At 71.0% G+C, this 114,760-nt stretch carries 97 protein-coding genes and 5 pseudogenes (2 of these 102 only partly in view); 37 read left to right on the top strand and 65 right to left on the bottom strand.

Annotated features, from left to right (window positions below):
- Positions 1-509: the 3' portion of a helix-turn-helix transcriptional regulator gene (locus ACIBW9_RS10990; RefSeq protein ID WP_398953472.1), read on the top strand. The gene continues 343 nt to the left of window position 1, outside the view; the window shows 509 of its 852 coding nt (coding positions 344-852); the start codon falls outside the window, past its left edge; its stop codon occupies positions 507-509.
- A gap of 105 nt (positions 510-614) precedes the next feature.
- Positions 615-1,157: a GNAT family N-acetyltransferase gene (locus tag ACIBW9_RS10985; protein WP_398953470.1), complete on the top strand. Its 543-nt coding sequence runs from the start codon at positions 615-617 to the stop codon at positions 1,155-1,157.
- Here the strand turns inward: ACIBW9_RS10985 and ACIBW9_RS10980 are convergent, their stop codons facing one another.
- A complete protein-coding gene (locus ACIBW9_RS10980) occupies positions 1,158-1,901 on the bottom strand; it encodes a VOC family protein (protein WP_398953468.1) in 744 nt (247 codons plus the stop codon).
- A 149-nt stretch (positions 1,902-2,050) separates the two neighbouring features.
- Between ACIBW9_RS10980 and ACIBW9_RS10975 the strand changes: the two genes are divergently transcribed.
- A complete protein-coding gene (locus ACIBW9_RS10975; protein WP_115912020.1) occupies positions 2,051-2,470 on the top strand; it encodes a YciI family protein in 420 nt (139 codons plus the stop codon).
- 5 nt (positions 2,471-2,475) lie between these two features.
- Positions 2,476-3,624: an RNA polymerase sigma factor gene (locus ACIBW9_RS10970; protein WP_398953984.1), complete on the top strand. Its 1,149-nt coding sequence runs from the start codon at positions 2,476-2,478 to the stop codon at positions 3,622-3,624.
- Positions 3,625-3,650: 26 nt separating this feature from the next.
- Here the strand turns inward: ACIBW9_RS10970 and ACIBW9_RS10965 are convergent, their stop codons facing one another.
- Positions 3,651-5,120, bottom strand: coding sequence for a cytochrome P450 (locus ACIBW9_RS10965; RefSeq protein ID WP_398953465.1), 1,470 nt, complete (start codon positions 5,118-5,120; stop codon positions 3,651-3,653).
- A gap of 9 nt (positions 5,121-5,129) precedes the next feature.
- Complete coding sequence (locus tag ACIBW9_RS10960; protein WP_398953463.1) at positions 5,130-6,017, bottom strand: SDR family NAD(P)-dependent oxidoreductase; 888 nt, start codon at positions 6,015-6,017, stop codon at positions 5,130-5,132.
- 50 nt (positions 6,018-6,067) lie between these two features.
- On the opposite strand from ACIBW9_RS10960, the gene ACIBW9_RS10955 reads away from it, so the two are divergent.
- Positions 6,068-6,526 carry a nuclear transport factor 2 family protein gene (locus ACIBW9_RS10955; protein WP_398953461.1) on the top strand — a complete coding sequence of 153 codons (459 nt, stop codon included), beginning with the start codon at positions 6,068-6,070 and terminating at the stop codon, positions 6,524-6,526.
- A gap of 48 nt (positions 6,527-6,574) precedes the next feature.
- Here the strand turns inward: ACIBW9_RS10955 and ACIBW9_RS10950 are convergent, their stop codons facing one another.
- The 10 genes from ACIBW9_RS10950 to ACIBW9_RS10905 all read right to left on the bottom strand — a co-directional run bounded on the left by ACIBW9_RS10950 (position 6,575) and on the right by ACIBW9_RS10905 (position 25,550).
- Positions 6,575-6,994 (bottom strand): ester cyclase, encoded by a 420-nt coding sequence (locus tag ACIBW9_RS10950; protein ID WP_398953460.1) that lies wholly within the window; start codon positions 6,992-6,994, stop codon positions 6,575-6,577.
- Between the two features lie 33 nt (positions 6,995-7,027).
- Positions 7,028-9,442, bottom strand: coding sequence for a KR domain-containing protein (locus tag ACIBW9_RS10945; protein WP_398953458.1), 2,415 nt, complete (start codon positions 9,440-9,442; stop codon positions 7,028-7,030).
- A 28-nt stretch (positions 9,443-9,470) separates the two neighbouring features.
- Positions 9,471-15,332, bottom strand: coding sequence for an SDR family oxidoreductase (locus ACIBW9_RS10940; RefSeq protein ID WP_398953456.1), 5,862 nt, complete (start codon positions 15,330-15,332; stop codon positions 9,471-9,473).
- Positions 15,333-15,390: 58 nt separating this feature from the next.
- Positions 15,391-16,878: an acyltransferase domain-containing protein gene (locus ACIBW9_RS10935; RefSeq protein ID WP_398953454.1), complete on the bottom strand. Its 1,488-nt coding sequence runs from the start codon at positions 16,876-16,878 to the stop codon at positions 15,391-15,393.
- A 66-nt stretch (positions 16,879-16,944) separates the two neighbouring features.
- Complete coding sequence (locus ACIBW9_RS10930; protein WP_398953453.1) at positions 16,945-18,324, bottom strand: NAD(P)/FAD-dependent oxidoreductase; 1,380 nt, start codon at positions 18,322-18,324, stop codon at positions 16,945-16,947.
- Positions 18,325-18,375: 51 nt separating this feature from the next.
- Positions 18,376-19,857 (bottom strand): MFS transporter, encoded by a 1,482-nt coding sequence (locus tag ACIBW9_RS10925; RefSeq protein WP_398953451.1) that lies wholly within the window; start codon positions 19,855-19,857, stop codon positions 18,376-18,378.
- Positions 19,858-19,908: 51 nt separating this feature from the next.
- The gene (locus ACIBW9_RS10920) at positions 19,909-21,234 is read right to left on the bottom strand and encodes a wax ester/triacylglycerol synthase domain-containing protein (protein ID WP_398953449.1); all 1,326 of its coding nucleotides are present in this window, start codon (positions 21,232-21,234) and stop codon (positions 19,909-19,911) included.
- Positions 21,231-22,775, bottom strand: a complete 1,545-nt coding sequence (locus tag ACIBW9_RS10915; protein ID WP_398953447.1) for an acyl-CoA carboxylase subunit beta — start codon at positions 22,773-22,775, stop codon at positions 21,231-21,233. The genes ACIBW9_RS10920 and ACIBW9_RS10915 overlap by 4 nt, the downstream gene beginning before the upstream one ends.
- A gap of 291 nt (positions 22,776-23,066) precedes the next feature.
- Positions 23,067-23,891, bottom strand: a complete 825-nt coding sequence (locus ACIBW9_RS10910) for an IclR family transcriptional regulator (RefSeq protein ID WP_398953445.1) — start codon at positions 23,889-23,891, stop codon at positions 23,067-23,069.
- A 246-nt stretch (positions 23,892-24,137) separates the two neighbouring features.
- Positions 24,138-25,550 (bottom strand): alpha/beta hydrolase, encoded by a 1,413-nt coding sequence (locus ACIBW9_RS10905; protein ID WP_398953443.1) that lies wholly within the window; start codon positions 25,548-25,550, stop codon positions 24,138-24,140.
- 402 nt (positions 25,551-25,952) lie between these two features.
- Here ACIBW9_RS10905 and ACIBW9_RS10900 point away from each other — a divergent pair, with 402 nt between their 5' ends.
- The 8 genes from ACIBW9_RS10900 to ACIBW9_RS10865 all read left to right on the top strand — a co-directional run bounded on the left by ACIBW9_RS10900 (position 25,953) and on the right by ACIBW9_RS10865 (position 36,927).
- Positions 25,953-27,302 carry an alpha/beta hydrolase family protein gene (locus tag ACIBW9_RS10900; protein ID WP_398953441.1) on the top strand — a complete coding sequence of 450 codons (1,350 nt, stop codon included), beginning with the start codon at positions 25,953-25,955 and terminating at the stop codon, positions 27,300-27,302.
- A gap of 308 nt (positions 27,303-27,610) precedes the next feature.
- A complete protein-coding gene (locus tag ACIBW9_RS10895; RefSeq protein WP_398953439.1) occupies positions 27,611-29,854 on the top strand; it encodes a HAMP domain-containing protein in 2,244 nt (747 codons plus the stop codon).
- Between the two features lie 15 nt (positions 29,855-29,869).
- Positions 29,870-31,354: a poly-gamma-glutamate synthase PgsB gene (gene pgsB / locus ACIBW9_RS10890; protein WP_398953437.1), complete on the top strand. Its 1,485-nt coding sequence runs from the start codon at positions 29,870-29,872 to the stop codon at positions 31,352-31,354.
- Positions 31,351-31,833, top strand: a complete 483-nt coding sequence (locus ACIBW9_RS10885; RefSeq protein ID WP_398953435.1) for a poly-gamma-glutamate biosynthesis protein PgsC/CapC — start codon at positions 31,351-31,353, stop codon at positions 31,831-31,833. The genes pgsB and ACIBW9_RS10885 overlap by 4 nt, the downstream gene beginning before the upstream one ends.
- A 49-nt stretch (positions 31,834-31,882) precedes the next feature.
- Positions 31,883-32,968 carry an NlpC/P60 family protein gene (locus tag ACIBW9_RS10880; protein ID WP_398953433.1) on the top strand — a complete coding sequence of 362 codons (1,086 nt, stop codon included), beginning with the start codon at positions 31,883-31,885 and terminating at the stop codon, positions 32,966-32,968.
- A gap of 84 nt (positions 32,969-33,052) precedes the next feature.
- Positions 33,053-35,011 (top strand): ArnT family glycosyltransferase, encoded by a 1,959-nt coding sequence (locus ACIBW9_RS10875; protein ID WP_398953431.1) that lies wholly within the window; start codon positions 33,053-33,055, stop codon positions 35,009-35,011.
- Positions 35,012-35,129: 118 nt separating this feature from the next.
- Positions 35,130-35,816: a response regulator transcription factor gene (locus ACIBW9_RS10870; protein WP_398953429.1), complete on the top strand. Its 687-nt coding sequence runs from the start codon at positions 35,130-35,132 to the stop codon at positions 35,814-35,816.
- Positions 35,809-36,927, top strand: coding sequence for a sensor histidine kinase (locus tag ACIBW9_RS10865; protein WP_398953427.1), 1,119 nt, complete (start codon positions 35,809-35,811; stop codon positions 36,925-36,927). The genes ACIBW9_RS10870 and ACIBW9_RS10865 overlap by 8 nt, the downstream gene beginning before the upstream one ends.
- A 62-nt stretch (positions 36,928-36,989) precedes the next feature.
- Here ACIBW9_RS10865 and ACIBW9_RS10860 read toward each other — a convergent pair whose 3' ends face one another.
- Complete coding sequence (locus ACIBW9_RS10860; protein WP_398953425.1) at positions 36,990-38,042, bottom strand: aldo/keto reductase; 1,053 nt, start codon at positions 38,040-38,042, stop codon at positions 36,990-36,992.
- 150 nt (positions 38,043-38,192) lie between these two features.
- On the opposite strand from ACIBW9_RS10860, the pseudogene ACIBW9_RS10855 reads away from it, so the two are divergent.
- Positions 38,193-38,645 (top strand): annotated as a pseudogene (locus ACIBW9_RS10855) (HNH endonuclease); the annotation flags it as partial.
- A 17-nt stretch (positions 38,646-38,662) separates the two neighbouring features.
- Here the strand turns inward: ACIBW9_RS10855 and ACIBW9_RS10850 are convergent.
- Both ACIBW9_RS10850 and ACIBW9_RS10845 read right to left on the bottom strand, forming a co-directional pair.
- Positions 38,663-39,907 carry a CaiB/BaiF CoA transferase family protein gene (locus ACIBW9_RS10850; RefSeq protein WP_398953423.1) on the bottom strand — a complete coding sequence of 415 codons (1,245 nt, stop codon included), beginning with the start codon at positions 39,905-39,907 and terminating at the stop codon, positions 38,663-38,665.
- 58 nt (positions 39,908-39,965) lie between these two features.
- Positions 39,966-40,781, bottom strand: coding sequence for an SDR family NAD(P)-dependent oxidoreductase (locus ACIBW9_RS10845; RefSeq protein ID WP_398953421.1), 816 nt, complete (start codon positions 40,779-40,781; stop codon positions 39,966-39,968).
- A 187-nt stretch (positions 40,782-40,968) separates the two neighbouring features.
- On the opposite strand from ACIBW9_RS10845, the gene ACIBW9_RS10840 reads away from it, so the two are divergent.
- Positions 40,969-41,442 (top strand): nuclear transport factor 2 family protein, encoded by a 474-nt coding sequence (locus tag ACIBW9_RS10840; RefSeq protein WP_398953419.1) that lies wholly within the window; start codon positions 40,969-40,971, stop codon positions 41,440-41,442.
- 131 nt (positions 41,443-41,573) lie between these two features.
- On the opposite strand, the gene ACIBW9_RS10835 is transcribed toward ACIBW9_RS10840, so the two are convergent.
- From ACIBW9_RS10835 to ACIBW9_RS10820, 4 genes are read right to left on the bottom strand one after another with little or no spacing between them, the layout of a single operon-like run.
- A complete protein-coding gene (locus ACIBW9_RS10835) occupies positions 41,574-42,242 on the bottom strand; it encodes a response regulator (RefSeq protein WP_398953417.1) in 669 nt (222 codons plus the stop codon).
- On the bottom strand, positions 42,239-43,522 hold the full coding sequence (locus ACIBW9_RS10830; RefSeq protein WP_398953415.1) for a sensor histidine kinase: 1,284 nt from the start codon (positions 43,520-43,522) through the stop codon (positions 42,239-42,241). The genes ACIBW9_RS10835 and ACIBW9_RS10830 overlap by 4 nt, the downstream gene beginning before the upstream one ends.
- Positions 43,523-43,545: 23 nt before the next feature.
- A complete protein-coding gene (locus tag ACIBW9_RS10825) occupies positions 43,546-44,385 on the bottom strand; it encodes an ABC transporter permease (protein WP_398953413.1) in 840 nt (279 codons plus the stop codon).
- The gene (locus tag ACIBW9_RS10820) at positions 44,382-45,320 is read right to left on the bottom strand and encodes an ABC transporter ATP-binding protein (RefSeq protein WP_398953411.1); all 939 of its coding nucleotides are present in this window, start codon (positions 45,318-45,320) and stop codon (positions 44,382-44,384) included. Before ACIBW9_RS10820 ends, ACIBW9_RS10825 begins: the two co-directional genes overlap by 4 nt.
- Here ACIBW9_RS10820 and ACIBW9_RS10815 point away from each other — a divergent pair.
- Positions 45,308-46,432, top strand: a pseudogene (locus ACIBW9_RS10815) (D-alanyl-D-alanine carboxypeptidase family protein); the annotation flags it as partial. The gene ACIBW9_RS10820 and the pseudogene ACIBW9_RS10815 sit on opposite strands and share 13 nt — an antisense overlap.
- Positions 46,433-46,515: 83 nt before the next feature.
- On the opposite strand, the gene ACIBW9_RS10810 reads toward ACIBW9_RS10815, so the two are convergent.
- From ACIBW9_RS10810 to ACIBW9_RS10780, 7 genes are all read right to left on the bottom strand, one after another.
- On the bottom strand, positions 46,516-47,862 hold the full coding sequence (locus ACIBW9_RS10810) for a glycosyltransferase family 87 protein (RefSeq protein ID WP_398953409.1): 1,347 nt from the start codon (positions 47,860-47,862) through the stop codon (positions 46,516-46,518).
- Positions 47,859-49,253: a polyprenol phosphomannose-dependent alpha 1,6 mannosyltransferase MptB gene (gene mptB, locus ACIBW9_RS10805; protein ID WP_398953408.1), complete on the bottom strand. Its 1,395-nt coding sequence runs from the start codon at positions 49,251-49,253 to the stop codon at positions 47,859-47,861. Before mptB ends, ACIBW9_RS10810 begins: the two co-directional genes overlap by 4 nt.
- A 176-nt stretch (positions 49,254-49,429) precedes the next feature.
- A complete protein-coding gene (locus ACIBW9_RS10800; RefSeq protein WP_398953406.1) occupies positions 49,430-50,359 on the bottom strand; it encodes a glutaminase in 930 nt (309 codons plus the stop codon).
- Between the two features lie 45 nt (positions 50,360-50,404).
- Complete coding sequence (gene aspA / locus ACIBW9_RS10795; protein WP_398953404.1) at positions 50,405-51,817, bottom strand: aspartate ammonia-lyase; 1,413 nt, start codon at positions 51,815-51,817, stop codon at positions 50,405-50,407.
- 367 nt (positions 51,818-52,184) lie between these two features.
- Positions 52,185-53,201: an asparaginase gene (locus ACIBW9_RS10790; protein ID WP_398953402.1), complete on the bottom strand. Its 1,017-nt coding sequence runs from the start codon at positions 53,199-53,201 to the stop codon at positions 52,185-52,187.
- 42 nt (positions 53,202-53,243) lie between these two features.
- Complete coding sequence (locus tag ACIBW9_RS10785; RefSeq protein ID WP_398953400.1) at positions 53,244-54,680, bottom strand: amino acid permease; 1,437 nt, start codon at positions 54,678-54,680, stop codon at positions 53,244-53,246.
- Positions 54,677-55,354, bottom strand: coding sequence for a FadR/GntR family transcriptional regulator (locus ACIBW9_RS10780; protein WP_398953982.1), 678 nt, complete (start codon positions 55,352-55,354; stop codon positions 54,677-54,679). Before ACIBW9_RS10780 ends, ACIBW9_RS10785 begins: the two co-directional genes overlap by 4 nt.
- Positions 55,355-55,511: 157 nt before the next feature.
- On the opposite strand from ACIBW9_RS10780, the gene ACIBW9_RS10775 reads away from it, so the two are divergent.
- Positions 55,512-56,201 carry a GAF and ANTAR domain-containing protein gene (locus tag ACIBW9_RS10775; protein WP_398953399.1) on the top strand — a complete coding sequence of 230 codons (690 nt, stop codon included), beginning with the start codon at positions 55,512-55,514 and terminating at the stop codon, positions 56,199-56,201.
- 131 nt (positions 56,202-56,332) lie between these two features.
- Here the strand turns inward: ACIBW9_RS10775 and ACIBW9_RS10770 are convergent, their stop codons facing one another.
- The 6 genes from ACIBW9_RS10770 to ACIBW9_RS10745 all read right to left on the bottom strand — a co-directional run bounded on the left by ACIBW9_RS10770 (position 56,333) and on the right by ACIBW9_RS10745 (position 60,421).
- Positions 56,333-56,989 carry a TOPRIM nucleotidyl transferase/hydrolase domain-containing protein gene (locus ACIBW9_RS10770; protein WP_398953398.1) on the bottom strand — a complete coding sequence of 219 codons (657 nt, stop codon included), beginning with the start codon at positions 56,987-56,989 and terminating at the stop codon, positions 56,333-56,335.
- Positions 56,990-57,168: 179 nt separating this feature from the next.
- A complete protein-coding gene (locus ACIBW9_RS10765; RefSeq protein WP_398953396.1) occupies positions 57,169-58,005 on the bottom strand; it encodes an undecaprenyl-diphosphate phosphatase in 837 nt (278 codons plus the stop codon).
- A 73-nt stretch (positions 58,006-58,078) separates the two neighbouring features.
- Positions 58,079-58,453: a fluoride efflux transporter CrcB gene (crcB, locus tag ACIBW9_RS10760; protein WP_398953394.1), complete on the bottom strand. Its 375-nt coding sequence runs from the start codon at positions 58,451-58,453 to the stop codon at positions 58,079-58,081.
- Positions 58,450-58,830: a DUF190 domain-containing protein gene (locus ACIBW9_RS10755; protein WP_398953392.1), complete on the bottom strand. Its 381-nt coding sequence runs from the start codon at positions 58,828-58,830 to the stop codon at positions 58,450-58,452. The genes crcB (ACIBW9_RS10760) and ACIBW9_RS10755 overlap by 4 nt, the downstream gene beginning before the upstream one ends.
- On the bottom strand, positions 58,827-59,288 hold the full coding sequence (gene crcB / locus ACIBW9_RS10750; protein WP_398953390.1) for a fluoride efflux transporter CrcB: 462 nt from the start codon (positions 59,286-59,288) through the stop codon (positions 58,827-58,829). Before crcB (ACIBW9_RS10750) ends, ACIBW9_RS10755 begins: the two co-directional genes overlap by 4 nt.
- A 170-nt stretch (positions 59,289-59,458) precedes the next feature.
- Entirely contained in the window at positions 59,459-60,421 is a 963-nt protein-coding gene (locus ACIBW9_RS10745; protein WP_398953388.1) for an SMP-30/gluconolactonase/LRE family protein, read from the bottom strand.
- Between the two features lie 153 nt (positions 60,422-60,574).
- Between ACIBW9_RS10745 and ACIBW9_RS10740 the strand changes: the two genes are divergently transcribed.
- Positions 60,575-61,417: a ribonuclease BN gene (locus ACIBW9_RS10740; protein ID WP_398953386.1), complete on the top strand. Its 843-nt coding sequence runs from the start codon at positions 60,575-60,577 to the stop codon at positions 61,415-61,417.
- A 28-nt stretch (positions 61,418-61,445) separates the two neighbouring features.
- On the opposite strand, the pseudogene ACIBW9_RS10735 reads toward ACIBW9_RS10740, so the two are convergent.
- Positions 61,446-61,726 (bottom strand): annotated as a pseudogene (locus tag ACIBW9_RS10735) (glycosyl hydrolase 53 family protein); the annotation flags it as partial.
- On the opposite strand from ACIBW9_RS10735, the pseudogene ACIBW9_RS10730 reads away from it, so the two are divergent.
- The 3 genes and pseudogenes from ACIBW9_RS10730 to ACIBW9_RS10720 form a co-directional block, all read left to right on the top strand.
- Positions 61,727-62,173: pseudogene (locus ACIBW9_RS10730) on the top strand (substrate-binding domain-containing protein); the annotation flags it as partial.
- A 132-nt stretch (positions 62,174-62,305) separates the two neighbouring features.
- Entirely contained in the window at positions 62,306-62,656 is a 351-nt protein-coding gene (locus tag ACIBW9_RS10725) for a VOC family protein (RefSeq protein WP_398953384.1), read from the top strand.
- A 73-nt stretch (positions 62,657-62,729) separates the two neighbouring features.
- Positions 62,730-63,143 carry a MarR family winged helix-turn-helix transcriptional regulator gene (locus ACIBW9_RS10720; protein ID WP_398953383.1) on the top strand — a complete coding sequence of 138 codons (414 nt, stop codon included), beginning with the start codon at positions 62,730-62,732 and terminating at the stop codon, positions 63,141-63,143.
- A gap of 40 nt (positions 63,144-63,183) precedes the next feature.
- On the opposite strand, the gene ACIBW9_RS10715 is transcribed toward ACIBW9_RS10720, so the two are convergent.
- Together ACIBW9_RS10715 and ACIBW9_RS10710 are read right to left on the bottom strand one after the other, a co-directional pair.
- Positions 63,184-64,164, bottom strand: coding sequence for an Ig-like domain-containing protein (locus ACIBW9_RS10715; protein WP_398953381.1), 981 nt, complete (start codon positions 64,162-64,164; stop codon positions 63,184-63,186).
- A gap of 133 nt (positions 64,165-64,297) precedes the next feature.
- Positions 64,298-64,897: a TetR/AcrR family transcriptional regulator gene (locus tag ACIBW9_RS10710; protein WP_398953379.1), complete on the bottom strand. Its 600-nt coding sequence runs from the start codon at positions 64,895-64,897 to the stop codon at positions 64,298-64,300.
- A 100-nt stretch (positions 64,898-64,997) separates the two neighbouring features.
- Between ACIBW9_RS10710 and ACIBW9_RS10705 the strand changes: the two genes are divergently transcribed.
- The gene (locus ACIBW9_RS10705; protein WP_398953377.1) at positions 64,998-65,912 is read left to right on the top strand and encodes an oxidoreductase; all 915 of its coding nucleotides are present in this window, start codon (positions 64,998-65,000) and stop codon (positions 65,910-65,912) included.
- 166 nt (positions 65,913-66,078) lie between these two features.
- On the opposite strand, the gene ACIBW9_RS10700 is transcribed toward ACIBW9_RS10705, so the two are convergent.
- From ACIBW9_RS10700 to gndA, 10 genes are all read right to left on the bottom strand, one after another.
- A complete protein-coding gene (locus ACIBW9_RS10700; protein WP_398953375.1) occupies positions 66,079-67,158 on the bottom strand; it encodes a hypothetical protein in 1,080 nt (359 codons plus the stop codon).
- 37 nt (positions 67,159-67,195) lie between these two features.
- Entirely contained in the window at positions 67,196-68,320 is a 1,125-nt protein-coding gene (locus tag ACIBW9_RS10695) for a hypothetical protein (RefSeq protein WP_398953373.1), read from the bottom strand.
- Positions 68,317-68,445: a hypothetical protein gene (locus ACIBW9_RS10690; protein ID WP_398953371.1), complete on the bottom strand. Its 129-nt coding sequence runs from the start codon at positions 68,443-68,445 to the stop codon at positions 68,317-68,319. The genes ACIBW9_RS10695 and ACIBW9_RS10690 overlap by 4 nt, the downstream gene beginning before the upstream one ends.
- A gap of 257 nt (positions 68,446-68,702) precedes the next feature.
- Positions 68,703-69,137 carry a VOC family protein gene (locus tag ACIBW9_RS10685; RefSeq protein WP_398953369.1) on the bottom strand — a complete coding sequence of 145 codons (435 nt, stop codon included), beginning with the start codon at positions 69,135-69,137 and terminating at the stop codon, positions 68,703-68,705.
- Between the two features lie 414 nt (positions 69,138-69,551).
- Complete coding sequence (locus tag ACIBW9_RS10680; RefSeq protein WP_398953367.1) at positions 69,552-69,953, bottom strand: SseB family protein; 402 nt, start codon at positions 69,951-69,953, stop codon at positions 69,552-69,554.
- 133 nt (positions 69,954-70,086) lie between these two features.
- The gene (locus ACIBW9_RS10675) at positions 70,087-71,328 is read right to left on the bottom strand and encodes an acyl-CoA dehydrogenase family protein (protein ID WP_398953365.1); all 1,242 of its coding nucleotides are present in this window, start codon (positions 71,326-71,328) and stop codon (positions 70,087-70,089) included.
- A 106-nt stretch (positions 71,329-71,434) separates the two neighbouring features.
- On the bottom strand, positions 71,435-72,157 hold the full coding sequence (locus ACIBW9_RS10670) for a Type 1 glutamine amidotransferase-like domain-containing protein (RefSeq protein WP_398953363.1): 723 nt from the start codon (positions 72,155-72,157) through the stop codon (positions 71,435-71,437).
- The gene (locus ACIBW9_RS10665) at positions 72,154-72,711 is read right to left on the bottom strand and encodes a cysteine hydrolase family protein (RefSeq protein ID WP_398953361.1); all 558 of its coding nucleotides are present in this window, start codon (positions 72,709-72,711) and stop codon (positions 72,154-72,156) included. Before ACIBW9_RS10665 ends, ACIBW9_RS10670 begins: the two co-directional genes overlap by 4 nt.
- The gene (locus tag ACIBW9_RS10660) at positions 72,708-74,213 is read right to left on the bottom strand and encodes a purine-cytosine permease family protein (RefSeq protein WP_398953359.1); all 1,506 of its coding nucleotides are present in this window, start codon (positions 74,211-74,213) and stop codon (positions 72,708-72,710) included. The genes ACIBW9_RS10665 and ACIBW9_RS10660 overlap by 4 nt, the downstream gene beginning before the upstream one ends.
- A gap of 138 nt (positions 74,214-74,351) precedes the next feature.
- Positions 74,352-75,791, bottom strand: coding sequence for an NADP-dependent phosphogluconate dehydrogenase (gndA, locus tag ACIBW9_RS10655; RefSeq protein ID WP_398953357.1), 1,440 nt, complete (start codon positions 75,789-75,791; stop codon positions 74,352-74,354).
- A 193-nt stretch (positions 75,792-75,984) separates the two neighbouring features.
- On the opposite strand from gndA, the gene ACIBW9_RS10650 reads away from it, so the two are divergent.
- The 4 genes from ACIBW9_RS10650 to ACIBW9_RS10635 all read left to right on the top strand — a co-directional run bounded on the left by ACIBW9_RS10650 (position 75,985) and on the right by ACIBW9_RS10635 (position 80,945).
- Entirely contained in the window at positions 75,985-77,430 is a 1,446-nt protein-coding gene (locus tag ACIBW9_RS10650) for a glyceraldehyde-3-phosphate dehydrogenase (RefSeq protein ID WP_398953355.1), read from the top strand.
- Between the two features lie 103 nt (positions 77,431-77,533).
- A complete protein-coding gene (locus ACIBW9_RS10645) occupies positions 77,534-78,985 on the top strand; it encodes a purine-cytosine permease family protein (RefSeq protein ID WP_398953353.1) in 1,452 nt (483 codons plus the stop codon).
- Between the two features lie 149 nt (positions 78,986-79,134).
- Positions 79,135-79,842 carry a LuxR C-terminal-related transcriptional regulator gene (locus ACIBW9_RS10640; RefSeq protein WP_398953351.1) on the top strand — a complete coding sequence of 236 codons (708 nt, stop codon included), beginning with the start codon at positions 79,135-79,137 and terminating at the stop codon, positions 79,840-79,842.
- 320 nt (positions 79,843-80,162) lie between these two features.
- Positions 80,163-80,945 carry a polysaccharide deacetylase family protein gene (locus ACIBW9_RS10635; protein WP_398953349.1) on the top strand — a complete coding sequence of 261 codons (783 nt, stop codon included), beginning with the start codon at positions 80,163-80,165 and terminating at the stop codon, positions 80,943-80,945.
- A gap of 29 nt (positions 80,946-80,974) precedes the next feature.
- Here ACIBW9_RS10635 and ACIBW9_RS10630 read toward each other — a convergent pair whose 3' ends face one another.
- On the bottom strand, positions 80,975-82,615 hold the full coding sequence (locus tag ACIBW9_RS10630; RefSeq protein WP_398953347.1) for a sigma-70 family RNA polymerase sigma factor: 1,641 nt from the start codon (positions 82,613-82,615) through the stop codon (positions 80,975-80,977).
- Between the two features lie 207 nt (positions 82,616-82,822).
- On the opposite strand from ACIBW9_RS10630, the gene ACIBW9_RS10625 reads away from it, so the two are divergent.
- Positions 82,823-83,230, top strand: coding sequence for a hypothetical protein (locus ACIBW9_RS10625; RefSeq protein ID WP_398953345.1), 408 nt, complete (start codon positions 82,823-82,825; stop codon positions 83,228-83,230).
- A gap of 93 nt (positions 83,231-83,323) precedes the next feature.
- On the opposite strand, the gene ACIBW9_RS10620 is transcribed toward ACIBW9_RS10625, so the two are convergent.
- The gene (locus ACIBW9_RS10620; RefSeq protein WP_398953343.1) at positions 83,324-84,616 is read right to left on the bottom strand and encodes an MFS transporter; all 1,293 of its coding nucleotides are present in this window, start codon (positions 84,614-84,616) and stop codon (positions 83,324-83,326) included.
- A gap of 225 nt (positions 84,617-84,841) precedes the next feature.
- Between ACIBW9_RS10620 and ACIBW9_RS10615 the strand changes: the two genes are divergently transcribed.
- Genes ACIBW9_RS10615 through ACIBW9_RS10605 form a run of 3 tightly spaced genes read left to right on the top strand, consistent with a single transcriptional unit; the run spans position 84,842 to position 87,189 of the window.
- On the top strand, positions 84,842-85,453 hold the full coding sequence (locus ACIBW9_RS10615) for a M15 family metallopeptidase (protein ID WP_398953341.1): 612 nt from the start codon (positions 84,842-84,844) through the stop codon (positions 85,451-85,453).
- Between the two features lie 23 nt (positions 85,454-85,476).
- Positions 85,477-86,550 carry an endonuclease/exonuclease/phosphatase family protein gene (locus ACIBW9_RS10610; protein WP_398953339.1) on the top strand — a complete coding sequence of 358 codons (1,074 nt, stop codon included), beginning with the start codon at positions 85,477-85,479 and terminating at the stop codon, positions 86,548-86,550.
- Positions 86,551-86,610: 60 nt separating this feature from the next.
- Positions 86,611-87,189 carry a DUF6817 domain-containing protein gene (locus tag ACIBW9_RS10605; RefSeq protein ID WP_398953337.1) on the top strand — a complete coding sequence of 193 codons (579 nt, stop codon included), beginning with the start codon at positions 86,611-86,613 and terminating at the stop codon, positions 87,187-87,189.
- Between the two features lie 16 nt (positions 87,190-87,205).
- On the opposite strand, the gene ACIBW9_RS10600 is transcribed toward ACIBW9_RS10605, so the two are convergent.
- On the bottom strand, positions 87,206-88,876 hold the full coding sequence (locus tag ACIBW9_RS10600) for a hypothetical protein (RefSeq protein WP_398953335.1): 1,671 nt from the start codon (positions 88,874-88,876) through the stop codon (positions 87,206-87,208).
- Positions 88,877-89,114: 238 nt separating this feature from the next.
- Positions 89,115-89,309, bottom strand: a complete 195-nt coding sequence (locus ACIBW9_RS10595; protein ID WP_398953333.1) for a hypothetical protein — start codon at positions 89,307-89,309, stop codon at positions 89,115-89,117.
- A gap of 422 nt (positions 89,310-89,731) precedes the next feature.
- Between ACIBW9_RS10595 and ACIBW9_RS10590 the strand changes: the two genes are divergently transcribed.
- Positions 89,732-90,784 (top strand): ADP-ribosylglycohydrolase family protein, encoded by a 1,053-nt coding sequence (locus ACIBW9_RS10590; RefSeq protein ID WP_398953980.1) that lies wholly within the window; start codon positions 89,732-89,734, stop codon positions 90,782-90,784.
- Between the two features lie 23 nt (positions 90,785-90,807).
- Here ACIBW9_RS10590 and ACIBW9_RS10585 read toward each other — a convergent pair whose 3' ends face one another.
- Entirely contained in the window at positions 90,808-91,365 is a 558-nt protein-coding gene (locus ACIBW9_RS10585) for a CGNR zinc finger domain-containing protein (protein WP_398953331.1), read from the bottom strand.
- Between the two features lie 203 nt (positions 91,366-91,568).
- On the opposite strand from ACIBW9_RS10585, the gene ACIBW9_RS10580 reads away from it, so the two are divergent.
- From ACIBW9_RS10580 to ACIBW9_RS10555, 6 genes and pseudogenes are all read left to right on the top strand, one after another.
- Positions 91,569-92,756, top strand: a complete 1,188-nt coding sequence (locus ACIBW9_RS10580; protein ID WP_398953329.1) for an ROK family protein — start codon at positions 91,569-91,571, stop codon at positions 92,754-92,756.
- A gap of 130 nt (positions 92,757-92,886) precedes the next feature.
- Positions 92,887-94,746, top strand: a complete 1,860-nt coding sequence (locus tag ACIBW9_RS10575) for an alpha-galactosidase D (RefSeq protein WP_398953327.1) — start codon at positions 92,887-92,889, stop codon at positions 94,744-94,746.
- A 91-nt stretch (positions 94,747-94,837) separates the two neighbouring features.
- Entirely contained in the window at positions 94,838-97,255 is a 2,418-nt protein-coding gene (locus ACIBW9_RS10570) for a glycosyl hydrolase family 95 catalytic domain-containing protein (protein WP_398953325.1), read from the top strand.
- A 52-nt stretch (positions 97,256-97,307) separates the two neighbouring features.
- Complete coding sequence (locus tag ACIBW9_RS10565; protein WP_398953323.1) at positions 97,308-98,579, top strand: SGNH/GDSL hydrolase family protein; 1,272 nt, start codon at positions 97,308-97,310, stop codon at positions 98,577-98,579.
- A 297-nt stretch (positions 98,580-98,876) separates the two neighbouring features.
- Positions 98,877-99,068: pseudogene (locus ACIBW9_RS10560) on the top strand (hypothetical protein); the annotation flags it as partial.
- 142 nt (positions 99,069-99,210) lie between these two features.
- Entirely contained in the window at positions 99,211-99,897 is a 687-nt protein-coding gene (locus ACIBW9_RS10555; protein WP_398953321.1) for a phosphatase PAP2 family protein, read from the top strand.
- A 2-nt stretch (positions 99,898-99,899) separates the two neighbouring features.
- Here the strand turns inward: ACIBW9_RS10555 and ACIBW9_RS10550 are convergent, their stop codons facing one another.
- The 14 genes in view from ACIBW9_RS10550 to ACIBW9_RS10485 are tightly spaced (at most 9 nt apart) and all read right to left on the bottom strand, a layout consistent with a single transcriptional unit that may run on beyond the window.
- Entirely contained in the window at positions 99,900-101,243 is a 1,344-nt protein-coding gene (locus ACIBW9_RS10550) for a glutamate-1-semialdehyde 2,1-aminomutase (RefSeq protein WP_398953319.1), read from the bottom strand.
- A gap of 6 nt (positions 101,244-101,249) precedes the next feature.
- Positions 101,250-101,801 (bottom strand): dTDP-4-dehydrorhamnose 3,5-epimerase, encoded by a 552-nt coding sequence (rfbC, locus tag ACIBW9_RS10545; RefSeq protein WP_398953317.1) that lies wholly within the window; start codon positions 101,799-101,801, stop codon positions 101,250-101,252.
- Positions 101,798-103,018: a polysaccharide pyruvyl transferase family protein gene (locus ACIBW9_RS10540; RefSeq protein ID WP_398953316.1), complete on the bottom strand. Its 1,221-nt coding sequence runs from the start codon at positions 103,016-103,018 to the stop codon at positions 101,798-101,800. The genes rfbC and ACIBW9_RS10540 overlap by 4 nt, the downstream gene beginning before the upstream one ends.
- A complete protein-coding gene (locus tag ACIBW9_RS10535; protein WP_398953314.1) occupies positions 103,015-103,962 on the bottom strand; it encodes a glycosyltransferase family 2 protein in 948 nt (315 codons plus the stop codon). Before ACIBW9_RS10535 ends, ACIBW9_RS10540 begins: the two co-directional genes overlap by 4 nt.
- Positions 103,959-105,266: a hypothetical protein gene (locus ACIBW9_RS10530; protein WP_398953312.1), complete on the bottom strand. Its 1,308-nt coding sequence runs from the start codon at positions 105,264-105,266 to the stop codon at positions 103,959-103,961. The genes ACIBW9_RS10535 and ACIBW9_RS10530 overlap by 4 nt, the downstream gene beginning before the upstream one ends.
- A complete protein-coding gene (locus ACIBW9_RS10525; RefSeq protein WP_398953310.1) occupies positions 105,263-106,537 on the bottom strand; it encodes a DUF4910 domain-containing protein in 1,275 nt (424 codons plus the stop codon). Before ACIBW9_RS10525 ends, ACIBW9_RS10530 begins: the two co-directional genes overlap by 4 nt.
- Positions 106,534-107,559 carry an NAD-dependent epimerase/dehydratase family protein gene (locus ACIBW9_RS10520; RefSeq protein WP_398953308.1) on the bottom strand — a complete coding sequence of 342 codons (1,026 nt, stop codon included), beginning with the start codon at positions 107,557-107,559 and terminating at the stop codon, positions 106,534-106,536. The genes ACIBW9_RS10525 and ACIBW9_RS10520 overlap by 4 nt, the downstream gene beginning before the upstream one ends.
- Before the next feature lie 3 nt (positions 107,560-107,562).
- Positions 107,563-108,210 (bottom strand): PIG-L deacetylase family protein, encoded by a 648-nt coding sequence (locus tag ACIBW9_RS10515; RefSeq protein WP_398953306.1) that lies wholly within the window; start codon positions 108,208-108,210, stop codon positions 107,563-107,565.
- On the bottom strand, positions 108,207-109,001 hold the full coding sequence (locus ACIBW9_RS10510) for a glucose-1-phosphate cytidylyltransferase (RefSeq protein WP_389073667.1): 795 nt from the start codon (positions 108,999-109,001) through the stop codon (positions 108,207-108,209). The genes ACIBW9_RS10515 and ACIBW9_RS10510 overlap by 4 nt, the downstream gene beginning before the upstream one ends.
- Positions 108,998-110,248 (bottom strand): methyltransferase domain-containing protein, encoded by a 1,251-nt coding sequence (locus tag ACIBW9_RS10505; RefSeq protein WP_398953303.1) that lies wholly within the window; start codon positions 110,246-110,248, stop codon positions 108,998-109,000. Before ACIBW9_RS10505 ends, ACIBW9_RS10510 begins: the two co-directional genes overlap by 4 nt.
- A complete protein-coding gene (locus ACIBW9_RS10500) occupies positions 110,245-111,489 on the bottom strand; it encodes a glycosyltransferase (RefSeq protein WP_398953301.1) in 1,245 nt (414 codons plus the stop codon). The genes ACIBW9_RS10505 and ACIBW9_RS10500 overlap by 4 nt, the downstream gene beginning before the upstream one ends.
- Before the next feature lie 2 nt (positions 111,490-111,491).
- A complete protein-coding gene (locus tag ACIBW9_RS10495) occupies positions 111,492-112,772 on the bottom strand; it encodes an O-antigen ligase domain-containing protein (protein ID WP_398953300.1) in 1,281 nt (426 codons plus the stop codon).
- Position 112,773: 1 nt separating this feature from the next.
- On the bottom strand, positions 112,774-114,315 hold the full coding sequence (locus ACIBW9_RS10490) for a right-handed parallel beta-helix repeat-containing protein (protein WP_398953298.1): 1,542 nt from the start codon (positions 114,313-114,315) through the stop codon (positions 112,774-112,776).
- A 9-nt stretch (positions 114,316-114,324) separates the two neighbouring features.
- A protein-coding gene (locus ACIBW9_RS10485) for an alginate lyase family protein (RefSeq protein ID WP_398953296.1) crosses the window boundary here: on the bottom strand, positions 114,325-114,760 show its 3' end. The gene runs 1,523 nt beyond the window's last position; the window shows 436 of its 1,959 coding nt (coding positions 1,524-1,959); its start codon lies off the right edge, out of view; the stop codon is at positions 114,325-114,327.

The raw sequence follows: 114,760 nt of genomic DNA, 5'->3' as shown, positions 1-114,760 counted from the left end.
AGACGGCGGCCTTCGTGATCTCCGCCGCGTTCGAGGTGCTCGCGTGGAACGACCTCGCGGCCGCGCTCATGGAGGACTTCGCACCACTCTCCGTACAGGACCGCAATCTCGCACGCCGGGCTTTCCTCGGGCCGACGTCCGTCGATGCACCCCTGTACGGGATCTCCGACGCCGCCGAGTTCCGCCACCACGTGGTCATGCAGCTCCGCACCACCCTCGCCCGCTATCCGGCGGATCCCGCAGTGACCGGCCTCGTCGACGAACTCCGCGCCGGCAGCCCCGACTTCGCCCGGCTCTGGGAACGGCACGACGTGCATGCCGCGCCGACGCTCACCAAGACCTTCCGCCACCCGGCCGTCGGCGAGGTCACCGTCGACTGCGACGTGCTCGCCCTCACCGACCGCGACCAGCACCTCGTGCTCTACAGTGCGCCACCGGGTTCCCCCGGCGCCGACGCTCTGACCCTGCTGAACGTCCTTGGCTCCGAGGCGAGCGACTACCGGCGCTAGCGTCGCGATCGACGACCGCCGGGGCGCCAACGCGTCGCTCGCACCCGGTCGTTGAGGACGTTAATCGGTTTGCCGCCCGCCGGGCCGGTCGGATAGGAAGCATGCGTGCTTAGAGGCAACAAGATCGGGCTCAGGGCCCGGCACGAGGACGACATCCCGATACTCCGAACCGAGCTCTACGACGACGTGGTCAACTCCTCGCGGGCCGAGGCCGGGCCGTGGCGGCCGATCGCGCCCGGCTCGAAGGACCCGCGGCTGGTTGTGGACGACACCAAGGAGGGGAGCGTCACGTTCTCCGTGGTGGCGCTGGAGGGCGACACCCTGGTCGGCACCGCGACGCTGTGGGGCATCGACAACCACAACCGGTCCGCGCACATCGGGCTGGGCCTGCGGCCGTCCTGCCGCGGCAAGGGCTACGGCACCGATGTGGTCGCGGTGCTGTGCCACTACGGTTTCGTCGTGCTCGGCCTGCAGCGGCTGCAGATCGAGACGCTGTCGGACAACGCCGCGATGCTGCGCTCCGCCGAGCGCAACGGCTTCGTCCGCGAGGGTGTCCTGCGCTCCTCGGCCTGGGTGCTGGGCGAGTTCCTGGACGAGGTGCTGCTCGGGCTCCTCGTCAAGGACTGGAAGCCCGGCGTCACGAGCTAGCTAGACCGCGGGGGCGAGGACGCAGAACTCGTGGCCCTCCGGGTCGGTCAGGCACGTCCAGGGCACGTCGCCCTGGCCGACGTCGAGGTCGGTGGCGCCGAGGGCGCGCAGCCGGCCCACCTCCGCTGCCCTGTCGTCACCGGGGTGGGGCAGCAGGTCGAGATGGACGCGGTCCGGCACGGTTTTCGCGTCGGGCGTGCGGAGGAACTCGAGATACGGGCCGACACCCTGGGCGGAGCGCAGCGACGCATGATCGTCGCTCACCTCGTGCAGGGTCCAGTCCACCGCCTCGTCCCAGAACCGGGCCATGGCCCGCGGATCCGCGCAGTCGACCACCACCGCGGCGATCGGCCCGGTGTCGCGGTAGATCTCCCGGGGCTCCAGCACGCAGAACTCGTTGCCTTCGGGGTCTGCGAGGACCGTCCACGGCACCTGGCCCTGACCCACGTCGGCGGGCGTCGCGCCGAGGGCCTCGAGGCGCGCGATCAGCTCCGCCTGGTGGGCCGCGGAGGTGGTGGCCAGGTCGAGGTGTACACGGTTCTTCGCCGTGGTCTTCGCTTCCGGTACGGGAACGACGTCGATGCCGAGCACGGTCGGGTGCGGCCAGACAAGACCGCCGGCGGGCCCGACGTAGGTGGTCACGCCGGGGCTGTAGGCATGCCAGTCGAGCGCCTCCGACCAGAACCGGCCGACCGCCGGGGCGTCGACCGCCTTGATGTTCACCTGTACAGGTCGCAGTGCCATGCCGACGATCTTAGGGAGCCGTTGCCTCCTCAGGAGAACCGTCCACTCGCCAGAAAAAACCTGGACGGCGATGTCGAGAACCCGCGTCCGGCTCCGTCCCCGGGGTGAACGCGACCACAATGGGCCGCACCACACCGAGGAGAACCACGATGGCCAAGTACCTGCTGCTCAAGCACTACCGGGGCGCCCCGGCTGCGGTCAACGACGTGCCGATGGAGCAGTGGACGCCGGAGGAGATCTCGGCCCATGTGCAGTACATGCGCGACTTCGCGGCCCGGCTGGAGGAGACCGGCGAGTTCGTCGACAGCCAGGCGCTCGCCCCCGAGGGGACCTTCGTCCGGTACGACGGCGAGGGGCGCCCTCCGGTCACCGACGGCCCGTTCGCCGAGACCAAGGACCTCATCGCCGGCTGGATGATCATCGACGTCGACAGCCACGAGCGCGCCGTCGAGCTGGCCGGGGAACTGTCGGCGGCCCCGGGTGCGGGCGGCAAACCGATCCATGAGTGGCTGGAACTGCGCCCGTTCCTGGGCGCGCAGCCCACCACCACGGAGTGCACCTTCAAGTGACTCAGATCGACGAGGCCCTGCTCAGGGACCTCACGCCGAGTGTGCTCGCCGTCCTCGTCCGCCGCGGAGCCGACTTCGCCGCGGCCGAGGACGCCGTGCAGGACGCGCTCGTCGAGGCACTCCGCGTCTGGCCGGCCGACCCTCCACGGGACGCGAAGGGCTGGCTGGTGACCGTGGCCTGGCGGAAGTTCCTCGACGCGCGGCGGGCGGATGTCGCCCGCCGTCGGCGCGAGGACCGCCTCGAGGAGGAGCCGGCGTCCGGGCCCGCGTCGGCGGTGGACGACACGCTGCAGCTGTACTTCCTGTGCGCCCACCCGTCGCTGACGCCGTCGTCGGCGGTCGCGCTCACGCTGCGCGCCGTCGGCGGCCTCACCACCCGCCAGATCGCCCGGGCCTGTCTGGTGCCCGAGGCGACCATGGCGCAGCGCATCAGCCGGGCCAAGCGCACCGTCTCCGGCGTGCGGTTCGACCAGCCCGGCGACGTCGCCACCGTGCTGCGCGTGCTGTACCTGGTCTTCAACGAGGGCTACTCGGGCGACGTCGACCTCGCCGCCGAGGCCATCCGGCTCACCCGCCGGCTCGCGGCCGGCTTCGACCACCCCGAGGTGGCCGGGCTGCTCGCGCTCATGCTGCTCCACCACGCCCGGCGCGCCGCCCGGACCGCGGCCGACGGCAGCCTGGTGGCGCTCGCCGAGCAGGACCGCACCCGGTGGGACACGAAGCTGATCGCCGAGGGGGTCGAGATCCTGCAGGCCGCCCTGGCCCGCGACCGGCTGGGCGAGTTCCAGGCCCAGGCCGCCATCGCGGCACTCCATGCCGACGCACCCACCGCCGAGGAGACCGACTGGGTGCAGATCGTCGAGTGGTACGACGAGCTCGCGCGCCTGACCGAGAGCCCCGTCGTCCGCCTCAACCGGGCGGTCGCCGTCGGCGAGGCCGACGGACCGCGCGCCGGTCTGGCGGCGCTGGCGGCCCTGAACGACGACTCGCTGCCCCGCCACACCGCCGTGGCGGCGTACCTGCACGAACGTGACGGCGATCTGGCGACGGCGGCGCGGCTGTACGCCGAGGCGGCCCACAAGGCACCCAACCTGGCCGAACGCGACTACCTCACCCGCCAGGCGGCCCGGCTCAACACCCGCCGCAGCCCCTGACGAGCGGCATTTCCCGGAACGGGTGCCTACCCGCCTTCCGGGCGGTACGGGCAGCCCGGTTCGGTCGCCGGTGCGCCGACGCCGGCACGTGCTGGGGACACGGTGCCCGTCCTGCGCTCGCGGGGACGCAGCCGCACCAGCACGTCCCGCAGGGGGCGAAGGGAGATCACCGGGGAGCCGTACCCAAGCGAGTCACCCGGAACGAGGTTGAGCCGGAACCGCTGGTTGATCATCGCCACGATGATCCGCAGTTCGAGCAGCGCCATGTTGTTGCCGACGCACTGCCGAGGGCCCGCTCCGAAGGGCAGGTACGCCATGCGGGGCCGCTCCCGTACGGCCTGCGGGGTGAAGCGGTACGGGTCGAAGGCCACCGGGTTGTCCCAGTGGCGCGGGTTGTGGTGCGAGGCCAGGGGCGAGAGCAGGATCGACGACCCGGCCTCGATGCCGTAGCCGCCGAGGGTGTCGGGGCCGACGGCGGCCCGCGGGAAGATCCAGATGGGCGGATACATCCGCAGACTCTCGTCCACCACCATCCGCGTGTACGTCAGCTCGGCCGCCCTGTCGGCGTCGGGAGCCGCACCGCTCAGCACGGCGTTGATCTCCTCGTCCAACTCGGCCTGCACATGCGGGTGGTTGGCGATGGACAGCAGGGTCCAGCACAGGGAGACGGCAGTGGTCTCGTGGCCCGCCAGATAGATGGTGAGCAGTTCGTCGCGCAGTTGCCGGTCTGTCCACGGCTCGCCGGTCGCCGGGTCCTCGGCCTGCTCCATCAGGGCGATCAGCGGGCCCTCCCCGGTCCGCGCGTGGTTCTCACGGACGTCCGCGACCACCTTGTCGAAGACCCGGTGGATGTGGTCGATCTTGCGTTTACGGGCCGTGGGCAGCCAGGACGGCAGCATTTCGGACGGTGTTCCCCGCCGGAACATGACCTCCACGACGTCGTCGACGATCCGCTTCAACACGGCCGACGCGGGCTTGATGTCATAGGCGAACAGCGAGCGGCTGAGCGTGACCAGGGTGAGCCGCAGCATCTCCGTCATGAGGTCCACGGGCTCGTCCCGGGCGGCCTTCGCCTCCCATTCGTCGAGCATCTCCTCGGTGGCGGCAACGATGTTGGGCACGATGTCGGTGACCGCGCTCTTGAGGAACACCGGCTGCACGGCCCGGCGGTGTCCACGCCAGAAGTCGCCGTCCGAGGTGAGCAGGCCCTTGCCCATGACCACGCCGAACTGCTCGTAGAGCGGTCCGCGCACGTAGTTGGCGTTGTTCTCCACCAGCACCCTGCGCACCGCCTCGGGGTCGGTGACCTGATGGACGGTCATCGGCCCCAGCCGTATGCGGACCATCTCGCCGTAGTCGCGCTGGAGACCGAGCAGGAACTCGGCGGTGTTGCGGCGCCAGGGACCGAGGCTGCCCAGAAGGGGGACGCCCTTGGGGCCGGGGGCGGTGCGCGGGGCTTTGGTGGATGTGGGCGTGGTCGCGGAGGTGGTGGTCATCTCGGGTCCTTACCTGGTGAGGCTGCGCGGCTGGGCCGTTCGGTGCGGTACCGGGAAGGCGCGCCGCACGAAGAGGTGGTCGAAGACAGCGTCGGGGGCCAGCCGTCGCAGCGCGATGGTGCTTCGGGCGAGGAAGCCGACGGTGTAGCGGGCGCGCGGGCGCCGCTTGTGGACGGCGCGTTCCACCACGCGGGCCACGTCGTCGGCGTGGACGGTGAAGGTGCCGGCCAGGGTGCGGCGGCTGCCCGTGTAGATCGCCTCGAAGTATTCGGCGGTGCGCTCGCGTAACTCGTCGTAGACCTCGCCCGCGGACGGGAGGTTGTCGACGTACGTGGAGCCGAAGTTGGTGGTGCGCACCGGGCCCGGCTCGATGACGACGACCCTGATGCCGAAGCCGGCCGTCTCCAGCCGCAGCGCGTCGCTGAGGGCCTCGACGGCGTGCTTGGACGCCTGGTAGAAGCCGCCGCCCGGGACCGCGTAACGGCCGAAGATCGACGATATGTTGACGACGGTTCCGGTGCCGGCGGCCCGCATGCCGGGCAGCACCAGCTGGCTGAGGCGGGCCAGTCCGAAGACGTTGGTTTCGAACTGCTGCCGCATCCGGTCGGGTTCGATCTCCTCCACGGCTCCGGAGGCGGCGAAACCGGCGCTGTTCACGAGGGTGCCGACCGCTCCGTGCTCCGCTTCGACCGCGCCGACGGCCGCGCGCATGCTGTCCTCGTCGGTGACGTCCAGCCGCAGCGTGCGGATGCCCTCCGCGGCGAGTGGGGCGAGTGTTTTCGGCCTGCGCGCGGTGGCGTACACGAGCATTCCGCTGCGGTGCATGCGCAGCGCGCAGGCCCGGCCTATGCCGGACGAACAGCCCGTGATCAGCACGGGATTCGGTCGGTTGTTCACGATCTACCTCTTCACGGTTTAGGGCGTGCCGTTAAGGAAAGGTGCCGGGCATGTATCACCGGATCGTGGCCGCGAAGCTACGCAAAGCGTTCTCCGACATCAACTCCGGAAACTGGCAGTCCATGGTGGACACACTCGCACCGGAATTCACCTACGTCTTCTACGGGGAGCATGCGCTCTCGGGTGAGCGTCATACCGTCGAATCCATGAGCCTGTGGTGGCAGCGGGTCTTCCGGCTCATTCCCGAGGCCGAATTCGAACCGCAGGAAATCATCATTTCCGGCGGCCCGTGGCTGACCAAAGTGGCCACCAGGGTACGGATCGGCGGCCCGCTGCCGGACGGCACCCGCTACGACAACGTCATGACCCAGTTCATGTATCTCAAGTGGGGGCGCATCACCGAGATCCACACCCTGGAGGACACCGTCGTCCTGCAGCGGGCGCTCGACCGGATCGCCGCCTCGGGGAACGCCGAAGCCCATGCCGAGCCCATCACGGACAAGCGCTGACCCCTCGACCGGCACCGGCACCCGCGGGGTGCCAGTGCCGGCGCACGCTCAGCCGAAGGCGCCCAACTGCTTCGCGAGGTCGAAGGCGTCAAGGGAGAACCAGCTCTCCACGATCACCCCGTCACGGAACTCGTCGATGACGATCCCGGGGACGGCGAACTCCCGCCCGACGGCCGGAATCCCCTCGTAGGGATCGCCCGTGTGCGTGCCCCGCGCGGTGAAACGGCTGACGACCTTGTCGCCCTCCAGGATCCAGTCGTCCACCGTGACGTGCAGGTCGGGGAAGGAGGCGCGCTGGATCCGCACCCATTCCTTGAGGTGTTCCACGCCCTCTTCGCCGTTCGGGGCCGTCCCGTGGCTGATGTGGTCCTCGGCGGCACCCTCATGGATGACGTCGAGATTCCCCTTGTTGAGGCATTCCTCGTAGTAGCGCTCCAGAACTGCCTTGTTCCTCGAGGTGTTCGGCATTTCTCCACTCCCATTCCCTGATGGATCGGTTCGTCAATCGCCCGCGAACGGGCCCTCGAATCCCGTCATCGTCATGACGCGGGCACCGGAGGCCGCGCTCGTGACTTTCCAGGTGCCGAGTGCGGGATCTCCTTCGATGACGGAATTTCCGTTTTCCTCGGCGTGGACGGTGATGCGTCCGACGGTCAGCGGGTCGACCGCGACCGAGATCCCCGCGCCCTGTCTCGCGCACAGCCGCACCACGTTCTCCAGCACGGACATGGCCAGGGCGGTGCGGGGGACGGCCGCTGTCGCCCACAGGTCGTTGGGCGCGCAGGGGCGTACCTCGCCGATCCAGCGGCCCTCCTCGGTACGGGTCCACCGCGCGCGGGGCAGGACCGAGCAACGCCAGCTCAGCAACTCGGGCCCCGAGCGCCAGGTCGTCATCCGGGTGAGCCCGCTGCGCGGCGGGGCGGGTGAGCGGGTGTCCCCCGGCGCGTACACGAGGCGCGCCCTTGCCTCCGGGCCCGCGCCACCGGGGCGCCGGAAGCGGGCCTCGACCGTCCAGGACCGTCCGTCGTGAACGCCTCGAAGCTCCCGCTCCCAGACCGTGACAGGGCCGTCGAGCGGCAACAGGTCCAGAGGGACGACGACGTCCTCCAGGCAGTCCAGGCTCAGCTCAGGGAAGTCCCCGGGCACGACCCACTCCGCACCCCGGAGGGCGTTCTCCAGCAGCAGGCTCACCGGGACCGCCTCGGCGCCGTCCACCAGGAAGTCCGTCAGCACCGGGGTGGTCTCCCGGTCGAAGCGGACTCTCGACACCAGCCGGGCGTGCGGCTCGTAGGAGGTCACCTCGCCGAGGTGGTGGATCTTCGGGTACACCTCGGCGTATCCGGGCAGGTCGGGCACGACCGGGTAACCGGTGGCCTGGCCGGGGTCGACGGCGTCGCCGAGCGGTCCCACGAAGGTGACCTCACCGGCGGAGCCCGCCAGCAGCTCGGCCTGCCACTTGGCGAGTCCGTCCGCGACGCCGAGCGGTGCCATGTAGCGCCGCGTCGCCGAGAAGTTCGCGATGAGGCCGATGCGGTCCCAGGTCGGCCAGGCGAGCGTCATCACCGGGTAGTCGGCCCGGCGGTCCGCCCACCGGCCCAGCCGGGCGAGCGCCTCGTTCGCGGCGGCGTACTCCAGCTGGCCGACCATGCCGCCCAGCCGTCCGGTGAGCGAGCCCACGTTGCAGAAGAACTTCAGCCTGCTGTCGGCCAGTTCGCCGAAGAGATGGACGAAGCTGTCGATCTTCGTCGCCACCGTTCGCAGGATGTCGTCGTCCGTCTTCTTGGGCAGCCGGGCCGCGGTGTCCACGCCCGCGTTGTGCACGACGCCGGTCAGCGCGTCGCCCTCCCGCGCCAGCAGAGCACGCACCTGCTCCAGGTCGGTGAAATCGCACGGGACGTACTCGATGCGCAGTCCGCGCGCCCGCGCGCCGGTGATGTTGCCCGCCAGCTCCCACAGGCGGCGGACGCGGGCGATGTCTCGGCGGATCTCGGGCAGCGGGCGCCCACCGCGGCTGCCGGACCACAACTCCCGCTCATACGCCCTGAGTCCGTCCGCGTCCGCGCCGAACCACGGTTCGTCCGCGGAGGGGAAGGGCTCCCGGCCGGTCACGACGACCCGCGCACCGTGCCGCTCGGCGAGTGTGCGGGCGAGCTCCCAGCCGATGCCCCGCCCGCCTCCCGAGACCAGGACGCAGTCCTCGGGGCCCAGGCTCACGGTGGGGGGACCGACCGGGGCCGCGACGGGAGAGAGGGTGAGGCGCCGTCCGTCGCGGTGACCGACCTCGATCTCCCCGGTCCGGCCCAGCTCGCTCACGACGACGTCGGGCAGGTCCTTTGCCGCCGAGAGAGCGGTGTCCACGACGCGTGCGTTGCAGTTGGGGAACTCCCGGTGCAGGGTCTTGGCGAGCCCCGCCCAGATGCCGCCCAGCGGTTGGGCCAGGTCGTCGTCCGGATGCTGCCCCATCCCGCCGCCGAGCTGGGTCACGGCCAGATAGAACAGACGTTGCGCGGAGGTCTCCGCGGCCCAGTTCTCGTACTGCTCGCGCAGCGCGGTCACGGTCCGCAGCAGCGGCTCGCGCCACACGCCCGTCAGGTCCGCGGTGCCGTGCGCGGGTGTCCCGCCGTCCAGGGTGAGGTCGACGATGGCGTCCACCGGGCCGTCGTCGGGGGCGGTCGCGGGTGTGCGGCGCCGCACGCGTGCCCCGTGTGCGGTCAGTGCCCGCTCGACGCGCTCGGCACTCTCGTCCTCGCCGGCGAGCAGCAGGACCCGCATCCCGGCCGGCCGCGAGGTGTCCGGGGTGAGCGGTGGCAGCGCGGCGGGCCGCCACACCATCCGGGTCGTCGGCTGCACCGCCGGGTCCTCCGCGGTGGCGGCGGGCACGCCGGTATGCGGCGATTCCCGCGAGGTCGTCAGCATGTTTCACGTTCCTTCCTGGTCACGCGGATCACGTCGGTCGCGTCGGTCGGACCCCGTCGGCGGACACGGCCTCGCCCGTGTGCGCGTCGACGTAGCCGATCAGCGCCGCCCGGAGGTCCTTCATCTGGAGGACCATCCGGCCGTCGGAACGGGCGGCGACGAACCGGTTGTCCACCCGGTCCGCGGACAGGCCGAACCCGCGGGGCGTGGCGTACAGGTCGATGGGGCCCGGCTCGGTGGACAGGCTGTGGTCGTTCGTCTCCTCGTAGAGGTCGATACGGCGGATCGACAGGGGTGCGGCGACCGGCACCAGCCGGCCGTCCACCAGGTCCAGCACCCCGACCCGAGCCAGTCCGTCCAGCAGCACGCACGGCACGGTGAACCGCGGCCACACCGGGTCGTCGGAGGGAAGTGAGAGGGAGTACCGTCCCCGCTTGCCCAGGGGGTGGACGGCAGTGCCGGTCGTCGAGACGAACGGGCCGCTCAGCCGGACCGGCGAGCCCGGCTGGTGGTACGGATCGGGGACGGGAGTGTCGTCCGCGCTGTCCCACGGCTCCCAGCGCGGGGCGGGGGCGAACGTGTCCGCGAGGACCACCCGGGCAGCGAAGTGCGGCCTGTTCTCGACCAGGACGACACCGCCCGGCGACACCACGTCCTCGGAGACGAGGACCTGGACGACGGTGGTGTCCCCTTCGTCCTCGACGATCTCCGCCGTGATGCGCTTCGGCGCCGTCGGGACCTCGCGGTACACCCGCAGGAAGTGATCGAACCTCAGGTCCTCGAAGGCGATCACGGACCGGCCGGGCACCAGATGGCGGGCCGCCTCCGCCGCGAGTTCGGTGACGAAGGTGCCGGGCAGCGTCGGTTCGCCGCGCACGGTGTGGTGTTCCAGATAGCCGTCGGTGCGCAGGTCGAAGGGACAGGCGAACTCGGCGGAGCGGTCGTCCGCGGACACCAGGCGGCGCAGGAAGAAGCCGGGAGGCATCGGCGTCGCGGCCGGGGGCTCCGGCGTGTCCTCGGCCTTCAGATAGCCGGGGTAGAACTTCTCCACCGTGGCCTCTTCCGCGTCGCCCAGGTGTACGACGGAAGGCCGTCGGACGGGGGCGTGCAGCTCCTGCACGAAGTGGTGGACGCCCTCGGGCACCGGCATGCTGCTGTAGGAGCCGGCCCGTTCGTAGTACGCCTTCGTCAGCTCGCCCGCGCCCATGCCGACACTCCCCCACAGCGTCCACCCGATGGTGACCTCCGGATGGCCAAAGGTGGCCGCCGCGTGGGTCGCGGCGCTGCTCAGGAAGTCGTTGGCGGCGGCGTAGTCCGCTTCGCCGAGCTGCCCGAAGTGGCCGAGCAGGGAACCGAAGTTGCACCACAGACGCGGCGGGGCGTCGCGCAGCGCGTACTTCAGGTTCAGATACGACTGCACCTTCAGGTCCCGGATGGCGGTGAACTCCGCGAAGTCCTTGTCCTTGATGAGTGCCGAGCGCTGGAGCCCCGCGGCGTTGATGAGCAGGTCGATCCGGCCGTGCTCCCGCAGAACCTCGCCGAGGGCCTTCTCCACCTCGGCGCCGTCGCGCATGTCGCAGGTGCGGTAGGTGACCCGGTCGGCGCCGCTCGCGGCCGCCATCTCCTCCAGGTTGCGCCGGGACTCACGCGCGTTGAGCATCCGGTCGAAGTCCTTGGTGATGCTCGCGACGTTCCGGCCGCCGCCCTTGGCGAGTTCGGCGGAGATGTACGCGGCCCGCCCCGCGGCGAACTCCTCGTCGGTACCGGCGAAGACGGAGGGCGGATGGGCGTCGAGGTCGTTGCTGCCGAACACGTGGATGCGTGAACCGAACTCCCTGGCGAGGGACTTGACCACCTCCGCGGTGATCCCCCGGGTGCCGCCGGCCACGACGATCACGGAGTCCCGGTCCAGTGCGACGGGCGTGTCCTCGTCCAGCGTGACCGGCTCGTCCCGCAGCCGCCAGGTGCCGCGCACCCCGTCGTTCTCGACGACCACGGGGAAGTCGCGGGCCGCACCGCTCTCCGCCTCGACGCCGCGTACCGCCGCCGCCACGTCGGTGCCGGAGGTGAGGTACGCGAGGCTGCCGCCTTCGGACAGTTCCAGGCCGGCGGTCTTGAGGAGGCCGGTGAAGAGACCGGAGAAGGGGTGCGGTGTGCCGTCCTGTACGGCGCCCAGCAGGAGCATCGTCACGGCCGAACCGGGCCGGGCAAGATCGTCGTAGGCGGACTGCAGCGCCAGGTACGCGGCGTCGTGCAGGACGAGCAGAGGCGGGGTGCCGTCCGCGGCCGGGGCCTGGTCCGGCGGCACGGCGCGGCTGAGATCACTCAGGATCCGCAGCCGGGTGATCGGCCCGACGGTGCCCGAGAGTGCCTCGCGCACGGCCTCGGGGGTGACCCGCGGCAGGTGGTGCCAGCCGGGACGGGGTGGGTCGAGCGGGGCGGTGGACAGCACCGTGAGCGCGGAGTCCGGGCCTGCCGCCCGGGCCACCAGGTCCGGAGCGTCGGTGACGACCACGGCGCCGTCCGGCAGGAACGGGACCGGCGCACGGGCCGGGCGGGGCGGGGCGGCTTCCCACACCGGGACCCGGCGCCGGACCCGCAGGGGCTCGCCGGCTTCGGTGTGGGTGGTCGAAAGGAAGCCGTCGCGAAGGGTTTCGGGGGTCGCGGTGGTGCGGCCGCCGGGGATGGTCAGCCTGAGCCTGGGCCCGGTGGCGCTTGCGTCCCGCGCGCTGGAGACGGTCACGGTCCCCGCGGGGCCGTGCAGGGCCCTCAGGACGGCCAGGCCTCCGGCCGCGCCCAGGTAGCGGGCGTTCTCGGGGGGGCCGGCCTCGCACACGACCGCCTCGTGCTCAGTCGCTTCGTCCAGCGTCTCGTCGACGTAGGCCAGGACCGGCAGGCCCGCGCTCCGGGCTCGTTCCTCGGTGGTCAGCGCGAACAGGAAGGCCCCCTCGGCGAGTTGCTCCTCCTGCTCCGGCAGCAGGTCGCCGATGAGGGACCGGTACTCCGGGAGGCTGTTGCCGTTGATCCCGCCGGCCAGCGCGAAGTCCAGCTCCCCGGTCCGCAGATACCGGCCGGCCAGGGTGATCGAGGACAGAGCGGAGGCGAAGCCCGAGTCCAGCGTCATGTTGGAGCCGTTGAGGTCGAAGTAGTTCGCCACCCGGGCGGAGATGATGTTGGGCATCTGACCGGGGAACGAGTCCTCGTTGGACTCCGGGATCATGGACCGCACCTGTTCCCGCAGCCGGTCGAGGACCCCGGGCACCTCGGCGGATCCGGCGAGGGGTGACGCGCCGAGTGCCTCGCCGATGTCGTCCAGGTAGCACCGGTCGGCGTACAGCATCGCGGCCCTGGTCGGCCCCATGTGCCCCACGAACACCCCGGTCTTCGGGGCCTGCTCGTTCCAGAAGTCCGGCATCCGGTCCCGGAGTTCGTGGGCGCATTCGAGAATCATCAGCTGGCACCGGTCCAGGGCGCGGATCGTCTTGGGAGGCAGCCGGACCCTGTTGAACGGCGGCACCGGGTAGTCCGCTCCGAAGCTGTCCAGCGGCGGTCGGCCGCCCTGCAGCCACCTGCTCACGTCCTCACGCCCGTCCAGTCCCGGCACATGGGCCGACCAGCCGACGAGGGCCACCCGGCTGTCGGTGGCGGGCGCCTTCGTGGCCGGGGTCCGCGCCTCGGCCGCCTCGGCGCGCGGACGGTTCTCGGAGACGATGAGATGCGCGTTCGTACCTCCGAAGCCGAAGCCCGACACCGCCGCCAGCCGGGGGCGCTGCCCGTCCGCGGGCCATGGCCTCGGCTCCGCGCTGACCTCCAGCCGCGTGTCCGCGAGGCGGAAGTCGGCACGCGGGGTGTCCAGGCGGAACTGGCCGGGGATGGTGTGCTGCTCCAGGCCCTTGAGGCTCTCGATGAGCGAGACGACACCGGCGGCCCAACCGGTGTGTCCCAGCAGCGACTTGTTGGAGGTGACGGCCGTCGGAGCGGAGGTGCCGAAGTGCTCCCGCAGCGTGGTGAACTCCTCCAGGTCGCCAGCGGGCGTACCGGTCGCGTGCGCGTTGATCCACTGCACGTCGGCGCTGTCGACCTCACCGCCCTCCAGGGCCCGCCGCACCGCCAGGCTCTGTCCCTGCGCGTTGGGTGCGTAGATGGCCTTGCCCTTGCCGTCGGAGGACGAGCCGAAGGCCCGCAGCACCCCGAGCACCCGGTCGCCGTCCTGCTGGGCCCTGCGCAGCCGCTTGAGTACGACGAGGGCGGCGCCGTCCGCGAAGATCACGCCGTCGGCGCTCTCGTCGAGGGCGTGCACCGTGCCGCGCTTCGACAGTCCCTGGAGCTTCGAGAACAGGACGGTGCCGCGCGGCGCGAGGGCGAAGGCGCCACCGCACACGGCGATGTCCTGCTTGCCCATCAGCAGGCCCTTGGCCGCGATGTCGACGGCGTACAGCGAGGAGGAGCAGGCGGTGTCCACCATGTGGAGTTCGGTGGAGGGCGGAAGGACGCCGTCCATGGCCACTTCGCCGACCCGGTGGGGCAGGAAGCGCGAAGGCGAGCAGGCGCCGCGCCGGTACCGTTCGGTCAGGGCCTGGCCGATGCCCTCGCGGAGCGTGTCCCGCTGCTCGTCCGGGACCTGCAGATCGTCGACGATGCCGTGCGTCAGCCGGTGCGCGCTCGCAAGGACGCCCGCCTCTTCGAGATGCTGGCTGCCGTCCGGGGTGTAGCCGACCACGAAGGAGCACCGGTCGGTGTCGCGGCGGGTGACGCCGTCGAGCGCCTGCACCAGGCTGTGGCGCAGCCACTTGGTGGTGAGCTCCGCCTCTTCCGCGCCGCCCGGTATGCCTTCGAGGGCCCCTTCGGCGGCGGCGAAGTCCGTGATGAACACGCACTGCTCGGCGTACGCCTTGTCCTCGGCGGCCAGGTCGGCGGAGTGGAAGCTGTCGTGCTGCCAGCGCTCGCGGGGGACCTTGACGAAGAGCTCGTCGCCTGTCGTGCGCAGCTTCCAGAACTCGTCGGGGCTGTTGGCCCCGGCGACGGCCATGCCCATACCGACGACGGCGATGGCGTCGTCGCCGAACTCGACGGGTTCTTCAGTGTCGGCGTCGGGCGCCTCGGCGGCCTCCGCCGGAGGCGAGAGAAGGGCGGCGCCGAGGGTGAGGCCGCCGTCGGCCAGGACGACCTGTCCCGTGATCCACCTGGCGTCGTCGGAGGCGAGGAAGGAGACGAGTGCGGCGAACTCCTCCGGCCTGCCGAGCCGCCCCCACGGGGTGGCCCGCGCGATGACGTCCTGCATCCGCCGGGCATCGGGGAACTTGTCCGCCACCTCACTGCTCAGCATCGCGGCCGAGGCGATGTTGACCCGGATGCCCGAGGGCGCCAGTTCCACCGCGAGATAGCGCGCGGCGGCCTCGGCGGCCGCCTTCGCCGGAGCGCAGGCCGCGTAGTTGGCCATCACCATCTGTGAGCCGCCCAGCGCGGACACGGTGACGATGGAGCCGCCCCCGCCCCGCGCCATCAGCGGTGCCGCTGCCCGTGAACAGCGCAGTCCGCCCTTGTAGTTGGTCTCGATCGCCTTGTCGAGATGGTCGTCGGTGATCTCGTCCGGCGGCACCAGGGCGCCGTTCGCCGCGTTGTTGACGAGGATGTCGAGCCTGCCGTGCAGCCGGTCGACCTCCTGGAACATCCGCTCGACCTGTTCCTGCCGGGCCACCGAGGCCCGTACGAGCTCGACCCGGACCCCCTCGGCGAGGAGTTCGTCGCGGGTCTGCTTGGCCTGCTCGTGCGAGTGGAAGTAGTTGAGGACGATGTCGGCCCCTCGTGCGGCGAGGTCCCGCACGATGGCCTTTCCGATCCCCCTCGACCCGCCGGTTACCAGCGCCACCTTCCCGGTGAGGTCCCTCATCGAAATCCGTGTCCTTCGCGTCCGTCGCGTCCGTGGTGTCCGTGCTGTCGGCCCGGCATCAGCCGGCCGTCGCCGGCTCGGGGTGCCGTTCCAGCTCCGCGATCACGAAGTCGGCGATCGCATCGAGCGTGTTGTAGGGCGCCAGCCGGAAGTCCGCCTCGCGGGGCGGCAGTTCGTAGCGCTGGGAGACCCGGGAGAGCAGCTCGACCTGCTTGACCGAGTCCACGCCGAGCTCGGCCTCCAGCTGGGCTCCGCCCTCGAAGACCTCTTCCGGGTACTCCAGGGCCTGCGCGTACAGGGTCCGCAGCTCGCCCAGGACCTGGTCGCGGTCCAGGGCTGCGTGCGCAGGCGCGGGGCTCGGCGCCGGCGCCGGCTCCTGCTCCCCGCCCTGCTCGCGCTCCTCCTTCGCGAAGGCCTCCGCATCCCTGCGCACGCGCTCGCGTACCTCGTGCCCGTGCGCCTTCCAGTAGGCCTCGAAGAGGTCGGAGGCAACGGTCGGGGCCAGCAGCTCGGCGAGGCCGGGTCCGGTCGTGCCGTCCGGGTCGGCCAGGCCCGCCGCGCGCAGCTCCCGCAGTGTGGCGTCCAGCGCCAGCCGGTCGCCGTCGTCGAGCGCGAGGGTGGGCAGGGAGCGCACGTCGGAGCCCTGGGTCAGCCGGGTCACCAGCTTGGACAGCGCGGCACGTCCGCCGGCCTCCACGAACGTGGAGACACCGTCGCCGTGCAGGGCGCGCACCGCTGCCGCGAAGCGGACCGGCTGGACGAAGTGGTCCGCGAGGCGGCCGGCGAGCGGTTCGCCCGGCTCGTAGTGGCGCTGGAGGATGGGCGAGTACACCGGACGCTGGAGTCGGCGCTGGTCCAACGTGCGTACGTACGCCTCGAACTCGGGGGCCGCGGGTGCCAGGGCCGGGGTGTGGAAGGGGAACGGCGCGTCGATCTCGAGCGCACCGATCTTCAGCTGTGCGGCGATCGCCGTGACCTGGTCCAGCACCCCGTCGGGGCCGCTCACCACGGTCTGCTCGTCGTGGTTCTCGGTGGCGACCGCCAGCAGCGGGTCGTCCAGCAGGCCGAGCAGCAAGCGGACCCGGTCGGCCCCTGCCGACAGGGCCACCATACGTCCGTCGATCCCGTCGTGGCGTTCGATGGCCGCGACGCGCTGCGCGACGATGCGCACGCCGTCCTCGGCCGAGAAGGCTCCGGCGGCCACCAGGGCGGTGATCTCCCCGAGGCTGTGGCCCGCGAGCACGTCCGGCCGTACGCCCTGGTCGGTGAGGATCTCGTGGGCGGCGAGGCCGGCGCCGTAGATGGCCACCTGGGACATCCAGGAGTCGCCCGCGAGCAGCCCTCGCAGGTCGGTCTGTTCGGGTCCGAACAGCACATCGCTGATACGTCGTGAAAAGAGGGCGTCGGTCGCGGAGTCGAGGCGCTCGAACACCCGCTGGACCTGCGGGTACGTCTGCTTCGCCCGCCGTAGGGCGGCGCCGTCGAAGCCGCCCTGGCCGGGGAAGAGGAACGCGGTGCTCGGGCCGGTGGTGGTGTTTTCGGGCATGCTGATGGGTCCCTTGCTGAACGAGGTGGGGTCGGTGAGCGTGGGTGGCCGGCTCGTCGCGGGTGGCTAGAGCACCGGCTGTGGGGAGCCGTCGAGCAGGTACCGGCCCATGGGGCCGAGGTTTCTGGCGATCAGCCGGTCGCCGGCCCGGGAGGCGGGGGCGAAGTGCCGGGGTGCTCCGCGCACCAGCCAGCGCACCATCCGCAGTCTCCAGCCGAGGTCCGGACCGGGCTCCAGATGGTCAAGCAGGGCGTGGATGTTGGCGGCGGAGTAGAACTGTGCGGGGTCCACGATCGTGGCGAACACGCCGACCATGTCCCGGCCGTGGGTGGCGCTGCGGCTCATCGCCCTGATGAACTCGATCTCCTCGGGGCTGTGGTCGGCGATGAGGGCGTGCTCGCAGGTGTAGCGGTAGTGGCCGGTGACCAGGTCGTCCCGTCGGCGCCCGTACCGGGCCAGCGCGGCCGGCAGTCCGGCACCGCGCGGGGACGACAGACCCTCCTCGACGGCTTCCGCGAGGAGTTCGGCGCTGCGCAGCCCGTCGGTGATGCCCGCGGCCGTGATCGGGTCCCGGGTGTATCCGGCGTCCCCGACCAGCGCCCAGCCGGGGCCGTGCGCACTGCGCAGGAAGTTCGGTACGGCGCCGGTCATCCAGCGGCCCGCGCGCTTGGTCTCGCGCAGCGAGGCCGCCCACCCCGGGTCGACGTCCTCGAAGGCCTCGATGACGGTCCGGTCGCGTTCCTCGTCGCTGCTCGCCCGGAAGTCCCGCGTCGGCAGGGCGACGCCCACGATGGTCAGGTCGTCGTGGGTGGGCCAGGTGAAGGTGTGTTTGCGGGCGCGCCGGTGGGTGCGCACCCGGCCGTCGTGGGGCAGTCCTTCCCAGTAGGCCCAGTGGCTCTTGTTGAGGACGGGCCGGGTGGCGTACTTCGTGGCACCCGTGAGCCGGGCGATGGTGGAGTTGGAGCCGTCGGCGCCCACGACGAGGCGGGCGTGTTCGGTCACGGTGGCGCCGTCGCCGGACCGTCCGCGTACGCCGGTCACGGTGCCCGCTTCGTCGGTGCACAGCTCCTGTACCGAGAAGTCCTCGCGGAACTCGGCGCCGGCCTCGAGCGCCGCGTCCAGCAGGATCCGGTCCAGGGTGGCCCGGTCCGGGGAGTACGCCGCGTCGACCTCGTCGACCGCCGGAAGCGGGGCCATCAGCCGGGCCCGGCCGCTCTGCAGGCCGTACTCCCGGATGGGCGGGCAGCCCGTGGCGGTCAGCCGGTCCAGCAGTCCCCAGCGTTTCAGCCGGGCGATGCCCGGCGGGTGCACCAGGTTGGTCGCCGCGGCCTTCCCGCCCGGGCAGACGGCACGGTCGAGAAGGAGGACCCGATGGCCCGCCCTCGACAGAAGCATGGCCGTGGACGCGCCGCTGACGCGCGCGCCGACCACGATGACGTCGTACATGTCAGGTCCCCCAGTGACGTTTCGGTGAGTTGGCATGCCGTGACGCGACGGCTAGCTCCTGGTCTCCTGAAGTGCGTCAGCCGCGCTCGTGTCCTGCCGGCCGACGTGCGCGGGGGTCGCCGGCGCCGCCTGCTGCTGCCTGGAGCGGCGCGGTGCGCACAGCATCGCGAGGACGCCGAGTGCCGCGAAGGCGGATCCGACCCAGGCGGCCGGGACCAGCCCGTCGACGAACCGCTGGGGTGTGGTGTAACCGCCGTACGAGGTGAACACCGAGGTCAGCACCGCGACGCCGAGGACTCCGCCGAGTTCGCGGAAGGTGTTGTTGGCGCCGGATGCGACGCCCTGTTCATGCGGGCTGACCACGTTCATCGCCATCTCGGCGACGGGTGCGAAGAACAGCCCCAGACCGATGCCGCCGAGGACCAGACCGGGGACCTGGTCCGCGTACTCGGTGTGGACGTGCGACACCGAGGCCAGCCAGCCCAGCGCGACGGCCTCGGCCAGCAGTCCCAGGGCCACCACGAGCCGGTTGCCGATCCAGGCGGTCAGGAAGGAGGCGAGGGGGGCGACCACCACGGGCATCGCCGTCCACGCGAGCATCCGCACGCCCGCCTCCAGAGGCGAGAAGCCCTGGATGTTCTGCATGAACTGGGTGAGCAGGAAGACCAGTCCGAACATGGCCGCGAACATCAGCGCACTGGTGACGTTGACGGCGGTGAACGAGCGGTTGCGGAAGAGCCGCATGGGCAGCATCGGCGACGGGGAGCGCAGCTCCCACCAGACGAACGCCGTGAGCACTACCGCTCCGGCGATCAGGGAGCCGAGCACCTTGCCGCTGGTCCAGCCGTCGTCGGTGGTGCTCACCAGTGCGAAGACCACACCGAGCATGCCGAGGCTCACCAGCACGGTGCCGGGCAGATCGAGCCGTGCGCCCGGCTGTTTGCTCTCGGCCAGCCGCCACCCTCCCAGCAGCAGCACGACGACACCGATCGGCACGTTGATCCAGAAGATCCACTCCCAGGAGATCTTCTCCACGACGGCCCCGCCGACCAGCGGTCCGAGCGCGACCGCCAGTCCGCTCAGTGCCCCCCAGACGCCGAGGGCGATGCCCCGCCGCCGCTCGGACACCGCCTCGGTCAGCAGTGTCAGGGTCAGCGGCATGACGACGGCCGCGCCGAGGCCCTGCACGGCCCGGGCGGCGATCAGCTCCCCCGGCGAACCGGAGAGCGCGCAGGCCGCCGACGCGGCGGTGAACACCGTGAGTCCGGCCAGGAACATCCGCCGGCGTCCGAAGCGGTCTCCGGCGGCCGCGCCGAACATCAGGAAGACCGCGAAGGCGAGGGTGTAGGCGTTCACCGTCCATTCCAGGTCCTGGAGATCCGTACCCAGGGACTTCTGGATGGCGGGCAGCGCGGTGATCACCACGAGGTTGTCCAACGCGGCCATGAACACGGCGAGTCCGCTCACGACCAGGGTCCATGAGGCGCTTCCGCGGGTTCCATCGGTTGCATGGGCAGGGGACCGACCGGACATAGAAGATCCTTCGTCGAACGTAGGGTGGACAGGCGCGCTGGGCGGTCCGGGCTAGGCGGAGGCGGACAGGGTGTCCAGCGCGGCGCGCCAGAGGCCGGCCAGCTGCTCCGCTTCGGGGAGCGCGCGGTCGTACAGGAAGCTGATCCGCAGCTGTTCTCCGTGCGAGAGCAGCGTCACGGACAGGGCGTTGCCCGGCAGGAGCACGCCGAGCGGGGTCACGTCGATCGCCGGGGCGCCCCGGAAGGACAGCGCCGTGGGCAGGCTGAAGTTGGAGGCGTACAGCGGGGACGCCTGTGGGCTGAGCAGTCGCCGGACCGTCCACCGCGTCACGGCGGACGGAAGGATCCCCACGAGCGCCCGGCCGGCCGGTCGCAGACCGTGGGCGCGCATCCGCCAGGTGCGCGCCGCGAGTTGGGTGAAGGCGGCGTCGAAGGGGGTGCCGCGGGCCGGCAGTGTGACGACCCCGGTGGTGAGGTGGTTGCCGAGGAGGGCCTCCTCGCCGGGCCGCCGGGTGCTCAGCGGCATCCGCACCGCAACGGGTGTCGTGCGCAGCCGCGACCGCAGGCGTCCCTCGCCTGTGGCGCTCCAGTCGTTGAGCGCCTGCCACAGCGTCATGAGGAACGCGTCGTTCAGGGTGCCTCCGAACCGGCGGCTCAGCTCCCGAAGTTCGTTCCGGGTCGCGCCGGTGCTGCACACGCCGAGGCGTTCGGGGCGGGGCTTCGGTTCTCTGGGCCACGGCCGGGCGGGCACCAGCGCCCGGGCGAGACCGGCGCCGACGCTCAGTGTTCCGCGGACCAGTTCGCGTGCGGAGCCGCTGATGAGCGGCCTCGGTCCCGCCGCGGCACGCCGGCCGTCCGTGGGACCTCCGTCGCCGAACAGAGCGGAGACGACGTGGGCCGCGCCCATGCCGTCCTCGGCACTGTGGTGGACCCGGTAGCAGACCGCGAACTCCCCGTCGGCGTAGCCGTGCACGAGGCGCATCGACCAGGGCGGAGCGTTCGGCGGCAGCGGCTCACGGGCCAGGGCGGTCAGGACCGTGTCCAGGGAGGTCCCCGCCGGGAACTCCTTCTCCTCCAGGTGAGCCGCAGGGTCGAAGACGTCGGCGGGCTCCCGCCGGTGCCGCCCACCGGACGAGGTCAGCCGGTGGGTCAGTCCGGGGAGTCCGGGCAGCCGTTCCGCGAGGTGGTCGTGCAGTTCCTTGAACGGCGGCGGCTTTCCCGCGAACCGCAGGAACTGGCCGTGGACCAGGCCGACTTCGCCTTCCATGGAGAGGAAGACCTCGTCGACGGGATTGAGCCGGTGAGTCATGCGCTCCGCTTCCGTGTCGGTCGCGTCGGTCGCGTTCGTCGCTTCGAGCGGCGTCCTGGGGCCGGTCACGTCGGCGGGTTGCCGTGTTTGCGGGACGGCAGGTCGGCGTGCTTGGCACGTAACGCGCGCAGGGCCTCGACGAGCGTGGAACGGGTCTCGGCCGGGTCGATGACGTCGTCGACGAGCCCGCGTTCCGCGGCGTAGTAGGGATGCATCAGCTCGGCCTTGTACTCGTTGACGAGTCGGGCACGGGTCTCGTCGGGGTCCGCGGCGGCGGCGATCTCCCGGCGGAAGACCACGTTCGCCGCGCCCTGCGCGCCCATCACGGCGATCTCGTTGGCGGGCCAGGCGTAGGTGGCGTCGGCGCCGACGGACTGGGAGTCCATGACGATGTAGGCGCCTCCGTACGCCTTGCGCAGCACCATCGAGATCCTCGGGACCGTCGCATTGCAGTACGCGTAGAGGAGTTTGGCGCCGTGGCGGATGATGCCCCCGTGCTCCTGGTCGACGCCCGGAAGGAAACCGGGCACATCGACGAAAGTCACCAGGGGGATGCTGAAGGCGTCGCAGACGGAGACGAACCGGGCGGCCTTCTCGGCGGCGTGGATGTCCAGCACCCCGGCGAGGCTGGTCGGCTGGCTCGCGACGATGCCGACGGTCTGCCCGTCCAGCCGGGCCAGTCCGCACAGCACGCTGGTGGCCCAGCCCTCGTGGGTCTCCAGCCACTCTCCCTCGTCGACGACCTCCCTGATCACCGCGCGCATGTCGTAGGGGCGGCTGCCGTCGGCGGGTACGAGGTCGACGAGCCCGTCGTTCGTACGCTCCACGGAGTCGTCGCAGGGGTAGGCGGGCGGCAGTTCACGATTGTTGGAGGGCAGCAGCGACAGCAGGTGCCGTACTTCGTCGAGGCATTCCGTCTCGTCGTCGTGGACGAAGCCGGCGACGCCGGAGACCCTGCCGTGGACGTCCGCGCCGCCGAGTTCTTCGTGGGTGATTTCCTCACCCGTCACCGACTGCACCACATCGGGTCCGGTGATGAACATCTGGGCGGTGCCGCGGACCATGAAGACGAAGTCGTTGAGTGCCGGTGAATAGGCGGCGCCGCCCGCGCACGGGCCGAGCATCACCGCGATCTGCGGAATCACTCCGGAGGCCCTGGTATTGCGGCGGAAGATGCCTCCGTATCCGGCGAGCGCGGAGACGCCCTCCTGGATACGGGCGCCCGCGCCGTCGTTGAGGGAGACCAGCGGTGCGCCCGCCGAAACGGCCATGTCCATGATCTTGTGGATCTTGGTGGCGTGGGCCTCGCCGAGCGATCCGCCGAAAATGCGGAAGTCGTGGGCGTACGCGAACACGGTCCGCCCGTGCACTGTGCCCCAGCCGGTGACGACGCCGTCGGTGTGGGGCTTGCGGTGCTCCAGTCCGAACCCGGTGGCCCGGTGCCGCCGAAACCGCTCGACCTCGTGGAAGGACCCGGGGTCGAAGAGGAGATCCAGCCGTTCCCGCGCGGTCAGCTTTCCGCGGGCGTGCTGCTGTTCGGTACCGCGGGAGCCGGGGCCGCGCTCCACGTCGCGTCGGGTGGCGTGCAGGAGGGCGACGCTGTCCCGCATGGTCATTCCTCCGTTTCGGCGGATCTCATGAGATCTCTTCGGGTCGCTTCGGGAGCTCCTTTCGTTTTCGATTATTCGGGGGCCGCTCGGTGCCAAGTCAAGGAAATCCACGACTCTCCCGCAGGGCGAGAAACACCAGGGCGGGCGCGAAATCCCGCGACGCGAGAAGAACAGGATTCCCACGAATAGGAGCAGCCGTCGCGGGTACGGCGAAGTCCCGGCCCAGGCGGATTTCCGGTACGGCCGATTCACGCGGCCGTACCGTTCAATGGGCGTCGGTCAATGGAATGCTCAGTACGAGCCCGGGGCCTCCGCCGACCAGGGCCCGTCCTCGTCCGCAGGAGTGAAGCGCGCGGCGGCCCGCTGCACGGCCCGTACGGCGGGTCCGGGCCATGCCGACATGTCGTGACCGGGCTTCAGCACGGCCACGGAGCCCATGATCAACCCGTCCCACCGGATGGGGGCCGCGCAGCCGACCCAGCCTGCGGCCCACTCCTCGACGTCGGCCGCGAGCCCGTCCCTGCGGACGGACTCCAGGGAGGCCAGCAGCCGCGCGTTGTCGCGGTAGGCGCCCGGCCCCGCCCCGTCCGGGACCGGCTCGGCCAGGACCCGGTCCTGGATGACCTTCGGCAGGAAGGCGAGGATGGCCCGCCCTGCCGCTCCGGTCCGCAGCGACCGGCAGACCTCCATGAACGCCCTGTGTGTGATCCCGAGTTCGGACAGGTCCGACGTGCCGACGGCCATGTCCAGGCACTGTTTCCCGGCCCCTCCGAAGGGCGCCAGGGCGAAGAGGAACGCCAGCCCTCCGTCGGTGGCCGCGTGCAGATCCTCCAGGACGGCGTGCACGACACGCTCGTTGGGCGCGTGCGCGAGGGACTTCAGCCCGAGCCGTGCGGCGCCGGCCCCCAGCCGGTACAGACCGTGCCCCTCGCGGGCGAAGATGCCGTCGTACACGCCCGACTGGAGGATGCGGTGAACGGTGGAGTCGTCAAGGCCGGTCACCTCCGCCAGCTCACCGGGGCCGTGCATCTGCCCTTCGACTTCGGTGAACGCCCGCTGGACCCGGAACACCCGGTCGGCGTGCGCGCTGCCGCCTAATGTGCCGCGCTTGCTCATATCCCTGCTCCCCGTTGAGGCTGTGCCGTCCCGCACCGGGCGGACGGCCGGTCCCTGGTTACCAAGGTAGTGACCCGTCCGGTCGGTCCGTCCACCCGGACCCGACCGTCACGGCTCCACCACAAGCGGGAGCGGGACATCGATGTGGTCAGCCGCCGGGGAGTGCGGCTGCCTCTCCTGCAAGAGTCCGCCCTCGCTCGGCGCACGACCGTGGTCGTGCGCCGAGCGGCATGAGCGGCCCCGGGGTCAGCGCCCGGTGGGGTATGCCGGACGGTCGCGGCCGACCGTCAACCGGGCCGGGCGGTACGGGACATACGCCGCCCCGTCCAGACCGAGCGCGGTGGCGGACCGCTGGAGCGCTGCCGGGGTCGCCGCGTCGTCCCAGTGCCCGGTGCTGACGCGGTGTTCGAGAGCGTGCAGGGCGGCCACGGTCTCGGCGGTGGTGAACGCACAGTGGCCCTGCCGCTCGACGTACGCCTGGCGCAGCAGCGCGCCGTCGCCGGAGGCACGCACACGGGCGGCGAAGCGGTTCTCCTGCTGCACCGGGACCAGGTTGTCGGCGGTGGTGTGCACGTCGAGCAGGGGCACCTCGAGGCCCTGGCCCGCGGAGGAGGTCCGCCGCGCGGTGCGGACGGCGGCGGGGTCGGCGGTGATCGTGGCGCCCTCGGTCAGCGTGCGCAGTTCGGCACGCAGGTCGAGACCGGCCGCCCGGTAGAGGGCATGCACCTGGGAGGCGTGTTCCGAGCCGGCCAGCAGCCGGGCGTAATCCACGCCCCGGTTCCACGAGTTGTTGCCGCCGACGGACTGCTCTATGGCGTACCGGCCGCCCTCGACGAACGACAGGATGCCCTGCGCGAACCAGTCGTACTGCTGCGCCTCCTGGCCCGCCCAGTCGGTCGCGGCGGGCCGGTCCTTCCCGGGCGACCAGGCGGGCAGGTTGAGGAAGGCGGCGGCCAGCGCGACCCTGGCCCGGCCCTGCGGGGTGGACTGCGCCGCGGTGACCGCCTTGGTGAGCAGGTCGGCGGTGGCGGACGCCTCGGCGGAGGTGCCGAACCGCACGAGTTTCACGTCCTGTCCGGGCAGCAGCAGGCGGGCGATGGTGTACTCGGCGTCCAGCTGGTAGTTGTCCAGATCCGTGCCGCCCGCGACCAGACCGCACTGGCCGAGCGCACCGTCGATGCGCCCGCCGCCGTCGCGGGCGAGCTGCGCGTTGACGAGCCCTCCCATGGACTGGCCGATGGCCAGGGTGCGCCGCGGGGTTCCGATCTTCGCGGTGACGGCGCCGAGCGTGGCGAACTGGTCGCGTTCGGCGCTGTTCAGGGCCCACATCGAGCCATGGGGGTCGTACGACGAACCGGCCATCGCGTAGCCCTCGGCGAGCAGTTCGGTGCGGACGGCGGCGGTGGGGGCGTCAGCGGCGACGGTGGGGCCGAAGCCGTGGCTGAACAGCAGCAGGGTGCCGTTCCAGTGGTCGGGTACGTCCGCGATCCAGGTGGCGCCGTCGGAGAGGGTGCCGGTGAGGTGGCCGGCGGCCGGGGCGTCCGCCTGGGCGGCCGGTGAGGGGGCGGCGGTGAGCGCCGCGGACGCCAGCGTGACCAGGACGGTCAGGGCGATACGCAGGCGGGCGCGGGGGATGCGGGTACGGGTTCCGGCAGGCATGGTGCGGCTCCTCGGGACGGATGCGGGCGTGCGGGGCGGGGCCGGAGCAGATGCTCAGTGCACTGAGCGAACACGCCGAGGAATGTAGGGCTCATTTTTTGCTGCCGTCAATGGAGTGCACAACTTTGACGGTTCTTCGTGGGTGGATGGCCGCCCACCTCGAAGAATCCCGTACCGGGGCAATTTTCCTCCCCCTCACAAGGTGCGCATCCGCTGCCATGTCGGCAGCCATCGGGCCCGTCCCCCGTGATCGCGGCCTCCCGTTCACCCCTTGCCCGCGCCGTGCCGGCCGACCTGCTGCCCGGCAGTAACCCGGGCGCGTGAGTCCGGCCGTGGCCGTGGCTGTACGGTATGCGGCAGTCGATCGCGCGTTCTACGATCGCTGACGAACAAGGGGGTTCCATGAAACACCGCCGCCCGCGGCCCCGTAGCAGAGCCGTCGCCAGAGCGGTCGGTTCGGCTGGCGCGCTGGCCGTCGCGCTGGGTGTGGGGATGACGCCGGCGATGGCCGCCGGGAAGACGTCCGACACGCCCACGGCCACCGGGTTCTCGCCCGACGAGCCGGAGCCGAAGCCGAAAACGGACTGGGCGCCCGAGAACGACGAGGGGCCGACGGCCCAGAAGTCGGTACACCCTGAGGCGTTCACCTCGAACCGCACGGCCGCGTCCGCCCTGCAGCTCAAGATGCCCGCGCCGACCGGGCCGAACAGCGTGGGCATGGTCGGTCTGCACCTCGTCGACTCGTCCCGTACGGATCCGTACGTGGGCGGCAAGCGCGAGGTGATGGTCTCGCTCTGGTACCCGGCCACCGCCACGTCCGGGCACTACCAGGCGCCGTGGATGCCGTCGATCTCCGGGAACCACTACCTCACCACGCACGGGATGTCGCCGCAGCAGGTGACCCTGCCGAAGACCGCGGGCCATGTCCTCGCCCCGGTGAAGACCTCGCTCGGCAAGCTGCCCGTCCTGCTGTACTCGACCGGGCTGCACTCGGACCGCGCACAGGGCACCGCGCTCGCCCAGGACCTGGCCAGCCGCGGCTACCTCGTCGTCACCGTCGACCACACCCACGACGCCAACGAGGTGCAGTTCCCCGGCAACCGGCTCGAGCTCAACGCGATGCCGGCGGGCACCCACTCCTCCGACACGCTCAAGGTGCGCGCGGCCGACATCAAGTTCGTCATCAACGCGCTCGGCAAGATCAGCAGTGGCGGCAACCCGGACGCCGGCCATGCGACGCTGCCCGCCGGACTGAAGCAGTCGGTGGACATGTCCCGCATCGGGATGTTCGGCTGGTCGCTGGGCGGTGGGGCGGTCGACACCGCCATGCAGCTCGACAAGCGCATCGGCGCCGGTGCCGACCTGGACGGCCAGTTCTTCGGTTCGGCGCCGAGCAAGGACCTGGACCGGCCCTTCATGCTCTTCAGCTCCGGCACCCACAACCGCAACAACGACGGTTCGTGGCGCACGCTGTGGTCGCATCTGAAGGGGTACAAGGTCGACATCAAGCTTCATGGCGCGGCGCACCTGTCGTTCTGCGACCAGGAGTGGATGGTGCCGCAGGAGGCGGGCCTGCTCGGCCTCTCCCAGTATCAGATCCAGCAGCAGTACGGCACGATCGATCCGGCACGGGCGGTCCAGGTCCAGCGCGTCTACCTCGCCGCCTTCTTCGACCAGACGCTGCGTCACAAGCACAGCACCCTGCTCGACGGGCCGAACGACAAGTACCCGGAGATCTCTTTCGTCCGCTGACCGGAGTCGACCGGTCAGCCGACCCCCGCGTTCGAAGGGCCGGGCCTGCTCGCAGGCCCGCCCTTCCGCGTGCCCGGGCGGCATGTACGGCCGCCGTCCGGTGTTCCTGTGAATTCGAATTAACACGTACGTCACATGGGGCGAAAGTGTGATGGTTACGTGACAGGCGGGAGCTAGGATGTTCACACTCTCGAACATTTGGGCGCTTGACGCCAGTTGAGGAAGGATCCGTTCCCCTGCCCTCCGCACCCCGGGCGCCGCGCCGACACCGCATCCGCCGCCGCGCCGATATGCCGATGCTTGGCGGGGTGCGCCCGCCCATCGCCTCACTTGTCATACTTCTGCTGGTAGTCGCCGCCCTGACCCTGATCGGTCTCGACGGCGTCCACGCCGAGCCCGTTCCGCAGGCCGTGTTGAACGGGGAACAGCAGATCGCCGCGGACACCGCGCAGTCGATGCGCACCGCGATCGACGCCGAAGCGAGCACGGTGCGCCGCACCGCGAGCGCGTACCCGGCAACGAGCACATCCACCCCCGTGACCACGCTCAAGGCGCTGACCTCGGCCAGAAAAGAGATCCTCGGCAGTGCGCTGCTCGACCGGCGCACCGGCAAACTGCTGGCGGCCGGCGGCCGGATGGTGCCGCTGGGCGGGATCGACGCCACCAGGACGGCGTCCGGGGCGGTCCCGCCCCGGCTGGTGACCTCGGGCGGCAGCCCGCAACTGCTGTACTTCGCCAGGGTCACGCTGCCCGCCCAGCAGGATGACCCCGACCAGGACTACCAGGCCCCGAACCGGCCCGAGCGGCAGTGGCTCCTGCTGGTCTCCGAGGCGCTCCCCTCACTGGCGGCTTACGGCGACGGACGCACCGCCGAGGTGCTGGACGGGAGCGGCACGGCGCTCGCCACCGCCGTCCACGGCAAACCGTCGCCGCGCACCGCCGACAGCGGCCTGTCCACAGCGGCGACCCGCGCGGCACACGGATCCGGGTCCGACGCCGACGCCTCGGGAAGCCTGCTGGGCGCCACCACCGGCAGCCGACGCACCGTGGCCGGCTGGGCCCAGGTCGCCTCGACGACCGGTCCGGGCGACACCGACCACCTCGGTCTGGTGGTGCTCACCTCCCACGCGGTGCCCGCCACGACCGCCACCGCCGACTACTCGCGCTTCGCGCTCGAGGCAGCCGGATCGCTGGCCGGGGTCGCGCTGCTGCTCGGCCTGGCGCTGTACTTCTCCGTGCAGCGGCCCCTGCTGCGGCTGTATCTGTCCGCCGGCCGCCTGGCCCGGGGCGCGACCCAGGACTGGCCGACCGCGTCGGAGGAGCTGTCCCGGGCTGTTCCGGTGCACGGCTTCGGGGAACTGGCCCGGATCGGGCGGGCGCTCGACTCACTGCGCCGGCAACTGCTCGGCGAGAGCGGTCCCCAGGAGTTTCCGGCCCGGCGCGGGCCTGGCTACCGGGCGCTTGCCGTGGTCGGAGTGATCGTCGTGGGCTTCTGGGCGGTGCCGATGATCACTCTGCTGAACCGGGCGGACACCGCGACCGCGATTCCGGCGCCGGTCCTCGCCGACCAGCAGGCCCGCACCGAGATCGCGACGAACCGGATCCGGCAGTCCCTCGACCAGTCGTACACCGACCTGACCGCCGCGGCCGGGAGCCTGCCGGGCAGGAGCCGGGACGCCCAGGCCGAGGTTCTGCGGCGCTCCCTCGCCGATCACAAGCAGTACCGCTCGCTGTACCTCCTGGACCGCTCGGGCGGCATCACGCTGAGGGTGGGCGGCACACCGCTGCGCACCCGCGTCCATGTGCCCGAGGGCGGCGGGATCACCACCGTCAACACCTCGGGCCGTATCCCGGCGATCGCCGCCTACACGCAGGTCCGGGCCGTCAAGGGCAAGGCCGGGGCGGCCGGGGTGGTCCTGTTCGGCGAGATCGACGTGAAGGTGCTCAACTCCGTCCTGCCCAGGCCGAAGCTGGGCAGCGTCTGGGTGACGGACGGCCGCGAGAAGGTGCTGGCGGCCAGCGTGGGCTACCGGGCCTTCCAGTCGCTGCCCGACCCCGCCCTGACCCGTCTCGCCCGCTCCACCCAGAGCGCCCCGGGGACCGCGGGTACGGCCACCTCGGCGGTGCACCTCACCTCCTCCGGTCCCTCGGTCGACGCCGCCGCGCCGCTGGCGCAGAGCGGCCCCACGGCCCGCCTGGGTTGGCACGTGGTGACCGCGGAGCCCGCGGCAGCGCTCCAGATCCCCGCGGTGCAGGCCGAGCAGCGCACCATGCTCGCCGGCATCCTGGGGCTCGCCGTGGGCGCGGCCTGCCTGGGCTGGCTGCATGTCGTGGTGGTCCGGCCGCTGCGCGCGGTCGCCGTCCTCGTCGAGCGGCTCGCCGGCGGAGACCGCCGTACCGTGCTGCATCCGGTCAACCACGACGAGATCGGCTCGGTCACCCGCAGCCTGGAGCTGATCCGCCAGGCCCTGGCGGAGCGCGACCGGGCGGCCAGGTCCGGCCCCGCCGCCGTGCCCCACCAGCCCCGGCGTGAGAACACCCTCCAGCGGTAGAAGGACGGAATCGGCGTGCTCTTCCTCTATGTCATCGTCCTGCTGTGCTGTGTCGGCCTGTGGATCGCCGGGATCCTGGAGCAGCGGCGGCACTTCGCCTCGCTGGAGCAGATACCGACGCGGGTGCTGGTCAACGGCATCCGCGGCAAGAGTTCGATCACCCGGCTGTGTGCGGGGGCGCTGCGCGGCGGCGGCCTGGTCACGGTGGCCAAGACCACCGGCACCGCGGCCCGGTTCATCCATCCGGATGCCACCGAGGAACCGATCTACCGGAAGTTCGGCATCTCGAACATCGTCGAGCAGATCGGCATCGTACGGCGGGCGGCGACCTACCGGCCGGACGCACTGGTCATCGAGTGCATGGCGGTGATGCCGGCGCTGCAGGAGACCAATCAGGAGAAGCTGATCCGTTCCACGATCGGCGTGCTGTGCAATGTCCGCGAGGACCATCTGGAGGAGATGGGGCCGACGCTGGACGACGTGGCCCGCTCGCTCTCCCGCTCGATGCCGGTGGGCGGGGTGTGCGTGACAGCGGAGAAGGACCGGCTGCACATCCTCCAGGAGGAGGCCGACAAGCGGAACTGCCGGCTGATCCCGGTCGATCCGGAGTCGGTGACCGACGCCGAACTGCGCGGCTTCAGCTGGTTCACCTTCAAGGAGAACGTGGCCATCGCACTCGCCGTCGCGGAACTGCTCGGCGTGGAGCGGCAGACCGCGATGCAGGGCATGTGGGACGCGCCGCCCGACCCGGGTGTGCTGTCGGTGGAGCGCTACGTCACCCCTGACGGCAAGAAGCTGCGGTTCGCCAACGTCTTCGCGGCCAACGACCCCGAGTCGACGCTGATGAACGTGAGGCAACTGGAGGATCTGGGCGCGATCAGACGGCCGATCAGCGTGGTCATCAACTGCCGCCCGGACCGGGTGGAGCGCAACGGCCAGATGGGCGCCATCGTCCCCGACCTCGCCGCCGAGACGGTGTTCCTGATCGGCCACCCGACCAAGAGCGCCCGCGATGCGATTCCGGCCGGCTTCACCGGGCGGGTGGTGGATCTCGGCGGTGACCGCCGGGATCCCGAGGAGCTGACCGCGGCGATACTCGCGGAACTCGGTCCTGCCTCCTCGCTGGTGGCGATCGGCAACATCCACGGTCAGGGCGAGCTGTTCCTGGAATGCCTCGCCGAGCTGGCGCTGGACGACGCCGAGGACCCCTTCGACGCCGTTCCCGACGGCGACGGCCTGGACCAGGAGACCATGCAGATCGCCATCCCCAGGCCGCGGGTCTCGGTGGCCAGGCCGCCCGAGCCGGAGCCGTACAGCTGGGTGGCACCGCTGGAGACACCGACGTACGCCTTCCGCATCCCCGAACAGCGCGACCTCGCCCGCCGGTTCGCCGCCCGCCACGGCCGGCCCGATGGCCGGAGCAGCGCGGACGACCCGCACCACTCCCACGACGACCTGTACCACTCCTACGATCCGCCCCAGTCCACGAGGAACCCGTGATCCCCGCCAACCTCACCCCGCAGACCGCCGCACTCGGGATCGCCCTCGGGCTGGTCTTCTCGCTCGTCTGCTATCTGACCACCAACCTGTCCCCCGGGGGGATGATCACCCCGGGCTGGATCGCCCTCACGCTCGTCACCGATGTGCGGATGGCCGGGCTGATGGTCGTTGTGGCGGGAGCCACGTACTTCATGAGCAAGCTGTTGCAGCGCACGGTGATCCTCTACGGCAAGCGGCTGTTCGCCGCCGTGGTGCTGTGTGCGGTGGTGATGCAGACCACCGTGATGCTCGCCCTCAGCCACGAGTTCCCGCTGCTGTACACGTCACAGACCCTCGGCTTCATCGTCCCCGGCCTGATCTCCTACCAGATGGTCCGGCAGCCCATGGCGGCCACGGTCATCTCGACCACGGCGGTGACGCTGGCCACATACGTGGTGCTGGTCTCCGGCCTGTTGATGGGCGCCCTGCCCACCGGCTGACCAGCCCAGCCCAGCCCCCCTCTCACCTCACACCTCCAGGAGGATCGCCATGCACTCCAAACCCGTCGGCCGACGCGGCAACCAGACTCGCCGCAACGTGCTCGGAACGATCGCGGGCGTCGCGGCCGCCGGAGTGGTGGGCGGGTACGCCTGGGACCACTTCCGGCAGGGCAGCGGCGACGACGGCGGGACGGTCGACGACCAGACGGGCGCCGGCCCGAGCGCCCGGGCCACCGGCGCCCACACCTTCGAGCGGCTGTCCGCCCCCGCCCGCACCGTGGTCCGTGCCGCCGACGGCGGCACGCTCGCCACCTTCACCGACGGAGCCCGTACGGCCGTCCTCACCGGCCCCACCCGTACCTTCAGCGAACCACGGACCACCGAGGCCAAGGTGACCACGGACGCCTGGGTGCGGGTGCTGCCGCACGAGTGGCAGCGGGGCATGGAGAAGTCCGCCTCGTTCAAGACCTGGTTCCGCAAGGCGCTCGGCGACACCAGCCCGGACGTCTTCGCGGTGGCGTTCCAGTACAGCAGCGCCGGGGCGCCCGACAAGCACGACGCTCGCGGGGTGCGCTACGCGGGCACCGCGCACTTCGGCCCGCGCAATGCGGCGGTCAACAATCCGCTGGACTTCGCCTTCCACGACGAACAGTCCGACTTCTACGACTATCTGGGCCTGCCCTGGACCTTCCCGGACGGCACGCGCGTGCAGCCGGAGAGGGCCCGCTACGGCGACGCCGACTGCTCCGGCTTCCAGCGGCTGGTGTGGGGCTACCGGATGGGCATCCCCCTGCACAACACCAACACCAAGGGCGCCGGCCTGCCGCGCCGCGCGTACGCCATCGCCGCCGACGGTCCCGGCCGCGTGGTGATCCCGCACACCGGGAAGCAGCAGGCCACCGATCTGAGCGCCCTGCAACCCGGTGATCTGGTCTTCTTCGCCATCATCAAGGACCGGCCGGACTTCATCGACCACTGCGGCATGTACATGGGCCTCGACGACAAGGGCCGGCACCGGTTCTACTCCAGCCGCTCCGCCGCCAACGGCCCGACCATGGGCGACCTGTCGGGCCACGCGCTGCTGGACGGCACCGACTTCTACGCCCGCGGCTTCCGGGCGGCCCGCCGCCTGTGATCCCGCGGCGTCGATCCCACCGCCTTGAACCCGCCGCCTGTGCACCGCCGCCTCACCTGACCAGCTGATCCGAGGACCACTGCCATGACCGCCATCCCCGCCGCCCGGCCCACCGGAGCACACCGAGGCCGCCGGCCGGCCGGCCGCCGCTCCGGCCTGCCGGAAGACGCCCCGCGCTGGGAGCGCCCGGCGCTCGCCGCGGTACTGGTCGTCGCCACGGTCCTGTACGCCTGGGGCATCGGGAACGCCGCGCTCCACCCCTTCTACGGCGCGGCGATACGGTCGATGTCCGAGAGCTGGCGTGCCTTCTTCTTCGGCGGGCTCGACGCGAGCGGTTCCATCAGCATCGACAAGCTGCCCGGCGCCTTCTGGCCCGACGCCGTCTCCGTCTGGCTCTTCGGCCCGCACACCTGGGCGGCCGCGCTTCCGCAGGTCGTCGAGGGCGTGCTCACCGTATGGCTGCTGCACCGGATCGTACGGGCCTGGGCCGGTCCGCTCGCCGCGCTGATCGCCGCGCTGACGCTCACCCTCACCCCGGTCACCGTGGTCCTCACCCGTGCCACCATTCCGGACACCGCGCTCACCCTGCTCCTGGTGGCGGCCGCGGGCGCACTGCAGAAGGCGGTGCGCACCGAGCGGCTGCTGCCGCTGATCACCTGCGGCGTCTGGGTCGGGCTCGCCTTCCAGACGAAGATGCTGCAGGCGTGGCTGGTGCTGCCGGTCTTCGCCGCGGTCTACCAACTCGCCGCGCCCGGAACCCGGTTGCACCGCGCCCTGCGCGTCCTGCTGGCCGGTGCGGTCTCCCTGGTGGTCTCCTGTTCCTGGGTGCTGATCGCCTGGGTGACGCCGGCCGCGAGCCGCCCCTACCTCGACGGTACGTCCAACAACGATCCGTTCGCCCTGGTCTTCGGCTACAACGGCCTGAGCCGCTTCAGCAGCGATGCCACCGCCTTCGGTGCCGTCGCGGGCACCGCCGCGAGCCGCACCACCGGCAACACCGGCTGGGACATGCTGATCAACCACACCGTCGGCCCGCAGGTCGCCTGGTTCCTGCCGCTCGCCGTGCTCGCCGCGGTCCTGGGCATCGTCTGGCGCGCCGGCCGACCGCGAACCGACCTGCTGCGCGCGGGATTTGTGATGTGGGGCGGCTGGCTGGCCGTACACACCCTGGTGTTCAGCGCCTCCAACGGCAACCACGCCTACTACACGGCCGTCATCGCCCCGGCGCTCGCCGCGCTGGCCGGCGGCGGGCTCGCGCTCTTCCGAGCGGAGTACGAGGCGAAGTACGAGCCCGAACCGGAGCCGCACAGCGAATGGGAGCCGGAGGCGGAGCACGAGGTGGGTGACCGGCGGCACCTGGCGCTCCCGGCGGCGATCGCGCTGACGGCGGTGTGGGCGCTGGTGCTCGACTGGCCGACCCGGTTCGTCTCCTGGCTGCTGCCGGTCGCCGTGATGCTCGCACTGTGCGGTGTGGTGGGCCTGTGGAGCCGCGGGCCGCGCACCTCCCCGCGGATGGTCCACGCCGCCCTGGCCGCCGGGATCGCGGCTGCCTTGGTCGTACCGGCCGGCTGGGCCGTTGCCGGCCTCGACCCGCTCTACGCGGGCGCGGCCACCTCGCCGATCGCCGGTCCGGTCGGCAAGTCGTACTACGAGCACCCCCGCCACGCTCCGCGAAGGAGAGGGCTCGGTGAGCCCAACGCCCGGGACACCGCCCTGCTCGACTACCTCACCGCGCACCGCCACGGCGAGAAGTACCTGCTCGCCACCCAGGCCGCCTACACCGCCGAGCCGCTGCTGCGCGCGAAGTCGGAGCCCATCCTCGTGATGGGCGGCTTCACCGGCAGCACCCCCTTCCCCACCGCCCAGCAACTCGGCAGCCTCGTCACCACCCACCAGCTGCGCTACGCGCTGCTCACCACCCAGCGCCCCACCACCCCCGCCACGACCTGGGTGAAGTCCCACTGCACCCGCATCCGGCCCGCCGCCTACGGACGCCGCACCGCCGGCACCTTCACGCTCTACGACTGCAGCCCTCAGCGGTGAGGCGCCGTTCCCGACCGTAGGCCTTGGAAGCTTCCTCAGCCGACGGGCACGGCGACCGCTCCAGTGATGCGGGCGGTTGCATACGTCGGCGATATGTTCCGCTGCCTAGGCTGCACGCATGCGTGTGCTGATCGTGGAGGACGAGCCCTACCTGGCGGAAGCCGTCCGTGACGGTCTGCGGCTGGAGGCGATCGCCGCCGACATCGCCGGCGACGGGGACTCCGCCCTGGAACTGCTCAGCGTCAACTCCTACGACCTCGCGGTCCTGGACCGGGACATCCCCGGCCCGTCCGGTGACGAGGTCGCCCGCCGCATCGTCGCTTCCGGCAGCGGTATCCCCATCCTCATGCTCACCGCTGCCGACCGGATCGACGACAAGGCCTCCGGATTCGAGCTCGGCGCCGACGACTACCTCACCAAACCGTTCGAGCTGCGGGAGCTCGTCATGCGGCTGCGGGCCCTCGACCGCAGACGCGCGCACGCCCGGCCCCCGGTCCGCGAGATCGTGGGCCTTCGGCTGGACCCGTTCCGCCGGGAGGTCTTCCGCGACGGCCGCTATGTCGCACTCACCCGCAAACAGTTCGCCGTGCTCGAGGTCCTCGTCGCCGCCGAAGGCGGTGTCGTCAGCGCCGAAGAGCTGCTGGAGCGGGCCTGGGACAACAACGCCGACCCCTTCACCAACGCCGTCCGCATCACCGTCTCCGCCCTGCGCAAACGACTCGGCGCACCAGGGCTCATCGCCACGGTGCCCGGCGTCGGCTACCGCATCGACACCGGCACCCCACCCGGCGGCACGCATGAATAGACGCCCGGGGCTCAGCGCCCGGCTGAAACTCACCCTCAGCTACGCCGGTTTCCTTCTCCTCGCCGGCACTCTCCTGCTGGCCGTGATGTGGGTGTTCGTGCTGCGCTGGCTCCGGACCGACGACCCCAAAGCCCTCCAGCACCGGTTCGGAGTCGTCATCATCACCGGGTTCAACCGCTCCGATGCCCTGCGCGGATTCGTCCCGGCCGCGGCCACGGCACTGGCCTTCCTCCTCGTCTTCGGCCTGGTAGGCGGATGGATCCTCGCCGGCCGGATGCTCGTACCACTGACCCGGATCGCGGACGCGGCACGGACGGCCGCGAACGGATCGCTGTCCCACCGGATCCGCATGCAAGGCCGCGAGGACGAGTTCCGCGAGCTCGCCGACGCCTTCGACACCATGCTCGAACGACTCGAGTCCCACGTCGCCGAACAGCAGAGGTTCGCCGCGAACGCCTCCCACGAACTGCGCACCCCGCTGGCGATCTCCCAGTCACTCCTCGACGCCGCCCGCAACGACCCCACGCGGGACCAGGGCGAACTCATCGAGCGCCTCCACACCGTCAACACGCGGGCGATCAACCTCACCGAGGCCCTTCTGCTGCTCAGCCGCGCCGACGCCAGGAGCTTCACCCGCGAGCCCGTCGATCTCTCCCTCATGGCCGAAGAAGCCGCCGAAACCCTGCTTCCTCTCGCCGAGAAGCGCGGGATCACGCTCGAGGCCACCGGGGAGCCGACACGGACCGTGGGCTCCGCGGCGCTCATCCTGCGCATGGTGACGAACCTCGTCCAGAACGCCATCGTGCACAACCTGCCGCTCGGCGGCACCGTGACGGTCCACACCGAACCGCAGCACGACGGCGGCATGCTGCGGGTCGAGAACACGGGCCCGCCACTCCCCTCGGAGCTGATCCCGACCCTCACCGAACCCTTCCGGCGCGGAACGGAACGCGTACGCACCGACGAACACGCCGGTGTCGGCCTCGGCCTGGCCATCGTGCACAGCATCGTCCGCGCACACGACGGCACCCTCGACCTCACGCCCCGCCCCACCGGCGGCCTCGTCGTCACGATTCGACTTCCGGGTACGTCGCCGGGCGGGCCCGACTAGCTCGCCGCCCGGGCTCGCCTCATGCAGGTGGTGCCCGACGCCAGTCGATCACGTCCGGCCCCTCAATCCGCCGCCGCCCGCTCCCCGGCCGGGCGCCTGCGCAGTGCGGGCTCGGTGAGCGACTGCGGCTGCCACACGCCGTCGGCTCGGTAGAGATCGGTACCGGGCGCCACGATCTCGTCGATACGGTCGAGCACCGCGTCGTCGAGCAGCAGGTCGGCTCCCTTGAGCAAGGAGGTGAGTTGGTCCATGGTGCGCGGACCGATGATCACCGACGTGACGGCGGGATGCACCAGCGGGAAGGCGACGGCAAGTTCCGGCAGGGTGCGGCCCGTCTCCTGGGCGAGCGCGACGAGTTGCTCGACGGCCGCGAACTTCGCCGGGTTGCCCGGGGCGTCGGGGTCGAAGCGGTGCGGGGTGAGTCTGGCGCGGCCGGTGGTGAGGTCGACGGGCCGGCCCGCGCGGTAGGACCCGGACAGGAATCCCGAAGCCAGTGGCGACCAGGTCAGCACGCCCATGCCCAGGCGCTGGGCGGTGGGCAGAACGGCCCGTTCGATGCCGCGCGCGAGGATCGAGTAGGGCGGCTGCTCGGTACGCATCCGCATCAGCCCGCGCCGCTCGGCCATATGATGGGCCTCGACGAGCTCCTCGGCGGGGAACGTGGAGCAGCCGAATGTCCGGATCTTGCCCACCCTGACCAGGTCGGTGAGGACGGACAGCGTCTCCTCGATGTCGGTGGTGTGGTCGGGGCGGTGCACCTGGTAGAGGTCGATCCAGTCCGTGTCCAGCCGCCGCAGGCTGTCCTCGACGGCCTTGAGGATCCAGCGGCGCGAATTGCCGCTGCGGTTGCGTCCCTCCCCGAGTGGAAAGTGCACCTTCGTGGCGAGCACGACGTCGTCGCGTCTGCCCTTGAGAGCCTTGCCGACGATCTGCTCGCATTCGCCGGCCGAGTACATGTCGGCGGTGTCCACGAAGTTGATGCCCGCATCGAGCGCCGCATGGATGATGCGGGCGCTCTCCTCGTGGTCGGGATTGCCGACGGCCCCGAACATCATCGTGCCGAGGCAGTGCGTACTGACCTCGATGCCGGTCTTGCCGAGGACTCGATAGCGCAATGCGGTGCTCCGTCGCAGGCGGGTGCTGGTGGGAAGGGTGACTCTAGGACTTGGAGTGCACTTGACCGCAAGGGCGACCTGACCGATGGTCACCAACGGGTCGGGCGGCGCCGTGGTGGGTGCCGGCGGAGCCGCACCCCGGACAGAACCGAACTGGAGCTGGCGGAGACCGATGCGCTGACGGCGCCCGAGCGGCGGCAGCGTGACCGGCGGATGCGCGAGCTGGTGCTGACCGCCTACGAGTACCGGTGCGCCTTCTGCGGCTACGACGGCATGATCGGCACGGCGCCCGTCGGGCTGGAGGCCGCGCATGTGCGCTGGTGGGCGTTCGACGGCCCGGATGACGTCGACAACGGGCTGTGTCTGTGCTCGCTGCACCACAAGCTGTTCGACAAAGGTGTCCTGGGCGTCGGCGAGGGCCACCGGGTCCTGGTCCCACAGCACTTCATCGGCCGCAGCCCCGTCGCCCGCGAGCACGTCACCGCGCTCGCCGGCCGTCCGCTCATCGGCCCGCAACCCGGCGTCCGGCCGGTGGCCGCGGTCCACCGCTCCTGGCACACCCGCCAGGTCTTCCGGGGCTCCCCACGCCCCGGCACCGTCTGAGCCGGTTGTCGGAACGATCAGGTGCCCGATTCGTCCTGCGTGGAGGCTTCGGCGGACGTGCGGTGGAGAAGCTCCTCGTTGTGCTGCCCCAGGCCCGGCGGCGGCAGTCGGTATTGGACCGGTGTCCCGCTCAGCGCGATGGGGTTCGCGATCTGACGGGAAGGCGTGGACTCGGCTTCGTCGGCGGGTGCGGAGGGAATGTCGACGATGCCGGGAAGACCGAGTTTCCGGGCGAAGTCGAAGGCCTCGTCGAGGGTGTTGACCGGCCCGGCGGGCACGCCCGCGGCCAGCAGGACGGACGACCAGTGGTCCGCGCCCGCGGCGGCCAGCCGTTCGCTCAGGATGTCTCTCAGTTCGGTGCGATGGGCGACCCGGTCGGCATTGGTGCGGAAGCGGTCGTCGAGCGCGAGACCGGGCTCGCCGATGACCTGGGCGAGCGCCGCGAACTGCCGGTCGTTGCCCACGGCGATCGCGAGGGGACGGTCGGCGGCAGGGACGGTCTCGTACGGCGCGATGCTCGGATGCGCGTTGCCCAGGCGCCCCGGAGCGATACCGGCGACAGCGAACGCCGACGCCTGGTTGACCATGGCCGACAGCAGCGAGCCGAGCAGGTTGACCTCGACGTACTGCCCTTCCCCGGTGGCGTCCCGGTGCCGGAGGGCAGCAAGGATGCCGAGCGAGGCGTGCAGACCGGTGATCACGTCGACGAGCGCCACACCCGCCTTCGTCGGCTCCCCGTCCGCGTCCCCGGTCACGCTCATCAGACCACCGACGGCCTGCACGAGCAGGTCGTATCCGGGGATCGCCGCGCCCGGACCGGCCCCGAAGCCGCTGATCGAGCAGTAGACCAACCCCGGGTGTCGGGCGAGGAGTTCGCGATGGCCGAGCCCCAGCCGTTCCATCGTGCCGGGACGGAAGTTCTCCACCAGGACGTCGCACTCGGCGACCAGGGCGCGGGCCTGCTCCAGGCCGGCCTCGGTCGCAAGGTCCAGGGTGACGGACCTCTTGTTGCGGTTGACGCTCAGGAAGTACGTCGACGTACCGTCCTGGTCCGTCGGGGGCCGCCAGGCCCGGGTGTCGTCCCCGGTGCCCGGCCGTTCCACCTTCACCACGTCGGCGCCGAGATCGGCGAGCAGCATGGTGGCGTAGGGTCCCGCGAGGATCCGGGAGAAGTCGGCGATGCGCAGCCCCTCCAGCGCGCCCCGCCCGGCTCCGCCGAGCACGCCGGAGACTCCGCCCGGTGGGTTGTCCTGAGTACTCACGCACCCTCCTCCTGTGATCGTCCCGCTCACGTGACTCCCGGCGCGAAAGCGCTGCCGGTCATCGACCAGGGTCGCGGCGCTCGACGCTGAAGTCGAACGCCAGGGTTCCCGCGTCGCGCACCGAGACCCCGCCGTCCACCGTGAGTACCGCGCCGTTCACGAAGGAGGCGGCGGGCGAGAGCAGCCAGGCGATCGCCTCGGCGACCTCGGACGGGTCGCCGGGGCGCCCCGCGGGCACCAGCTTCGTCGCCTCTTCGTAGGCCTCGTCCACACCGTCACCCAGCCCGGATTCCTCGGCGAAGCGAGCCATACGACGATCAGCCATCTCGGTGCGTACCCAGGTGGGGCACACCGTGTTGGCGCGCAGCCCCTGGCTGCCGTAGTCGACGGCCAGCGAGCCGCACAGCTGAAGCAGCGCGGCCTTGGAGGTGGCGTACGCGGCGTTGCCGACCCCGTTGCGCAATGCCGCGACTGAGGCGACGGCGACGACCGAACCGCGGGTCTTGAGCAGGTGCGGGAGTGCGGCGCGCAGCAGCAGGAAGGGGCCCGTCAGGTTGGTGCGCATCACCAACTCCCAGGTCTCGTCCGAGAGGTCTCCCACCGCGCCGCTGCGTCCCACGCCCGCGTTGAGGACCACTCCGTCGAGCCTGCCGTAGCGGGAGACCGTGGCCTCGACGAGCTCATCCACGGCGGTCGTGTCCGTGAGATCAGCGGAGTGCGGCAGGGCGCCGGTCTCGTCGGCGATGCGCTGCAGCGGCTCGGGCCGTCGGCCGGCGACGACAACCTCGTGTCCGCCCGCCCGCAGCAGCCGGGCGGTTGCGGCGCCGATGCCGGTGCCGCCGCCGGTGACCACCACAACACGCTTGTCCGTCATGGCCGTTGGGCCTCCTCATCACCCGGGAATCAGACCTTCGTGATCTTACGCAGACCCACCCAGGCGACCATGCGAGGGCTCGCGTGCGCCCAGGTGGGCCGCGGGATGTCCTCGGGCAGTGAGTCCAGGACGTCGCCGGGAACGGACACCTTGACCTCAACCGCGCTTGAGGGACGAGCCTTCAGGCATGGACATCGAAGAGATGCAGCGACAGCTGCAGACCCTGACCGACCGCGCCGAGATCACCGATCTGCTGGACCGCTACCTGCGTTCTCTGGACGAGGGGGTCTTCGACGAGGAATGGGCGCGCGTGTTCCACACCGAAGACGTCACCGCCGAGATGCCCATCGGGACCGTCCATGGCCGCGATGCTCTGCTGGCCCGCGTCCGGCAGGGTATGGCACTGTTCGACCGAACCGTGCACCTGGGCACCAACGCCGTCATAGAGATCGACGGTGAGCGGGCCACCACCCGTGGCGTGCAGCTGAGCACCCACGTCCTGGCGGACGGCACCGGCAGCGTCTTCATCTCGGCGGGCCATGCAGACGCGGAACTGGTCAGGACGCCCGAGGGCTGGCGGATCTCCTCCTCGACCCTGCGGGTGGTGTGGACCCAGGGTCCCCCTCCGCAGGTGCCCGCCCCCACCACGGCCCCGGCTTGACGTGCTCTGTCGGACATGCCCTCCGAAGACCTCCTTGGCGACGGAGAAGCTGGTCGGGAACGTGAAGTCGTCGAGGGCCGAACGGCTGAGCCCGCACCCTCCACGGGGCCGCCCGGGCGGCCCCGTGCCGTTCACTGCGTGTTCGGCCGCGCGAGTCCGAGGTCGTAGGCGAAGATCACGGCCTGGATGCGGTCCCGGGCACCGATCTTGGCGAGGACGCGGCCCACGTGGGTCTTGACGGTGGACTCGGACAGCACGAAGTGCCCGGCGATCTCGCCGTTGGTCCAGCCCTTGCCGACGGCGACGAGGATCTCGCGCTCGCGGTCGGTGAGGGAGCTCAGCCTCGGGTCCTCGGCGAGGTCGCCCCGGTGCGCGGGGACGTACTGGGCGAACTCGTCCAGGAGGCGGCGGGTGAGCGCGGGCGCGATCACCGCGTCGCCGATCGCGACGGCGCGGATGCCGGCGAGGAGTTCCTCGGGGCGCGCGTCCTTGAGGAGGAAACCGCTGGCCCCGGCGCGCAGGGCGGCGTGGACGTACTCGTCGAGGTCGAAGGTGGTGAGCACGAGGACGCGCGAACGCTCGCCGGCTGCCACGATGCGGCGGGTGGCCTCGATGCCGTCCATGCCGGGCATCCGGATGTCCATGAGGACGACGTCCGGGCGCAGTTCGGCGGCCTTGCGCACGGCCTCCGCGCCGTGCGCGGCCTCCCCGACGACCTCGGTCTCGGGGACGGAGTCCAGGAGGATGCGGAAGCCGTAGCGTTGCAGCGGCTGGTCGTCCACGACGAGCACCGTGGTCACCGGACACCGCCTTGGGGCGTGAGGTCGAGGACGGCTTCGACGCTCCAGCCTCCGCCGCCCGCCGGTCCCGCGCTGACGGTCCCGCCGTACAGCGCCGCCCTCTCCCGCATGCCCACCAGTCCGTGCCCTTCCTCGTGCGGGCCCTGCGGTGTCGCCGGGCCGGTGTCCTGGACCCGGATGGTCAGCCGGGTGTCCGTCTCGATGATCGCCAGGTGTACCCGGGTGTCGGCGTCGGCGTGTTTGAGGGTGTTGGTGAGGGCTTCCTGGACGATGCGGTACGCCGTCAGCTGCACCCCGCTGTCGAGGGCGTCCACGTCGCCGGAGGTGCGGTAGACGACCTCCAGTCCGGCGGCGCGCACCTTGGCGCACAGGGCGTCGATGTCCGCGATGCCCGGCTGCGGGCTGAGTTCGGGCCCGGGCTGCGGGCCGTCCGCCGCCTCGCGGAGCACACCGAGTACGCGCCGCAGCTCACCGAGGGCCTGGCGGCCGGTGTCGCCGATGAGCTGGAGGGCCTCCTTGCCGCGTTCGGGTGCGGTGTCGGTGGCGTAGGCGCCGGCGTCCGCAAGGGTGATGATGACGGAGAGGTTGTGGCCGACGATGTCGTGCATCTCGCGGGCGACCCGGGTGCGTTCGGTGGCCGTGGCCAGCCGGCTGCGCTGGTCCCGCTCGATCTCCAGCCGGGCGGCCCGCTCCCGCAGTCCGGCCAGCTGGGCCCGGCGGATGCGGACCATCAGGCCGAGCGCGAGGGCCGCGGTCGTGGTGCTCAGCAGGAAGAACAGCGCGTCCCAGACGGACATGGCCGCGGACACCCGCAGGGCGACCAGCACCATGGCGCCCGCCATGGCGGCGCAGGCCCACGGCAGCTGCTTCAGCCGCCCGTGCAGGGCCAGGCTGTACAGGGCGACGAAGAGGGCGATGTCGGCGCGCAGCACCGCGTTCAGGGACCACTGCAGGACGAACACCGCGGCGATGACGCCGAAGGCGACCAGGGGCCTGCGCCGCCGCCACAGCAGCGGCAGCACCAGTCCGGCCTGCAGTGCCAGCATCCCGGCGAGGGGCAGCTGGGTGAAGACGAGCCGGAAGCGGCGCGGGCCGTCGCCGTCGCCGTCGCCGGCCCCGCCGCGCAGCAGATCGGGCAGGCAGAACATCAGGAAGACCAGGACCACGACCGCGGTGTCCAGCACCCACGGACGGTTCCGGTCCGCCTGCCTGAGCCGCTGGCCGCCCCGGGACAGACGGGCGACCAGCGGTCCCATCCCGCTGATGTCATCGGTGGTCACGGACGTCACCTGTCCATGGTGCGTCAGACGTCGCTGCGTGCGAGCCGGTAGGCCGCGCCGGCCAGCGCCAGCGCCGTCCAGCTCAGGAAGACCAGCAGCCCGGCGCCGGGCGACAGGGTCGTCGAGTCGTGGGTCAGGGCGAACACCGACTCTCCCGCGTGGGAGGGCAGATAGGGGCTGATGTTGTCCTGCCAGGAGCTCGGCAGCAGCGAGATCAGTCCCGGGATCAGCATGAACGTGGCCACCAGCACCGAGATCCCGCCGGCCACCGACCGCAGCAGCGCACCCAGCGCGGTGCCGATCACCCCGACCAGGCCGAGATACAGGCCGGCGCCCAGCAGGCTGCGCAGGACACCCGCGTGCGAGAGGCCCATGGCCGCGGGCGTCCCCGAGACGATGCCGCTGCCGAACAGGAAGGCGACGAACGCGCCCAGCGTCCCCACCGCCAGCGCGACCAGCCCGAACACCGTCGCCTTGGACCACAGCACGGGCAGCCTGCGGGGCACCGCCGCGAGCGTGGAGCGGATCATGCCGGTCGAGTACTCCCCCGCCGTGACCAGCACGCCGAGGACTCCGAGGGCCAGCTGGGCGAAGTTCGTACCGAACAGGGACAGGCTCACGGCCGTCGAGGTGGCGAAGTCGCGGTCCATGCGGCCGGAGTTGATCCCGGACTTGTACCGGCTCGCGGCGATCAGCCCGAACGCCACCAGGAACAGCAGGCCGAGGCCCAGGGTGATCCAGGTCGAGCGCAGGGACCACAGCTTGGCCCACTCCGAGGACAGCACGCGCCGTCCGGTCACCCGGTAGGCGGGGCGGGCGGGTGCGGTGCGGGGTTCTTCGGCGGTTGCGGTGAGGGTGCTCATGCCGGCCTCCCGAGGGTCTCGATCCCCGTCGTGGATCCGTGGTACTCCACGGCCTCCCTGGTCAGGTCCATGAATGCCTCCTCCAGCGACACCGTCCTCGCGGTCAGCTCGAACAGGGGTATCCCGTGCTCGGCCGCCTTCAGGCCGATGCTGCGGGCGCTCAGCCCCGTCACCTGCAGTTCCTCGGAGCCCACGCGCCCCGTGATGTCGACGCCCGGTCCCGCGAGGACGTCCCGCAGCCGCGCCGGGTCCTCGGTGGCGACCTTCACCGTGTCGCCGCCCGCCTCGCGGATCAGCTCCCCGACGGTGGTGTCGGCCAGCAGGCGTCCCCGGCCCACGATGATGAGGTGGTCCGCCACCAGCGCCATCTCGCTCATCAGATGCGAGGAGACGAACACCGTGCGGCCCTCGTCGGCGAGCGCCTTGAGCAGGTTGCGGATCCAGAGGACGCCCTCCGGGTCGAGTCCGTTGACCGGCTCGTCCAGCATCACGGTCTGCGGATCGCCCAGCAGCGCGGCCGCGATGCCCAGCCGCTGGCCCATCCCGAGGGAGAAGGCACCGGCCCGCTTCTTCGCCACACTGGCAAGGCCGGCGAGGTCGACGACCTCGTCGACCCGGCGACGCGGGATGCCGTGGGTCAGCGCGAGGGCGCGGAGGTGGTTGTACGCCGAGCGGCCCGGGTGGATCGACTTCGCCTCCAGCAGGGCCCCGACCTCCTGGAGCGGGGCCCGGTGGCGGGCGTAGTGGTGGCCGTTCACGGTGACGGAGCCGCTCGTCGGGGCGTCGAGTCCGACGATCATGCGCATGGTGGTGGACTTGCCCGCGCCGTTGGGGCCCAGGAACCCGGTCACCGTGCCCGGTTTCACGACGAAGTCCAGCCCGTCCACGGCCGTCTTGTCGCCGTACCTCTTGGTCAGCTGCCGTGCGTCGATCATTGGCGCTCTCTCTGTCGGCTTACGGCGTCCGTCACTTCCGGCGCCTCACCGGCAACGCTAGGAGCCGATCCGCCCGATCCCGTGGTACCGGGAGGCCGACCCGGGCTGAGCGCGTAGTACCGCGGTACTACGCGGCTGCCGTCGGTGTGCGCGTTCGTGGGCTTCGCGTGGTCGCAGCAGGCGGTCCGGGCCCTGTGCAGGTCCGGCACTGCGGCATCCGGGTGCTGGAGTGCCGCCCCCGGCCCGGTCTCCGTCCCGGATGCCGGGCCGATTCCTACGTTGATCGTGTGATCATCCATTTCTCGTCCCGGACGGCCGCCACCGCATGCGCGCTCGGCGTGGCGGGTGTCCTTGCGTTCACGCCCGTCGCCGCGGGCGCGGAGCCCACTCCGCCCGGTGTGCCGCGGGCGGCGCTGCCGGATCCTTCGTTCCTGTATCGCGAGGGCACCCTGGTGCGGCCCCATCACGGGGCGCCTGGGATTCCGGACGTGTCCGCGTTGTCCTGGGTGGTGGCGGACGCCCGCAGCGGGGACGTGCTGGCCGCGCACGAAGCCCATCGCAAGCTGCCGCCCGCCAGCACGCTGAAGACCCTGTTCGCGCTGACCGTGCTGCCGACGCTGCCGGCGGGCGCCCGGCACACGGTGCGGGAGGAGGAGCTGGAGGACATCGGTGAGGGCAGCAGCAGGGTCGGGGTCGCCGAGGGGCGGACGTACCGGATCGCCGATCTGTGGCGCGGGGTCTTCCTCAACTCCGGGAACGACGCCGTGGACGTGCTGGCCTCCCTGAACGGCGGCTGGCAGACCACGGCCGGGCAGATGCAGGCCAGGGCCCGTTCGCTGGGGGCCCTCGACACGCAGGTGCGGTCGCCCGACGGGTACGACACACCGGGCCAGGTGTCGTCGGCGTACGACCTGGCGGTGTTCGGCCGGGCCGGGCTGCGCAATCCGGACTTCGCGAAGTACTGCGGTACGGCGGTGGCGAGGTTCCCGGGCGGGGGCGGCTGGTCGTACGAGATCGAGAACACCAACCGGCTGCTGACCGGGGCGGACGGTGTGGAGCCGTATCCGGGGCTGATCGGCGTCAAGAACGGCTACACCAGCGACGCGGGCAACACGCTCGTCGCCGCCGCCCGCCGGGGCGGGCGCACGCTCGTGGTCACCGTGATGAACCCTCAGGCGGGCGGCGGCTTCACCGTCTACGAGGAGGCGCGCGAACTGCTGGACTGGGGGTTCGAGGCGGCGGGGCGGGTCGAACCGGTGGGGTCGCTGGACGCGCTGCTGGACAGGCCCCGGCCGGGGCCGCGCGCCACGCCGGTGGCCGTCGCGCCGGACGGCGGGTCGGGGTGGCCGACGGCAGGGGTCATCTCGGGCGCCGTCGCACTAGGCGCGGGAGCGGTGGCGCTGGCGCTGCGCCGCAGGGGCGCGCTGTCGGCGCGGAGCTGACCCACCGGCAGCCACAGCAGCAGTCCCAGGGTGATCCAGGTGTAGGTGTTGCTGCCGAGGAATCCGTCGACGCCGGAGGCGTCGTGGAACCAGAGCCACACCACGCTGGTGCACAGCACCCCGTACAGAACGCCCGTCAGGCGCGGGTGCCCGGCGCGGATCAGTACGGCGAAGGACGGCAGCAGCCACACCAGGTGGTGCACCCAGGTGATGGGGCTGACGAGGCACGCGGTCAGGCCGGTGAGCGCGAAGGCGGCCGGCCAGTCGGCGGCGGCGACGGCCCGGCGGGTGCGCCGGGCCCAGATACCGAGGACCACCAGGACCACTGCCGCCCACATCGCGCGGTCCGCCACGCCGAGCCGGGCCAGGATGCCCTGCAGCGACTGGTTGGAGACGTAGTCGAGGCGACCCACCCGGCTGGTGTCCCACAGCGCCTCGGTCCAGTAGAAGCGGGAGGCCTCCGGGGCAACACAGGCGGCGAGGCCTGTCGCCGCCGCGGTGACGGCCGTCGCGACCGCGGCGGCACGCCGACGGCCGGCGAGCAGGAGCAGGCCGATGAAGAGTGCGGGGGTGAGCTTGACCGCGGCCGCCAGACCGATGCCGATGCCCGCCCAGCGCTGCCGCCCCCTGGTCAGCAGCCAGGCGTCGGTGAGGACCAGCGCCAGCAGCAGGACGTTGACCTGGCCGAAGCTGAAGGTGTCGCGGAGCGGTTCGAACAGGGTGAGCAGGCACGCGCCCAGGGCGCAGCCGAACCAGCCGTAGCGGCGCCAGGCCCCCTGGGTGAGGATGTGCAGGACCCAGGCGAGGGCCGCGAGGTTGAGCAGCAGGGATCCGGCGATCGCCGTGCGCAGCCCGACGAGGGCCATGGGCAGCATGCTGACGGCGGCGAACGGCGGGTAGGTGAAGCCGTATTCCGTGCCCGGCACCCGGTAGTCGTACAGCCGGCCGCCATGGTGGATCCAGGTGTTGACGGCGCCGTAGTACACCCGCAGGTCGAACCAGTCGCGCAGCAGCGGCACGGTCGCGGTGAAGGCGGTGACGGCCGCGGCGAGGGCGAGGACCAGGAGCAGTCGGCCGCGGTCGGTGCGGGGCAGGGTCATGCGGTTTCTCCCAGCACGGACGCGTGGGCCGCCTGGTGGACCTGCCAGAGGACCACCACCGCCAGCGCCCCGCCGGAGACGGCCAGCATCAACTGCCCGCTGTCGACCGGCCCGCCGCTCGGCAGGGCGGCGAGCGCGAGCACGCCCGTCACGGCCGCCACCCGGTGCCGCACCGAGGTGGTGGGGGCCGCCGCGGCGATGAGGAACAACCCCCACAGGGCGTACCAGGGACGGATCGCCGGGCCGAAGGCAGCAACGGCGGCGAGGCTCAGGCCGAGCGCGTAGACCGGGCGGGGGCGCAGCCGCCACCATATGGCCGCTATCAGGAGCGCGGTGGTCGCCAGGCCGAGCAGGTGCCAGACCGGCAGGGCGAGGGGGGCGAGGTCGCTGCCGAGGTGTTCCAGCATGGCTCCGGTGGCGCGGCCGAGGAGGCTCGTCAGGGCCCAGTTGTGCGGGGAGACGGGGGTGTCGAGGGCGCCTATCCAGCCGTAGCCCGTGCCGGCGACGGCTGTCGCGGCGACCGTGGTGGCCGCGGCGGCAAGGCAGGTCGACAGGACGGCCTTTGCCGGGCGCCGCCCGGCCCGCACCTGGAGGACGACGACCGCGGCGAGCCCGAGCACGGCGGGCGCCTTGACCAGGGCCGCGAGCGTGACGAGTACCGCGCCCAGGAGCGGCCACCGGCCGAGGGCCGCGACCAGGCCGACACCGAGCAGGCCGAGCATGATGGCGTCGTTGTGGGCGCCTGCGACCAGGTGGAGCAGCACCAGCGGGTTGAGGGCGCCGAGCCAGAGCGCGGCGGCCGGGTCGGCGCCGCTGTGCCGGGCCAGCCGGGGCAGCGCGGCCGCCATCAGTGCCACACCGAGCAGCGCGACCAGCCGCATCCCGACCAGCCCGGCGGGCAGTTCACCGCGGGTCAGGCCGGACAGGGCGGAGGCGACGGCGAGGAACACCGGGCCGTAGGGGGCGCCGGTGTGCTGCCACAGCGGGGCCACCTCGTCCGCGAGGGGGCCGCCGAGGTGGGCGGGCCCGTATGCGTAGACGTCCATGTGGGCGTCGACCATGGCGCCCTGCGCGAGGTAGCTGTAGACGTCCCGGCTGAACAGCGGCGGGGCCAGCAGCAACGGGGCCGCCCAGACGGCGAGCACGAGCAGCAGTTCGCGCGGGGTCGGCGCATCGGCGCTGCGCACGAGCCGCCCGAGCAGCACCCAGGCGGCGATCAGCAGCACCACGCCGAAGTACACACCGACCAGGCCCAGGGCCGCGCGGGCGGTCGCCGGGGCGAGGAGATCCCGCACGGGCAGGGCACCGGCCGTCTCACCTCCCAGCGCGAGGAAGGCGGTGCCGGCCAGGCCCAGTACCTGGCAGCGGCGGAGATCGACGGGGAAAGCCATGGCCAACACTCGGGAAGCGTGTCAACGCCTGGTGGCCGGAAGTTGACGTGCCGCCTTCGGCTCGGGGGCCTGCGTGTGACCGGCACGTGATCGCACGGCGGCGGAGAACCCCCCGGGGCGCCGGGCTGACCGGGTTCCTTCACCGGAGGCCGGGTTCGGCCCGGGGACGAGGAGGTTCAGAACACCGACAGGCCCGTCAGGGTCGTGAAGCGGTCCAGCGCCGCGACGCCCGCGACCGAGTTGCCGCGCTCGTCGAGCCCGGGGCTCCACACGCACAGCGTGCAGCGGCCGGGCACGACCGCGATGATGCCGCCGCCCACGCCGCTCTTGCCGGGCAGGCCCACGCGGTAGGCGAAATCGCCCGCCGCGTCATAGGTCCCGCAGGTCAGCATCACCGCGTTGACCTGCTTGGCCTGGCTCTGGGAAAGCAGCCGGCTGCCGTCGGCGCGGAGGCCGTGGCGGGCCAGGAACCCGGTGGCGAGGGCGAGGTCCGCGCAGGAGGCGGTGAGGGAGCACTGGCGGAAGTACTGGTCGAGCAGCACCGGAATCAGGTTGTCGATGTTGCCGTAGGACGCCATGAAATGGGCGAGGGCGGCGTTGCGGTCGCCGTGTGCCGCCTCGGAGGCGGCGACGTCCTTGTCGAAGTCCAGGGCCGGGTTGCCGCTCTCCGCACGCAGGAAGGCCAGCAGTTCGCCCGCCGCGTCTCCGGTACGGGTCTGCAGGCGGTCGGTGACGACGAGGGCGCCCGCGTTGATGAACGGGTTGCGCGGGATGCCGTTCTCGTACTCCAGCTGGACCAGGGAGTTGAAGGGATTGCCGGAAGGCTCGCGGCCGACGTGCTCCCACAGTTCGTCGCCCTCGCGGGCCAGGTCGAGGGCGAGGGTGAAGACCTTGGTGAGGGACTGCGTGGAGAACGGCTCACGCCAGTCCCCCACGCCGTACACCGTGCCGTCCAGTTCCGCGACGGCCATGCCGAAGCGGCGCGGGTCGCAGGCCGCCAGTGCCGGGATGTAGTCGGCGGGGCGGCCGCGGCCGGGGGTGCGCCCGATCTCCTCGGCGATCCGCTCCAGGACCGGCTGGTAGGCGTGGGACGACGTCGTTGTCATGATCACTATTGTGCCTCCGGGTCGGTCCTGGCGCGCGGCCGTGGCTCAGGCGAGGGCGGGGCCGCTGCCCGCGAGGACCTCGGGCCGCAGCAGGTCGGCGAGGCGTTCGGCGGGCAACAGGCCCTTCTCCAGGACGAGTTCGGCGACGCCCCGGCCGGTGACGAGGGCCTCCTTGGCGATGTCGGTGGCGGCCGTGTACCCGATGTGCGGATTGAGAGCGGTGACCAGGCCGATGGAGTTCTCCACGCTCGCGCGCAGCGCCTCGGTGTTGGCGGTGATGCCGTCGACGCACCGCTCGGCGAGTGTCAGGCAGGCGCTCTGCAGGTGGGTGACGGACTCCGAGAGGGAGTGCAGGATGATCGGCTCGAAGGCGTTGAGCTGCAGCTGTCCGGCTTCGGCGGCCATGGTGATGGTGACGTCGTTGCCGATCACCTCGAAGGCGACCTGGTTGACGACCTCGGGGATCACCGGGTTGACCTTGCCGGGCATGATGCTCGAACCGGCCTGTACCGGCGGCAGGTTGATCTCGCCGAGACCCGCGCGCGGCCCCGACGACAGCAGCCGCAGGTCGTTGCAGCTCTTGGAGAGCTTGACGGCGATCCGCTTGAGCACGCCGGACATCTGCACGAACGCGCCGCAGTCCTGGGTGGCTTCGACCAGGTTGGCGGCGGTGACCAGGGGCAGGCCGGTGATGTCGGCGAGGTGGCGGCGGGACGACTCGGCGTATCCGGCGGGGGCATTGAGTCCGGTGCCGATGGCCGTGGCGCCCAGGTTGATCTCATGGATCAACTGGACGGCCTCGTCAAGACGGTTGCGGTCCTCGTCAATCATGACGGCATACGCGGAGAACTCTTGACCGAGCGTCATCGGCACCGCGTCCTGCAACTGTGTACGGCCCATCTTGAGCACCGTGCGGAACTCGACGGCCTTGCGGGCGAAAGCGTCCTGCAGTACGGACATCGCCTTGAGCAGTCCACGTACCGCGAAGACCGTCGCTATCTTGACAGCGGTCGGGTAGACGTCATTGGTCGACTGGCCGAGGTTGACGTCCTCATTGGGGTGCAGATGCTGGTACTGGCCCTTCTCGAAGCCCAGCAGTTCCAGCGCCCGGTTGGCGACGACCTCGTTGGCGTTCATGTTGGTCGAGGTGCCGGCGCCGCCCTGGATGACGTCGACGACGAACTGGTCGTGCAGCTTGCCGTCGCGGATCTCGCGGCAGGCCTCGACGATGGCGGCGGCCTTCTTGGGCTCCAGCAGGCCGAGTTCCTCGTTGGCGAGGGCTGCGGCCTCCTTGACGGCGGCGAGGGCGTCGATCAGGTGCGGGTAGGCGGAGATGGGGGTTCCCGTGATGGGGAAGTTCTCCGTGGCGCGCAGGGTGTGAACACCCCAGTAGGCGTCGGCGGGGACGTCGCGGTCTCCGAGCAGGTCGTGTTCGCTGCGAGTGGCGGCGGCGGTCATGAGGTGCGGGTCCTTTTCTGAGGGTGAGGGTTGAGTTGCTGGCGACGTCGGGGGTGGAGCCGGCTCGGGCGGTACGGGGTGACGCCCGCCCGAGCCGGTCGAGGCACCGGCCCGGTGGTGACGGGACCGGTGGTTCGGGGGCCGGCCGGTGGTGCGCCGGCGGCGTGGATCCGGCCGTCCCGCGACCGGATCCGGTGGTCCGCCGGTGGCCACCGCGCACACTCGGTGGCCACCGGAGCCGTCAGGGCCCGTGTCCCATGCCCGCTCGGATCAGCGCACGGCGGCCGGGGCGCCCGCTCGTGCGAGGTCGCGAGCGGGGGAGCCACAAGGCGTGTGTACCGGCCCGGGCGGGAGGTGACACCGGCGCTCAGGCGCAGGCCCGGACCGTGAGGGGCTCCAGCGCGCGGACCGGGCGGATCTCGCCGACCGGTTCGCCTCCGCCGAGGAGGGGCTCGCCCGCGAACGGGTTGAGGAGGGCGGGGTCGACTCCGGCCCGGGCGAGGGCGGCGGCGGTGACCGGGATCCGGGCCCGGTTCGCGCCGTCGGAGATCTTGACGGCGACCGCCCGGCCGTCGGGCAGGGCGGCGACCTCCACGCCCTCGAAACCGTCCTTGGCGAGAAGCCCGGGAACGGCCCGCATCAGGGAGGCGACATCGCGGCCGGCGCCGGAGGCCATCTCGGCGTGCTCGCGCATGGCGTCCGCGACCCGGGCCTCCGGAGTGCCCTGGGCCGCCGTGGTGATGCGGGCAGCGGCCCGGGCGAGGCCGTGCAGGGAGATGGAGAAGAGGGGGGCGCCGCATCCGTCGACGGTGACCCGGGCGATCCGCTGACCGGTGAGGTCCTCGACGATCTCGGCGATCGCCTGCTGGAGCGGGTGCTCCGGGTCGAGGTAGCCGTCGAGGGACCAGCCGTTCAGCTTGCAGGTGTACAGCATGGCCGCGTGCTTGCCGGAGCAGTTCTGGGCCAGCCGGGAGGGCTCGCGGCCCTCGCGTATCCACGTGTCGCGGACCGCCGGGTCGTACGGCATGTCCTTGACGTTGCGCAGGTCGTCCTCCGTGACGCCGGCCAGCTCCAGGATCCGCCGGGTCCCGGCGAGGTGGCGTTCCTCGCCGGAGTGGCTGGCGGCGGCGAGCGAGAGAAGCTCCCCCTCCAGCGGCAGCCCCGCCCGCACCATGGCGGCGGCCTGGACGGGCTTGAGCGAGGAGCGCGGGTAGAAGGCGGCCTCGATGTCGCCGAGCTGGAACTCGACCTCACCGTCCGCCCCCAGGACGACGACGGAGCCGTAGTGGACGCCCTCGGTCACTCCGCCGCGGACGACGTGCGCGACGGGCGCGTGGAGGGGTTCGCGGATCGCGGGGGCGTCCGCGAGGGAGCTGCTGTACATCACTGCCTGTTCACTTCGGGGTTGTCTGGAGCCGGCGCCGGGTTACGCGTCGGCCTTGGCTTGGGTGCGCCGCAGGCGGCCGCGGATGGCGTACCAGCCTGCGACGAGCGCTCCGACGATCAGCGGCAGGCACAGCACGGTGGTGCGGCCGGCGCCTCCGTCGGCGTACATGAGGACCAGGACGGAGGCGAGGAAGGCCAGCGTCACGAGTTCGGTCCAGGGGGAGCCCGGCAGTCGGTAGCTCGGGCGGGTCAGCTCGCCCCTCTGGGTCTTCTTCCAGAAGAGGAGGTGACAGATCATGATCATGCCCCAGGTGGAGAGGATGCCGATCGCCGCGAAGTTCAGGACGATCTCGAAGGCGTCCGCCGGGACCACGAAGTTGAGGCCGACGCCCAGCACACAGATACCGCTGGTGAGCAGGATGCCGCCGTACGGGACCTGGCTGCGGCTCATCACCGAGGTGAACTTGGGTGCGGAACCGGACATCGCCATGGAGCGCAGGATGCGGCCGGTGGAGTACAGGCCGGAGTTGAGCGAGGACATGGCCGCGGTGAGGACGACGAGGTTCATCACGCCGCCGGCCGCCGGGATGCCGATGTTGGACAGCACGGTCACGAAGGGGCTCTCGGCGGCGCTGTACTTGTTCCAGGGCAGCAGCATCGAGAGCAGGACGACCGAGCCGACGTAGAAGAGGCCGACGCGCCACATGATCGAGTTGATCGCCTTCGGCATGATCTTCTCGGGGTTCTGGGTCTCCCCCGCGGCGACGCCCACCAGCTCGACGGAGGCGTAGGCGAAGACGACGCCCTGGATGATCAGCAGCATGGGCAGCAGGCCGTTGGGGAAGACGCCGCCGTTGTCGGTGATCAGGGCCGGTCCGGGGTGGGCGCCGTCGACGGGGTGCTGGGTGACCAGCAGGAAGATGCCGATGCACATGAAGATCACGAGCGCGCTGACCTTGACGATGGCGAACCAGAACTCCAGCTCACCGAAGATCTTGACGGAGATCAGGTTGACCGTCAGCACGACGGCCAGGGCGATCAATGCGATCAACCATTGCGGGATGTCGGAGAACATGCCCCAGTAGTGCGTGTAGGTGGCCACCGCGGTGATGTCGGCGATACCGGTGGTCGCCCAGTTCAGGAAGTACATCCAGCCCGCGGTGTAGGCGCCCTTCTCGCCCAGGAACTCCCGGGCGTAGGAGACGAAGGCGCCGGACGAGGGCCGGTACAGGACGAGTTCGCCGAGGGCGCGCACCACCAGGAAGGCGAAGATGCCGCAGACCGCGTACGCGATGAACAGGGACGGGCCGGCGTCGGCGAGGCGGCCGCCCGCGCCGAGGAAGAGACCGGTGCCGATCGCGCCGCCGATGGCGATCATGTTGACGTGCCGGGACTTCAGCGACTTGCTGTAGCCCGCGTCGCCTGCGTCGACATGTGCGGCCGGTGTGCGCGTCTCTTCTTTGAGGTGCTCGCTCACGCCTCGGGTCCGCCTTCCGTGGGGATGTCCGTGCGCGCGGGGCGCACGATGTCGGTGAGGGTCGTCTCGACGCGGTCGAGGTGGTGCGCCATGGCGTCCACCGCGTCGAGTTCGGAACCGTCCATCAGCGCCTCGACGATCGCCCGGTGCTCGCGGTTGGACTGCTCGCGGCGTCCGCCCAGCTCGTTGAGGAAGGCCGACTGACGCGCCAGTGCGTCACGGATCTCCTCGATGACCCGGCGGAAGACCGGGTTCTGGGCGGCCTGGGCGACAGCGAGGTGGAACAGCGTGTCGAGGGCGACCCACGAGGTGGTGTCGGTCTCCCGCTCCATGCGCTCCAGCAGGTGCGTCAGGTGGTCCAGGTCCTCGGGCGTGCGGCGCTGGGCCGCGTAGCCCGCCACCGGGATCTCCACGTGGCGGCGCACCTCCAGCAGGTCGCTGGCCGCGTAGTCGCCGAAGGTGGGGTCCTCGACGGTGTTCGCGACGACGAAGGTGCCCTTGCCCGTCTTGGAGACGGTCAGGCCCATCGTCTGCAGCGCCCTGAGGGCCTCGCGCAGCACGGGCCGGCTGACCTCGAGGGAGCGGCACAGCTCCGCCTCGGAGGGCAGCTTGTCCCCCACGGCGTACTCGCCGTTCTCGATGGCGGTGCGCAGATGCGCCAGGACCGCTTCCATGGCGCTGATGCGCCGCGGACCCTGACTGGCTGTCTTGCTGTCTGACAGGTTCACGGGAGCGATCCTGCGGGTGACGGGCGGGAGCTGTCAAGGGAGGCGAAAGAGAAGATGGGTAGAGGGCTTCGTGACGAGGCCGCGCCGAAACGCGGAGGACGCTATGGACTGGGATCGGTTCGCAGAGCAGCTGGCGTCTATGGCCCGGGATCTCCTCGCCCAGGACTCGGTCCATGCCACCCTGGAACGGATCACCCACTCGGCCACCGAGCTGGTGGAGGGCTGCGACGCTGCGGGCATTCTGATGCTGCACGGCAAGACGGTGGAGACGCTGGCCCCCACGCAGAAGCTGGTCGTCGACAGCGACCAGTTGCAGGAACGGCTGGGCGAGGGGCCGTGCTTCGATGCCGCCCGCACCGCGGACGGTGAGCGGGTCTTCCGCATCGCCGACTTCACCCGGGAGCAGCCGCTTTGGCCCGCCTATGCCCCGCAGGCACGCGCCCTCGGCCTGGGCAGCATGATGGGGTTCCTGCTGTTCACCGAGGACGAGGAGCTCGGTGCGCTGAACCTCTACTCCCGCAGGCCCGGCGCCTTCACCGCGGCCAGCGAGCTGGCCGGCTGGCTGCTGGCCTCCCACGCCGCGGTCGCCTTCTCGAGCGCCCGCACGCACGCCCAGATGGAACGGGCCGTCGCCACCCGCCACATCATCGGTGAGGCCATGGGCATCCTCATGGGCGCCCACCACCTCACCGAGGAGCAGGCCTTCGACACCCTTCGGCGCTTCTCACAGGAGAACAACATCAAACTCCACGAGGTCGCCCGCCGGGTCTGCGAGCGGGGCACGGTGTCCTGACCACGCGGCGGCTCCCCCGGCTCGTTGTCTGAACCAGAGGAGCCTGGCCGAGCCGGCCCCCAGGGGAACGCCGCAACCCGGCCTCACCCCCAAGTCCCCCGCCAGGCGTCCCTCACGCATCCGGACTGTTGTCACACGTGCGCAAGGAGCCGCGCCAGCGGCCGGGGAACGCGCGCGAGGTCCAGGTGCTCGACCATCGCCTGCGCGTAGAGCGCCTTGCGGCCGCTGTGGGTGCCCATGAAGCGCCGCAGCTGGTGCTCCACGGGCCTCTCCCGCTGGGCCGGCTGGCCCTGGAAGGTGTGGAAGGGGCGGGTCTCGCCCTGGGCCTCGATCACCTGCTGCACGCCTTCGGCTCCGAGCGCACGGATCAGCTCGTCCTCCAGGTCGGCCACGCACAGCTGGAATCCGAGTGCCTCCAGTCCGGCGTGCGTACGAGCGGACCCGAGCCCGACCCGCTCCAGATGGCGCCGGAAGTGCCGCTCCTCGCCGATGTCGCAGAGTCCGGCCAGCGGGAGGCCGAGTCCCGCAGGGCCGCACACGTCCAGGAAACGCCCGATGTTGGTCGCGCCGCCGAGCGGCACCACCGCGACGCCCTGCGCCGCGAGGTCGCGGCCATGGCGTGCGGCCAGCGCTTCGAGCGCGACCTGATCACTGCTTCCCTCGACGAGCACGACCGTCCGCACACCGCCGCCGGCCAGTTGCCGCGCCGCCTCGGCGGCCGCACCCGCTCCCGCTCCCCCGGCCGCCCAGCTGACCAGCGCCCGGCGAAATCGCCCCATCTCGTCCACGAGACCTCGCTTCCCCGCGCCATCGTGGCACGACGGAGATCCCGTACGCACGCGTGTTTTTCCGGGGCAACGCCTGAGGAGACCGGCGGGTAGGGCGCCTGCTCGGCATCGCCGCGCACGACGGGCCCGTCCGTGACTGTGGCCGGCTCCCGACAGGCGCCCCCTCTCCGCGACCGCGGTCAGCTGCTGAGGCCACCCGTGCTGAGCAGACCGAGCAGCAGTACGCCGACGATGATCCGGTAGACGACGAAGGCGTTGAAGGAGTGCTTGGCGACGAACTTCAGCAGCCAGGCGATGGAGGCGTAGGCGACGACGAAGGAGACGATCGTGCCGACGGCCAGCGGGGCGGCGCCCACGCCCGTGCCCAGGGCGTCCTTGAGCTCGTACAGGCCGGCGCCGGTCAGGGCCGGGATGCCGAGGAAGAAGGAGAGGCGGGTGGCGGCGACCCGGTCCAGGTCGAGGATCAGGGCCGTGGACATGGTGGCGCCGGAGCGGGAGAACCCGGGGAAGAGCAGGGCGAGGATCTGGGAACAGCCGACCAGCATCGCGTCCTTGAAGGTGGTGTCGTCCTCACCGCGCTTGTGCCGGCCCATCTGGTCCGCGGCCCACATCACGCCACTGCCGACGATCAGCGAGGCGGCGACCACCCACAGCGAGGCGAGCGGGCCGTCGATGAGCGGCTTGGCGGCCAGGCCCACGACCACGATCGGGATGGTCGCGTAGATCACCCACCAGGCGAACTTGTAGTCGTGGTGGTACCGCTCCTCCTTGTTGACCAGGCCACGGCCCCAGGCGGAGACGATCCGCACGATGTCCTTGAAGAAGTACAGGAGCACGGCGGCGATCGCGCCGACCTGGATGACGGCCGAGAAGCCGACGACGGCCTTGTCGTCGACCGGGATGCTCATGAGCCCTTCGGTGATCTTCAGATGTCCGGTGGAGGAGACGGGAAGGAACTCGGTCAGCCCTTCCACGACTCCGAGGACGGCGGCCTGACCGACGTTGATGACGCTCATGGGATCCAGTTCTGAGGAGTTGGTCGACAGTGCTGTAGACAGTCTTACTACGTGCGGGAGTCGGGCCGGCGGCCTACCCCCACAGGGCCTGGGCGATCGACACCCCGGCGAATGCCGCACCGAGGCCCGCCGCCACACTCCCGAGGACGTTGGCGGCAGCGTAGAGCCCCGCCCCGGTCTCGGTCAGCCGCAGGGTCTCGTAGGAGAAGGTCGAGTACGTCGTCAGGGCCCCGCACAGGCCGGTGCCGAGGAGCAGCTGCAGATGGGGACCGGCGGCCCGCTCGGCCATCGCACCGGTGAGCAGACCGAGGATCAGGCAGCCGGTGACGTTCACCGCGAAGGTACCCCAGGGGAAGACCGAGTCGTGGCGGGACTGCACTGCGCGGTCGGTGAGGTAGCGCAGCGGGGCACCGACCGTGGCGCCCGCGACGACCAACAGCCAGTTCACAACGAGCTCTTACCCTTCATGTCCGTCTTGTCGGAGCCGTTCTCGCGGCCCGCGTACCGGATGACCTCGCAGTCGTCGAGGATGACCAGGCCGTCGTCGACAAGTTCGTCGAGCTGCGGCAGGAACGCGCGGACGCGTTCCTCGGTGTCGACGACGACGATCGCGACGGGCAGGTCCTCGCTGAGCGACAGCAGCCGCGAGGTGTGGATCAGGGACGAGGCGCCGAAGCCCTCGATCCCGCGGAAGACGCTGGCGCCGGCGAGGCCCGCCGCGTGGGCGCGGTGCACGATCTCCGAGTACAGGGGCTTGTGGTGCCAGGTGTCGTTCTCGCCGATGAAGACGGTCAGGCGCAGCGCGCTGCCGGTCAGCCTCGTCATGGCTGCCTCCACTTCAGGACGCGGCGGGCCGCGGCGACCGCGAGCCACACCGCCGAGAGCGCCGCGAGCAGGGTCGCGGCGAGGTAGGCCAGCGCGGTGCGCGGATGGCCGGCGTCGACCAGCTTCTGGATGTCGACGGCGTAGGTGGAGAAGGTGGTGAAGCCGCCGAGCACGCCGGTGCCGAAGAAGGGGCGTACCAGGCGGTGGGCGGCCCACACGTCGGTGATGACGACCATGAACACGCCGATCACGGCGCAGCCGACGACGTTGGTCCAGAAGGTCGCCCAGGGGAAACCGCCGGGCGGGGTGGGCCACCGCAGGGACAGGGCGTAGCGGGCGACGGCTCCTATGGCTCCGCCGAGCGCGATCACCGCGACGACGGGGGCCTGGATGCGCCAGGCGGGCGGTCGCGGGGCGTGGGGGCGGGCGCGGAGGCTCTCGGCTTCCGGGGCTGTCATGGTCGTACGTCTCCTACTCGCCGGGGCCCGGGGCATGCGGGCGCCGCTCCTTCGCAAGTAGGGACCGTTGGCGGCAGCACTGCCGCGGTTCGGGTACGGCGGGCCCCACCGCCGCGCCGCGAGGAGTGCTCGCGGCCGGGCAACAGGGTAGCGCCCGGCCCGGGCACGGGTCACTTCGGGGCCGGTCGCTCGCACACGGCGATGCCCCGCTCCCAGAGGCTGCCCAGGACCAGTTGCCCGGCGGCCTCGCAGACGCTGGTCACCATGCGGTAGCCGGAGTGACGGCGGGCGAGGTGGTGGACGATCGTCCCCTGGTCGTCGACCGCTAGGGCGCCGATGGTGCCGGTGGGGCGGTAGGGGGCGCGGACGGCGATGCGGGCGGCGGCGGCGCGGACGGTGGGGGCGGTGCGGTGCAGCAGGTCGAGCGGGGGGACGCGGGGCCCGGCCAGGGAGACCCAGACCGGGCCGTCGGGGGCGGCCCGCCAGAGGTTGTCGGGCATGCCCGGGAGGTTCTCCACGAAGGGTTCGCTCCGTCCGGTCTTCTCGCCGGTGAGCCAGTAGCGGGTCAGCCTGCGGGCGCCGGTCTCGGCGACGACCAGGAACGATTCATCAGCGCTGGGCGCCAGGCCGTTGGCGAACTGGAGCCCCTCCAGCAGGACTTCGGGACTCTCGCTGCCCGGGGCGAGGCGCAGCAGACGGCCGGTTCCGGTGTGTTCGACGATGTCGCCGATCCACTGGTCCAGCGGGTAGCGGCGGCTGGAGACGGTGAAGCAGACACTGCCGTCGGACAGGGCGACCGCATTGCTGCAGAAGCGCAGCCTCTCCCCCACCACCGAGTCGGCGAGGATCCGCACGATGCCCTCCCGGAGGTCGACGCGCAGCAGCCCGAGTTCGGCGTCGCACACCAACAGGGCGTCGTCCGGGAGAAGTTCGAGGCCGAGCGGCCGGCCGCCGGTTTCGGCGAGCACCTCGACGCGGGCGGCCGAGGGCTCGGTCAGTCCGTCGATGCGCAGGATGCGGCCGTCCTCCACTCCGGTCAGCACCCGGCCGTGGGCGTCGGCGACGACGTCCTCGGGGCCGCGGCCGCCGATGGCGACGTACCGCAGCGGGACGAGTTCACTGGGACGGTCCATGAAAACCTCCTTGTCGAGGTCGGGACAGCTCATGCTGGCATGTGTAGGGATGCCCGTCGGGTGCCGCGTCACCCGATCAGGTTTACCGGGATGCTTTCTGGCCACTCAGGACATCACCACCGGTAGCCCCGGCCGGAGGAAGGGGTGGTCCCCATGTCACGGCTGGCCGCCTGGCACCGGCTGGGGCTTGCCGAGCTGCACCGGCGCGGCAACGAGCTGGAGCTGATGCACCGGTCGATGGGGTTCGCGACACTCGCCCTGGTCACCCTGGCGCCGCTGCTGATCGTGGTGGCCGCGGCGGATCCGCTGGGGCACGGCGGCTTCGCGGGGTGGCTGGTGGACGGCATGGCCCTCAACGGCCGGTCCGCCGACGCGCTCGCGCATGTCTTCGGCCCGACCCGCAAGGTGATCAGCACCACCAGCGCGCTGAGCCTGGCGCTGCTCGCGTTCTTCGGCATGTCCTTCGCCTCCAGCGTGCAGAACGGCTACGAGCGGATCTGGAAAACGGCCGCCGCTCCGTGGCACCACCTGTGGCGGCACGCGATCTGGCTGATCATGCTGATGGCGTACCTGTACGCCCAGGTACAGACCCGGACCGTACTGGAGGGCCCGTCCCGCATCCTGCTCAGCATGGGGGTCGGCGTGCTGTTCTTCTGGTGGGGGCCGCACTTCCTGCTCAACCACCAGGTGCCGTGGCGCTATCTGCTGCCCGGTGCGCTCGCCACGATGGCGGGACTGGTGGGCCTGCGCGGCTTCTCGTATCTGGTCTTCACCCCGCTCCTGGTCACCAACGCCATCAGCTACGGCCCGGTCGGCACGGTCCTGGTGGTGGAGTCCTGGCTGGTCGGGGTGGGGTTCGTCGTCTACGGCGGCGCCCTTTTGGGGCGGCTCATATGCGAGTGGCTCGGACACCTCGACGAGCCGCCGGACCAGCCCGGCCGGACGGCACAGGCACCGACGGACAGCGGGCAGGGGCCGCCGGCGATGCGTTCCTAGCGCGGCAAGGTGGGCGAGGCCCGGCCGCATCCCAGCCGTTGCCACTGACCGCGGTCCAGGTCGCCTCCCAGTACAAGACGCTGAGGCCCTTGTTGCCGGGTAGGCCTCCACGATGTTCGCGACGGCGTTCATTCCAGGCCGGCTGCCCGGACAGCCGGGGACCAGCTCGCCGGTGGTGTCGATCTGGTCGGTGAGCGAGTCCTTGCTGTCCGGCAGGAACGGGTAGGCCGTCTCGGCGCTGAACACCGGCTTGCCGTGACGGGAGACCACGTCGTCCAGGGTGGTCTGCCTGGCGCCCAGTGAGCCGTGGCCGGGCACGTCGACGGGGTGCTGCTGGTCTCCAGCCACTCAGGGGACCGTGCCGCCGAGCAGCTGCGCGAGGCTGGGGTGCCCCTCGTCCAGTGCGGCAAGCCCACGGGGCTGGGCTCCAAGGTGAGTCATGTGGCCGCGGACGACCGGGACGGCGTCCGCGACATGGTGCGCCACCTGCTGTCGCGGGGTCGCCGCAGGATCGGCATGGTGCGCGGCCCGCTGGACACCCCGCGCGGCGTCGACCGCCTCGCCGGCTACACGGAGGTGCTCACGGAGGCGGGCGTCGAGATCGACATGGCACAGGGCGCCCTGACGGCGCTGCGCCGGGCGGGCCGCCGCGTGCCCGAGGACGTGTCCGTGGGCCGCTTCGACGACTCCGTCGCGGCGACGGAGGCCACCGCCGACCTCACCACGATCCGCCAGCCCTACGACCGCATCAGCTCCGCGCCGCCGGTGCGTCCTCGGCGTCCGCCGACCCGTCAACCGGTCAGGATCGGAGAAGCCGGTTCCCCCTCCCCCGCCCTAGCGTGAATGCACCGACGAAATCCGTCGGCCACCACTGCGGAGGAGCACACCATGACCGCCGGACTCAAGACGATCATCTACCCCGTCAAGGACCTCGCCCGGGCGAAGGCCCTCTTCGGCGCCCTGCTGCAGGCGGAGCCGTACGCGGATGCGCCGTACTACGTCGGCTTCAAGGACGCCGGGCAGGACGTCGGCCTCGACCCCAACGGCCACGCGAAGGGTCTCACCGGGCCGGTGCCGTACTGGCACGTCGACGACATCCGGGGCCGGCTCGCCGCCCTGGTGGACGCGGGTGCGGAGGTGGTGCAGGACGTTCAGGACGTGGGCAACGGCAGGCTGATCGCCTCGCTGAAGGACGCCGACGGCAATCTGGTCGGACTGCTCCAGGACCCGCCCGCCTGACCACCCGCGGGCTGCATGCACCCGCATTCATTGCACAGTCAACTAATGGTTGATTCGGTGTTACCGTGCAGGTATGGCAGTGAAGACGGCCGAGTCCCGGCTCGAGGAGAGATGGCGCGACATCCTCTCCGTGCATGCCCGCACGATGTGCGAGATCGACCGGGCCCTGCACCCGCACGGCCTGGGCGCGAGCGATTTCGAGGTGCTCGACCTCCTCGCGTCCGAGGCGCCCGGCGAGGGCGACCAGTGCCGGGTGCACAACCTCGCGGGACGGGTCCATCTCAGCCAGAGCGCCCTGTCGCGGCTCATCGCCCGGCTGGAGAAGGACGGCCTGGTGGAGCGTTCCGTCTGCACGGAGGACCGCCGCGGAGTGTATGTCGCCCTCACGGCCAAGGGCCGCGACCTGCACACCGAGGTGCTGCCGCTGCAGCGCGAGGTGCTGGCCCGGCTGCTGGGCGGCCGGGCCGCGACCCACGGTTCTTCCTAGTTCTTCTCAGAGCCGGCGCTGAGCTCTCGGACTCTCGGCGTCACAGCTGTCCGGCCGTCTGCTCCCCGGCCGCGCTGCCTGCGAGCCACTCGGACCAGCTCAGGTTGAAGGCGGCGTAGCCGTTGTCGGCCGAGGCCTTGCCACGGGGCGAGCCGGTGACGGTGACCGGGTCGCCCTGCTTGACCTGGCCGTAGAACCACTTGGCGTCCGACATGGACAGATGGACGCAGCCGTGCGAGCCGCGGGCGCTGCCGCTGCCCGGGTTGGGGTCACCGGTCGAGTAGTGGACGTAGGTGCCGGACTGGGTCAGGTGGACGTCCCAGGGCAGCGTCAGGTCGTAGAAGTTGGGGCTGCTCTTGTCACAGCTGATGCCGACGCTGCAGGAGGTCATGTGGACCTTCTCCTGCTTGTCGATGACGGCCATCGTGCCGTCCCAGGTCGGGTACTGGGCGCTGCCCGCATTGATCGACAGGGTGCGCACCAGCTTGCCGTTCCGGGTCACCTTCATGGTGTGGCCGGTCACCGAGACGTCCGCGCGCACGTCGTCACCGATGGTGAAGGTGTGCGTGTAGCCGTGCACGCCGTAGCGTCCGTTGCCGTTGCTGACGCCCTTCAGGTCGGCGTCGATCTTCACCTTCGTGCCGGAGGGCCAGTACGTCTTCGGCCGCCAGTCGGCGCGCCGGTCGCCCATCCAGTGCCAGGCGCCGACCACCGGCTGCGAGGCGCTCACCTTCATGTGCTTCTCGACAGTGGCCCGCGCCTTGGCCGCCACCGGGTTGGTGAAGATCACCGAGATCGGCATGGCCACACCGACCGTGGTTCCGGTCTGCGGGGTGATCGTGTCCAGCAGCATCGGCGGACCCGCGGGCTTCGTCGGTGACGGCGAGGCGCTCGCGCTCGCCTTGCCCGCCTTTCCGTCGTCCGCGGCCGCCTTGCTGCTGCCGGCTCCACCGCAAGCACTCGTACCCGCCAGCACCGCGACCGTGACGAGTGCGATCCCTATGCCCTTGCGCCGTCCCACGAACTGCCCCGCTCTCTCGCTCCTCGGCCCTGAGGGGCCTGCTTCCCTGTCAGACAGTTACGACACGGGCCGCAGTTGCATCAGGCGGGCAGATCTTTAGTGATCCATGTCACTCCGGCGCGGAGCCGCGCAGTCACTCCGGCGCGGAGCCTCGCAGCATGAACGCGATCACGTCGTCCAGCCCGTGCTCGTCCACCTCCGGGGGCAGCATGCCGGTCACCGCGAGATCGGCGTAGCCGTGCAGGGCCGCGAACACCGGAAGGCCGACGCGCTCCATCGGGCCCTCCCGTACCGCGCCCTGGGCCTGCCCCTCGCCGATCAGCCGGACGACCAGCTCAGACCAGCGCTGCTCGGCCGCGCGCAGCGCGTCGGACGCCTCTGGATCGTGCTTGATCGAGTACATCAGGTCGAGCAGCTCGGCGTTGTCCCGGGCGAAACCCACATACGCCCGCACCATCGCGTCGAGCCGCTTGGCGAACGCCTCCCCCACGCCGTCCTGTGAGGCGCCGAGGACAGCGGTGAGCCGCTCGAATCCGGTCAGCGCGAGCGCGTCCAGCAGGGCCTGCTTGTCCTTGAAGTGACGGCTCGGCGCGGCATGGCTGACGCCGAGGTCGCGGGCGAGTTCACGCAGGGAGAGCGCGGCCGGCCCCTTCTCCCGGAGCGTGTCCTCGGCACGGGTCAGCAGCGCGGCGCGGAGGTCCCCGTGGTGGTAGCGGCGGTTGCGGGTGTGCATGGGCGTCAGTGTATCGGTCATGTTTATGCCGCCTACATTGTTGACGCCGCCACCATTGTTGTCATTGACAGCATTGTTGACACCGCCTACATTGACGGCCATGACTACTTCATCCAGCAAGTGGAACGTGACCGACATCCCTGACCAGACCGGCCGCACCGCCGTCGTGACCGGCGCCAACAGCGGGCTCGGCATCGCCACCGTCGAGGCGCTGGCCGGCGCGGGGGCGCATGTGGTGCTCGCCGTGAGGGACGTGAAGCGGGGCGAGGCCGCCGCCGCGGGCGTGCGAGGGAGTGTGGAGGTGCGCCGGCTCGACCTCGCCGATCTCGCCTCGGTGCGCGAGTTCGCCGCCGGCTGGCAGGGCGGGCTCGATCTGCAGATCAACAACGCCGGTGTCATGAACATCCCGGAGGCGGCCACCAAGGACGGCTTCGAGATGCAGTTCGGCACCAACCACCTGGGGCACTTCGCCCTGACGAACCTGCTGCTGCCGCACATCACCGACCGGGTGGTGACGGTGTCGTCCGGTGCGCACAAGATGCCGGGCAGCCCGCGCATCCACTTCGACAACCTCAACCTCACCGGCGAGTACGCGCCCATGACGGCATACAGCCAGTCCAAGCTGGCCAACCTGCTCTTCACCCTCGAACTGCAGCGCCGCCTCGCCGAGTCGGGCTCGTCCGTACGCGCCCTGGCCGCCCACCCCGGCTATGCCGCCACCAACCTCCAGAGCCATGACGGCAGTGCACTGCGCCGCGCCCTCATGCGGGTCGGCAACCGTTTCATGGCCCAGGACAGCAGGGCGGGCGCACTGCCCACGCTGTACGCCACCGTGCAGGACCTGCCCGGCGCGAGCTACGTCGGACCGGACGGCCTGGGCGAGATGCGCGGCGCCCCGACCCTGGTCGGCCGCTCACGGGCGGCCAGTGACCCGGCAACCGCCCGCCGTCTGTGGACGGTCTCCGAGGAGCTCACCGGGGTGGCCTTCCCGCAGCCGGCTTCGGTCCCGGCTTGAGCGCTCCGCGGGCTGTGCCGATGTGCGGCTCCGCCGGGGGGCCGCATCTGGCCGTCGATCGCGGGCCCGTACGGGCCGGTAGCGCCGCGCGGCGCAGCCGCCACGGCCCCCTGCCCCGCGCCCCTTCAGGGACGCTGCCGCACTGCCGCGGACTTCGCCGGTCTGCTCAGCCCGCCATCAGGTCGTTCTCGACGGCGGGCGCCACCCGGTCGAACCAGACTTGCGTCTGGGCCGGTTCGAGCACGCGGTCCACTTCGAGCGTGGGCGTCATGTGCTCGAAGACACGGCCGAGTCCCATAACGAAGGTGCCCTTGGGCGCATGCAGGACGAGCACACGGGTGCCGTCGAGCGGTTCGATGTCGGCGGGAATGCCCTCGGGGTACACATACGCGCCATGCCCGTCGAAGAGGCGGAAGCGGCGTATCGCGGGATCGCTCGTGCCCAGGTTCGGATCGCCGTCGGTGGCCGCCTCGACCCATGAGCGTGCCGGGCGCTCCCCCGCCACCAGCCCCCGCTCGGGATCGCCGATCAACCGGTCCGCGAGGAGAGTGTGCAGCTGGTAGTTGTCCCCGATGCCGCCCATGGTCAGGGCGTACCCCCTGCGGGTGCGCGGGTCCAGGACGAGCAGCGGTTCGTCGTCGAGGACCGCGGCCAACTGCCCGACCCAGGCGGCGCGTTGCGAACGGTCGGCGACCGCGGCGGCGCGCTCGCGCAGTTCGGTCTTGACCGGGGCGGCGACGGCCGTCCGGAAGGGGGCGCGGACGAGGAGTGTGATCAGCGCCTTGAGCCAGTCCTCCATGTCGAACCATGACATGGCCATCCGGGTCAGGGACCCGTCGTCGACGTCCCGCCGGGCCAACTTGCCGAGGGTCTTCACCAGCCGGTCGCAGCTCGCGCTCACCGGCTCCGGCAGCGGCCTCCACCGGGTCGCCCTGGCCCAGAACTCCGGCACCGCCGCATTGAGCATCATGGCTTCCGAGGCCCGCTGCGGCAGGACGTCGACCAGGGCCATGGGCGAGCCGCCCCACTCCACGCACGCTCCCGCCAGCACAGCCGTCATGGCGTAGTCGCCCTGCAGGCCGCGCAGCCACGGGGCGAGCGCCTCGATCACCGCGGTCGCACTCTCGGGGCCGCCGGTGCGGGCGGCCTCGCCGAGCCGGTGCAGGGTCTGGCGGTATCCGGGGCCGGAGCGGGACATCATCTGCGCGACGAGGTCGTCGACGAGCGAGGTGATCTCTGTGGGCACGGCCGCACGCTAGCACCGGCCCCCGGACGGCCCGTGATCACGGACCGCTTCCGGCAGACGGGCCCGGCTGCCCCGGCCGGTGCTCGCCGGGTCTGCGGTCCGCCGGTCTGCGGGGCGGGATCGGCGTCGAAGCGAAGGCACGCGGCCCCGTCCACAGGGCGGGTACCGCATCGCAGCGATGGCACATCTCGTAGGCGATCGCCTCGTAGTTGACCCGCCAGCCCTGGAAGTGCGGCCAGGCGTCGGCGACGCTGCGCTCGGCGTGGAAGCCCGCCGTCTCCAGCATCGCGACGGCGGCCTCGAACTCGCCGTAGGTCAGACGCAGGGCGGCGTCCGGAGGAGGATCCGGGTCGAAGGGGAAGCGCTGGACGCGGGCGATGTCGCGCAGCGCGGTGAAGCCGGCCCGCAGCACCAGGCGGGCCTCCGGCGGGGCGGTGCGCGGGGTGAGCGCCAGCTGTACGGCTGCCGCGTCCATCACCGCGACCAGGCCCACCAGCCAGTGCCGGTAGGGCCGGGGTGAGCGGAACGCCATCAGGACCGGGTACGTGGAGTGGCTCTCGCCGATGTCGGAGGCGAGCCGCTCCCAGGCCCGGTACAGCTCCGGCAGCGCGGTCTCGGTGTCGACCAGCCACTGCCTGGCCAGGATCTCCGGGCCCCAGGCGGGCTCACCGGCGCGGGACTGCAGCAGGGTCACCTCCAGCTCGCGTCGGTTGTAGGCGGCGTAGAGGGTGGGCAGGTAGGCGATCTGCAGGGCGATCAGGACCGGTCCTGTGGCCGCCGCGACGAAGTCGAGCACGGAGAGCCGCAGCCGGGCCCCGCTGGCGAAGCCGAGGGTGAGCAGGCTGGAGCCCGCCTCCCGGAAGGAACTGCCCCAGGACAGCCCGGACACGGCGTGCAGCAGCAGCCCGAAGCCGGCCAGGGCTCCGCCGAGCCAGGTCGCGAGCATGCCGATGAGGATCAGCGGGGCGAGCCAGGTCTGTGCGCGGTCGACGGCGCCGTAGCCGCCGCGTATCGCGCCCAGCCGCAGCAGGCGGCGCAGCAGCCACCACAGCCGGTACACAAGCATCGAGTAGAGCCCGCGCGGCACCACCAGGGTCCGCACCACGCTGCCGGCCATGACCGCCAGCAGCAGCCCGCCGGCCACGCCGGAGATCCACGTCATGCGGCCATTGTGAACCGCTCCGGCGGGCGGTGATCGGTTACGGCCGTGGAGGCGGGGTCGGGCAGGACGGCCAGGATCGCGGAGACGGTGGGCATGCTGCCGTACCTCTCGCGGGAGGCCGCCATGAGGGTCGAGCACCTCTTGCGCGGTGCTCAGTGCCGCCGGGGAAGCCCGCCGGCCTGGCCATGGCAGCTCTTGGTCCTGCCCTGCACGGTCTGCCGGCTGTCGAGCGAGGCGCGCGCTGATTCAGCGCCCGGCCGTCAGACCACGGTAGGACACCATCCGGCGCTCGCCCCCGTGCTCCAAGACGGCGACGGCACCCTCAGCGTGCGGCCGCCACGTGCAGGGAGCACGGACGCGTGAACGGACGGTCCGCCAGGCCCTATCCGGTGCCGAAATCGGGAAGCGTGAGTGAGCCGTCCTCGGCCAGTGGGAACCCCGGGTTGTGGGCGATCTCCCAGGCGTGGCCGTCCGGGTCGACGAAGGCGCCGGAGTAGAAGCCGATTTCGTTGGTGGCCGCAGGCTTGGTGATCCTTCCGCCGGCCCGCTCGACAGCGGCGAGCAGTGCGTCGGCCTCCGCCTCCGAGCGGACGTTGTGCGCGAGGGCGATCCCGCCGAAACCCCCGGCGGTACGGGGCTCCAGGCCGCAGTCCCGGGCGAGTTTCTCGCGGCTCCACAGGACCAGTCCCAGACCGCCCGCCTGGAAGAAGACGGTCTCCTCGACCTCCTGGCCCCGCCACCCCAGCGCCTCGTAGAAGCGCTTGGCGCGGGCGAGGTCGGACACTCCCAGCGTGATCAATGTGATGCGCTGTTCCATGCGATCACGCTACGTCGGCCGCCCGCGTCTCACTCCTGACGCAGCAGATCCCGTACGGCGGCGAAGGAGCCCTCGGCCGTCGCCGGGTCGGCTCCGGCGGGCCAGCGCGCTCAGCGGGATCGGGGTGACGGACGGGAGGCCTTCGTAGGGGGTCAGGCCGTCGGGGGCGGGCCCGACCGCGGCGAGCAGGGCCACGCCCTCGCCGGTGCGGGCGATGTCCAGGGGCTCCCCGTGAAGCTCTCCACGAAATGCCACGATCCGCCGTGTTCTGCGGGCGGTCGCCGCGCGTCCGGGAGCGGCGCGGCGGCCGCGGCAGTCGTATCGTCTGCCGCGGCGCGGGCGCCTGGGCATGAGCGGGGACGGCGCCGTTCATCTCCCGGGCCCGGCGCCTTCCCTCGTCTCACGCGCCTGCTGTCAGGGCCGGACAAGCAGGGTGCGGACGCCCTCGGAGGTCAGCGTCAGCGGGTGCTCGGACCCGGCGTCGATGGTGAGCGACAGATCGTCGGCGGGCCACTGCGAGGCCAGCGCACCGAGCGGCACCAGACGGTAGCGGGAGACGAACGGCAGCAGCCCGGCCATCTCCCCCTCCGAGGTGAACACGGGCACCACCGGGTCGCCGCCCGGCTGCTCCAGGACCGGCAGCGCCACCGCGCTCGGATCGACTGCGTCCTCCTGGCTCGCGTCGTCGGGCACGGGAACGAGCACCTCACTGCCGGCGAGCGTGTCCAGCGCCACCGTGTCCTCGGTGTTCACGGCCAGCGCGTCCAGCGCCTGACGGGCAGGTGTGGTGGTGTGGTCGTTGGCAGGTATCTCCATGGCAGATCCCCTGGTAGCGGCGGTCGTACGGCCCGCCCGGGACAAGATCGGCCCCCGGCACGGTCCTGCTCGCGTACCCGATCCCCACCAGCCCAATCACCCGTTCCCCGGGAATTCACCTGGGGTGGTCGCCTCAGGGAATCAGCGGTATGTCCTGCGAGGGCAGCCCGAGGCGGTCGCAGCCGACACGGCGGGCCAGCGGCTCGGCCATGCTCGCTCCCACATGCGTCCAGTACGTGGCCGCGTCCCGGAAGTAGCGCTGCATCCGCTCGCCGTCGCGGGCGTGCCGCGATCCTGCCGTGCGAAAGAGGATGCCCTGCAGCACGTCCCAGGCCGCGCGCCCGGCGTTCAGGAACATCAGCGCGAGCCGGTTGTCCTCGACGACGGTGAAGGGGGCCTCGCCGGTGACGTTGCGCCGGCAGGTCTCCATCCAGTCCTGCGCGGTCTGCCGCAGCGCCGCCTCGGCCATGTCGATGATGCCGAGCGCCTCTCCCAGATGGCGCTGGTAGTCGTGCAGGTCGGCACGGGTGCGGTCGGGTTCCAGGGTGAGCGGCCGGGCGGCGACGACCCGTGCGTACTCGTCGGCGGCCGCGTACGCGGTACCGATCATGATGGCGGCCAGCTCGCCGTGGAAGAAGCTCGGCGCCCGCCCGGCATACATCGGATTGCCGTGCACTTCCGAGCCGGTGCTGCCGCCCTCGACGGGCAGGTCGAGCAGGAAGGCCTCGCGGGTGAGGTACTCCGGGATGCGGGCCTGCTCCATGTGGATGCTGTTGGAGCCGCTGCCGCGCAGGCCGAGCACACCGTGCCAGTCGTCGAGCACCGTCCACACCGAGCGCGGCGCGACGAACAGCACGGGCGGTCCCGGTGCCTCGCCCGGTGCGGCGGGGGCGCGCAGGGTCTGGCCGACGTAGTGCGTGGAGTAGGGGGCGCCGGAGGAGTACGGCCAGGTGCCGTCCAGGACGACATGCCCGTCGCCGTCGGGCTGTGCGACTCCGACGGGGACGGCGGTGGAGGCGGCCCGGAAGTCGCCGTCGTCGCCGAAGATCTCGTCCTGCGCCTGCTCGTCGAAGAGGGTGGCGACCTGGAGCACATGGGCGGCGGTCAGCGAGAGCGCCCATCCGGTGGAGGGGCAGCCGCGGGCGATCTCGGTGACCACGCGGTAGAAGACCGGCAGGCCGAACTCGTAGCCGCCGTAGCGGCGCGGCTGGAGCATCCGGTAGAAGCCGGCCTGGAGGAAGTCGTCGTGGGTGTCCTTGGGGTAGTGCGTCAACCGCTCGGTCTCCGGCTGGCGTTCGAGCAGGACGGGCCTGAGCGCTGTGGCGCGCTCGATGATGTCGTCTTCGGTGAGGTCGGGTTCGGGAGCGGCGAGCACGGTGCCTCCTGACCGGGGGGCCGTCGGTCACATCACGCGATAGAGGTGATTGAACACGGCAAGCGCCCTGCGGGTACGACCGGATAAGGCCAACGTCGTCCGGGACTCAGCCGAGCAGACGGCACGGCAGCGCCCGCTCCTCGGCGCCGCCCCGCCCGTCCGGCTCCACCCGGTGGACCTGGGCGCCCGGCACCCGCGTCACCGTCTCCGTCAGCTCGCCGTCCACGAACAGCGCACCAACCCCGTCGTCCAGCGCCCATCCGGCGGGCAGCGAGCCGTCGGCGACCGCCGCACGGTACGAGGGGCGGCGGCCCGGCTCGCTGTCGTAGTGCGGGCAGACCGAGCCGGGCAGCAGGCCGAGGCCGTCCGGCAGGAAGGTGAGGGGGCCGAAGGAGTCGGTGTGCGAGCCCTCGGCCCAGCAGTTGGCTCCTGCGCTGATGCCGCACAGCAGGGTGCCCCGGTCGTAGGCCTCGCGCAGCAGCCGGTCCACGCCGTGTGTGCGCCACACCGCCAGCATGTTCGCGGTGTTGCCGCCGCCCACGTACACGACATCCTGCGCGAGCACGAACGCCCGCAGCGCCTCGTCGTCCAACTCCCGCCGGAACAGCGGCAGTACGGTCGGCTCACCTGCGTGGCGTGACCGGAACACGTCGTAGAACCGTTCGATGTAGGCGGCGGCGTCCCCGCTGGCGGTGGGCACGAAGCACACACGCGGTCGGGCGGTGCGCGCGTGGCCCAGCAGCCAGTCGTCCAGCAGGCCGTCGTCGTCGAGGCTGAAGCCGCCGCCGAGGAGGGCCACACGGCGCTGCTTGAACGGGGATTCGCTCATGCCGCCTCCCCGAGCAGTTCGGCGACGGTGGTCACGCGGATCAGCGGGCGGTACAGGTCCATGATGTGCAGCGCCTTGGTGTGCGAGTCGTCGTCCGCGCCCGCGCAGGCGTCGGCGGCGACCAGCACCTCGACACCGGCGTCGGCGGCGGCGAGGGCGGTGGACAGGACGCAGCAGTCGGTGCTGACGCCGGCCAGGGTCAAGCGCTTCTCGAGGCCCAGGTGCCGGGCGAGTTCCAGGGTCCACTTGCCGAAGGTCGTGGCGTCGACGACATGCCTCGCGTGTGGTGTGAACTCGTCGGTCAGTTGCCAGAGTCGGGCGTCACGTGGTTGGAGGGCGAAGGGCCACTGCTCGTAGTAGGTCTGCCAGGCGCCGTCCGGTTCGGCGGGGGCCAGGAAGCGGGTGAAGGCGACCCGGTCGCCGTAGGCCGGCAGCAGACGTCGTACTCCTGCCGCGGCCTCGGTGAAGCGGGGGGTGGCCCAGGGGCTGTCGGGGTCGGCGAAGACGCGCTGCATGTCGATGACGGCGAGCAGTCCGCCGGCGGAGGGGGTCATGCGATCGGCACCTCCTCCCCCGTGGCCGGGCTGGGCGCCTCGGCCTCCTGGGCGCGGACGCGGGCGCGGCCCAGGGCCAGGGTGCCGAGGAAGGCGAGTGCGAGGGCGGCGAGGACACCGAGGTTGGCGTAGGCCCAGGAGCCGGACTTGCCACCGAGGCCGAACGGTTCGAGGAGGTAGCCCTGCCAGCTGAGCCAGCTGGCCGCGGAGTTGGTGACCAGGCCCCAGCCGAGGGCGGTGGCGGCGAGGGTGAGCAGCAGCGGGACGGGCGGTACGTCGCCGTAGCGGCCGGCGGGGCGGTAGAGGGCTGCCTCGTCGTAGTCGCGACGGCGCAGGGCGAGGTCGGCGAGCATGATGCCGCACCAGGCGGCGATGGGGACCCCGAGGGTGGTCAGGAAGCCCATGAACTGGCCGAGGAAGTCGCCCGCGAAGAAGACGATGTAGACCGAGCCGGCGATCATCAGGACGCCGTCCACGAAAGCGGCCAGATAGCGGGGGATCCTGATGCCTGCCGACAGCAGGGCGAGGCCCGAGGAGTAGATGTCGAGGACCGCGCCGCCGACCAGGCCGAGCACCGCGACCACCGCGAAGGGGACCAGGAACCAGGTGGGCAGGATGGTGGTGAGGGCGCCGATCGGGTCGGCGGCCACGGCCGTGTCGAGTTTCGTGGAGGACCCTGCCAGCAGCAGTCCGAAGACCAGCAGGAGCAGCGGAGCCACGGATGCGCCGAAGGTGGTCCAGCCGATCACGCCCCGGTTCGAGGAACTGCGGGGCAGATAGCGGGAGTAGTCGGCGGCGGCGTTGACCCAGCCGAGGCCGAAGCCGGTCATCATGAACACCAGCGCGCCGATGAACTCCTGGGCGGAGCCCGCCGGGAGGGCGCTGACGGTGCTCCAGTGGATGTGGTCGGCGACGAGCGCGATGTACACGACGGTCAGGACACCCGTCACCACGGTGATCACGGTCTGCAGCCGCATGATCAGGTCGAAGCCCATCACGCCGCCGATCACGGTGAGGGCGCCGACCAGGACGAGAGCGACCACCTTGGTCTCCGTACCGCCTCCCCAGCCGAGCCGTCCGAACACCGTCGCGGTGGCCATGGTGGCCAGGGCGCAGAGCACGGTCTCCCAGCCGACGGTGAGCATCCAGGAGATCACCGAGGGCAGGCGGTTGCCGCGCACCCCGTACGCGGCGCGGCTCAGAACCATGGTCGGCGCCGAGCCGCGCTTGCCGGCCACGGCGATGAACCCGCAGAGCAGGAACGAGAAGACGATGCCGATGACGCCCGCGGTCAGTGCCTGCCAGAAGGAGATCCGGAAGCCGAGCGCGAAGGCGCCGTAACTCAGCCCCAGGATGGAGACGTTGGCGCCGAACCAGGGCCAGAACAGGGTCCGCGGGGTGCCCTTGCGCTCGGCGTCGGCGATGACGTCGAGGCCGTGCGTCTCCACCTGGAGCTGCCGGCCCGCGGCTCTGTTGTCGGGAGTGTCCGGGGCGTCTGCCATCGTCGTCCTACCTGTTCGGGCGGGTGTTGCCCGAAGCCTTGTCGGCGCAGGTCGGGGCGTCAAGGCTGCACAGGACGTACCCGTGGGCGCACCGGGGCCCCGAGGAGGAATCCGCGGCCCCGGTGCGGGCCTTCCCGGTCAGGCCGTCGTCTCGGAGCGTTCCGGTGCGGTCCAGTGGGTGTGGAAGGTGCCGGGGCAGTCGGTGCGGTGGTAGGTGTGGGCGCCGAAGTAGTCGCGCTGGCCCTGCAGGAGGGCGGCGGGCAGGCGGTCGGCGCGCAGGGTGTCGTAGTGGGCGAGGGCGGCGGAGAAGGCGGGGACGGGGATGCCGCGGCGGGCGGCGGAGGCGATGATCTCCCGCCAGGGGACCTGCGCGTCGGTGATCTCCATGGCGAACTCCATCTCGCCGAGCAGGCTGACCAGGTCGCGGTCGAAGGCGTAGGCGGCGCGGATGCGGTCGAGGAAGGAGGCGCGGATGATGCAGCCGCCGCGCCAGATCCGGGCGACGGTGCCGAGGTCGATCTTCCAGCCGTACTGGGCGGCCGCGTCCTGGATCATCTTCCAGCCCTGGTCGTAGGCGATGACCTTCGACGCGTACAGGGCGTGCTCGACCTGTGAGGTGAAGCGTTCGGCCTCGGTGCGGCTGAGCGGGGGCCGGGTGCCGCCGGGCAGGCCCGAGTAGGCGGCACGCAGGGCGCGCTGGCCGGAGGCGGCGCGGGCGAAGGTGGCCTGGGCGATGGCGGTGACCGGCGATCCCAGGTCGAGCGCGGTCTGCACGGTCCAGCGGCCGGTGCCCTTCTGTCCCGCGGAATCGGCGACGACGTCCACGAACGGGGCGCCGGTGACCGGGTCGGTGTGGGCCAGCACCTCGGCGGTGATCTCGATCAGGTAGGAGCGGAGCCGGCCCTTGTTCCAGTGGCTGAAGACCTCGGCGATCTCGGCGGGGGTGTAGCCGGCGACCTGGCGCAGCAGGTCGTAGGCCTCCGCGATGAGCTGCATGTCGGCGTACTCGATGCCGTTGTGGACCATCTTGACGAAGTGACCGGCGCCGTCGCTGCCGATGTGCGCGGCGCACGGTTCGCCGCCGACCTTGGCGCTGATGGTCTCGAACATGGGCCCGAGGACGTCGTACGCCTCCGCCGAGCCGCCGACCATGATCGAGGGGCCTTCGAGGGCGCCCTCCTCGCCGCCGGAGACACCGGCGCCGACGAAGTGGATGCCGCGTCCGCGCAGGACGGCCTCGCGGCGGCGGGTGTCGGCGAAGTGGGCGTTGCCCCCGTCGATGACCATGTCGCCGGGTTCGAGGAGCGGGGCGAACTCGTCGATGACCGCATCGGTGGCCTCCCCCGCCTGCACCATGATCATCAGTCGGCGGGGGCGCTGGAGGGCGGCCACGAAGTCCGCGGGCGTCTCGGCGGGGACGAAGGTGCCCTCGTCGCCGTACACCTCCATGAGCGCGCGGGTGCGGCCCGCCGTGCGGTTGTGGACGGCGACGGTGTAGCCGTTGCGGGCGAAGTTCCGAGCCAGGTTGCGGCCCATCACGCCCAGGCCGGTCACGCCGATGGCTGCGGTTGCGTTCATGGTGTACGTCCCTCGGTCGGTCCGGTGGCGGTTGCGGGGCGGGCGTGCCCCCTGCCCGTCAGGTACGGACGGGCGGCCGGATCGTCTCGATTCCGGGTTTGCGCGCGTCAGCAGCGGTGTGACGAACCCCGCTCAAACGATCGATCAAACAGGGATTAACATATGAGCGCCGCCTAGCTCGAAAGATGGATCTGTGACTGTCAACGACGACTCGTTCACCAACTGGAAGACCCGCGAGGAGATCGCGGAGTCGATGATCCCGATCATCGGGAAGCTGCACCGCGAGCGGGACGTGACGGTCCTGCTGCACAGCCGCTCCTTGGTGAACAAGTCGGTGGTCAGCATCCTGAAGACGCATCGGTTCGCCCGGCAGATCGCCGGCGAGGAGCTCTCGGTCACCGAGACCCTGCCGTTCCTCCGGGTGCTCACCGCCCTCGACCTCGGCCCCTCCCAGATCGACATCGGCATGCTCGCGGCCACGTACAAGGCCGACGACCGCGGTCTGTCGGTGGAGGCCTTCACCGCGGAGGCCGTCGCGGGCGCCACCGGCGCCAACAAGATCGAGCGCGGCGAGGGCCGTGACGTCGTCCTGTACGGCTTCGGGCGCATCGGCCGTCTGGTGGCCCGTCTGCTGATCGAGAAGGCCGGGTCCGGCAACGGCCTCAGGCTGCGCGCGATCGTGGTGCGCGGCGGCGGCGAGCAGGACATCGTCAAGCGGGCCTCGCTGCTGCGCCGGGACTCCATCCATGGCCAGTTCCAGGGCACCATCACGGTGGACGAGGCGAGCAGCACCATCTTCGCCAACGGCAACGCGATCAAGGTGATCTACGCGAACGACCCGTCGGAGGTCGACTACACCGCGTACGGCATCAGCAACGCCATCCTGATCGACAACACCGGCAAGTGGCGCGACCGCGAGGGCCTGTCCCAGCACCTGCGCCCCGGCATCGACAAGGTCGTGCTGACCGCACCGGGCAAGGGCGACGTCCCCAACATCGTGCACGGTGTCAACCACGACACCATCAAGCCGGACGAGCAGATCCTGTCCTGCGCCTCCTGCACCACCAACGCGATCGTGCCGCCGCTGAAGGCGATGGCGGACGAGTACGGCGTGCTTCGTGGCCATGTGGAGACCGTTCACTCGTTCACCAACGACCAGAACCTGCTGGACAACTACCACAAGGCCGACCGCCGCGGCCGTTCCGCGCCGCTGAACATGGTGATCACCGAGACCGGTGCCGCCTCCGCCGTCGCGAAGGCGCTGCCGGACCTCAAGGCGCCCATCACCGGCAGCTCGATCCGCGTCCCGGTGCCGGACGTCTCGATCGCGATCCTCAGCCTGCGGCTCGGCCGCGAGACCGACCGCGAGGAGGTCCTGGACCATCTGCGCAATGTGTCGCTGACCTCGCCGCTCAGGCGCCAGATCGACTTCACGACCGCTCCCGACGCGGTCTCCAGCGACTTCATCGGCTCGCGCCACGCCTCGATCATCGATGCGGGCGCCACCAAGGTGGACGGCGACAACGCGATCCTCTACCTCTGGTACGACAACGAGTTCGGCTACTCCTGCCAGGTCATCCGTGTCGTCCAGCACGTCTCCGGGGTGGAGTACCCGACGTTCCCGAGCCCGGCGGTCTGACCTCGGTGAACCGTCCGGTCAAGGGTCGGCAATGACCGCTTGACCGGACGCCTCCGGGGAATGAATCCGGCCACAGGGGCGGGTCATCACTCTGGAGGCTGCCGTGACCACTTCGTCGGAACCGCGGGTGTCGGGCCTGGAGATCCGCTCCATCGACTACGTCCCGCTGGACGAGCGCCACGGCAAGCTGTGGCATCTGGGCCCGCTGTGGTTCATGTCGAACGCGCAGATCGCCACCTTGGCGGTGGGCCTGATCAGCATCACCGAGGGCGGCAACCTCATCTGGTCGCTGATCGCGATCGTGGCAGGCACCGTCCTCGGCACCTTCTTCATGGCCTTCCACTCGGCCCAGGGCCCGCAGCTGGGGCTGCCGCAGATGATCCAGTCGCGGCCCCAGTTCGGCTATGTGGGTGCCCTGCTGGTGTGGCTGTTCGCCTATGTGCAGTACGCGGGGTTCAACGTCTTCAACACCATCCTCGCCGGTGAGGCGATGCATACCACGGTGCACGGCGGCGTCAAGCTGTGGGTGGTCGTCGTCACCGCCGTCGCCCTGGTGATCGCGCTGGTGGGCTACGACGTCATCCACCGGGCCGAGCAGTTCCTGACGTACTCCTTCCTGGTGGTCTTCGGGATCTTCACCGTGGGCGTCCTGGTCACGCTGCACTACCCGGCGGGCTCCTTCGACCTCGGCGCCTTCAAGGCCACACCGTTCCTCGCGCAGTTCGGCGTGGTCGCCGGCTACCAGATCAGCTGGGCCATCTATGTCTCCGACTACTCCCGCTACCTCCCGCCGGGCGTGACCGTCCGCAAGACCTTCTACTGGACCTACTTCGGTTCGGCGCTCGGCGGCATCTGGCTGATGGTCCTCGGGGCGCTGCTCGCCGCATGGGCGGGCAAGGACTTCGAGACGATCAAGTCGATCAACGCGGCCGGCGACAAGGTGTTCAGCGGGTTCGGCGCGATCGTGCTGCTCTTCGCCGTCCTGGGCCTGGTCTCCGTCACCGCGCTGAACATGTACGGCGGCTCGCTGACCCTCATCAGCGCCATCGACTCCATCAGACGGGTGACGCCGACGCTCGGCGTGCGGCTGGTGACCATCGGGCTGACCGCGGCGCTCTCCCTGGTCGGCGCACTGGCCGCGACCTCCAACTTCCTCGAGAACTTCAACAACTTCCTGCTGCTGGTGCTCTATCTGTTCATCCCGTGGACCGCGGTCAACCTGATGGACTACTACGTGGTGCGCCGCGGCCACTACGCCATCGCCGAGATCTTCAACCCCCGTGGAATCTACGGCCGTTGGGGCTGGCACGGCATCATCGCCTACCTGGTGGGCTTCGCCGTCATGATCCCCTTCTTCTCCGTCGGCACCCTCTACACCGGCCCCGTCGCCGATGCACTCGACGGAGCCGACATCTCGCTGTTCATCGGGCTGCCGGTGGCCGCGGTGCTCTACTGGCTGCTGACCCGTTCGATCGACGTGGAGGCCGAGCAGCGGCTGGCCGAGGCCGAGGCGGAGGCGCTGGAACAGGCGGCACACGAGCACCGCGAACCCTGACCGCTCCCCCTGGGAAACAGCGCCCGTCCAAGACGGTCGAAAGATGTGACCCAGACCATAAGGGGTACGATGCCGTTTCGCTAACCGAGGGGACTATTCTGATCTGCAGGTGAACGAAACCGTTTCGTTTAGAGGCGGGAAGGACAGACATGGTCTCCGTACTCATCGTCAACGACCAGTCCCTGCAACGCGTCGGTCTGCGCATGCTCCTGGCTGCCGAGCCCGACCTGAGTGTGGTCGGCGAAGCGGCGAGCGCAGCCGAAGCGGTCGGCATGTGCTCCGCCCTCCGTCCGGACGTCGTCCTCATGGACAGCCAACTCGCCGGTACCGACGACATCGAAGCCATCCGGCGCATCGCACGCCCCGCACACCTCCCGCGATTCCTCCCGGCCTCCGAGACCGCAACGGCGGCCGGGCCCCCTGCCCGCGTCCTGGTGCTGACCTCGACACCGCACGAGAGGCACGCCTACGCCGCCCTGCGCGCCGGGGCCGCCGGCTTCCTCCTCACGGATGCCGCCCCGGAGGAACTGACCGCGGCCATCCGTGTGGTGGCCGCCGGAGACGCGGCGATCACCCCCGCCCTGACCCGTGCGCTCATCGACGCGGTCCGCGAGCAGCCCGCCGACCGGCCCACGGGGCGGGAGGCCGGACTGGACACCCTCACCGAACGCGAACGCGACGTCCTCACGGCCGTCGCCTCCGGCTGGTCCAACACCGAGATCGCCGTCCGGCTGTCCATCGCCCCCACCACCGTCAAGTCCCACGTCAGCCACATCCTCGCCAAGATCGGCGCCCGTGCCCGCGTCCAGGCGGTGACCTTCGCCTACGAGTCCGGGCTGATTCGGCCGGCGGCCTGAAGAGCCACGGCGAGCACGCCACCTGCACGCGCGCCGGGACGGTCCAAAACCCGTACGACAGCGTGGGTTTCGCCGGCCCACCCCGAGCCGCGCAGGAAGGAGACGGTCGGGCGGGACATCGGCTGCGCCAACCCCGCCCGAGGATCGCGCCATTGGCTCTCCGGCTGAGCCATCGCCCCTGCTCCGCCCCCGGGCGCCGGTCGTGCGTCTCCGAACTCCCGCGGAATTGTCCGTGATCAGTAACAGACGGATCCCGGAGCAGCCTTTCGCCGTCCTGACAGGTGCACAAGCAACACCGGGATGACAAGGGCGGGGCAGAAATGGCGCGGCATGGCGGGCGGGGCTGGTACGGCCGGGTATTCGCGGCGGCGGTCGGGGTGACGGCGGTGGCGGCGGCCACCTCGGTATGGACCGCGCAGGCCGGCCCCTCCAGCGGGCAGCACTCGGGCGCCTCGGCCCACCCCTCCTCGGCGGCGGCCGGCACCGGCCGGACGGCCCCGGTGGCGGTGAGCATCGTCCACGCCTCGGACCAGGGCGCCCGGGGCGTCAACATCACCATCGACGACGGGCCGGACCCGGTCTGGACACCGCAGGTCCTCCAAGTGCTCAAGGACAACGGTGTGAAGGCCACCTTCTGCATGGTCGGCACCCAGGCCCAGGCGCATCCGGACCTGGTCAAGGCGGTCGTGGCGGCCGGGCACCGGCTGTGCGACCACACCGTGTCGCACGACACGACCATGGACAAGAAGCCCAACTCCTACCAGTCCAAGGAGATCCTGGACGCCGCCGCCATGATCACCAAGGCCTCCGGGGGCGTCCGGCCGCTGTACTACCGGGCCCCGGGCGGTGCCTTCACCCCCTACAGCAGGAACCTCGCCGCCTCGCAGGGGATGCGGCCGCTGGGCTGGAACGTGGACTCCAAGGACTTCGAACGCCCCGGCAGCGCCGCCATCATCGCCACCGTCAAGAACGAGCTGTCCAACGGCCCGACGATCCTCTTCCACGACGCCGGCGGAGACCGCTCCCAGACGGTGGCCGCCCTGCGCGAGGTCCTGCCCTGGCTGAAGCAGCAGGGCCGCTCCTTCGGCTTCCCGGTGCGCTGAGCCCCGCCCGGGCAACCGCCTCTCGTACGTCAGAGCTTGGCGCCGAAGTCCTGCGTCCACCACGGCCCGCCCGACCCGTCGTGGACGCCCACGCCGATGTCCTTGAACGCGCAGTTGAGGATGTTGGCGCGGTGGCCGGGGCTGTTCATCCAGGACTCCATCACCGCCTCCGGCGTCTGCTGGCCCTGGGCGATGTTCTCCCCGTACGTGGACCACGTGTAGCCCGCGGCGGTGATGCGCTTCCCGGGGTCGAGGCCGTCGGGGTTGGTGTGGTCGAAGAAGTGCCGGACGCCCATGTCGTCGGAGTGGCCCTGCGCGGCCTTGTCCAGTTGCGGGTCCTCGGTCAGGGCGCCGCAGCCGTTGGCCGCCCGCTCCTTGTTCACCAGCGCGACCACCTGTGCGACCGTGCCGGACGGTGTCGACGACGCCTCGGGTGTGCCGGACGCCGTGCGCGTCGGGCGGGCCGGCGGGCGGGGCGCCGACGCGTCCTTCTTCGCGGGGCGCGGGCTCTTGGAGGCGCTCGCCTTCTTCGCCCGTGAGGCGGACGGGGACGGGGAGGCCGAAGGCGGAGTGTCGACGGCAGTAGATTCCGACAGGTCCGCGACGGGGGCGGCCGCGGTGTGCTCGGCGCTCGCTCCCTCGCTGCCGGTCCCGGGGCCCGTGCCGAGGTACCAGAGGCCGCCGCCCGCCACGCAGGCCGCGACGACCGCACCGCCGACGGCCCTGCGCCGGTTGCGCCGGCGCCGGCGCACCTCGCTGCGGGATCCCGGCCGCCCGCGCACGGCACGGTGTCCGGCTTCCGGACCCGATCCGTTACGGCTGCCGGAGGGCCGTAGCCCGGTGCCGGGCAACGCCATCCCTGCCTCGGCCGTCCCTCCACCGGCGGCGCGCACACCCGTCAGCAGCGCGGGCGCCGCGGCCACCAGTGCCAGCCCGGCCAGCAACCCCTCCACGGGCATCAGCCCGCTCCACAGGCCCGAGCACCGCCCACAGCCACGGGCGTGCCGGGCTATTCGTTTGCGCCACAGCGCCGAGGGCCGCCCGTCCCAGGTGTCCAGCATGCCGCGCAACTCCGGGCACGGCGGCTGCGCGTCCAGCGCCCGCACCACCACGCGGGCCGCCTCCAGCTGCGCCTTCATCCGCTGCACCCGTACCGCGGTGTGCTGCGGCGACAACTCCAGGGCGGCGGCCACCTCCGAGCGGGTCAGCTCGCCCGCGCACTCCAGCCACCACAGCGACAGCAGTCCCCGATCGTCGGGCTCCAGCCAGCGAGTGGCGCGCGCGGTCTCCTGGCGCTGCCCGGAGAGCTGGAGCTGTACGAGGGTGAGGTCCACGAAGTCGGCGCCCGGATCGGCGAGTTCCTCCGCCTCCTCCACGGTGCCCGGGGCGACCTGCCGGTCCTGCCAGTGCTTGCGGATCTCGTTCATCGCGATCGCCACGAGCCAGGAACGGAAACTCTCAGGGGTGCGCAGACCGCCCAGTCCGTCCAGGGCGCGCAGCATGGTCTCCTGCACCACGTCGTCGACGTCGACCGAGCCGTTCAGCGCCCGCCCCACGATGTTGTAGACCAGCGGCAGGTACGCACTGACCAGGGCGTCCTGAGCTTCCGGATCGCCCCCTCGGGCGGCGGCGACCAGTGCCGCCGGCTCCACCGTGCGCTGTGTACCCATGAAAACTGTCCCGTCCTCGACGCCGAACGATCCTGCCCGATACCTGGGAGACCGGTGGGTGGCTCTCGGATAACAGTTCTTCGGACACATGCTCAGTCAACCAGTGGCGTTCCGGTGGATGTCTGGCTGGAGGTGCCGGATGTAATTCGCTACCTTCCGTTGCATCTGTAGCCAGTTGTCCCTTCCGTGGAGGAGAACGTGACGCCCATGAGGAACGTTGCAGCCACTGTGGCGATCGCTGTCACCGCGCTGGCAGGCGCGTCCGTGCCGGCCGGCGCGGCGGGCACGTCCGGCGACGCGCAGGCCCAGGCCACCAACGTCGACGGGCGAACCGTCGAGGAGAGCGCCCCGTTGGAGCACTCTTTGCTCGACTTCGTGCAGCGTGCCTCGTCCCCGGAGGAGGGCGAGCTTGGAGTGGCTTGCTTCGATGGGCGAACCGACGGCAACCGGAACGTCTATCTGACCTGCGACAGCCACACGTACCCGGTGTATGTGGACTGCACCGACGGCCGCCATGAGTTCCGGCGTTCCTACTCCGGCCGGTGGGACTTCCGCCTGACCTGCCCTGCAGGAACCCGCGCGGTCTGGGGCGGCAGTTGGTTCGGGCATGCATAGTCCGCGGTTGACCGTTTGGGCATGACGTGCGGCCTCGGACCACTGGGCGGGAGGGCGGCGAGGGCTGATCCCTCTCCGCCCTCCCCTTCGTCCTCAGGCGTCGTCGACGGCATGAGCACCTCGCGGTCCCAGGCGGGCGAGCGGGGAGAGGGCCATCAGTGCCGGTGACAGCAGCATGCCTACGGCGGTCACCAGGAGGCTGGCCTGCGTGCCCCACTCTTCCGCGAGAAAACCGCCGAGCAGCGAGCCGAGCGGGGTCATCCCCATGCCGACGAAGTTGATCGTCGCCGCCGCGCGGCCCTGCATCCCGTACGGAGTGACGGTCTGCCGTACGGCCATGACCGTGACGTTCACCAGCTGGCTGAAGGTCCCGAAGACGAAGTTCAGCGCGACCAGCGCGGGAACCGTCACCCCAGGCGAACCGTGCAGTGCGGGCACGAGCAGGAACACGCCGTCGCCGAGCGCTGCCGCGGACACGAGCACCGTGCCGTATCCGAAGCGGCCCGGTAGGCGGGCGGCCAGCAGCGATCCCAGGAGCGCGCCGGGCCCGGTCGCGGCGAGGGCGAGTCCGATCGCGGTGCCCGACAGGTGCAGGTCCCGTGGCAGGAACAGCAGATAGACGGTCATCCCAGCCGCGAAGAAGAACTGGAAGGCGGCTGACGCGAGGCACACGGCCCGCAGCAAGGCGTCCCCGGCGACGAAGCGCAGGCCCTCATGGATGCGCCGCCAGACCCGAGAAGGACCCGCCGGGCGTTCCGGGACTGATTCGCGGTTCCCCATCCGTCGGATCGAGAGGAACGAGAGGGCGAAGAACACCGCGCTGGAGGCGACAGCGATCGGCGCCGACAGCAGGGAGACCAACGCACCGCCGAGGGCGGGACCGCCGATCTGCGCAGCGGACCGGCTGCCCTCGAGCGCACTGTTGCCCCGCACCAACTGGTCGCGTTCCACCAGCCGTACCAAAGACGCCTGGTAGGCCATGTCGAAGAACACCGACAGCGCCCCGACGGCGACGGCGACCACGAGCAGCCCCGGCAGGCCGAGCCGTCCGAGGAGGCCGGCCACGGCCGCGGCGCCCAGTGCCAGGGCCCGACCGGCGTCCGTCAGCACCATCACCGTACGGGTCCGCCACCTGTCCACCCACGCGCCGACGAACAGCGACAGCAGCAGGATCGGCGCCTGCCCCGCCGCGCGCAGGGCGCCCAACTGCCCGGCGTCGGCGTTGAGCGTCAGGACGGCAAGGAGCGGCAGGACCACCAGGCTTGCCTGCTCGCCCAGTTGGGAGACCGTCTGGCCCACCCAGAGCCGACGGAAGTCGCCGTCCCGCCACAGACTCGACGCAGTACGTCGACCGGAATCGGATACGGCGGAGGAAGAGAACGGCAACAGGCACCTCTCGTACGACCGAAGACGGGGAAGGCCCGCTGCGCCCCCGATGGCTTCCGTGGGACAAGCTTCGTCCTCAACTCGCCGCACACGCACGTCATTTACGCTCCGGGCCGGCGCATATCGTCGGCATATCGAAAACCACATACGGGCCGGCAACACCGTGCTGCCTTGACTGGTCGTATGACGGGAACCCCACCATCGGCACCCACGACGAACCGCCGGATGCGCGGGCTGCTTGTCGTCGGCCTGACAGTCGTCATAGCGGTGATCACCGCGGTCCTCGGCTACCAGATGCCGAAGTCCTCGTCCTCCTCCTCGCTTTCGCCTCCGTCGGACGCATTACCTTCGGATGCCCATGGCGGTGGGCACGACGGTGCGCTGGGCGAGGCCGACGGGATCGTCCCGAACGGTGTGACGGTCTTCGACGACACGATTCCGGCTGTGGCCAAGCTCAAACCGGATCTGCTCAAGGCCCTGCGCCGGGCGGCGTCGACTGCCGCGCACGACGGAGTCACCTTCTACGTCAACAGCGGCTGGCGTTCCAAGGCGTACCAGAACCAGTTGCTTCGCCAGGCGGTCGCCAAGTACGGATCCGCGAACGAGGCCGCCCGATGGGTGGCCACCGCGGCGACTTCTCCTCACGTCACGGGAGACGCGGTCGACCTCGGGCGTTCCGATGCGACGGCGTGGCTGTCCCGGCACGGCACCGACTACGGGCTGTGCCAGATCTACAGGAACGAGACCTGGCACTACGAGCTGCGCACCAGTGCGATCGCTCGTGGCTGCCCGCCCATGTATGCCGACCCCACCGAAGACCCGAGGATGCAGCAGTGACCGGCAGTGAGAGAGAACAGACGATGACGCAGGTGGACACGGCGGAGACCGGGCAGGAAGGCCGCCGGGACACCGACTCCGGTGCCTGGAGCGCGTCCATCCGGAGGGCGATCCGTCGTGGCTCCCGCCCGGAGCCCTGGAAGCGCGGCCCGGTCCTCGTGGCGGCGGCGCTTCTCCTTGGCCTGCTCATGCTGCTGCACGCCGAGATCCCGAACCGGGTCGGGAACCTCGGCAGCCTGGTGGAGACCTTCCTGCCGTGGTTCGGCGTGTTCGTCCCGGTGCTGCTGGCCGCGGCGCTCTGGCGCCGCTCCGCCTCCGCCGTGGTGGCGCTGCTGCTGCCGGTGACGGTGTGGCTGTCCCTCTTCGGCGGGATGCTCAGCGACAAGTCCCACGCGGGCAGCGACCTCACCGTGGCCAGCCACAACGTCGGCGCCGACAATCCCGACCCGGCCGGCACCGCCCGCGACCTGGTGGCCTCCGGCGCGGACGTGCTGGCGCTGGAGGAGATCACCCCGCAGGCGCGGGGCGTCTACGAGAAGGGGCTGGCGAAGGCGTACCCGTACCACACGGTGCTGGGCACGGTCGGGCTGTGGAGCAAGCTGCCGATCTCGGACACCCGGCCGATCGACATCGGGATGGACGCCGGGCCGCTGGGAGCCACCAAACCGGCCGCCGTCAAGCTGACCTACAACCGGGCGCTGCGCGCCACGGTGGCCACGCACCACAGCCCGTTGACGGTGTATGTGGCCCACCTGGGATCCGCACGGGTGAACCCCAGGGCGGGCTTCGTGACGGACTCACGAGACAGGAACGCGCAGCTGCTCGGCAAGGCCCTCGCGAGCGAGAAGAGCAAGCGGGTGGTGCTGCTCGGCGACCTCAACGGCACCACGGACGACCGCGCGTTGGCCGGCCTCACCTCGCGGCTGCGCTCCGCGCAGGAGGTGGCCGGGGACGGCTTCGGCTTCAGCTGGCCGGCGACGCTCCCGGTGGCGCGGATCGACCAGATCCTGGTCCGCGGCGTGCAGCCGGACAGCTCGTGGGTGCTGCCGGGCACCGGCAGCGACCACCTGCCGGTCGCGGCCGGAATCAGCTGGTGAACACCGCGCAATAGGCTGGTCCCCGTTGCGAGATCACCCCGCGCGAGAGGACGTCCGACGATGCCACCGGCCCGGCAGCACCCCTCGATCGAGGGAAGGACTCAGGCAGCGATCGAGGAATTCCTGCGCGACCGCGGAGCCGGCCAATCGCCTCATCCGGGCGGCACCCTGCTCGAGCATCTGCTGCGGGTTCAGCGGCTGCTGGCCGCATGGGGAGCGGACCCCGACCTCCAGACCGCAGGACTGTGTCACGCGACCTACGGAACCGACGGCTTCGCCACGACACTGCTGCCCCTCACCGAACGGGCAACGCTCGTCGCCCTGATCGGTGAGTCGGCGGAGGAGTTGGTGTACCTGTACGCCGGCTGCGACCGCGCCATCGTCTACCCACGGATCGACGGCAGCGCGGCAGTCGCCTTCCGGGACCGCTTCACCGGCCGCGAGCACCAGCCCTCCCTCGAGGGCCTGAGGGCGTTCCTCGAGATCACCGCCGCCATCGAACTCGACGTACTGGCACACAACGCGGAGTTGGCCGAGCAGCACGGCCCCGCGCTGTACGGCTTCTTCAAACGCGCCGGCTCGCTGCTGTCCCCTGCGGCGCAGGACGCCGTCGACCGGCAGCTGGGGCACCTGCCGTAGTCCCCCGCAGCCGCCGTCAGGCGCCGAGGCGGCTCGACAGACGCGCCATCCGTTCGTCCCAGGCAAGCTCGCCGAGCTCCTGGTGATGCCGCCGCCTGGCCAGGACGGCGGGATGCCGTGCGCTGTCCGACTCGGGAGCCTGGCGGAGGTCCACCACGTGCGGGAATCCGTCGAGGGCCGGGGACTCGGGTGTGAGTTGCTCGCGTGTCGTTCTGACCTGGGTCATCAGATCGTCTGCCAGTGACCGGACCGCATCGTGGTCGTCACTGTCCTCCCCGACGATCTGTTGCGCCAGAGCGAAGGCGATCGGGGCCCGTTGGGCGGGGTCGTCGTCCAGCTTCTCGATGAGGACGACCGCGTCCTGTGTACGGCCCTGGGCGCGTACGGCAGCCATCTCCTGCGCGAGCGCCGGTGTCATGCCCTCAGCCCAGATGATGATGGTTTCCGCGAGGGTGATCAGATGAGTCACCGTCTCGAACCAACTGTCGTTCGACAGGTACAGCTGGGCCTGGGCCAGGGACTCGCCGTGGAGTCGCCAGGAGTCGAGTTCGAGGCCTGTCGATTCCGAGGTGGCCACCTGCACGATGGGGACCTCGCGGCCCAGCTCTCGCACCACATGATCGCCACGACGCTGATACGTGAACGTCTGAGCCTGGTGAAAGCCCTGTCCACCTGCGCAGCCCGCCCCGGGGCGACGGACCGTCCACTCCAACAGGCCGAAGTTGCGCAGGAGCAGCGCAAAGGGCTGTCCGCAACAGCACCAGGTCTTCACTTCGCCGACCGACCTGCGGTGCCGGTGCTGCGCGGCACGGACGAGTTCCTTCGCCTGATGCCGCTCGCGCCCCCTCTCCCACCGGTCGGCGGCAGGCCTCATCAGCAGCTCTGCGCTGAGGTTCGCCGCATGGCCGGGGAGTTCCACGGCGCGGAGGACGCGGCGCGCGTACCGGCCCCGGGCGAAGTACTCCGTGTCGAGTTCGCCGGTCACGCCGGGGGCGACGGCGAGGCCGTGCCACTGTGCTGCCGCACTGGCGAACCGGTCGTCGGCCGACGCGTCCTCTCCCAACAGCAGGTGGACCAGGCCGATATGGAAGTGCGCCTGTGCGAGCCGCCAGCGAAGGATCACGTCCCCGCTGCCCGACCAGCGGCCGAGGATCACGCGCCAGGGCTCGGCCTGTTGTCTGATGCCCCGGTCCCCGTCGGCGCCCCCGGTCGTGCCCATGAGGAGAGCTCCATGGGCGAGCGCACGGGACGCTGCTCGCTGAATCGTGACGTGAGCCTGTGGGGCGACCTGGTCCGCCGCCCGGTTCAGGACCGCGACAGCGGGGCCCGGGTCCTTGTCGTGCGCTGCCAGTGCCACGGCCGCGTCGGTCAGGGCCAGGAGCGCGGGTACGGCCACATCGGGATCGGCGTGACCGGCGTACAACTCCGCGATCCACTCCAGGACGGTGAGACCGTCACCGGCCCGCTCCAGTTGCGCCAACCGCTGCACGATCAGGAACAGGAACTCCGCGCGCTCCTGAGGGGAGCCACCACCCTGCGCAAACACGTGGTCGACGAGGTAGTCGCGCACGGTGCGCTGTGCCGCCGTCTCGTCGGGGACACGTGCCAGTGCGTCGTCCCAGCGGCCGATCACGGCCTCGATGCCCTCATGGACCTGGGCCCATGAGGGATCGCTCAGGTCTTCCATGGCCACTGGACAACCTCCGGCCGCTGATCCCCGTGACGACACCCAGCTCAGACGTATCAGCAAGTGTGCATGAACTCCGCCATGCAGCAGGGCGGTTGAGGTTGTTCGGCTGGGCGCGTCCGGTCCGTTCAAGACGTCGCCACGGCGTCGCCAGGCTCAGGGGAGCGAGCGTGTGCCGCTCCCAGAGCCAGTGGTGGCGGAGAGCGCCTCGGTCTCGGGTGTGGGCACGTACGGACTGCTACAGGCCCAGGTCCAGGCCGAGGCACGAGTAGTACTTCCAGGAGCCCTCGGGGTTGTACGAGGCCGCCGTCCCACCGCCGTGACCTGCATCCACCTCTTCGGTCATGTCCTCGAAGCGAATGCGCTCGGGGAGCGAGCCGTAGCGCGCGTGCCGTGCCGACGCGGCCGGGTCCGTCAACGCTTCCTTGTCCATGGCCTGACTCCCTTTCTTCACCGGTCGACCCATTCGGTCGCGTAACCACTTTGACAGGTGACGGCCGCACTCACAAGACTCGTCACCCCTCTCATCGGTCAGCCATCGTGACGCTCGGCGTGCCAGGGCAGCCCCGCCGTTGAACTCGCGGCAACAGTGCGGCACTTGGCTCAACACAGCCATGGGTCCGAGCAAGTCGAGTTGACCGCTGGGGCCGTGTCGGCCCGCTACGAGACCGACGCTACGGTGGTCGGCGAGCGCGACCAGGACTGACTGCTCGCGCCCTGGGCTCGCCCTCCAGCACGGCGCGCCCGGACACCCCCTGCTGTTCCCGAGTGTCCCGAGGAGAAAGGCACGCACCCTTGCCCCACGAAAAGGAACACCAGAGGGAGCATCTGAGAAGAGAGTCCCGGGTGCGCGGGATGATGCTCGGCCTGGCGCTCGGGGACACACTGGGAGGGGCCGGGGGCAGACTCCCGGCCGGCGGTCCGCTGCGGGCCGGCGTCAGCACGCAACTGGCCTGCTTCACCGCCGAGGGCATCATCCGCGCGCAGGTACGCGGAAACCACAAAGGGATCTGCTACGCGCCGGGGGTCGTCCTGCACGCCTACAGCCGGTGGGCGTACCTGCAGGGCATCGAGAGGGAGGCGATGCGCCGCCGCTGGGCTTCGCCCGGCACTACGGCGTGGCCGGACGGCTGGCTCGCGGGTGTGCCCGCGCTGGCCGAGCGGCGCGGTAGCGCACCGGCGACGGTGACGGCCCTGGCCCGGATCGGGGAAGGCCAGGAGCGGATGGCCACCACGAGCCGGGGCTGTCACGCACTGACCCGTACCCTTCCGGTCGCGGTCACCGGGATCGGAGGGATCGCCCAGGCCGGCGAGCTCGCCGCTCTCACGCACGGCGACACAGCAGCGCAGGCCGCCACCGTCCATGCAGCCGTGCTGACCCACCACTGCCTGACGAACCCCGCCGCGGAACACGGCCCATCGCCCCGCTCCGGCGGATCCGCCCGGGACGCGCTGCACGCGGGGATCACCGCCCTCCCGTCCGTCGGTCAGGGCGTCACCAACGAGCAGCACAGCCGTCTGGTGGCGGCATTCCGGCACGCCGTCGACGAGCCGGCGGACGCGGGACGGCTCGCACGGCTCGCTCCGGATCCGACCGCGCCCTCGGCGCTGCTCGGCGGCCTCTACGCAGCGGCCTCCTTCCCCGACCGTGCCGCGTTCCGTGCTGCACTGGAGTTCGCGGCGGGCGCACCGGACGGCGAGTCCGTCGCCTGTGTGGCCGGCGCGCTGCTCGGCGCCGTACACGGGGTCGAGGCACTGCCCGTCGACCTGATCAGCCGTCACGAACTGGCCTGGGTCCTCGACACCCTGGCCCGGGACCTGCTGATGGAACTCGAAGACTCACCCAGCGGCAGCGAGTACGTCCAGGGGTGGGATCCGCACTGGTGGCACCGTTATCCCGGCTGGTGACGCTCGTCGGACCGCGGTTCCCTCTATGCCTCCACTGTCTTCGCGCCGTGCCGGCGTGCCCGGTATGCGGCGGCCTTGACCCGGTTGCCGCAGGTTCGCATGGCGCACCACTCCCGTCGGTGACCTCGTGAACGGTCGAGGTAGACCTGGGTGCACTCGGGGCGGGAGCACTCGCGCAACAGCGCGGCTTCTTCACCGCCGATGATCTCGACGGCCTCACGGGCGAGGGCGGCGAGTCCTTGGGCAGCCGTGCCGGTCCGGGTCGCACCATCGGGGCCGAGCCGCACGGTCACGGGGAGACCCGATGCCTGCTGATTCACCTCGTCGACCGCCTCCTCGGGCAGCGGCCGCCGCTCGATCCGGGCCGCCACCAGGGAGTAGATCGCCTCACGCAGCTCCACCGCGAGGGAGAGGTCGGCCTCGCTCGCCCCGGGTGCCAGATCGAGCATCCCGGACTCCAGGAACCAGTCGTCGAGCAGTTCGGGAGTGGCGAGCTTCTCGAGCGGCTTGCCGTTGCGGCGCGCGCGCAAGGTGCCGACGAAGTCCAGAGAGAGCGTCCCGCAGGGAAAGGCGTGATTCACGTAACCAGACTGACGGGTGACATCTGGATGTGCAAGATCGTACCCATTTCGATGCGCACACCGAGCTCCACACCTTCGATTCCATGACCTAAAGGCCATACTGAGTCCTCCTTTCATCAGCTCAGAGCGGCTCAGACTAAACCTCGGAACAAGTACGGTTTTTTTATTGACAGCAGAAAAGATCCCACCTTAGGTTTCCGGCCATGCGCCCGACCTTCGCCAGCGAGTCGGTTCCCACCATGACTCCGGCCGCCTCCCTGGTCTTCACCACGCTGCTCTCCCACGGCCCGCTCACCCGGGCCGAGGTCGGGCGGCGCACCAAGCTCTCTCCGGCCGCGGTCACCAAGGCGGTCCGACCGCTGATGGAGCTCGGCTATCTGGTCGAGGGCGCCGACGAAGAGGCGCGGCCCGCGGTGGGGCGTCCGGCCACCCTGGTGTCGGTGGATGCGGGACGGGCTCTGTTCATCGGGGTGAAGGTGACCGGCGACGAGGTCATCGGCGTGCTGGCCGACCTGTGCTGCCGTATCAGGGTGTCCCGGCACGTGGCCCTCCCGGGCCGGGAGCCGGAGGCCGTGCTGCCGGCCATCACCGCGCTGGTACAGGAGCTGCTCGTCGAGGCCGTCGGATTCGGTGTGCAGGTACGGGGCCTGGGCATCGCGATCTCAGGGGACGTGGACCGCGCGAACGGTCTGGTCCGCTACTCGCCCTTCCTGGAGTGGCGCGACGTACCGCTCGCCGAGCTCGCCGCTACCGCGACCGGTCTGCCGGTCACGGTCGACAACGACGTGCGGGCGCTCACGGTCGCCGAGCACTGGTTCGGGGCCGGAGTCGGGCTCTCGGACTTCGCCCTGGTGACCGTGGGCGCCGGCATCGGCTGTGGCCTGGTGGTGCACGGACGGGTGGTGTCGGGCGCGCACGGCGTGGCCGGCGAGATCGGGCATCTGTCCCTCGATCCGAGGGGTCCGCTCTGCCACTGCGGCAACCGCGGGTGTGTGGAGGCGATCGCGGCGGACTCCGCGATCCTCCGCGCGGTGAGCGCGGCCATGGGCAGGCAACTGACCGATCCGGCAGAGGCGTTGGACCTGGCTCACGGCGGAGACGCCGGCGCCCGGGCAGTATATGCGCAGGCCGGTGAAGCCATCGGCAAGGCCATCGCCTCCCTGGTGAACCTCCTCGGTCCCGAGCGGGTGGTCATCTCCGGGGAGGGCCTGGCCGCGTACGACCTCTTCGCCGAAGGCATCCGGGACGCGTTCGCCGCCTCCGCCTTCGGTACCGCCTCGCAGTGTGACGTCATGACCCGTCCGCTGCCCTTCGAGGAGTGGGCGCGCGGGGCCGCGGCCACCGCGATCCAGTCCTTCATGGGGTCGGACACGTACGAGGAGCAGCCATGACGCTGCAGAGCCGCAACCCGCGGTCCGCCGCGGTCCCCGACCTTCCCTAGCCCAGATCTCACCGATACCCCCGGCCCCCCAACGGGTACCGCCGCACCACTCCACTCACCGCACAAGCAGGAGGCGAGCCATGCCCTCATCCCCCTCCAGAGCCCTACCCGGCTTCACACGCCGTTCCCTCAGAGCCGTGCTGGTCCTGGCCGTCACGGCCGGGCTCGGCACCGCGGTCCCGGCCAGCGCCACTCAGGCAGCGCCCGCCGCCTCCAAGTCCGCTCCCACAGCGGCCCGTTCGGCTTCCTCCGCAGCGGACGTCGGCCCGGCGGCCAAGCCGTACATGGGCTGGTCGAGCTGGAGCATGCAGTCCTCCCAGTACCCGGGCCTCAACCCGGACGGCAACTACAGCTACCTCACCGAGGCGAACGTACTGAAGCAGACCGACGCCCTGGCCGCCACGCTGAAGAAGTACGGCTACGACCACGTCAACATCGACGCCGGCTGGTGGATGGACAAGAACTGGACCTCCGAGTTCGACCAGTACGGCCGGCAGACCCCCGACCCGGTGCGCTTCCCGGACGGTATGAAGTCGGTCGCCGACCACATTCACGCCAAGGGCCTCAAGGCCGGTATCTATCTGCCCGTCGGCCTGGAGAAGGGGGCGTACGGCGACGGCAGGGTGCCGATCCACGATGCCCCGGGCTGCACCACCGCGGACGTGGTCTACCCGGACCTGCGCACCACCAACGGCTGGGACAGCGCCTACAAGCTGAACTTCGACAACCCCTGCGCGCAGAAGTACATCGACTCGCAGGCGCAGTTGCTCGCGGGCTGGGGCTACGACTTCCTCAAGCTCGACGGTGTGGGCCCCGGTTCGTCCAAGTCGGGTGACAACTACAACAACGTGGCCGACGTCGCCGCCTGGCACCAGGCCATCGCCGGCACCGGGCGGCCGATCCACCTGGAGCTGTCCTGGTCGCTGGACATCTCCCACGCCGCGGACTGGAAGAAGTACTCCAACGGCTGGCGCATCGACACCGACGTGGAGTGCTACTGCAACACCCTGGTCACCTGGGAGAACTCGGTCAACGACCGGTGGAACGACGCCCCCGCGTGGAGCCGCAAGGCGGGTCCCGGCGGCTGGAACGACCTCGATGCGATCGACGTCGGCAACGGCGCGATGGACGGCCTCAGCAAGGCCGAGCGGCAGAGCTACATGACGCTGTGGGCCATCAACAAGTCACCCCTGTTCACTGGCGACGACCTCACCCAGCTCGACAGCTACGGCCTCTCCCTGCTCACCAACCAGGAGGTCATAGCGGTCGACCAGAACACCTCGCCCGTCGCGCGTCCCGTCACCCCGCTGGGCGACCAGCAGGTCTGGGGAACCAAGAACCCCGACGGCAGCTACACCGTCGCGCTGTTCAACCTCGGCGGCTCGCCCGTCTCCGTCACCGCGGACTGGGCGTCCTTCGGCTTCACCGGCGCGGCCGCCGTGCGCGACCTGTGGAACCACCAGAACCTCGGCACGTACAAGAACCGGATCACCTCGACGCTGCCCGCACACGGCTCCCGGCTGTTCACCGTCAAGCCCGGCGGCCCTTCTCTCGCGACCACCCGCTACGAGGCCGAGTCCGGCAACAACACCCTGACCGGGAACGCCTCCGTCGCCTCCTGCGAGGCCTGCTCCGGCGGCAAGAAGGTCGGCAACCTCTACCTCGACGGCAAGCTGCAGTTCAACGACATCACGGTGAAGAAGGACGGCATCTACACCGTCAACGTCGGCTACGTCAGCGGCGATGCCCGCTCGGTGACCGTCTACTCCAACAGCGGCCACGGCACCAGCCTGAAGTTCCCCTCCACCGGCGACTGGAGCACGGTCGAGACCGTCAGCGTCCAGCTCGCCCTCAAGGCGGGCTCCAACACGATCACCTTCGACAGCGGCTGGGACTACGCCCCCGACATCGACCGGATCGACGTACCCAAGTCCGCCTGATCAGCCTCCCGCCCTGATCAGTACGCCTCCCGACGGCCCCTGCCCCTCGTTCCCGCACGTGCCTTTCCCCCTCGGACATGGAGTGCACAACGTGGACACTCAGCACCCCGAGCCATCCGACAACCACCAGAGCCGCAGACGCTTTCTGGCCTTCGCCTCCACGGCCGGCGCGGCCGCCGCCCTCGGCGGTCTGCCCGCCTTCACCGCCTCGGCGGCCCCCCACCGGCCCGCTTCCTCCCCCTTGCTGTCCGCGGCCGCCGCCGCGAGGAACCAGTTGTGGTGGCGGGCGCCGGGCTCCCCCACCTCGATGATCCAGCAGGGTCTGCCGGTCGGGAACGGGCGCCTCGGAGCGCTCACGAGCAACGATCCCGCCACCGAACTGCTGACGATCACCGACGCCACCCTGTGGACCGGCGGCCTCAACGACACCCTGCAGAGCGACGGCCAATTCCCTTACGGCCGTGACGACTTCGGCTCGCTGACCCGGCTGGCCGAACTCACCGTCGACATCCCCGCGCACGACCTGGGATCGGTCGACAACTACCGTCGTACCCTCGACCTGGCCCAGGGCTTCGTCAGCGCCTCGTACGACCTGTCCGGCGTCACCTACCGTCGGCAGGTCTTCGCCAGTCGCCCCGACGACGTCATCGTCCTGTACTTCTCCCAGCAGGGCGGCAGCAGTTACACCGGCACCGTCTCCCTCACCGGCACTCACGGTGAGACCACCACGGCGAACCGCACCGGGCGCTGTGCCTCGTTCGGGGCGTCCTTCGCCAACGGCTTGAAGTACGGCGCCGCCGTCACGGCCCACAGCAGCGCCGGCTCGGTCGCGGTAGACGGTAGGTCGATCTCGTTCCGCAACTGCAAGGACCTGACCGTCGTGGTCAGCGGGGGCACCAACTACGCCCCTGACGCGGCCACCGGGTTCCGCGACCCGTCCATGGACCCGGAACGCCTGGCGCGAACCAAGGTCCTGGCCGCCGCAGGACACTCCGCGAGCACTCTGCTGCACACCCATGTCGCCGACTTCCGCCCGGTGTTCGAGCAGCAGGACATCAATCTCGGTACATCGACCGCCGCCCAGCGCAGTCTGGACACCTGGCAGCGGGTGCAGGCGCGCTACCGGGACGACGTCCCCGACCCCGAACTCGAGGCGGCCTACCTGCAGTTCGGCCGCTACCTGATGATCTCCGGATCGCGGGGCAGCCTGCCGATGGGCCTGCAAGGCCCTTGGCTGGATGGCAACGACCCCGACTGGATGGGCGACTACCACACCGACGTCAACGTCCAGATGAACTACTGGATGGCCGACCGGACAGGCCTGTCGGACTGCTTCGACGCCTTCGCCGACTACTGCCTCGCACAGCTGCCCTCGTGGACGGACGTCACGCAGCGGCTGTTCAACACCTCGACCAACAGGTTCCGGAACTCCAGTGGGAAAGTCGCAGGTTGGACCGTGGCCTTCTCCACCAACCCGTACGGCGGCAGCGGTTGGTGGTGGCACCCCGCGGGCAATGCCTGGCTCTGCCAGAACCTGTTCGAGCACTACGAGTTCACCCAGGACCGCGCCTACCTCGAAAGGATCTACCCCCTCCTCAAGGGCGCCGTGGAGTTCTGGGAGGCCCGCCTCATCACGACCACCGTCACCGACGCCTCAGGAACCTCGCGCGAGGTCCTCGTCGACGACAGCGACTGGTCACCCGAGCAGGGCCCGCAGGACGCCAAGGGCATCACCTACGCCCAGGAAGCGGTGTGGAACCTCTTCGGCAACTACCGGACCGCCACCCGCGTACTCGGCAAGGACCTCTCCTACGGCACGACCGTCGACGGCCTGCGTGAGCGCCTCTACCTGCCCGTGGTCAGCCCCACGACCGGCTGGCTGGAGGAGTGGATGTCGCCCGGCAACCTCGGCGAGACCACGCACCGTCATCTCTCCCCGCTGTTCGGTCTCTTCCCCGGCGACCGGATCCGCCCGGACGACTCCACACCCAAGGACATCCTCGCCGGCGCGAAGGCCCTGCTGACGGCCCGCGGTATGAACAGCTACGGCTGGTCCAACGCCTGGCGCAGCCTGTGCTGGGCCCGCCTGAAGAACGCGGAGAAGGCCTACCAGCTGGTCGTCAACAACCTGAAGCCGTCGGTGAACGGCAGCAACGGCAGCGCGTCCAACCTGTTCGACATCATGGACATGGGAGGGGGCCGCGGCATCTTCCAGATCGACGCGAACTTCGGCACCCCCTCCGCGATGATCGAGATGCTGGTGTATTCGCGGCCGGGCCACGTCGAGTTGCTGCCCGCCCTGCCCGCCGCATGGGCGGCATCCGGCTCGGTGTCCGGCGTCGGTGTCCGCGGCGGCTTCGTCGCCGACCTCAAGTGGCGGGGCGGCAAGGTCACGCAGCTGACCCTGAGGAGCGTCGGCGGCCGCGACACGACCGTCTTCGCGGGCAGCGCCTCCCGGAAGATCAGCCTCAAGCCCGGGGCGTCCGTCACGCTGAGCAACTTCGGCTGAGTCCGGTCGGCCCTGATCCCCCGACACGACGACATGAGCGGAGAGAACGACGATGTCTTCTGCAAAGGGAAGACCGGCGGCGTTTCGCCGACCGCTGCTGTCCGTGTGCGCCGCACTGACCGGCATGGCGCTCACGGTCGTTCCGTTGAGCACCGCCACCGTGGCCGGCGCGGCCACCTCTGACTCGCAGGGCAAGGCCACCAGGGTCAGCGCCTGGTCGCCCAGCATGACGACCGGCGGCCCGTCCTTCGACAACCAGACCATCCGGATGGTGGTGCACAGCAGCATCGCGGGCTCGGGCGCTCGCATCACGCTGTCCAACCGGTACGGCAGCGCTCCGCTCGATGTCGGCGAGGTGGACGTGGCCGTTCAGGCCGACGGCGGCGAGGGGACACGCGGGACCATCCGCAACGTCACCTTCGCCGGCTCCCGCCACCTCACGATCCCGGCGGGCGCGGAGACGGTCAGTGACGTCGTCCCGATCCCGGTCCGCGCGGGCGAGAACCTGCTCGTCAGCCTCTACGTCCCCGGTGCGACCGGCATGTCGACCTGGCACTCCGACGCCTTCGACACCACCTACATCGCCTCCGGGAACCACACGGGTGACGACACCGCCGCCGCGTTCGGCACGACCACGGCCTCGTGGTACTACCTGGCGGGCCTTGACGTTCTGTCATCGACCGCGAAGGGGACCCTCGTTGCCTTCGGTGACTCCATCACGGACGGCTACCACTCCTCGACCGGCACCTACACCCGGTGGCCCGACTTCCTCGCACGCCGCCTCGGCGCCGGACCGGGCCCGCAGAGACTGAGCGTCGTCGACGCCGGCATCGGCGGCAACCGCGTGCTCACCGACGTCCCGAACCTGTGGCAGGGGGTCAGCGCCCTCAAGCGCTTCGGTCACGACGCCCTCGGACAACCGGGCGTCAAAGACGTCATCCTCTTCGAAGGCATCAACGACATCGGCAACAACGCCGGCCCTGACGGCCGGCCGCTCACCGCCCAGGACCTCATCAACGGCTACCGCACCCTGATCGACCAGGCCCACGCCGCCCACGTCCACCTCATCGGCGCGACCCTGATGCCCGACGAGGGCAACGGCTACTACAGTCCCGCCGCCGAGGCGATCCGCCAGAGCGTCAACCGGTGGATCCGCACCGGCGGCGCCTTCGACGGCGTCATCGACTTCGACCGGACCATGCGCGACCCCCTCAACCCGGCCGCCCTCAACCCGTCGTACGACTCCGGCGACCACATCCACCCCAACGACGCGGGTATGAAGGCCATGGCGGACGCGATCGATCTGCGGCTCCTGCGCAGCTGAGTACCCGACCCGGCAAACCCCTTTCGTCAACCCTTACTTCACACCTTGACGAAAATGGTCCATCCCTTTAGTTTCACCGAGCGACCTCACCCCCCACCCCCACGAAAAGGGCACCCCGCCATGCCCAGCCCCAGACCGCTCCCCTTGTCCGCCGCCTTGGCGGTCACCGCTCTCACCCTGTCCGCCGGCCTGCTCACCGGCACCCCCGCACACGCCGCTGCCACCGCCCTGCCCACCGGCTTCGCGACCGTCATGAACGCCGCGAGCGGCCGCTGCCTGGACGCCGAGGCGGCCGACTGCCACTTCAATGTGAATCCTGGTGTCGTGGCCGCGCACGCCATCGAGGCGCCGAACAATGCGGGCGTCCGCTTCACCAGCATGGTGACCGTCTCCCTCGGCGACACGGGCACCATCAGCCACGTGATCAACAACACGGGCGGCCCGTCCGACTCCGGCACCAACCTGGCCAACCTGACCAACTATTCCTAGGAGTTGTAAAGGGCCCAGAACGGGTGTCCACGCGGCCGTTATGATCGCTGAAGGGGGACGGACACGACGGGGGGCTCGCGTTGGATCGCCTGGCAGGAGCGGGCCCGGAAATCGGCGCAGACCGACCGGAAGCGGTGTGCGGGTGACCGGCCGGCCGGCGCCCACCGTGCTGCCCTCGTCGTTGCGGCCCTGGCTCGGGCTGGTCGCGGTTCTCGCCGCCCTGGTGGTCGGCGCGATCGGGATCCTGTACGCCGGTCACGGCGAACCCGGCAGGGTGGACCGGTGGTTCATCGCGCCGACGGCGGACAGTGTGCGGCCGCCGTGGCGGTATGTCGCTCTGACCCTCGACTTCCTGGGTGAGCCCGCCGGATCGGTGATGGTGATCGTGGCCGCGGTGGTGGGGTGTGTGCTGCTTCGGCTTCCTCGCGTCGCGGTGCTCGTCGTGGCCGGGGTCGGCCTGACCGTGGGGACGGCGACGCTGCTCAAGCATGTGGTGGGACGCACCATCCACGGCGCCGACAATCTGTCCTACCCGAGCGGGCACACCGCCTTCTTCACCGCGCTCGCCCTCACGGCGGCGCTGCCCGCGACCGGCCGGCTCGGCCTCGGCAGAGCCGCCGGCATGTCACTCGTCCTCGCCGCGGCGCTGGCGGCCGGCGCCGCGATGGGGTGGGCGGAGGTGGCCCTGGGTGCGCACTACCCGACCGACGCGCTGGGCGGCTGGTGCACCGCACTCGCGGTGGTACCGGCGACGGCCTGGCTGGTCGACCGTGCGGCCGACCAGCGGGCCGTTCGCACGGCCGACGCCGGTCGGCTGGAGCGTCGCTGACGTCAGGCCAGGCGGCGGAACACCGGTTTCACCGGTCGTCCGGCCAGCCAGGGGGTGGGGTCACCGGCGTCCAGTGCCTTCCGGTACACGGCACAGGCCTGGGCCACCACATCGACGGTGTGGTCGATGTCGTCGTCGCTGAGCGCGCTGCTCACCACGAACGACGGGGCGAGCACCCCGCCCTCCAGGAGCCGGCGCAGGAACAGGGTGCGGTACTCCTGCGACGGCTGCCCGTTCTCGTCGAGGGTGGCGAAGACCAGGTTGCTGGCCCGGCCCCGGACGAGGATGTGCTCGCCGACGCCCATGGCGGCCGCGGCCTCGCGGACCCCGGCGGCCAGCCGCTCGCCGAGCGTGTGCAGCCGTGCGGTGACCCCCTCTTCGGCGTAGATGCTCTGCACGGCCATCGCGGCGGCCAGCGAGTGCGTTTCCGCGCCGTGCGTGGTGGACAGCAGGAACACCCGCTCGCCGGAGTGGCGCAGCCCGCCGCGCTCCATCAGCTCGCGGCGCCCGGCCAGCGCGGAGACGGCGAACCCGTTGCCCAGTGCCTTGCCGAAGGTGGAGAGGTCGGGGACCACGCCGTACAGGCCCTGGGCACCCGCCTCGGACCAGCGGAAGCCGGTGATCATCTCGTCGAAGATCAGCACACAGCCGTGCCGGTGGGCCAGTTCGCGCAGCCCGGCGAGATATCCGGGCGGCGGCTCGGTCTGGGTGGCGGGTTCGAGGATGAGGCAGGCGATCTCGTCCTGGTAGCGGGTGAGCAGCTCCTCCGTGGCGGCCAGGTCCCCGTAGGGGAAGGACACGGTGAGTTCGTTCGTCGTCTCCGGGATGCCGGCGGACATCGGCGTGGTGCCGATGAACCAGTCGTCGGTGGAGAAGAACGGATGGTCGGCGCAGAGGGCCACCCGCTGGCGGCCGGTGGCGGCGCGGGCGAGGCGCACCGCGGCGGTGGTGGCGTCGGAGCCGTTCTTCGCGAACTTCACCATCTCGGCGGTCGGCACCGTGGCCAGGAAGCGTTCCGCGGCCTCGACCTCCACCATGGACGGCCGGACGAAGTTGCTGCCGCGGTCGATCTCCCGCCGCACCGCCTCGCTCACGCGTGGATGGGCGTGGCCGAGGCTGACCGAGCGCAGGCCGGAACCGTACTCGATGTAGCGGTTGCCGTCGACGTCCCAGACATGGGCGCCGCGGCCGTGGCTGATGACGGGGGCCAGGTTCTCCGGGTACTGGTCGTCGCCCTTGGCGTAGGTGTGCGCGCCTCCGGGGATCATGGTGTGCAGGCGCTCGTTCGCCGCCCGTGACCGGGGCAGGTCGAACTCCGCGGTCGCTTCGGTGTGTTCGGTGGTCAACCGACTTCACCCTTCCTTGTGCTTCAGGACCTCGGCGAGGCTCGGCGCCTCGCGGTCCCGCTGGGACATCGACGTGACCTGCAGCGGCCAGGGAATGGCGAGTTCCGGGTCGTCGAAGGCGATCGTCACGTCCTCGGACGGATCGTGCTGACGGTCGATACGGTAAGAGGTGTCTGCGATTTCGGTAAGAGCCTGGAAGCCGTGGGCACATCCCGCCGGGATGTACAGGGTCTGCTGCATCTCACCGGACAGCTCGAAAGAGGCCCAGTTGCGGTACGTCGGTGAGTCCGGGCGCAGGTCCACGACGACGTCGAAGATCTTCCCGTACGAGCAGCGCACCAGCTTGGCCTCGCCGGCCCCGGAGCGCAGGTGCAGGCCGCGCAGCACGCCCCGGACCGAGCGGGAGACGCTGTCCTGGACGAAGGCGTTCGGGTCGAGGCCCACCGAGCGGACCACGTCGGCGTCGAAGGTACGGCAGAAGAAGCCGCGTTCGTCGGCGTACGGCGTCGGCTCGAACAGGTACGCGCCGGCGATCTCCGGGACTTGGGTCGCTTTCATGGAGCCTTCCGAAAGGTGTGGGACTGGTCGGCCGCCGGGAACAGGGCCGCATTCAAGGCCGTGAACTGGTCGGCGAGTTGCTCGGCCACGGCCTGGTTCCGCTCGGTGAGGACCTGCCGCAGCTCCGCCGAGCGCTTCTCCAGCGTCCGGAACTGTTCGAGCAGCCGGTCGGCGTCGACCTCGCGCGCGGGGTGGCAGAAGGCGCCCAGGCCCATCCGGTCCATGAGCGCGTCGCTCTTGGCCGCATAGCTGAGGGCGAGCACCGGGGTGCCGGTCTTCAGCGCGCAGATCAGGTTGTGGTAGCGGACCGCGACCACGGTGTCGGCCGCCGCCATCTCCTTCATCAGGTCGGCCAGTGACGCCGGTTCCGCGGCGGTGACCAGCGGCGAGTCGACCGCGTTCAGGATCGCCTCGACCACGGCCACATCGCACTGGTCGCCGGTGAGCAGCCGGATGGGCCTGCCCTCCTCGACCAGCGTGCGGACGAACCGGATCGTCCCGTCGAGGTAGCGGCGGTGGATCTCGTCGGCCCGGGCACGGTCGTCGTTTCCGCCGTGGAAGTCCATGACACCGAGGCAGACCGTGCCCGGCGAGCCCGGGGGCGCGCTCGTCTGCGGCGCCGGCAGGGCGAACGCGAGGTCGGGGTAGACCTCGTCGCGTGCGGTGTCCACGCCCATCGCCCGCATCGCGTCGCGGGACTGGGCGTCCCGGTAGGAGCGGTACGCGGCCAGCCGCGCCGACCAGCGCACCAGGGCCCGGGTGGGACGGTTGCGGATCTCGTTGGCGCCGACGCTGACCAGAGCGACCCGGGTGCCGAGCAGCCGGCCGCTCGCGCAGAGCAGGAACAGCGAGTACGGGAAGCCCCAGGGCCGCAGCGGAAGCGTGGCCTCCAGGACGCCCATCCCCGGCACGATCACCACGTCGTGCCGGCGCACCCAGGCGGCGGTGCGGAAGACGTCGACGAGTTTGCCCAGGCCCTTCGACACGATCGCGCTCGCCCGTGACGCGGTCCGGTACTCCGCGCGGTTCCAGTGCAGCCGTGTGGCGGGGATCCCGAACCGGGTGGTCACGGCCTCGGGTCCGCCGCACAGGGCGTCCACGACCGCGTCCGGGTGCTCGGTGCGCAGATATCCCAGTACGGCCTCCAGCGAGCCGTCGTTGCCGAGGTTGCCGGAGCCGAGGAGTCCGAACAGGCCCACCCGTGGTGCCGCGTTCATGCCCGCCGCCCCTCGCGGCCCGCGACGAGGGAGTCGACGGAGACGTCGAGCGCGGACGGGTCGACCGGTGCGCGGTCCTCGACGCGCTCGCCGGCGCCGGGCCGGACCCGGCTGGTCATCCAGGCGCCCATGTGCCGGTAGCACTCGCGCCGGTCGGCCGGGGACAGCGGCGCCCGCCGGATCGCCGCGGCGAAGCCCCAGATGTACTCGGCGAGCAGCCGGGGCGTCGGGTGCAGCGGGCCCGCCCGGCGCGGGTCCAGGTTGACGCAGCGGGCGCGCTTGGACGGGTTCGCCCGCTCGGCGCGGTTGGGGTGGTCGCGGCGGAAGTACAGCAGCTCCGGCACCTGGTGGAAGCGGCCGTGCAGGGTGATCTCGGCGACGAAGGTGCGGTCGGCGTGGTGGTAGCTGTCGAGGGGCTTGACCCGGCGCAGCATGTCGGCCCGCATCACCCCGTAGAAGTCGTCGCCGCCCGGCTCGAACAGCAGGCTGCGGAACCGCTCCGGCGCGTGCGGCGAGTCGGTGGCGAGCGTGTACTCGTAGGGGACCTTGACCTGGCCGTCGCCGTCGATGACGGCCTGGTCGGCGTGGGCGAGGATGACGTCGGGCTGCTCGTCCAGCGCCTCGATGCAGCGCCGCAGCAGGTCGCGGGCGTAGAGGTCGTCGTGCGAGGCCCACTTGAACAGCTCGCCGCGGCACTGGGTGAACACGTAGTTGTGGTTCGGCGTGGCGCCGACGTTCCGGGGCAGCCGGAGGTAGCGGATGCGGGAGTCCTGCGCGGCGTACTTGCGGCAGATCTCCTCGGTTCCGTCGGTCGAGGCGTTGTCGGAGATGACCAGCTCGAAGTCCTCGTAGGTCTGCCCGAGCAGGGCGTCGAGCGACTCGGCGAGGTACTCCTCGCCGTTGTAGACGGGCAGGCCGATGCTCAGCCTGGGTCGGTCGGTCATGAGGTCCTCACTTCGGGAACGGGGTTGTGGTCGCGCTCACGCAGGGCCGACCGCAGCTGCAGCCACCACACGGCCGAGCCGCCGACGGTCGCGGCGGCGACACCCCAGGCCGAGCCGACCGTGCCGGCCAGGGCGGCACCGCCGAGCCCGCCGCCGACGTAGAAGGCGGAGGCGAACAGCTGGCAGCGCAGGCTGCGCCGGGCGGCGCCGAGCGCGCGCAGCCCCGCGGCCGCGCCGGTGCCGAGGCCCGCGCCCGCGACGCTGAAGGTGATCGGCGCGATGAGATGCGAGGAGGAGTGCCAGACGCTGCCGAGCAGGAGGTCACCGAGCCGGTTCGGCAGCAGCAGCAACGAGCCGCCCCACAGCAGGGCGGCGACGGCCTGTCCGCCGCCGAGGAGGAGACAGAACTTGCCGAGGCGGTGCGGGGACTGCCGCAGCACCCGTGCCGCCTCCGGGACGGTGACCAGCGAAAGGCCCATCAGGACGGCGAGGAACGGGCCCATGAGGAGTTCGGCGCCCCGCACGGCGCCCACCGCGCTCACCGCGACGATCGCGCCGAGGCCGTAGGCCCGCAGTTGGCTGGCGCCACTGAGGCTGACGTTCTCGACCAGGTACCGGTAGCCGAGGTCGCGTTGCTCGCGCAGCCACCCGCGGGCCTTGCCCATCCGGGGCCGGATGCCGGACTGGTAGCAGCCGTACGCGGCGGCCACCGCGGCGGACGCGCCCCAGGCCAGCACGAAGGCACCCACGGTGTCCGCACGGGCGGCAGCCACCATCGCCGGGACGAGCGCCACGCACCACACGACGTCGTTGACGAAGGCCTTTTGGCCGTTGCCCGCCGCGAAGAACGCGAACCGCCAGGCGTCCTGGAGCAGCAGTCCCGGCAGCATGACGCCGAGGCAGGCGAAGGCGGCCCCCAGCCGGCCGCCGAGAGCCAGCCCGACCACCAGGGAGAGCGCGCCGATGGAGGCACCGACGCCGAGCGCGGTACCCGTCGAGCGGGCCACCGCCCGTCGCCAGGACGCCTCCGGCACTCCGCTGAAGCGCACGGTGAGCGGGTCGGTGGACAGGCCGCGCGAGACGTTGAGCACCACGCCGTAGGTGACCCAGGCCAGGCTGAACACGCCGAACGCGGTCACCCCGAGCGAGCGGGCCACGTAGATGCCCACCGCGAAGTTGCTGATGCTGGAGGCCGCCTGGTCGGCCAGTCCCCAGGACAGCCGGCCGAGGAGGGCCCGCTTGGCGGATCCGGCCCGCGGCGCCGCTGTCGGCGGGTTCTCCCCCTCGACGGGCATCGACGTCATGTCTTGATCAGTCCTGCCTCGTGCAGTGCACCGGCCGCGTCGGCGACGGTGTCGAAGGGCAGCCCGGACCGCTCGGCGACGTCCAGCAGATCGTGCTCGCCGTCGGAGAGGTTGAGCACCCAGAGCATGGCCATCTGGGCCTGCTTGGTGTCGCTGCGGCCGCCGAGCGCGTCGTACAACCCGCGGCGCCCCAACTGCGGTTCGCCGTAGGGGCTGAGGTTGAGGTAGCGCCGGTTGCGGTCCAGGACGGCGAACGCCTCGCGGCAGACGGCGAGGGTGTCGGCCAGCGCCTCCGGGGAGACGAAGTCCGGGTTGTCCGCCGAGGTGTGGTACTCGGGATAGCCCGCGTACGGGGTCCTGGTGAGCGAGCCCACGCCGAGGTTGAACCCGGGCGAGCAGTACTGCCGCTCGTCGTAGCCGTACGGAGTGAACTCGTTGACCTGGTGCGGGCGTTCGGAGGCGGCCAGCACGTGCCGCAGCACCCGGTCGATCTCCGCATCGCCGCGCCTGCTCTGCTTGTACGTCAGGTGTCCCCGGTCGCCGGCGCAGGCCAGCACGAGCCCGTGCTTGACCCGCTCGACCCGCTCCGCGTTGCGGGCCAGCCAGGTGATCGCCCCGATGGTGCCGGGCGCGAAGATGAACCGGTAGGTGTAGTACGGCGTCCGCCGCGCCAGCTCCCGGGCGAGGTAGGTCGCCACCGCGACGCCGGCCATGTTGTCATTGGCCAGTGCCGGGTGGCAGACGTGGCAGGAGACGATCACCTCGTCGGAGACCTGCCCGGGGACCACGTGCTCGGCGTAGGTGAGGTGGCCGTCGGCGAGCGTGGAGTCGATGCGGACCTCGTACTCGCCCTCCGCCATCGCGTCCAGGGTCTCCTGGGCCAGGCAGAACCCCCACTCCGGCTTGTAGTAACTCGTGCGATACGGCACCCACGACGGCTGCTCCGGCAGGGTGTGCAGGTGGTCGCGCAGCTCGGACAGCGGCATCGTCGCCGACACCGGGACGCTGTAGCCGAGCACGTGCAGGCTGGACGCGGCGAAGTCGACGATCCGGTTGCCCGCGCTGTCGGCGATGTACGCGTCGCGGATGTTCCACTCCTGCGGCACCGTCCAGTCGAGCACCTGGGTGCCGGTCGGCACCTCGTGCACCTGCAGCGACAGGTACTCGCCGACGATGTCCAGGGTGGCGCGGACACCGTCGCCGGTGATGCTCCGGCACAGCGGGTACATCCGCTCCACCAGGGCGTGCATCTCTTCGCCGGGATGGGTCATCGGCGCCACCGCAGGGTGTCGTCGACGGTGCCGGCCTCGGACGCCGCGCGCAGCACGGCCAGCCGGGTGAAGCGCTGGTCGAAGTCCTCCTTGGTCAGCCGGAACTTCCGGTAGGCGTCGGCGAGTTCGAGCGCGCCGCGCTTGACCGACCACTCGATGTCGAAGCCGGGGATCGCGGCGCGGAACCGGGAGAAGTCCACCCGGTAGGAGCGCGGATCGGCGCCGTTCTCCCCGGTGATCCGCACCTTCGCGCCGGGCACCGCCTCGGCGACCTGCTCGGCGATCTCGGCGACGGTGACGTTGTTGGTCTCGCTGCCGATGTTGAACGGCCGGTCGTGGACCGCCTCGCGCGGCGCGGTCAGCGCGGCCGTGAAGGCCCGTGCGATGTCGGCCGCGTGCACCAGCGGGCGCCAGGGGGTGCCGTCGGAGAGCACCAGCACCTCGCCGGACAGCAGCGCGTGGCCGACCAGGTTGTTCAGCACGATGTCGGCGCGCAGCCGGGGCGAGTAGCCGAAGGCGGTGGCGTTGCGCATGTACACCGGGGTGAAGTCGTCGTCGGCCAGCGCGTGCAGGTCGTCCTCCACCCGCACCTTGGACTCCGCGTACGGCGTGACCGGGCGCAGCGGGGCGTCCTCGCCCACCAGGTCGTCGCCGCCTGCGGCGCCGTAGACGGAGCAGGTCGAGGCGTACAGGAACCGCCGCACTCCGGCGTCGCGGGCCAGCCGGGCCAGCCGTACGGAGGCGTGGTGGTTGATGTCGTAGGTGAGTTCCGGCGCCAGCGAGCCCAGCGGGTCGTTGGAGAGCGCGGCCAGGTGGATGACTGCGTCCACGCCGGCCACGTGTTCGGCCGTGACGTCGCGCAGGTCCACCCGATGGCCCTGCGGGTCGGCGGGTGTCTCGCCGAGGACGGAGTCGGCGAACAGGCCGGAGTCGAGGCCGAGGACCTCGTGTCCGGCGGCCGCGAGGACCGGGGCCATCACGGTGCCCAGGTAGCCCTGGTGTCCGGTCAGGAGTACGCGCATGGTTCAACCCCCCAGGTTGAGCGTGAGTTTGGTGACGGCGAACGCCTCGGCGTATCGCTCGTGGCATTCGATGCCGCGGATCCGGGCAAGACCGAGGAAGGCTTCGCGGTCGTACCAGGGCCGGTGGCGCTGCGAGGCGTAGTGCTCCTGCAGCAGCCGTACCTTTTCTTCGGCGATCTCCGTCGACAGCGGCTGGTAGGCGGCCATGCGGCCGAGGTCGCCGTCCCATTTGACGATCTCGTAGCCGAGGACCAGGTGGTCGCGGAACGCGGTGGGTATCAGCTGGGCCAGGCCGCGGTGGTCCTGGTGGGCGTCGTCTGTGCGCGGGGCCAGTATCAGATCCGGGTCGGTCTGGGCGCGCAGTTCCTCGACCGCGGCCTTGGCCTCGTCCCAGTGCACGGGCAGCCGGCCGTCCGGCAGCTTGTGCACGGTCAGCCGCAGGTCGGCGCCCGGGCAGAAGGCGGCGAGCGCGGCCTGCTCCTCCTGCTCGCGCTCGCTGCCGCCGCCGGAGAGGACCAGCGCGTCGACGCGCAGGCCCGGCCGCGCGTGGCACAGCGTCAGCAGGGTGCCGCCGGCGCCGATGGCGATGTCGTCGCAGTGCGCGCCCACCGCGACGATCCGCTCCAGGCGCCCGGCCTCGAGGCGGATCACGCGCGCACCCCGGCGTTGTCGTGTTCCCACACGGCCCACGGACGGTCGCCGCGGGCGTAGGCCTCGTCGAGCGCGGCCCGCTCCTTGACGGTGTCGGTGGGCTTCCAGAAGCCGCGGTGCTGGTGGGCCACCAGACGGCCCCGCTTGGCCAGTTGGGCGCAGCCGTCGGCGACCAGGTCGCCGTTCTCCGGGATGTGGTCGAAGACCTCCTGGCGGAGCACGAAGTAGCCGCCGTTCTCCCACAGCGGCATGTCGCTGACCGCGGTGATGCCGCCCACCAGGCCGTCCTCGCCCAGGTCCACGCAGTGGAAGGAGGACTGGGGCGGTACCACCATCATCGACGCGCCGGCGTCACGCCGTGCGAAGTTGTCGATCATGTCCGGCAGCGGGGCGTCGGTGAGGACGTCGGCGTAGTTGGCGAGGAACATCTCGTCGCCGTCCAGGTGGTGGCGCACCCGGCGCAGCCGCTCCCCGATGGGCGACTCGATGCCGGTCTGCGCGAACGTGATGGTCCAGTCCGCTATGTCGGTGGACAGCAGCTCGGTCTGGCCCTTGCGCAGCACGAAGTCGTTGGACGTCGTCTCCTCGTAGTTGAGGAAGAAGTCCTTGATGTGGTGGGCGCCGTAGCCGAGGCACAGGATGAACTCCTTGTGCCCGTAGTGCGCGTAGTAGCGCATGACGTGCCAGATCAGCGGCCTGGGGCCGACCATCGCCATCGGCTTGGGCACGTCGTCGGAGGTTCCGTTGCGCATCCGCATCCCGTAACCGCCGCAGAACAGGACGACCTTCATGCTGTGACCTCTTCCGACGCGGCCTCGACGATGCTCAGTTCCGGGATGGGGAAGACCAGCCGGCCGCCCCACTCGTGCACATAGGACAGCTGCTCGACCAGCTCGGCCCGCAGGTTCCACGGGAGGACGAGGACGTAGTCCGGTTTGTCGACGGCGATCTGCTCGGGCGCGAGGATCGGGATGCGGGTGCCCGGGGTGAACCGGCCGTGCTTGTACGGGTTGCGGTCGACCGTGTACGCGAGCAGGTCGGGCCGGATGCCGCAGTGGTTGAGCAGGGTGTTGCCCTTGCCGGGGGCGCCGTAGCCGACGACGGTCTCGCCGCGCTCGGCCGCCTCGATGAGGAACTTCAGCAGGTCCCGGCGCACCTTGGCGACCCGGGCCGAGAACTCGGTGTACCCGGACAGCTCCTGCAGCCCGGCTGCCTTCTCCCGGGCCAGTACGTCGGTCACCCGCTGGGTCGGCTCGCCCGCGACCTCGGCGGGACGGGCCCACAGCCGGATGGAGCCGCCGTGCGTGGGCAGCAGCTCGACGTCCACGAGCGCGAGTCCGCCGCTGGCCAGGGCCTGGATCGCGGAGGCGACCGTGTAGTACTGGAAGTGCTCGTGGTAGATCGTGTCGTACTGGTTCTCCTCGATCAGGGTCAGCAGGTGCTGCACCTCGATGGAGACCCAGCCGTCGTCGGCGACCAGGGCGCGCAGGCCCTGGGTGAAGCCGACCACGTCGGGGATGTGGGCGTACACGTTGTTGGCCACGACCAGGTTCGCCGGGCCGTGCTCCTCGCGGACGGCCGCGCCGGTCTCCGGGCTCAGGAACTCCGTGAGCGTGGGCACGCCCTTGTCCCGTGCCGCCGCGCCGACGTTCACCGACGGTTCGATGCCCAGGCAGCGGATGCCGCGGTCCACCACGTGCTTCAGCAGGTACCCGTCGTTGCTGGCGACCTCGACCACGAAGGCGTCACTTCCGAGACCCACGCGCTCCGCGGCGTCGGCGACGAACGTACGGGCGTGCTCCACCCAGGACGTCGAGTACGAGGAGAAGTACGCGTACTCCTTGAAGGTCTCCTCCGGCGTGATCAGCGGCGGGATCTGCGCCAGCCAGCAGTCGGTGCAGACCCGCAGGTGCAGCGGGTACGCCGGTTCCGGCTGGTCGAGTTGGTCCGCGGCGAGAAAGCTCTCGCAAGGTGGCGTCGCCCCGAGGTCGACGACGCTCGCCGTCGCCTCCGAGCCGCACAGTCGGCATCGTGTCATCTGCTGTTCCCATCCCCCCTGCTCGCGCGGGTGTCCCCGCCGCGAGTCTGTGCTGACCGCCCCGCGATCGCGGTGCGGTACTCATCAACCAGACGGTCGAGACCGACCGCCGGGCTGAAACCCTGTTCGTAACGGAGCCGGGCCGCCCGGCCCATCTCCCGGTTCTGGTCCGGCTCGGCCGCGATCCGGCGGATGCAGGACGCGAGCGAGGCGGACTCCCCCGGCTGGTGCAGCAGCCCGGTCAGCCCGTCCTCGACGAGTTCGACGAAGGCGCCGTGCCCGGCCGCGACGACCGGGACCCCCGCCGCCATCGCCTCCACGACCACCAGGCCGAACGCCTCCAGCCAGGTCGAGGGAGCCACCACGGCGACGGATCGCGCGATCGCCTTCTGGCACTCCGCCGTGTCGTACAGGCCGACGTAGCGCACGTCGTCCCGGCCCGCCGCCCAAGCGGTCACCTCCGCCTCCAGCGGCCCGGTGCCCGCGATCACCAGCGGCACGCCCACCCCGCCGCTCGCTGCCAGGTCGTCCCACGCGGCCATGAGCAGCCGTACGCCCTTGGCCTCCGCGAGCCGGCCGAGGTAGAGCAGATGCTCGCCCTCGCCCTCCCGGGTGGCGCCCGGGTCGGGTACGAAGTTGTGCTTCACCGCCAGCCGTTCCGCCGGCATGCCGGCCCGCACCAGGGTGTCGCGCTGCGCCGCGGAGATGCAGAGGAACCGCTCCACGCCGGACCACCAGCGCCGCCGGTTGGCCGACAGGCTGATCGCGAGCGGCACGGTGGCGAGGCGGGAATTCCGGTAGCAGCCGTGCCGGACGGCGGGCAGCGGCAGCGCCGATCCGACGCACTCGGTGCACGGCCGGCCGTCCCGCTGCAGGGTGCCGGGCGGGCAGACCTGGGTGTAGTTGTGCAGCGTGGCCACGGCGGGCACCCCGGCGTCGGCGCAGGCGGCGAGGACCGCGGGCGACAGAAGCGGGAAGACGTTGTGGACGTGCACCACGTCCGGCCGCTCGCTGCGCAGCTTGGCCGCCAGCTCCGTGCGCACGGCCGGGTTCCACGGCACCCGCAGGGGCACCGCGACCTTGCCGAGGAGGGACATGGCGCCGATGTCGTCGCTGCGCCGCTCGAACAGCTCGACCCGGTGGCCGGCCGCGCGCAGCAGCTCCACCTCCTGGTCGACGACCTTGTTCTCGCCGCTCGGCTGCGCCGAGGCGTAGCGGTTGTGCACCACGAGGATGTGCATGCTCAGGTCGCCTCCGATCGGCGGGCCCAGCGCGGGACGCGCTGTCGCGGGAGTTCCGGCGTGGAAAGCCGGGGCACTTCGGGCGTCGCGAGGACGACGGCCTCGGCGGGTGCCGCCAGCAATGAGGCGGCCAGGGCCAGATGCAGCAGATACGGCGAGGCGTCGCCGAGACCGGCCTCGGTGTACGAGGCCATCGCGCAGTAGCTGATCAGGAAGATCGCGCAGGCCCGCTGCAGCGACGGCGGCCGCAGCAGCGCGACAGCGCCCAGCACGACGATGATCACCGCGACGAGGGCCACGCCGATCAGGCCCTGCTCGTTGTAGACGGCCAGCCAGCTGTTGTCGATCGGCAGCCCGCCGAAGGACTTGTCGCCCAGGCCCACGCCGAACAGCTGCTCCGAGGTCGAGCGGGGCGCGGCCAGCAGGGCGTCCCAGACCTTGGCCCGGCCGGTGAGGCTGGAGAAGTTCTCCTTGCTCTGTCCGCGCAGGAACCACGACTGGAGCATGGAGGCGAACCCCACCGCGGCGACCGTGGCCAGCACCACCGTCCAGCTGAAGAAGCGGCGGGCGGCGGCGCTGGTCAGCAGGAGCGAGCCGATCGCCAGCACCAGCCCGACGATCAGGCCGAGCGTGGCCGTACGGGTATGGGTCAGCGCGAGCAGCACCAGGGACGGCACGATGATGACCACCGCGCTCTTCTTGTCGGTCCGGCGGCCCAGCAGGAGCAGCACGGTGAGCCCGATGATCACCGCGGCGTACTGTCCGATCTGCGGCGGGGTGAGCGGCCACAGCGCGCCGACCAGACGGCCGCCGTAGAGGTCGGGCAGGGCCGCGCCCGGTGAGACGGCGAGGCCCGCGGCCACCGATCCGAGCACCGCGAAGTACATCCGGATGTGGTGCCGGACGAACGTCAGGCCGCCGTTCCACCAGCGGGTGAGCAGCCACAGGGTCCCGATGAAGAGCGTCAGCCGGAAGCAGCGGAACAGCGCGCCGAAACCGGACTCCAGGTGCGCGCTGGAGATCACGCTCGACACCAGCAGCAGGGTGAGCAGGAGCACGTAGGCGCTGGGCCGGATGCGCAGCCGCAGGTTGACCGCGAGCGCCAGGGTGAACGCGGCGACCAGGGCGCCCATCGTGACCATCTGGATGAGGGAACGGGGCAGCGGAACGATGGTCTTCGCCCCGGTGGAGCCCAGTGTGTTGAGGACCAGCAGCCCCCAGACGATCCCGATGATCCTCGGTGTGGCGGCGGGGCGCGGTTCGGCCCCGGACAGCGTGCTCATCTCAACCACCGGCCTGTCCGCTGATCGTGCTGCCGGCGTCCTGCTGGTAGGGCGCGCCCTGCCAGCTCTGGAAGTCGAGGACCTTGCTGGGGTCGTGGACGACGAAGGCCCACGGTCCGACGTAGACGTTGTCGTGCCAGCGGTTGTGCTGCTTGAGGGTGATCGCCTCGGCCACCTTCTCGCCCTTGTAGGGCGACCAGTCCGGATAGGTGCCGTAGTTGGAGAGCACCGCCATGCGGTCGCACTTCGTCGTGCACTTGAGGACGGACTTGTCCAGCACGAAGCGGTTGTTGTGGATGTCGACCCGCTGGGTCTTCCACCGGCAGTCGGCGTAGAGCGGTGCCTTGGTGATCGTCGACCTGGTGCAGCGGCTGGTCTTCTTCACCAGCAGCGTGCAGTCGCCGGAGGAGGTGTTGGCCGGGCTGTTGCAGAACCGGTCGGCGTTCTCCCACAGGGTGATCCCGGACCAGTTGTTCTCCAACAGGTTGTCGTAGATATCGATCTTGTTCGTGCGGGCTTTGACGCGTGGTTCGCCGCCGGACTCGGACAGGTAGATGGTGGCGAACGGGAAGGTGTCGCCGCGGGCGGCTGCCTTGCGGCCCTCGACCCAGTTGTTGCGCCGGATCGTGTTGTTGCGGATGACCGCGTTGTAGCTGGTCTCGTAGATCAGCGCGGCGCCGTCGTTGGCCTCCAGCACGTTGTCCTCGATGCGGAAGTCGTTGTTGTTGGTGTCCGCCCACAACCCGGTTCCGCGGTTGTCGTGCACCCAGTTGCCACGTACGTCGGCGCCGTCGACGGCCCAGAACTTGATGCCGCCGGTGCAGCCGCAGCCCTGTTGCCGCCGCTCCCAGTCACCGGTGTTGTTGCCGACGATCTCGTTGCCCTCGACCACCAGGCCGCTGATACGGCCGCTGCCCTTGTAGGCGTTCATGCCGTACTGGCCGTTGGCGCGCAGGCAGTTGCCGCGGACCTGCTGGCGGGCTCCGGCCATCAGCCCGGCACCCAGGTTGTTCTGGATCGTCGAGTGCTCGATCACCCAGCCGTCGGCCGAGTCGTGGTTGACCACGCCCTCGTTCTGCGGCGGGACGAAACCCTGCACGGTCAGGTAGCCGATGGTGACGCCCTCGGCGGTGCCGGCGAACGCGTACTGGTTGGTCTTCCGGCCGTCGAGCACCGCACCGGGCGCGCCGAGGTAGCGGTCCCCCTTCTTCGGGATGACCTGGGCATAGCGGTCGGGGTCGAGCCGGTGCGTGCCCGGTCGCAGCCAGAACGTGGTGTTCGGCGGGTTGTCCTTGGTCTTCGCCGCCAGGTCACCGACCTTGGCGGGGTCGACCGTCACCGCGCCCGCCGGCGCCTTCGCCGGCCCGGCCTCGGGCTTGGCGCACACCCGGGCCACGGCCGTGGACCGCGCCCCGGACATGGTGGGCGCGGCGGTCGTCGTCTTCGCCTCGGCGGGCTGTGTGCCGTCGCAGCCGGTCAACGCCAGCAGGGCCAGCGTCAGCGGTGCCGCCGCCCACGCCCAGTGCCGCCTCTCGATCACCACGTAGCCCCCCTAGCCGCGGAACCTGAGCACGGTGGTGAAGCCCTCCGTGCCGTCGGTGAAGCCGGTGCCGACCAGGGTGGTGGCGGGTTCCTTGCGCCCGAATCCTGCGGAGTACCAGCCCAGCGGCGGCTCGGTCTCGCCGCGGTGCGCCTGCCAGGACAGCTGCCCGGGCAGGTCGAGCACCGCGGAGCGGTCCTCGCCGTCCCGGGTCCAGGACAGTTCGGCCCGGTTGTCCACCAGCTGCACGGTGATCGCCGGGCCGAGGTGGAAGGCCAGCCGCACGGCCCCGCCCGGGCCGCGCACCTCGTCGATGACCCTCAACGCCCGGCTTTCGGCGGTGAGTTCCACCTGGCGGCGGTGCACCGAGCCCTGGTAGCCGTCGTGCTCCGCGCTCCAGCGGGCCGCCCCCTCGCCGGACGGCTCCGCGACCAGCACACGGGTGTCG

The organism is Streptomyces sp. NPDC049541 (assembly GCF_044465725.1).
GTDB lineage: Bacteria > Actinomycetota > Actinomycetes > Streptomycetales > Streptomycetaceae > Streptomyces.
This window is presented reverse-complemented; position numbering and strand designations above follow the sequence as displayed.

Coding starts and splice junctions, on each gene's coding strand:
- ACIBW9_RS10615 (WP_398953341.1), top strand. CDS start 84,842: ATGCGCGGGCTGCTTGTCGTCGGCCTGACAGTCGTCATAGCGGTGATC.
- ACIBW9_RS10720 (WP_398953383.1), top strand. CDS start 62,730: ATGGCAGTGAAGACGGCCGAGTCCCGGCTCGAGGAGAGATGGCGCGAC.
- ACIBW9_RS10695 (WP_398953373.1), bottom strand. CDS start 68,320: ATGACGTGGATCTCCGGCGTGGCCGGCGGGCTGCTGCTGGCGGTCATG.
- ACIBW9_RS10580 (WP_398953329.1), top strand. CDS start 91,569: ATGCGCCCGACCTTCGCCAGCGAGTCGGTTCCCACCATGACTCCGGCC.
- ACIBW9_RS10610 (WP_398953339.1), top strand. CDS start 85,477: ATGACGCAGGTGGACACGGCGGAGACCGGGCAGGAAGGCCGCCGGGAC.
- ACIBW9_RS10755 (WP_398953392.1), bottom strand. CDS start 58,830: ATGACGAGGCTGACCGGCAGCGCGCTGCGCCTGACCGTCTTCATCGGC.
- ACIBW9_RS10590 (WP_398953980.1), top strand. CDS start 89,732: ATGATGCTCGGCCTGGCGCTCGGGGACACACTGGGAGGGGCCGGGGGC.
- ACIBW9_RS10955 (WP_398953461.1), top strand. CDS start 6,068: ATGTATCACCGGATCGTGGCCGCGAAGCTACGCAAAGCGTTCTCCGAC.
- ACIBW9_RS10965 (WP_398953465.1), bottom strand. CDS start 5,120: ATGACCACCACCTCCGCGACCACGCCCACATCCACCAAAGCCCCGCGC.
- ACIBW9_RS10690 (WP_398953371.1), bottom strand. CDS start 68,445: ATGGCGGCCTCCCGCGAGAGGTACGGCAGCATGCCCACCGTCTCCGCG.
- ACIBW9_RS10565 (WP_398953323.1), top strand. CDS start 97,308: ATGTCTTCTGCAAAGGGAAGACCGGCGGCGTTTCGCCGACCGCTGCTG.
- ACIBW9_RS10635 (WP_398953349.1), top strand. CDS start 80,163: ATGGCGCGGCATGGCGGGCGGGGCTGGTACGGCCGGGTATTCGCGGCG.
- ACIBW9_RS10880 (WP_398953433.1), top strand. CDS start 31,883: ATGCACTCCAAACCCGTCGGCCGACGCGGCAACCAGACTCGCCGCAAC.
- crcB (WP_398953390.1), bottom strand. CDS start 59,288: ATGACAGCCCCGGAAGCCGAGAGCCTCCGCGCCCGCCCCCACGCCCCG.
- ACIBW9_RS10740 (WP_398953386.1), top strand. CDS start 60,575: ATGTCACGGCTGGCCGCCTGGCACCGGCTGGGGCTTGCCGAGCTGCAC.
- ACIBW9_RS10900 (WP_398953441.1), top strand. CDS start 25,953: ATGAAACACCGCCGCCCGCGGCCCCGTAGCAGAGCCGTCGCCAGAGCG.
- ACIBW9_RS10660 (WP_398953359.1), bottom strand. CDS start 74,213: ATGGCAGACGCCCCGGACACTCCCGACAACAGAGCCGCGGGCCGGCAG.
- ACIBW9_RS10500 (WP_398953301.1), bottom strand. CDS start 111,489: ATGCACATCCTCGTGGTGCACAACCGCTACGCCTCGGCGCAGCCGAGC.
- gndA (WP_398953357.1), bottom strand. CDS start 75,791: ATGAACGCAACCGCAGCCATCGGCGTGACCGGCCTGGGCGTGATGGGC.
- ACIBW9_RS10540 (WP_398953316.1), bottom strand. CDS start 103,018: ATGAACGCGGCACCACGGGTGGGCCTGTTCGGACTCCTCGGCTCCGGC.
- ACIBW9_RS10640 (WP_398953351.1), top strand. CDS start 79,135: ATGGTCTCCGTACTCATCGTCAACGACCAGTCCCTGCAACGCGTCGGT.
- rfbC (WP_398953317.1), bottom strand. CDS start 101,801: ATGAAAGCGACCCAAGTCCCGGAGATCGCCGGCGCGTACCTGTTCGAG.
- ACIBW9_RS10765 (WP_398953396.1), bottom strand. CDS start 58,005: ATGAGCGTCATCAACGTCGGTCAGGCCGCCGTCCTCGGAGTCGTGGAA.
- ACIBW9_RS10710 (WP_398953379.1), bottom strand. CDS start 64,897: ATGCACACCCGCAACCGCCGCTACCACCACGGGGACCTCCGCGCCGCG.
- ACIBW9_RS10930 (WP_398953453.1), bottom strand. CDS start 18,324: ATGTACGACGTCATCGTGGTCGGCGCGCGCGTCAGCGGCGCGTCCACG.
- ACIBW9_RS10705 (WP_398953377.1), top strand. CDS start 64,998: ATGACTACTTCATCCAGCAAGTGGAACGTGACCGACATCCCTGACCAG.
- ACIBW9_RS10775 (WP_398953399.1), top strand. CDS start 55,512: ATGGACTGGGATCGGTTCGCAGAGCAGCTGGCGTCTATGGCCCGGGAT.
- mptB (WP_398953408.1), bottom strand. CDS start 49,253: ATGGCTTTCCCCGTCGATCTCCGCCGCTGCCAGGTACTGGGCCTGGCC.
- ACIBW9_RS10825 (WP_398953413.1), bottom strand. CDS start 44,385: ATGAGCACCCTCACCGCAACCGCCGAAGAACCCCGCACCGCACCCGCC.
- ACIBW9_RS10670 (WP_398953363.1), bottom strand. CDS start 72,157: ATGAGCGAATCCCCGTTCAAGCAGCGCCGTGTGGCCCTCCTCGGCGGC.
- ACIBW9_RS10520 (WP_398953308.1), bottom strand. CDS start 107,559: ATGCGCGTACTCCTGACCGGACACCAGGGCTACCTGGGCACCGTGATG.
- ACIBW9_RS10870 (WP_398953429.1), top strand. CDS start 35,130: ATGCGTGTGCTGATCGTGGAGGACGAGCCCTACCTGGCGGAAGCCGTC.
- ACIBW9_RS10950 (WP_398953460.1), bottom strand. CDS start 6,994: ATGCCGAACACCTCGAGGAACAAGGCAGTTCTGGAGCGCTACTACGAG.
- ACIBW9_RS10665 (WP_398953361.1), bottom strand. CDS start 72,711: ATGACCCCCTCCGCCGGCGGACTGCTCGCCGTCATCGACATGCAGCGC.
- ACIBW9_RS10875 (WP_398953431.1), top strand. CDS start 33,053: ATGACCGCCATCCCCGCCGCCCGGCCCACCGGAGCACACCGAGGCCGC.
- ACIBW9_RS10940 (WP_398953456.1), bottom strand. CDS start 15,332: ATGAGGGACCTCACCGGGAAGGTGGCGCTGGTAACCGGCGGGTCGAGG.
- ACIBW9_RS10780 (WP_398953982.1), bottom strand. CDS start 55,354: ATGGAAGCGGTCCTGGCGCATCTGCGCACCGCCATCGAGAACGGCGAG.
- ACIBW9_RS10905 (WP_398953443.1), bottom strand. CDS start 25,550: ATGCCTGCCGGAACCCGTACCCGCATCCCCCGCGCCCGCCTGCGTATC.
- ACIBW9_RS10980 (WP_398953468.1), bottom strand. CDS start 1,901: ATGGCACTGCGACCTGTACAGGTGAACATCAAGGCGGTCGACGCCCCG.
- ACIBW9_RS10680 (WP_398953367.1), bottom strand. CDS start 69,953: ATGGAGATACCTGCCAACGACCACACCACCACACCTGCCCGTCAGGCG.
- aspA (WP_398953404.1), bottom strand. CDS start 51,817: ATGACCGCCGCCGCCACTCGCAGCGAACACGACCTGCTCGGAGACCGC.
- ACIBW9_RS10595 (WP_398953333.1), bottom strand. CDS start 89,309: ATGGACAAGGAAGCGTTGACGGACCCGGCCGCGTCGGCACGGCACGCG.
- ACIBW9_RS10685 (WP_398953369.1), bottom strand. CDS start 69,137: ATGGAACAGCGCATCACATTGATCACGCTGGGAGTGTCCGACCTCGCC.
- ACIBW9_RS10865 (WP_398953427.1), top strand. CDS start 35,809: ATGAATAGACGCCCGGGGCTCAGCGCCCGGCTGAAACTCACCCTCAGC.
- ACIBW9_RS10945 (WP_398953458.1), bottom strand. CDS start 9,442: ATGCTGACGACCTCGCGGGAATCGCCGCATACCGGCGTGCCCGCCGCC.
- ACIBW9_RS10790 (WP_398953402.1), bottom strand. CDS start 53,201: ATGTACAGCAGCTCCCTCGCGGACGCCCCCGCGATCCGCGAACCCCTC.
- ACIBW9_RS10800 (WP_398953406.1), bottom strand. CDS start 50,359: ATGACAACGACGTCGTCCCACGCCTACCAGCCGGTCCTGGAGCGGATC.
- ACIBW9_RS10495 (WP_398953300.1), bottom strand. CDS start 112,772: ATGAGCACGCTGTCCGGGGCCGAACCGCGCCCCGCCGCCACACCGAGG.
- ACIBW9_RS10525 (WP_398953310.1), bottom strand. CDS start 106,537: ATGACCCATCCCGGCGAAGAGATGCACGCCCTGGTGGAGCGGATGTAC.
- ACIBW9_RS10910 (WP_398953445.1), bottom strand. CDS start 23,891: ATGAGCAAGCGCGGCACATTAGGCGGCAGCGCGCACGCCGACCGGGTG.
- ACIBW9_RS10600 (WP_398953335.1), bottom strand. CDS start 88,876: ATGGAAGACCTGAGCGATCCCTCATGGGCCCAGGTCCATGAGGGCATC.
- ACIBW9_RS10840 (WP_398953419.1), top strand. CDS start 40,969: ATGGACATCGAAGAGATGCAGCGACAGCTGCAGACCCTGACCGACCGC.
- ACIBW9_RS10575 (WP_398953327.1), top strand. CDS start 92,887: ATGCCCTCATCCCCCTCCAGAGCCCTACCCGGCTTCACACGCCGTTCC.
- ACIBW9_RS10925 (WP_398953451.1), bottom strand. CDS start 19,857: ATGTCCGGTCGGTCCCCTGCCCATGCAACCGATGGAACCCGCGGAAGC.
- ACIBW9_RS10845 (WP_398953421.1), bottom strand. CDS start 40,781: ATGACGGACAAGCGTGTTGTGGTGGTCACCGGCGGCGGCACCGGCATC.
- ACIBW9_RS10510 (WP_389073667.1), bottom strand. CDS start 109,001: ATGAAGGTCGTCCTGTTCTGCGGCGGTTACGGGATGCGGATGCGCAAC.
- ACIBW9_RS10625 (WP_398953345.1), top strand. CDS start 82,823: ATGAGGAACGTTGCAGCCACTGTGGCGATCGCTGTCACCGCGCTGGCA.
- ACIBW9_RS10935 (WP_398953454.1), bottom strand. CDS start 16,878: ATGCCCGAAAACACCACCACCGGCCCGAGCACCGCGTTCCTCTTCCCC.
- ACIBW9_RS10810 (WP_398953409.1), bottom strand. CDS start 47,862: ATGACCCTGCCCCGCACCGACCGCGGCCGACTGCTCCTGGTCCTCGCC.
- ACIBW9_RS10630 (WP_398953347.1), bottom strand. CDS start 82,615: ATGGGTACACAGCGCACGGTGGAGCCGGCGGCACTGGTCGCCGCCGCC.
- ACIBW9_RS10725 (WP_398953384.1), top strand. CDS start 62,306: ATGACCGCCGGACTCAAGACGATCATCTACCCCGTCAAGGACCTCGCC.
- ACIBW9_RS10975 (WP_115912020.1), top strand. CDS start 2,051: ATGGCCAAGTACCTGCTGCTCAAGCACTACCGGGGCGCCCCGGCTGCG.
- ACIBW9_RS10820 (WP_398953411.1), bottom strand. CDS start 45,320: ATGATCGACGCACGGCAGCTGACCAAGAGGTACGGCGACAAGACGGCC.
- ACIBW9_RS10535 (WP_398953314.1), bottom strand. CDS start 103,962: ATGACCGACCGACCCAGGCTGAGCATCGGCCTGCCCGTCTACAACGGC.
- ACIBW9_RS10605 (WP_398953337.1), top strand. CDS start 86,611: ATGCCACCGGCCCGGCAGCACCCCTCGATCGAGGGAAGGACTCAGGCA.
- ACIBW9_RS10530 (WP_398953312.1), bottom strand. CDS start 105,266: ATGACGTCGATGCCCGTCGAGGGGGAGAACCCGCCGACAGCGGCGCCG.
- ACIBW9_RS10915 (WP_398953447.1), bottom strand. CDS start 22,775: ATGCGGGACAGCGTCGCCCTCCTGCACGCCACCCGACGCGACGTGGAG.
- ACIBW9_RS10505 (WP_398953303.1), bottom strand. CDS start 110,248: ATGACACGATGCCGACTGTGCGGCTCGGAGGCGACGGCGAGCGTCGTC.
- ACIBW9_RS10745 (WP_398953388.1), bottom strand. CDS start 60,421: ATGGACCGTCCCAGTGAACTCGTCCCGCTGCGGTACGTCGCCATCGGC.